This window comes from Micromonospora sp. NPDC093277, assembly GCF_044765245.1.
Taxonomy (GTDB): Bacteria; Actinomycetota; Actinomycetes; order Mycobacteriales; family Micromonosporaceae; genus Micromonospora.
On sequence record NZ_JBIWJO010000006.1, the window covers coordinates 1 to 112,534 of the forward strand.

At 72.7% G+C, this 112,534-nt stretch carries 113 protein-coding genes, 1 tRNA gene, 1 pseudogene and 1 riboswitch (1 of these 116 cut by a window edge); of the genes and pseudogenes, 72 read left to right on the plus strand and 43 right to left on the minus strand.

Annotation, left to right across the window (positions count from 1 at the left end):
* The first annotated feature begins 538 nt into the window (after positions 1–538).
* From fdh to ACIRG9_RS14485, 10 genes are all read left to right on the plus strand, one after another.
* The gene (gene fdh / locus ACIRG9_RS14440) at positions 539–3,808 is read left to right on the plus strand and encodes a formate dehydrogenase (protein ID WP_402854973.1); all 3,270 of its coding nucleotides are present in this window, start codon (positions 539–541) and stop codon (positions 3,806–3,808) included.
* Complete coding sequence (locus tag ACIRG9_RS14445) at positions 3,805–4,854, plus strand: 4Fe-4S dicluster domain-containing protein (protein WP_402854975.1); 1,050 nt, start codon at positions 3,805–3,807, stop codon at positions 4,852–4,854. The genes fdh and ACIRG9_RS14445 overlap by 4 nt, the downstream gene beginning before the upstream one ends.
* Complete coding sequence (gene nrfD / locus ACIRG9_RS14450; RefSeq protein WP_402854976.1) at positions 4,851–6,089, plus strand: NrfD/PsrC family molybdoenzyme membrane anchor subunit; 1,239 nt, start codon at positions 4,851–4,853, stop codon at positions 6,087–6,089. Before ACIRG9_RS14445 ends, nrfD begins: the two co-directional genes overlap by 4 nt.
* Positions 6,090–6,134: 45 nt before the next feature.
* Positions 6,135–6,230 (plus strand) — tRNA-Sec (locus ACIRG9_RS14455).
* A gap of 46 nt (positions 6,231–6,276) precedes the next feature.
* Entirely contained in the window at positions 6,277–7,569 is a 1,293-nt protein-coding gene (gene selA, locus ACIRG9_RS14460) for an L-seryl-tRNA(Sec) selenium transferase (protein ID WP_402854978.1), read from the plus strand.
* 2 nt (positions 7,570–7,571) lie between these two features.
* Entirely contained in the window at positions 7,572–9,335 is a 1,764-nt protein-coding gene (gene selB / locus ACIRG9_RS14465; RefSeq protein WP_402854980.1) for a selenocysteine-specific translation elongation factor, read from the plus strand.
* A 29-nt stretch (positions 9,336–9,364) separates the two neighbouring features.
* Positions 9,365–10,171 (plus strand): hypothetical protein, encoded by an 807-nt coding sequence (locus ACIRG9_RS14470; protein WP_402854982.1) that lies wholly within the window; start codon positions 9,365–9,367, stop codon positions 10,169–10,171.
* 27 nt (positions 10,172–10,198) lie between these two features.
* Positions 10,199–10,396, plus strand: coding sequence for a hypothetical protein (locus ACIRG9_RS14475; protein ID WP_402854984.1), 198 nt, complete (start codon positions 10,199–10,201; stop codon positions 10,394–10,396).
* Between the two features lie 27 nt (positions 10,397–10,423).
* Positions 10,424–11,743, plus strand: coding sequence for a hemolysin family protein (locus ACIRG9_RS14480; RefSeq protein ID WP_402854986.1), 1,320 nt, complete (start codon positions 10,424–10,426; stop codon positions 11,741–11,743).
* 41 nt (positions 11,744–11,784) lie between these two features.
* The gene (locus tag ACIRG9_RS14485) at positions 11,785–11,970 is read left to right on the plus strand and encodes a hypothetical protein (RefSeq protein ID WP_402854988.1); all 186 of its coding nucleotides are present in this window, start codon (positions 11,785–11,787) and stop codon (positions 11,968–11,970) included.
* Positions 11,971–12,018: 48 nt separating this feature from the next.
* Here the strand turns inward: ACIRG9_RS14485 and ACIRG9_RS14490 are convergent, their stop codons facing one another.
* Entirely contained in the window at positions 12,019–12,666 is a 648-nt protein-coding gene (locus ACIRG9_RS14490; RefSeq protein WP_402854989.1) for a hypothetical protein, read from the minus strand.
* A gap of 126 nt (positions 12,667–12,792) precedes the next feature.
* Here ACIRG9_RS14490 and ACIRG9_RS14495 point away from each other — a divergent pair, with 126 nt between their 5' ends.
* Entirely contained in the window at positions 12,793–12,999 is a 207-nt protein-coding gene (locus ACIRG9_RS14495) for a hypothetical protein (RefSeq protein ID WP_402854990.1), read from the plus strand.
* Here the strand turns inward: ACIRG9_RS14495 and ACIRG9_RS14500 are convergent.
* The 3 genes from ACIRG9_RS14500 to ACIRG9_RS14510 all read right to left on the minus strand — a co-directional run bounded on the left by ACIRG9_RS14500 (position 12,996) and on the right by ACIRG9_RS14510 (position 14,623).
* Positions 12,996–13,472 carry a hypothetical protein gene (locus ACIRG9_RS14500; RefSeq protein ID WP_402854992.1) on the minus strand — a complete coding sequence of 159 codons (477 nt, stop codon included), beginning with the start codon at positions 13,470–13,472 and terminating at the stop codon, positions 12,996–12,998. The two genes, ACIRG9_RS14495 and ACIRG9_RS14500, sit on opposite strands and share 4 nt — an antisense overlap.
* Positions 13,469–13,678 carry a phosphatidylethanolamine-binding protein gene (locus tag ACIRG9_RS14505; protein ID WP_402854993.1) on the minus strand — a complete coding sequence of 70 codons (210 nt, stop codon included), beginning with the start codon at positions 13,676–13,678 and terminating at the stop codon, positions 13,469–13,471. Before ACIRG9_RS14505 ends, ACIRG9_RS14500 begins: the two co-directional genes overlap by 4 nt.
* Positions 13,679–13,741: 63 nt before the next feature.
* Complete coding sequence (locus ACIRG9_RS14510) at positions 13,742–14,623, minus strand: universal stress protein (protein WP_402854994.1); 882 nt, start codon at positions 14,621–14,623, stop codon at positions 13,742–13,744.
* 129 nt (positions 14,624–14,752) lie between these two features.
* Here ACIRG9_RS14510 and ACIRG9_RS14515 point away from each other — a divergent pair, with 129 nt between their 5' ends.
* The 15 genes and pseudogenes from ACIRG9_RS14515 (at position 14,753) to ACIRG9_RS14585 (ending at position 25,474) form a co-directional block, all read left to right on the plus strand.
* Positions 14,753–15,499 (plus strand): SAM-dependent methyltransferase, encoded by a 747-nt coding sequence (locus tag ACIRG9_RS14515; RefSeq protein ID WP_402854995.1) that lies wholly within the window; start codon positions 14,753–14,755, stop codon positions 15,497–15,499.
* A 50-nt stretch (positions 15,500–15,549) separates the two neighbouring features.
* Positions 15,550–15,684: pseudogene (locus tag ACIRG9_RS14520) on the plus strand (protein phosphatase); the annotation flags it as partial.
* A 61-nt stretch (positions 15,685–15,745) separates the two neighbouring features.
* Positions 15,746–16,219: a MarR family transcriptional regulator gene (locus ACIRG9_RS14525; RefSeq protein ID WP_402854996.1), complete on the plus strand. Its 474-nt coding sequence runs from the start codon at positions 15,746–15,748 to the stop codon at positions 16,217–16,219.
* 312 nt (positions 16,220–16,531) lie between these two features.
* Positions 16,532–17,170 carry a CDP-alcohol phosphatidyltransferase family protein gene (locus tag ACIRG9_RS14530; protein WP_402854998.1) on the plus strand — a complete coding sequence of 213 codons (639 nt, stop codon included), beginning with the start codon at positions 16,532–16,534 and terminating at the stop codon, positions 17,168–17,170.
* A complete protein-coding gene (locus ACIRG9_RS14535; RefSeq protein ID WP_402854999.1) occupies positions 17,167–18,114 on the plus strand; it encodes a DUF881 domain-containing protein in 948 nt (315 codons plus the stop codon). Before ACIRG9_RS14530 ends, ACIRG9_RS14535 begins: the two co-directional genes overlap by 4 nt.
* Positions 18,111–18,443 carry a small basic family protein gene (locus ACIRG9_RS14540; protein ID WP_091118685.1) on the plus strand — a complete coding sequence of 111 codons (333 nt, stop codon included), beginning with the start codon at positions 18,111–18,113 and terminating at the stop codon, positions 18,441–18,443. The genes ACIRG9_RS14535 and ACIRG9_RS14540 overlap by 4 nt, the downstream gene beginning before the upstream one ends.
* Before the next feature lie 10 nt (positions 18,444–18,453).
* Positions 18,454–19,368, plus strand: a complete 915-nt coding sequence (locus ACIRG9_RS14545) for a DUF881 domain-containing protein (RefSeq protein WP_402855002.1) — start codon at positions 18,454–18,456, stop codon at positions 19,366–19,368.
* Positions 19,369–19,424: 56 nt separating this feature from the next.
* The gene (gene gcvH / locus ACIRG9_RS14550) at positions 19,425–19,805 is read left to right on the plus strand and encodes a glycine cleavage system protein GcvH (protein WP_402855003.1); all 381 of its coding nucleotides are present in this window, start codon (positions 19,425–19,427) and stop codon (positions 19,803–19,805) included.
* A 216-nt stretch (positions 19,806–20,021) separates the two neighbouring features.
* Positions 20,022–20,471 carry an FHA domain-containing protein gene (locus ACIRG9_RS14555; RefSeq protein WP_046570336.1) on the plus strand — a complete coding sequence of 150 codons (450 nt, stop codon included), beginning with the start codon at positions 20,022–20,024 and terminating at the stop codon, positions 20,469–20,471.
* 50 nt (positions 20,472–20,521) lie between these two features.
* Positions 20,522–21,223 (plus strand): MerR family transcriptional regulator, encoded by a 702-nt coding sequence (locus ACIRG9_RS14560; RefSeq protein ID WP_402856040.1) that lies wholly within the window; start codon positions 20,522–20,524, stop codon positions 21,221–21,223.
* A 218-nt stretch (positions 21,224–21,441) separates the two neighbouring features.
* The gene (locus ACIRG9_RS14565; RefSeq protein WP_402855006.1) at positions 21,442–21,906 is read left to right on the plus strand and encodes a bifunctional nuclease family protein; all 465 of its coding nucleotides are present in this window, start codon (positions 21,442–21,444) and stop codon (positions 21,904–21,906) included.
* 209 nt (positions 21,907–22,115) lie between these two features.
* On the plus strand, positions 22,116–22,694 hold the full coding sequence (locus ACIRG9_RS14570) for a MerR family transcriptional regulator (RefSeq protein ID WP_402855008.1): 579 nt from the start codon (positions 22,116–22,118) through the stop codon (positions 22,692–22,694).
* A gap of 463 nt (positions 22,695–23,157) precedes the next feature.
* Entirely contained in the window at positions 23,158–23,553 is a 396-nt protein-coding gene (locus tag ACIRG9_RS14575) for a group 1 truncated hemoglobin (RefSeq protein ID WP_402855010.1), read from the plus strand.
* Between the two features lie 2 nt (positions 23,554–23,555).
* Entirely contained in the window at positions 23,556–24,722 is a 1,167-nt protein-coding gene (locus ACIRG9_RS14580; protein ID WP_402855012.1) for a globin domain-containing protein, read from the plus strand.
* A complete protein-coding gene (locus ACIRG9_RS14585) occupies positions 24,719–25,474 on the plus strand; it encodes a DivIVA domain-containing protein (protein WP_402855013.1) in 756 nt (251 codons plus the stop codon). Before ACIRG9_RS14580 ends, ACIRG9_RS14585 begins: the two co-directional genes overlap by 4 nt.
* A gap of 57 nt (positions 25,475–25,531) precedes the next feature.
* Here the strand turns inward: ACIRG9_RS14585 and ACIRG9_RS14590 are convergent, their stop codons facing one another.
* The gene (locus ACIRG9_RS14590) at positions 25,532–26,191 is read right to left on the minus strand and encodes an NAD(P)H-binding protein (RefSeq protein WP_402855015.1); all 660 of its coding nucleotides are present in this window, start codon (positions 26,189–26,191) and stop codon (positions 25,532–25,534) included.
* Positions 26,192–26,328: 137 nt separating this feature from the next.
* Between ACIRG9_RS14590 and ACIRG9_RS14595 the strand changes: the two genes are divergently transcribed.
* Together ACIRG9_RS14595 and gcvP are read left to right on the plus strand one after the other, a co-directional pair.
* On the plus strand, positions 26,329–27,198 hold the full coding sequence (locus ACIRG9_RS14595) for an NAD-dependent protein deacetylase (protein ID WP_402855017.1): 870 nt from the start codon (positions 26,329–26,331) through the stop codon (positions 27,196–27,198).
* Positions 27,199–27,261: 63 nt separating this feature from the next.
* Positions 27,262–27,361, plus strand: a riboswitch (glycine riboswitch).
* Between the two features lie 73 nt (positions 27,362–27,434).
* Positions 27,435–30,257, plus strand: a complete 2,823-nt coding sequence (gcvP, locus tag ACIRG9_RS14600; protein WP_402855018.1) for an aminomethyl-transferring glycine dehydrogenase — start codon at positions 27,435–27,437, stop codon at positions 30,255–30,257.
* 126 nt (positions 30,258–30,383) lie between these two features.
* Here the strand turns inward: gcvP and ACIRG9_RS14605 are convergent, their stop codons facing one another.
* Positions 30,384–30,584 carry a DUF5999 family protein gene (locus ACIRG9_RS14605; protein WP_073833165.1) on the minus strand — a complete coding sequence of 67 codons (201 nt, stop codon included), beginning with the start codon at positions 30,582–30,584 and terminating at the stop codon, positions 30,384–30,386.
* A 123-nt stretch (positions 30,585–30,707) separates the two neighbouring features.
* On the opposite strand from ACIRG9_RS14605, the gene ACIRG9_RS14610 reads away from it, so the two are divergent.
* Complete coding sequence (locus tag ACIRG9_RS14610; RefSeq protein ID WP_402855020.1) at positions 30,708–31,901, plus strand: chorismate-binding protein; 1,194 nt, start codon at positions 30,708–30,710, stop codon at positions 31,899–31,901.
* Between the two features lie 150 nt (positions 31,902–32,051).
* Here the strand turns inward: ACIRG9_RS14610 and pip are convergent, their stop codons facing one another.
* Positions 32,052–32,999, minus strand: coding sequence for a prolyl aminopeptidase (gene pip / locus ACIRG9_RS14615; RefSeq protein ID WP_402855021.1), 948 nt, complete (start codon positions 32,997–32,999; stop codon positions 32,052–32,054).
* Between the two features lie 51 nt (positions 33,000–33,050).
* Here pip and ACIRG9_RS14620 point away from each other — a divergent pair, with 51 nt between their 5' ends.
* Positions 33,051–33,566, plus strand: coding sequence for a MarR family winged helix-turn-helix transcriptional regulator (locus tag ACIRG9_RS14620; protein ID WP_402855023.1), 516 nt, complete (start codon positions 33,051–33,053; stop codon positions 33,564–33,566).
* A gap of 36 nt (positions 33,567–33,602) precedes the next feature.
* Positions 33,603–34,112 carry a peptide deformylase gene (gene def, locus ACIRG9_RS14625; protein ID WP_402855025.1) on the plus strand — a complete coding sequence of 170 codons (510 nt, stop codon included), beginning with the start codon at positions 33,603–33,605 and terminating at the stop codon, positions 34,110–34,112.
* Between the two features lie 183 nt (positions 34,113–34,295).
* On the opposite strand, the gene ACIRG9_RS14630 is transcribed toward def, so the two are convergent.
* Both ACIRG9_RS14630 and ACIRG9_RS14635 read right to left on the minus strand, forming a co-directional pair.
* Positions 34,296–35,069, minus strand: a complete 774-nt coding sequence (locus ACIRG9_RS14630; RefSeq protein WP_402855027.1) for a GNAT family N-acetyltransferase — start codon at positions 35,067–35,069, stop codon at positions 34,296–34,298.
* Positions 35,070–35,093: 24 nt separating this feature from the next.
* The gene (locus ACIRG9_RS14635) at positions 35,094–35,456 is read right to left on the minus strand and encodes a winged helix-turn-helix transcriptional regulator (RefSeq protein WP_402855029.1); all 363 of its coding nucleotides are present in this window, start codon (positions 35,454–35,456) and stop codon (positions 35,094–35,096) included.
* Between the two features lie 95 nt (positions 35,457–35,551).
* Between ACIRG9_RS14635 and ACIRG9_RS14640 the strand changes: the two genes are divergently transcribed.
* A complete protein-coding gene (locus ACIRG9_RS14640; protein ID WP_402855031.1) occupies positions 35,552–36,151 on the plus strand; it encodes a malonic semialdehyde reductase in 600 nt (199 codons plus the stop codon).
* 39 nt (positions 36,152–36,190) lie between these two features.
* Here ACIRG9_RS14640 and ACIRG9_RS14645 read toward each other — a convergent pair whose 3' ends face one another.
* Complete coding sequence (locus ACIRG9_RS14645) at positions 36,191–36,964, minus strand: sulfite exporter TauE/SafE family protein (protein ID WP_402855032.1); 774 nt, start codon at positions 36,962–36,964, stop codon at positions 36,191–36,193.
* 185 nt (positions 36,965–37,149) lie between these two features.
* Between ACIRG9_RS14645 and ACIRG9_RS14650 the strand changes: the two genes are divergently transcribed.
* Entirely contained in the window at positions 37,150–37,938 is a 789-nt protein-coding gene (locus ACIRG9_RS14650; protein ID WP_402855034.1) for an endonuclease/exonuclease/phosphatase family protein, read from the plus strand.
* 81 nt (positions 37,939–38,019) lie between these two features.
* Here the strand turns inward: ACIRG9_RS14650 and ACIRG9_RS14655 are convergent, their stop codons facing one another.
* From ACIRG9_RS14655 to ACIRG9_RS14670, 4 genes are all read right to left on the minus strand, one after another.
* A complete protein-coding gene (locus tag ACIRG9_RS14655) occupies positions 38,020–38,898 on the minus strand; it encodes a bifunctional 5,10-methylenetetrahydrofolate dehydrogenase/5,10-methenyltetrahydrofolate cyclohydrolase (RefSeq protein WP_402855036.1) in 879 nt (292 codons plus the stop codon).
* A gap of 169 nt (positions 38,899–39,067) precedes the next feature.
* Positions 39,068–40,249 (minus strand): NRAMP family divalent metal transporter, encoded by a 1,182-nt coding sequence (locus ACIRG9_RS14660; protein ID WP_402855037.1) that lies wholly within the window; start codon positions 40,247–40,249, stop codon positions 39,068–39,070.
* A 272-nt stretch (positions 40,250–40,521) separates the two neighbouring features.
* Positions 40,522–41,535: a tyrosine-type recombinase/integrase gene (locus ACIRG9_RS14665; RefSeq protein WP_402855038.1), complete on the minus strand. Its 1,014-nt coding sequence runs from the start codon at positions 41,533–41,535 to the stop codon at positions 40,522–40,524.
* A gap of 146 nt (positions 41,536–41,681) precedes the next feature.
* Positions 41,682–42,614, minus strand: a complete 933-nt coding sequence (locus ACIRG9_RS14670) for a hypothetical protein (protein WP_402855040.1) — start codon at positions 42,612–42,614, stop codon at positions 41,682–41,684.
* Positions 42,615–43,010: 396 nt separating this feature from the next.
* On the opposite strand from ACIRG9_RS14670, the gene ACIRG9_RS14675 reads away from it, so the two are divergent.
* From ACIRG9_RS14675 to ACIRG9_RS14700, 6 genes are all read left to right on the plus strand, one after another.
* Positions 43,011–43,508, plus strand: coding sequence for a hypothetical protein (locus tag ACIRG9_RS14675; RefSeq protein ID WP_402855042.1), 498 nt, complete (start codon positions 43,011–43,013; stop codon positions 43,506–43,508).
* A gap of 267 nt (positions 43,509–43,775) precedes the next feature.
* Entirely contained in the window at positions 43,776–45,881 is a 2,106-nt protein-coding gene (locus tag ACIRG9_RS14680; protein WP_402855044.1) for a cellulose binding domain-containing protein, read from the plus strand.
* A 151-nt stretch (positions 45,882–46,032) separates the two neighbouring features.
* Positions 46,033–46,197, plus strand: coding sequence for a hypothetical protein (locus ACIRG9_RS14685; RefSeq protein WP_402855046.1), 165 nt, complete (start codon positions 46,033–46,035; stop codon positions 46,195–46,197).
* A complete protein-coding gene (locus ACIRG9_RS14690) occupies positions 46,194–47,468 on the plus strand; it encodes a sensor histidine kinase (protein WP_402855047.1) in 1,275 nt (424 codons plus the stop codon). Before ACIRG9_RS14685 ends, ACIRG9_RS14690 begins: the two co-directional genes overlap by 4 nt.
* Complete coding sequence (locus ACIRG9_RS14695) at positions 47,456–48,097, plus strand: response regulator (RefSeq protein ID WP_402855050.1); 642 nt, start codon at positions 47,456–47,458, stop codon at positions 48,095–48,097. The genes ACIRG9_RS14690 and ACIRG9_RS14695 overlap by 13 nt, the downstream gene beginning before the upstream one ends.
* A gap of 506 nt (positions 48,098–48,603) precedes the next feature.
* Positions 48,604–49,098, plus strand: coding sequence for a hypothetical protein (locus ACIRG9_RS14700; protein WP_402855053.1), 495 nt, complete (start codon positions 48,604–48,606; stop codon positions 49,096–49,098).
* A 224-nt stretch (positions 49,099–49,322) separates the two neighbouring features.
* Here the strand turns inward: ACIRG9_RS14700 and ACIRG9_RS14705 are convergent, their stop codons facing one another.
* Positions 49,323–50,051, minus strand: a complete 729-nt coding sequence (locus ACIRG9_RS14705; RefSeq protein ID WP_402855056.1) for an SDR family oxidoreductase — start codon at positions 50,049–50,051, stop codon at positions 49,323–49,325.
* A 166-nt stretch (positions 50,052–50,217) separates the two neighbouring features.
* On the opposite strand from ACIRG9_RS14705, the gene ACIRG9_RS14710 reads away from it, so the two are divergent.
* The 4 genes from ACIRG9_RS14710 (at position 50,218) to ACIRG9_RS14725 (ending at position 53,503) form a co-directional block, all read left to right on the plus strand.
* On the plus strand, positions 50,218–50,676 hold the full coding sequence (locus ACIRG9_RS14710; protein WP_402855059.1) for a peroxiredoxin: 459 nt from the start codon (positions 50,218–50,220) through the stop codon (positions 50,674–50,676).
* 67 nt (positions 50,677–50,743) lie between these two features.
* Positions 50,744–51,427 (plus strand): hypothetical protein, encoded by a 684-nt coding sequence (locus ACIRG9_RS14715; protein ID WP_402855062.1) that lies wholly within the window; start codon positions 50,744–50,746, stop codon positions 51,425–51,427.
* A 190-nt stretch (positions 51,428–51,617) separates the two neighbouring features.
* On the plus strand, positions 51,618–52,508 hold the full coding sequence (locus ACIRG9_RS14720) for a GNAT family N-acetyltransferase (RefSeq protein ID WP_402855065.1): 891 nt from the start codon (positions 51,618–51,620) through the stop codon (positions 52,506–52,508).
* A 119-nt stretch (positions 52,509–52,627) separates the two neighbouring features.
* The gene (locus ACIRG9_RS14725; RefSeq protein ID WP_402855068.1) at positions 52,628–53,503 is read left to right on the plus strand and encodes a hypothetical protein; all 876 of its coding nucleotides are present in this window, start codon (positions 52,628–52,630) and stop codon (positions 53,501–53,503) included.
* A gap of 79 nt (positions 53,504–53,582) precedes the next feature.
* Here ACIRG9_RS14725 and cydB read toward each other — a convergent pair whose 3' ends face one another.
* Together cydB and ACIRG9_RS14735 are read right to left on the minus strand one after the other, a co-directional pair.
* A complete protein-coding gene (gene cydB, locus ACIRG9_RS14730) occupies positions 53,583–54,581 on the minus strand; it encodes a cytochrome d ubiquinol oxidase subunit II (protein WP_402855071.1) in 999 nt (332 codons plus the stop codon).
* Between the two features lie 12 nt (positions 54,582–54,593).
* Positions 54,594–56,006 (minus strand): cytochrome ubiquinol oxidase subunit I, encoded by a 1,413-nt coding sequence (locus ACIRG9_RS14735; RefSeq protein WP_402856045.1) that lies wholly within the window; start codon positions 56,004–56,006, stop codon positions 54,594–54,596.
* Between the two features lie 179 nt (positions 56,007–56,185).
* Here ACIRG9_RS14735 and ACIRG9_RS14740 point away from each other — a divergent pair, with 179 nt between their 5' ends.
* Positions 56,186–56,965: a lysophospholipid acyltransferase family protein gene (locus ACIRG9_RS14740; RefSeq protein ID WP_402855074.1), complete on the plus strand. Its 780-nt coding sequence runs from the start codon at positions 56,186–56,188 to the stop codon at positions 56,963–56,965.
* Between the two features lie 65 nt (positions 56,966–57,030).
* On the opposite strand, the gene ACIRG9_RS14745 is transcribed toward ACIRG9_RS14740, so the two are convergent.
* Entirely contained in the window at positions 57,031–57,399 is a 369-nt protein-coding gene (locus ACIRG9_RS14745) for a DUF4180 domain-containing protein (RefSeq protein ID WP_402855076.1), read from the minus strand.
* Positions 57,392–57,847, minus strand: coding sequence for a helix-turn-helix domain-containing protein (locus ACIRG9_RS14750; protein WP_402855079.1), 456 nt, complete (start codon positions 57,845–57,847; stop codon positions 57,392–57,394). Before ACIRG9_RS14750 ends, ACIRG9_RS14745 begins: the two co-directional genes overlap by 8 nt.
* 99 nt (positions 57,848–57,946) lie before the next feature.
* Here ACIRG9_RS14750 and ACIRG9_RS14755 point away from each other — a divergent pair, with 99 nt between their 5' ends.
* The 3 genes from ACIRG9_RS14755 to ACIRG9_RS14765 are packed head-to-tail and all read left to right on the plus strand — an operon-like array spanning position 57,947 to position 60,899.
* Positions 57,947–58,714, plus strand: coding sequence for a glycerophosphodiester phosphodiesterase (locus ACIRG9_RS14755; RefSeq protein WP_402855081.1), 768 nt, complete (start codon positions 57,947–57,949; stop codon positions 58,712–58,714).
* A 14-nt stretch (positions 58,715–58,728) separates the two neighbouring features.
* A complete protein-coding gene (locus ACIRG9_RS14760; protein ID WP_402855083.1) occupies positions 58,729–60,120 on the plus strand; it encodes an MFS transporter in 1,392 nt (463 codons plus the stop codon).
* Positions 60,121–60,176: 56 nt separating this feature from the next.
* Positions 60,177–60,899, plus strand: coding sequence for a thymidine kinase (locus ACIRG9_RS14765; protein ID WP_402855085.1), 723 nt, complete (start codon positions 60,177–60,179; stop codon positions 60,897–60,899).
* 4 nt (positions 60,900–60,903) lie between these two features.
* Here ACIRG9_RS14765 and ACIRG9_RS14770 read toward each other — a convergent pair whose 3' ends face one another.
* On the minus strand, positions 60,904–61,362 hold the full coding sequence (locus tag ACIRG9_RS14770; RefSeq protein ID WP_402855088.1) for a hypothetical protein: 459 nt from the start codon (positions 61,360–61,362) through the stop codon (positions 60,904–60,906).
* A 106-nt stretch (positions 61,363–61,468) separates the two neighbouring features.
* On the opposite strand from ACIRG9_RS14770, the gene ACIRG9_RS14775 reads away from it, so the two are divergent.
* Both ACIRG9_RS14775 and ACIRG9_RS14780 read left to right on the plus strand, forming a co-directional pair.
* Positions 61,469–63,175, plus strand: a complete 1,707-nt coding sequence (locus tag ACIRG9_RS14775) for an acyl-CoA dehydrogenase family protein (RefSeq protein ID WP_402855091.1) — start codon at positions 61,469–61,471, stop codon at positions 63,173–63,175.
* 58 nt (positions 63,176–63,233) lie between these two features.
* The gene (locus ACIRG9_RS14780; RefSeq protein ID WP_402855094.1) at positions 63,234–63,605 is read left to right on the plus strand and encodes a VOC family protein; all 372 of its coding nucleotides are present in this window, start codon (positions 63,234–63,236) and stop codon (positions 63,603–63,605) included.
* A gap of 158 nt (positions 63,606–63,763) precedes the next feature.
* Here the strand turns inward: ACIRG9_RS14780 and ACIRG9_RS14785 are convergent, their stop codons facing one another.
* Complete coding sequence (locus ACIRG9_RS14785; protein ID WP_402855097.1) at positions 63,764–64,756, minus strand: tyrosine-type recombinase/integrase; 993 nt, start codon at positions 64,754–64,756, stop codon at positions 63,764–63,766.
* Positions 64,757–64,889: 133 nt separating this feature from the next.
* Between ACIRG9_RS14785 and ACIRG9_RS14790 the strand changes: the two genes are divergently transcribed.
* A complete protein-coding gene (locus ACIRG9_RS14790; protein ID WP_402855100.1) occupies positions 64,890–65,897 on the plus strand; it encodes a helix-turn-helix transcriptional regulator in 1,008 nt (335 codons plus the stop codon).
* Here the strand turns inward: ACIRG9_RS14790 and ACIRG9_RS14795 are convergent.
* The 3 genes from ACIRG9_RS14795 to ACIRG9_RS14805 form a co-directional block, all read right to left on the minus strand.
* Complete coding sequence (locus ACIRG9_RS14795; protein ID WP_402855103.1) at positions 65,894–66,403, minus strand: GNAT family N-acetyltransferase; 510 nt, start codon at positions 66,401–66,403, stop codon at positions 65,894–65,896. The two genes, ACIRG9_RS14790 and ACIRG9_RS14795, sit on opposite strands and share 4 nt — an antisense overlap.
* A gap of 98 nt (positions 66,404–66,501) precedes the next feature.
* Positions 66,502–67,068, minus strand: coding sequence for a cysteine hydrolase family protein (locus ACIRG9_RS14800; RefSeq protein WP_402855105.1), 567 nt, complete (start codon positions 67,066–67,068; stop codon positions 66,502–66,504).
* A 39-nt stretch (positions 67,069–67,107) separates the two neighbouring features.
* Positions 67,108–67,641: a MarR family winged helix-turn-helix transcriptional regulator gene (locus ACIRG9_RS14805; protein WP_402855108.1), complete on the minus strand. Its 534-nt coding sequence runs from the start codon at positions 67,639–67,641 to the stop codon at positions 67,108–67,110.
* A gap of 68 nt (positions 67,642–67,709) precedes the next feature.
* On the opposite strand from ACIRG9_RS14805, the gene ACIRG9_RS14810 reads away from it, so the two are divergent.
* Entirely contained in the window at positions 67,710–68,945 is a 1,236-nt protein-coding gene (locus tag ACIRG9_RS14810) for an MFS transporter (protein ID WP_402855111.1), read from the plus strand.
* 10 nt (positions 68,946–68,955) lie between these two features.
* Here ACIRG9_RS14810 and ACIRG9_RS14815 read toward each other — a convergent pair whose 3' ends face one another.
* Positions 68,956–69,351, minus strand: coding sequence for a cupin domain-containing protein (locus tag ACIRG9_RS14815; RefSeq protein ID WP_402855114.1), 396 nt, complete (start codon positions 69,349–69,351; stop codon positions 68,956–68,958).
* A 27-nt stretch (positions 69,352–69,378) separates the two neighbouring features.
* Positions 69,379–69,864, minus strand: a complete 486-nt coding sequence (locus ACIRG9_RS14820) for a GNAT family N-acetyltransferase (protein WP_402855117.1) — start codon at positions 69,862–69,864, stop codon at positions 69,379–69,381.
* Between the two features lie 117 nt (positions 69,865–69,981).
* Between ACIRG9_RS14820 and ACIRG9_RS14825 the strand changes: the two genes are divergently transcribed.
* Entirely contained in the window at positions 69,982–71,532 is a 1,551-nt protein-coding gene (locus ACIRG9_RS14825; RefSeq protein WP_402855120.1) for a glycosyltransferase family 39 protein, read from the plus strand.
* 31 nt (positions 71,533–71,563) lie between these two features.
* On the plus strand, positions 71,564–72,382 hold the full coding sequence (locus ACIRG9_RS14830; protein WP_402855123.1) for a TIGR04222 domain-containing membrane protein: 819 nt from the start codon (positions 71,564–71,566) through the stop codon (positions 72,380–72,382).
* A 63-nt stretch (positions 72,383–72,445) separates the two neighbouring features.
* On the opposite strand, the gene ACIRG9_RS14835 is transcribed toward ACIRG9_RS14830, so the two are convergent.
* The gene (locus ACIRG9_RS14835) at positions 72,446–73,921 is read right to left on the minus strand and encodes a von Willebrand factor type A domain-containing protein (protein WP_402855124.1); all 1,476 of its coding nucleotides are present in this window, start codon (positions 73,919–73,921) and stop codon (positions 72,446–72,448) included.
* A gap of 273 nt (positions 73,922–74,194) precedes the next feature.
* On the opposite strand from ACIRG9_RS14835, the gene ACIRG9_RS14840 reads away from it, so the two are divergent.
* Positions 74,195–75,655, plus strand: a complete 1,461-nt coding sequence (locus ACIRG9_RS14840; protein ID WP_402855127.1) for a hypothetical protein — start codon at positions 74,195–74,197, stop codon at positions 75,653–75,655.
* On the opposite strand, the gene ACIRG9_RS14845 is transcribed toward ACIRG9_RS14840, so the two are convergent.
* Both ACIRG9_RS14845 and ACIRG9_RS14850 read right to left on the minus strand, forming a co-directional pair.
* On the minus strand, positions 75,652–76,818 hold the full coding sequence (locus ACIRG9_RS14845) for a mandelate racemase/muconate lactonizing enzyme family protein (RefSeq protein ID WP_402855130.1): 1,167 nt from the start codon (positions 76,816–76,818) through the stop codon (positions 75,652–75,654). The genes ACIRG9_RS14840 and ACIRG9_RS14845 overlap by 4 nt on opposite strands.
* Positions 76,819–76,845: 27 nt before the next feature.
* Entirely contained in the window at positions 76,846–77,874 is a 1,029-nt protein-coding gene (locus ACIRG9_RS14850; protein WP_402855133.1) for a LacI family DNA-binding transcriptional regulator, read from the minus strand.
* A 198-nt stretch (positions 77,875–78,072) separates the two neighbouring features.
* Here ACIRG9_RS14850 and ACIRG9_RS14855 point away from each other — a divergent pair, with 198 nt between their 5' ends.
* From ACIRG9_RS14855 to ACIRG9_RS14890, 8 genes are all read left to right on the plus strand, one after another.
* Positions 78,073–78,951 carry an ABC transporter permease gene (locus ACIRG9_RS14855; protein WP_402855136.1) on the plus strand — a complete coding sequence of 293 codons (879 nt, stop codon included), beginning with the start codon at positions 78,073–78,075 and terminating at the stop codon, positions 78,949–78,951.
* A 16-nt stretch (positions 78,952–78,967) separates the two neighbouring features.
* Positions 78,968–79,987, plus strand: coding sequence for an ABC transporter substrate-binding protein (locus ACIRG9_RS14860; protein ID WP_402855138.1), 1,020 nt, complete (start codon positions 78,968–78,970; stop codon positions 79,985–79,987).
* Between the two features lie 5 nt (positions 79,988–79,992).
* Positions 79,993–80,814, plus strand: coding sequence for an ABC transporter ATP-binding protein (locus ACIRG9_RS14865; protein ID WP_402855141.1), 822 nt, complete (start codon positions 79,993–79,995; stop codon positions 80,812–80,814).
* Positions 80,815–80,839: 25 nt separating this feature from the next.
* Positions 80,840–81,991: a Gfo/Idh/MocA family protein gene (locus ACIRG9_RS14870; RefSeq protein WP_402855144.1), complete on the plus strand. Its 1,152-nt coding sequence runs from the start codon at positions 80,840–80,842 to the stop codon at positions 81,989–81,991.
* Positions 81,988–83,151, plus strand: a complete 1,164-nt coding sequence (locus ACIRG9_RS14875) for a dihydrodipicolinate synthase family protein (RefSeq protein WP_402855147.1) — start codon at positions 81,988–81,990, stop codon at positions 83,149–83,151. The genes ACIRG9_RS14870 and ACIRG9_RS14875 overlap by 4 nt, the downstream gene beginning before the upstream one ends.
* A gap of 58 nt (positions 83,152–83,209) precedes the next feature.
* A complete protein-coding gene (locus ACIRG9_RS14880; protein ID WP_402855150.1) occupies positions 83,210–84,049 on the plus strand; it encodes a sugar phosphate isomerase/epimerase family protein in 840 nt (279 codons plus the stop codon).
* Complete coding sequence (locus tag ACIRG9_RS14885) at positions 84,049–85,170, plus strand: glycerate kinase (RefSeq protein WP_402855153.1); 1,122 nt, start codon at positions 84,049–84,051, stop codon at positions 85,168–85,170. The genes ACIRG9_RS14880 and ACIRG9_RS14885 overlap by 1 nt, the downstream gene beginning before the upstream one ends.
* A 90-nt stretch (positions 85,171–85,260) precedes the next feature.
* On the plus strand, positions 85,261–85,821 hold the full coding sequence (locus ACIRG9_RS14890) for a WYL domain-containing protein (protein WP_402855156.1): 561 nt from the start codon (positions 85,261–85,263) through the stop codon (positions 85,819–85,821).
* Positions 85,822–85,974: 153 nt separating this feature from the next.
* Here the strand turns inward: ACIRG9_RS14890 and ACIRG9_RS14895 are convergent, their stop codons facing one another.
* Positions 85,975–88,080, minus strand: a complete 2,106-nt coding sequence (locus tag ACIRG9_RS14895; RefSeq protein WP_402855158.1) for a PQQ-dependent sugar dehydrogenase — start codon at positions 88,078–88,080, stop codon at positions 85,975–85,977.
* A gap of 38 nt (positions 88,081–88,118) precedes the next feature.
* Complete coding sequence (locus ACIRG9_RS14900; protein ID WP_402855161.1) at positions 88,119–89,069, minus strand: LamG-like jellyroll fold domain-containing protein; 951 nt, start codon at positions 89,067–89,069, stop codon at positions 88,119–88,121.
* A gap of 287 nt (positions 89,070–89,356) precedes the next feature.
* Between ACIRG9_RS14900 and ACIRG9_RS14905 the strand changes: the two genes are divergently transcribed.
* The 5 genes from ACIRG9_RS14905 to rox all read left to right on the plus strand — a co-directional run bounded on the left by ACIRG9_RS14905 (position 89,357) and on the right by rox (position 93,951).
* Positions 89,357–90,397, plus strand: coding sequence for a LacI family DNA-binding transcriptional regulator (locus ACIRG9_RS14905; RefSeq protein ID WP_402855164.1), 1,041 nt, complete (start codon positions 89,357–89,359; stop codon positions 90,395–90,397).
* A gap of 105 nt (positions 90,398–90,502) precedes the next feature.
* Positions 90,503–90,796 (plus strand): hypothetical protein, encoded by a 294-nt coding sequence (locus ACIRG9_RS14910; protein WP_402855166.1) that lies wholly within the window; start codon positions 90,503–90,505, stop codon positions 90,794–90,796.
* Positions 90,797–90,839: 43 nt separating this feature from the next.
* Entirely contained in the window at positions 90,840–91,124 is a 285-nt protein-coding gene (locus ACIRG9_RS14915) for a hypothetical protein (RefSeq protein ID WP_402855169.1), read from the plus strand.
* Positions 91,125–91,200: 76 nt separating this feature from the next.
* Positions 91,201–91,668, plus strand: coding sequence for an HNH endonuclease (locus ACIRG9_RS14920; RefSeq protein ID WP_402855172.1), 468 nt, complete (start codon positions 91,201–91,203; stop codon positions 91,666–91,668).
* A gap of 864 nt (positions 91,669–92,532) precedes the next feature.
* Positions 92,533–93,951, plus strand: a complete 1,419-nt coding sequence (gene rox / locus ACIRG9_RS14925) for a rifampin monooxygenase (protein WP_402856048.1) — start codon at positions 92,533–92,535, stop codon at positions 93,949–93,951.
* Positions 93,952–94,024: 73 nt separating this feature from the next.
* Here rox and ACIRG9_RS14930 read toward each other — a convergent pair whose 3' ends face one another.
* From ACIRG9_RS14930 to ACIRG9_RS14965, 8 genes are all read right to left on the minus strand, one after another.
* Positions 94,025–94,564 (minus strand): DUF1062 domain-containing protein, encoded by a 540-nt coding sequence (locus ACIRG9_RS14930; RefSeq protein ID WP_402855175.1) that lies wholly within the window; start codon positions 94,562–94,564, stop codon positions 94,025–94,027.
* A 227-nt stretch (positions 94,565–94,791) separates the two neighbouring features.
* Entirely contained in the window at positions 94,792–95,157 is a 366-nt protein-coding gene (locus ACIRG9_RS14935) for an ATP-binding cassette domain-containing protein (RefSeq protein ID WP_402855178.1), read from the minus strand.
* On the minus strand, positions 95,154–96,068 hold the full coding sequence (locus ACIRG9_RS14940) for an RNA polymerase sigma-70 factor (RefSeq protein WP_402855181.1): 915 nt from the start codon (positions 96,066–96,068) through the stop codon (positions 95,154–95,156). The genes ACIRG9_RS14935 and ACIRG9_RS14940 overlap by 4 nt, the downstream gene beginning before the upstream one ends.
* A 13-nt stretch (positions 96,069–96,081) precedes the next feature.
* Positions 96,082–97,269, minus strand: a complete 1,188-nt coding sequence (locus ACIRG9_RS14945; protein ID WP_402855183.1) for an NAD(P)/FAD-dependent oxidoreductase — start codon at positions 97,267–97,269, stop codon at positions 96,082–96,084.
* Positions 97,270–97,344: 75 nt separating this feature from the next.
* Entirely contained in the window at positions 97,345–98,124 is a 780-nt protein-coding gene (locus ACIRG9_RS14950; protein ID WP_402855186.1) for an SIR2 family NAD-dependent protein deacylase, read from the minus strand.
* Positions 98,125–98,264: 140 nt separating this feature from the next.
* Positions 98,265–98,768, minus strand: coding sequence for a DUF1992 domain-containing protein (locus ACIRG9_RS14955; RefSeq protein WP_402855189.1), 504 nt, complete (start codon positions 98,766–98,768; stop codon positions 98,265–98,267).
* A 157-nt stretch (positions 98,769–98,925) separates the two neighbouring features.
* Positions 98,926–99,474 (minus strand): GNAT family N-acetyltransferase, encoded by a 549-nt coding sequence (locus tag ACIRG9_RS14960; protein WP_402855191.1) that lies wholly within the window; start codon positions 99,472–99,474, stop codon positions 98,926–98,928.
* Between the two features lie 100 nt (positions 99,475–99,574).
* A complete protein-coding gene (locus tag ACIRG9_RS14965) occupies positions 99,575–100,180 on the minus strand; it encodes a CGNR zinc finger domain-containing protein (protein ID WP_402855193.1) in 606 nt (201 codons plus the stop codon).
* An 89-nt stretch (positions 100,181–100,269) separates the two neighbouring features.
* Between ACIRG9_RS14965 and ACIRG9_RS14970 the strand changes: the two genes are divergently transcribed.
* Positions 100,270–101,016: a metallophosphoesterase gene (locus tag ACIRG9_RS14970; protein ID WP_402855196.1), complete on the plus strand. Its 747-nt coding sequence runs from the start codon at positions 100,270–100,272 to the stop codon at positions 101,014–101,016.
* 2 nt (positions 101,017–101,018) lie between these two features.
* Positions 101,019–101,651: a LysE family translocator gene (locus tag ACIRG9_RS14975; protein WP_402855199.1), complete on the plus strand. Its 633-nt coding sequence runs from the start codon at positions 101,019–101,021 to the stop codon at positions 101,649–101,651.
* Between the two features lie 108 nt (positions 101,652–101,759).
* Here the strand turns inward: ACIRG9_RS14975 and ACIRG9_RS14980 are convergent, their stop codons facing one another.
* The 4 genes from ACIRG9_RS14980 to ACIRG9_RS14995 are packed head-to-tail and all read right to left on the minus strand — an operon-like array spanning position 101,760 to position 107,411.
* Positions 101,760–103,772: a beta-galactosidase gene (locus tag ACIRG9_RS14980; protein ID WP_402856051.1), complete on the minus strand. Its 2,013-nt coding sequence runs from the start codon at positions 103,770–103,772 to the stop codon at positions 101,760–101,762.
* A gap of 9 nt (positions 103,773–103,781) precedes the next feature.
* Complete coding sequence (locus tag ACIRG9_RS14985; protein ID WP_402855201.1) at positions 103,782–104,720, minus strand: carbohydrate ABC transporter permease; 939 nt, start codon at positions 104,718–104,720, stop codon at positions 103,782–103,784.
* On the minus strand, positions 104,717–105,730 hold the full coding sequence (locus tag ACIRG9_RS14990) for an ABC transporter permease (RefSeq protein ID WP_402855204.1): 1,014 nt from the start codon (positions 105,728–105,730) through the stop codon (positions 104,717–104,719). Before ACIRG9_RS14990 ends, ACIRG9_RS14985 begins: the two co-directional genes overlap by 4 nt.
* Before the next feature lie 13 nt (positions 105,731–105,743).
* A complete protein-coding gene (locus ACIRG9_RS14995) occupies positions 105,744–107,411 on the minus strand; it encodes an extracellular solute-binding protein (protein WP_402855206.1) in 1,668 nt (555 codons plus the stop codon).
* A 217-nt stretch (positions 107,412–107,628) separates the two neighbouring features.
* Between ACIRG9_RS14995 and ACIRG9_RS15000 the strand changes: the two genes are divergently transcribed.
* From ACIRG9_RS15000 to ACIRG9_RS15010, 3 genes are all read left to right on the plus strand, one after another.
* On the plus strand, positions 107,629–108,843 hold the full coding sequence (locus ACIRG9_RS15000) for an ROK family protein (RefSeq protein WP_402855209.1): 1,215 nt from the start codon (positions 107,629–107,631) through the stop codon (positions 108,841–108,843).
* 251 nt (positions 108,844–109,094) lie between these two features.
* On the plus strand, positions 109,095–111,533 hold the full coding sequence (locus ACIRG9_RS15005) for a beta-glucosidase (RefSeq protein ID WP_402855211.1): 2,439 nt from the start codon (positions 109,095–109,097) through the stop codon (positions 111,531–111,533).
* A protein-coding gene (locus ACIRG9_RS15010; protein ID WP_402855214.1) for a LacI family DNA-binding transcriptional regulator crosses the window boundary here: on the plus strand, positions 111,530–112,534 show its 5' portion. The gene runs 45 nt beyond the window's last position; only the first 1,005 of its 1,050 coding nucleotides appear in the window; the start codon lies at positions 111,530–111,532; its stop codon lies beyond the right edge, outside the window. The genes ACIRG9_RS15005 and ACIRG9_RS15010 overlap by 4 nt, the downstream gene beginning before the upstream one ends.

The window sequence follows — 112,534 nt, forward strand, 5'->3', positions numbered from 1 at the left end:
GACGGGTGGCAGGACATGCCGTTGACCAAGGCCGCGCAGACGGTGCAGGTGTCGGCGTACCCGGATGCCTACGCCCAGTGGGAGCAGCAGGCCGCCGATCTGGTCGCCCAGTACTGGAACAGCTGACAACCGAACAAGCACAACGTCGCTGGCCGGCACCCCGAACACGGGGTGCCGGCCAGCGCTTCGCCCCACCAAGGTGACAGCGATCACCGGAAGCGCCGGAACACGGGAGACCCCCGTACCGTTGTGCAGAGCGTCGGTGTGTCCAGTGTCCCCGGGCCTCAACTAAATTGCCTTCGCGGAATACCGTCCGGCTGGAGCCGCGTCGCGCCACTCGCCGAGAGGCGACCTGCACACCGACGCCCAGCGGCGCCCCGGCCATCCGGCCGGGGCGCCGCTGTCTTCGCCCCCGGCAGCCGGCTGGCCACTCGTCGGCCCGGCACGCCCGGCTTGATGCGCCGCTTGAGTCGCGGGCACGCGGCGGCTGGCCTAAGGTTCAGATCGTCGGCTTCCGTCGGTGGGAGGGGGTGTCCCAGTGGGCCTGAAGACCTTCATCGAAGGCTGGCCGGTCTACCGGCAGCTCACCGGCACCGACCCACTCGGCCGGGGCGCGGCGGCCCGGTCCGGCCGCTCGGCGACGCTGACCGCGCGTACCGAGACCGCCGACAGCATGGCCCGATCGATCTGCCCGTACTGCGCCGTGGGCTGCGGGCAGCGGGTCTTCGTCAAGGACGGGCGGGTCACCCAGATCGAAGGCGACCCGGACAGCCCGATCTCACGCGGTCGGCTCTGCCCGAAGGGCTCGGCCAGCAAGAGCCTGGTGACCAGCCCGCTGCGGCAGACCAAGGTCCGCTACCGCCGGCCGTACGGGACCGAGTGGGAAGACCTGGACCTCGACGTCGCGCTCGACATGATCGTCGACCGGGTCCTCGCCGCCCGCGACGAGACCTGGGAGGACGCCGACGACGAGGGCCGGCCGCTGAACCGGACGCTGGGCATCTCCAGCCTGGGCGGGGCGACCCTCGACAACGAGGAGAACTACCTCATCAAGAAGCTCTTCACGGCGATGGGGGCGCTCCAGATCGAGAACCAGGCGCGGATTTGACACTCCGCCACCGTCCCCGGTCTGGGGACCAGCTTCGGTCGCGGCGGCGCGACGGACTTCCAGCAGGACCTCGCCAACGCTGACGTCATCGTCATCCAGGGCTCCAACATGGCCGAGGCGCACCCGGTCGGCTTCCAGTGGGTGATGGAAGCCAAGAAACGCGGCGCGAAGGTCTTCCACGTCGACCCGCGGTTCACCCGCACCAGCGCGCTCGCCGACACGTACCTGCCGATCCGGGCGGGCACGGACATCGCGCTGCTCGGCGCCGTGGTGCGGTACATCCTGGAGAACGAGCTGGACTTCCGGGAGTACGTGCTGGCGTACACCAATGCGGCGACCATCGTCAGCGAGCAGTTCACCGACACCGAGGACCTCGACGGCCTCTTCTCCGGCTTCAACCCCGAGACCCTGGCGTACGACCAGAAGAGCTGGCAGTACCAGGGGCACGAGCGTAACGGCGGCGCCCCGGCCAACGGCACGCAGCGGGAGACGGCGGCCGGGCTGCGGCACGAGTCGCACGGGCCGCCCGTGCGAGCCCAGACCGAGCGGGACGAGACCCTGCAGCATCCCCGCTGCGTCTACCAGATCCTCAAGCGGCACTTCTCCCGCTACACCCCGGAGATGGTCGAGCGGGTCTGCGGCATCCCGCGGGAGAGGTTCCTGGAACTCGCCCGAGCCTGGACGGAGAACTCGGGCCGGGAACGCACCGGCGCGCTGGTCTACTCGGTGGGTTGGACCCAGCACAGCGTCGGCGTGCAGTACATCCGCACCGGGGCGATCATCCAGCTCCTGCTGGGCAACATGGGCCGGCCGGGCGGTGGCGTCCTGGCACTGCGCGGGCACGCCAGCATCCAGGGGTCGACCGACATCCCGACGCTGTTCAACCTGCTGCCGGGCTACCTGCCGATGCCCCACCACGCCGACCACCCGACCTTCGGCCGGTGGGTGGACGGCATCCGCAACCCCGGACAGAAGGGCTTCTGGGGCAACGCGCGAGCCTTCGCGGCGAGCCTGCTCAAGGCGTACTGGGGGGACGCGGCGACGCCGGAGAACGACTTCTGCTACGGCTACCTGCCCCGGATGACCGGCGATCACGGGACGTACCAGCAGGTGCTGAACATGATCGACGGGAAGGTGAAGGGCTACTTCCTGCTCGGCCAGAACCCGGCGGTCGGCTCCGCACACGGCCGGGCCCAGCGGCTGGGCATGGCCAACCTCGACTGGCTCGTCGTCCGGGACCTGTTCATGATCGAGAGCGCCACGTTCTGGAAGAACAGCCCGGAGGTGGAGACCGGCGAGATCGTGCCGGAGGAGTGCCGTACCGAGGTCTTCTTCCTGCCCGCCGCCTCGCACGTGGAGAAGGAGGGCACCTTCACCCAGACGCAGCGGCTGCTGCAGTGGCGGGAGAAGGCCCTGGACCCGCCGGGCGACTGCCGCTCCGAGCTGTGGTTCTTCTATCACCTGGGGCGCAGGCTGCGGGAGAAGCTGGCCGGCTCCGACCAGCCCCGCGACCGGGCGCTGCTCGACCTCACCTGGGACTACCCGACGAGCGGGCCGGTGGCGGAGCCGAGCGCCGAGGCGGTGCTGTACGAGATCAACGGCTTCGACGTGCGCACCGGGCGCCCGCTCGGCGGGTTCGCCGAGGCCCGCGACGACGGGTCGACCGCCATCGGCTGCTGGATCTACTCCGGCGTCTACGCCGACGGGGTCAACCAGGCCGCCCGGCGCAAGCCCGGGCGCGAGCAGAGCTGGGTCGCCCCCGAGTGGGGCTGGGCCTGGCCGGCCAACCGGCGCACCCTCTACAACCGGGCCTCAGCCGACCCGCAGGGGCGGCCGTGGAGCGAGCGGAAGAAATACGTCTGGTGGGATCCCGACCAGGGCGAGTGGACCGGCTACGACGTGCCCGACTTCGAGAAGACGAAGCCACCGACCTACCGGCCGCCCGAGAGCGCCTCGGGCACCGAGGCGCTCGCCGGTGACGACCCCTTCGTCATGCAGGGCGACGGTAAGGGCTGGCTGTACGCGCCGACGGGCGTGCTCGACGGGCCGCTGCCGACGCACTACGAGCCTGCCGAGTCGCCGATGCGCAACCCGATGTACGGCCAGCAGGCGAACCCGACCCGCAAGGTCTACGTACATCCGGTGAACCGGATGAACCCGAGCCCGCCGGAGCAGCACAGCCAGGTCTTCCCGCACGTGTTCACGGTCAGCCGACTCACCGAGCACCACACCGCCGGCGGCATGAGCCGCTTCGTCCGACCGCTGTCCGAGTTGCAGCCGGAGATGTTCGTCGAGGTGTCGCCGGAGCTGGCCGCGGAGGTCGGCCTGGCGCACCTGGGCTGGGCGCACCTGATCACCGGCCGCGCCGCGATCGAGGCCAAGGTGCTGGTGACCGACCGGCTCACCCCGCTGCGGGTGGAGGGCCGGGTGATCCACCAGGTCTGGCTGCCGTACCACTTCGGCCGGGAGGGGCTGGTGACCGGCGACTCGGTCAACGACCTCTTCGGGATCACCCTGGATCCGAACGTGCTGATCCAGGAGAGCAAGGTCGGCACCTGCGACATCCGGCCCGGCCGGCGGCCCACCGGGCCGGCCCTGCTCGACCTGGTCGGGGACTACCAGCGGCGTGCCGGGCTGACCGGGGAGCACCGCACCCCGATCGTCACCACCGAGGCCGGCACGGACGGGAGGCAGGAATGACGCTGCGGGAGGGGAACAGCCTCTACGGGCCGCTCGACCCTGCCCCGGACGCCGGGTGGACCGACGCCCCGCCCCGGATGGGCTTCTTCACCGACACCAGCGTCTGCATCGGCTGCAAGGCGTGCGAGGTCGCCTGCAAGGAGTGGAACGACGTCCCCGCCTCCGGCTTCGACCTGCTCGGCATGTCGTACGACAACACCGGCGCGTTGACCGCCAACTCGTGGCGGCACGTGGCTTTCGTCGAACAGCCCCGGCCGGCCGGCCACCGCGCCCAGCCCTTCGCCGGCACGCCCACCGGCCCATCGGCCAGCCCGCAGTCCGCGGCGGTGGCCGCCGGCAGCGACCAGGACAGCGGCACCGACCCGGGCGTCCCACCGGGGCAGCCGGAGGCGGCCGCCCGGATGGCCGCCGGCCCGGAGTTCCTGGGCCTGCCCGGCTCCCAGCCGCCCGGGCGCGACACCGGCGCGGAGTCCCGCACCGACTTCCGCTGGCTCATGATGTCGGACGTGTGCAAGCACTGCACCCACGCCGCCTGCCTGGACGTCTGCCCCACCGGATCGCTGTTCCGTACCGAGTTCGGCACGGTGGTGGTGCAGGAGGACATCTGCAACGGCTGCGGCTACTGCGTCTCCGCCTGCCCCTACGGCGTCATCGACAAGCGCAGGGACGACGGCCGGGCGTGGAAGTGCACGCTCTGCTACGACCGGCTCGGCGCCGGCCTGACCCCGGCCTGCGCGCAGGCCTGCCCGACCGAGTCCATCCAGTTCGGCCCCCTCGACGAGCTGCGCGAACGCGCCGCCCAGCGGGTCGCCACCCTGCACGAGCGGGGAGTTCCCGAGGCCCGCCTCTACGGCCACGACCCGACCGACGGCGTCGGCGGGGACGGCGCGTTCTTCCTCCTGCTCGACGAACCCGAGGTGTACGGCCTGCCGCCGGACCCGGTGGTCACCACCAGGGACCTGCCGAAGATGTGGAAGCGGGCCGGGCTGGCCGCCCTGGCCATGGCGGCGGCCGCCGTCGCCGCGTTCGTGGGAGGTTCCTCGTGAGTCCGGACCGCGCCCCGGTCGGCGCCCTGTTCCGCCGCTTCCGGGAGCGGCTGGCCGCCGAGGGCCCGAACCGTATCGGCGGGACGGGCTTCCGCGCCGACCACGGTCCGAAGGTGACCGCTTCCCGCGTTCCGCTGCCCGACGGACACGACACGGGTGCCGGACCGGGGGCGCGCGGCGGCCGGGCCACCGCCGCGGACGCGACCCGTGCCGAGGCCGGGGCCGGGCCGCGCCCGCGGCGCGACGTCGAACCGCGGCGCCGACGTGGAGGTGGAGGTGGCGGCGAGCCGCTGAACGTGCCGCCGGCCGAGTTCACCTCCTACTACGGCCGGCCCGTCGTCAAACCGCCGGTGTGGAAGTGGGACATCGCCGCGTACCTGTTCACCGGTGGGCTCGCCGCCGGGTCGTCGCTGCTCGCCGCCGGTGGGCAGCTCACCGGGCGGCCGGCGCTGCGCCGTGCCGGGCGGCTCGCCTCGCTGGCGGCGGTCACCGCGAGCGCGTACTTCCTGGTCAACGATCTCGGCAGGCCGAGCCGGTTCCACCACATGCTGCGGGTGGCGAAGCTGACCTCGCCGATGTCCGTGGGCACCTGGATCCTCGCCGCCTTCGGGCCGGCCGCCGGGGTCGCGGCAGCCGCCGAGGCCGCCCCGTGGCTGCCCGAGCGCGGGCTGCTCGGCCTCGGCCGCCGGCTGCTGCCCCCGGCCGGGCAGGCCGCCGGGCTGGTCGCCGCCGTCACCGCCCCGGCCCTGGCCACGTACACCGGGGTGCTGCTGGCCGACACGGCCGTGCCGTCCTGGCACGAGGCGTACCCGGAACTGCCGGCCATCTTCGCCGGCAGCGCCCTGGCCAGCGGCGCGGGCGTGGGACTGCTGGCCGCGCCCACCGCGCAGGCCGGCCCGGCCCGGCGGTTCGCCGTCGCCGGCGCGGCCCTGGAGCTGTGGGGGGCGCACCGGGTGGAGAACCGACTCGGTCTGCTCAGCGAGCCCTACGCCATCGGCACCGCCGGTCGGCTGCTGCGGACCGGCCGGGCGCTGACCGCCGCCGGGGTGACCGGTGCGCTGCTCGGCCGCCGCAACCGGGCGCTGTCCGCCCTCTCCGGCGGTGCGCTGCTCGCCGCCGCCGTCTGCACCCGGTTCGGCATCTTCCACGGCGGAATCGCCTCCACGAGGGATCCCCGGTACACCGTCGTGCCACAGCGGGAGCGCGCCGACCGGCGTGCGTCCGAGCAGGACTGACACCTCACCGCACGAACAGCGCGGCGCTGTGATTGACTGCTGCGTGGAGGCGTTCAGGCGGCTGGTGCCCCTCCCGGTCTTCAAAACCGGTGTGGTCCGGGACCCGGACCAGGCGGGTTCGATTCCCGTCCGTCTCCGCCAAGCAACCGGGCCGCGTCTCTGCCGAGGCATGCCAGGGAGTTGATCGATGCGGGACGCCGATCCGCGGCGGCGCGTGCCGCGCACCGACGCGTTGCTCGCCGACCCGGCCCTGGCCACCGCCGCCGACACGCTCGGCCGCGACCGGGTCAAGGCCGCGATCGTCCAGGCCCAGCAGCGCGCCCGCTCCGGCGAGATCACCCCCGACCGGGTACGCGACGCCGCGCTGGCCGAGCTGCCCGCACCGGCACCCCGTACGGTGCTCAACGCCACCGGCGTGGTGCTGCACACCAATCTCGGCCGCGCCCCGCTTCCCGCCGCCGCCGTCGCGGCCATCGTCGCCGCCGCCGGGCACACCGACGTGGAACTGGATCTGCGAACCGGGCGGCGGGCCCGGCGCGGCCGGGACGCCCTCGACGCGCTCGCCGCAGCCGTGCCCGACGCGCCGGCCGTACACGTGGTCAACAACGGCGCCGCCGCTCTGGTGCTCGCCGCCACCGCCCTCGCCGCCGACCGGGAGATCGTGGTCAGCCGAGGCGAACTCGTCGAGATCGGCGACGGGTTCCGCCTGCCCGACCTGCTGGAGAGCACCGGCGCCCGGCTCCGCGAGGTCGGCACCACCAACCGCACCACGCTGGCCGACTACGCCGCCGCCGTCGGCCCCCGCACCGGGTTCGTGCTCAAGGTGCACCCGTCGAACTTCGTGGTCACCGGTTTCACCTCGGCCGTGCCGGTGCGTGACCTGGCCACCCTCGGCGTGCCCGTGGTCGCTGACATCGGCTCCGGGCTGCTCGCCGCCGATCCGCTGCTGCCCGCCGAGCCGGACGCCGCCACCACCCTGCGCTCCGGCGCCCACCTGGTCACCGCCAGTGGCGACAAGCTGCTCGGCGGCCCGCAGGCCGGCCTGCTGCTCGGCGCGGCCGACCTGGTCGAACGGCTGCGCCGGCACCCCCTGGCCCGGGCGCTGCGGGTGGACAAGCTGACCCTGGCCGCGCTCGCCGCCACCCTGCACGCCCCGACCACCCCGACCCGGGAGGCGCTGCACGCGGACCCGGCCGCGCTGCGCGACCGGCTGGAACGGCTACGCGACCGGCTCGGCGAGGACGGCTGCAAGGCCGAGGTGGTGCCCAGCGTCGCGGTGGTCGGCGGCGGCGGGGCTCCCGGAGTGGAACTCGACTCGTGGGCGCTGAGCCTGCCCGAACGCTACGCCGAGCCGCTGCGCGCCGGGAAGCCGCCGGTCCTCGGCCGGGTGCTGCGCGGCCGGCTCCTGCTGGACCTGCGCTGCGTGCCGGCCGACGCCGACGAGACCCTCCGCGCGGCGGTCCTGCGGGCGGTCGACTGAGCATGTGGGTCGTCGCCACCGCCGGACACGTCGACCACGGCAAATCCACCCTGGTCCGGGCCCTGACCGGGATGGAACCCGACCGGTGGGCGGAGGAACGCCGCCGAGGCATGACCATCGACCTCGGTTTCGCCTGGACCACGCTGCCCTCCGGCGGGACCGTCGCCTTCGTCGACGTGCCCGGGCACGAACGGTTCGTGCCGAACATGCTCGCCGGCGTCGGCCCGGTCCCCGCCGCGCTGATCGTCGTCGGCGCCGACGAGGGCTGGATGCCGCAGTCCGCCGAGCACCTGGCCGCGCTGGACGCGCTGGGGGTGTCGTACGGGCTGCTGGCGGTGACCCGCGCGGACCTGGCCGATCCGGGGCCGGCCCTGGCCCGGGCCCGCAAGGAGATCGCCGCCACCGCCGTCGGGGAGGTGGAGGCGGTGGCGGTCAGTGGCACCACCGGCGCCGGCCTGCCCGAGCTGCGGGCCGCCCTGGACCGGCTGATCGCCCGGCTCCCCGCCCCGGCGCTGGACGCCCCGGTCCGGCTCTGGGTGGACCGCTCGTTCACCGTCCGGGGCAGCGGCACCGTGGTCACCGGCACCCTCGGCGCCGGCCGCCTGCACGCCGGCGATCAGCTCGAACTCGCCGCCACCGAGGAACCGGTCCGGGTCCGCGGCCTGCATTCGCTGAACACCGCCCGCGACCGGGTCGACGCGGTGGCCCGGGTCGCGGTGAACCTGCGCGGGGTGCCGCGCGACCGGCTCACCCGGGGCGACGCGTTGCTCAGCCCCGGACGGTTCCGCCGCACCGACCTGCTCGACGTGCGGCTCGCCGGCGACCCGGCCGCCGACCTGCCGGCCGAACTCACCCTGCATGTCGGCTCCGCCGCCGTGCCCGCCCGGATACGCCCGCTCGGCCCGGACACCGTCCGGCTGCGCCTGGCCCGGCCGCTGCCGCTGTTGATCGGGGACCGGGCGTTGCTGCGTGACCCCGGCCGGCACCACGTCGCCGGTGGGGTGACGGTGCTGGACGTGGACCCGCCACCGCTGCGCCGGCGGGGGGCCGCCGCCGTCCGGGCCGCCGTATTGGCGGGGCTGGCCGGCCGCCCCGACCTGGCCGGCGAACTGCACCGCCGGCGCCTGGTCCGGGCCGGTGAGCTGACCCGGATGGGGGTGCCGGTCACCGCCGACCCGGTGGCCGGTGACTGGCTGGCCGACCCGGCGCACTGGCGGGGCCTCGGCGTACGCCTGGGCGAGGAGGTCGCCCGGTACGGCCGTGAGCATCCGCTGGAACCCGGTGTGCCGGTCGAGGTGCTGCGCCGCCGCCTCGACCTGCCCGACCGGGCGTTGGTGGCGGCGCTGCTGCGGCCGCCGCTGCGGCTGCACGCCGGCCGGGTCACCGCCGCGGCGGCCGACGCGCTGCCCGCACCGGTGGCCCGCGCGGTCGAGCGGGTACGCGCCGAGTACGCCGACCGCCTGTTCCAGGCGCCGGAGGCGCACCACCTCGCCGACCTCGGCCTGGGCCCGCGGGAGATCGGCGCGGCCGTGCGGGCGGGCGCCCTGCTGAGGCTGGCCGAGAACGTGGTGCTGCTGCCGGCCGCGCTCGACGACGCGGCCCGGGTGCTGGCCCGGTTGCCGCAGCCGTTCACCCTCAGCGCCGCCCGGCAGGCCCTCAACACGACCCGCCGGGTGGCGGTGCCGCTGCTGGAGCTGCTGGACCGGCGCGGCGCCACCCGCCGGCTGCCCGACGACGCCCGCGAGGTGGTCGTGCCACCCGGCTGATCGTTGCGCCGGCATGCGATGGTGACGCGGTGATCATCCCCGCCGCCCGCCTCGACCGGGCACTCCTGCGCCGACGAGTCCTTCCGGTCGCGATGGTCGTGTGCTGGCTCGTCTGGACCGGCCTGTCCTGGTGGACGGCGCCCCGCACCGCCGACCGCCCGGAGCTGGACCACGACCTTGCGGCGGGTCGGGTCGTCACCTGGTTCCGCGCCGACGGCTGGGCCGCCGACAACGGCGGCTGGGGTGGCCGGCGACGCCCCCGGTACGCGTCGGAAGGTGCGATGGTCGTCTGGACTCGTCCCGACGGGCAGATCCGCTACGCGATCGTGGGCGCTCCGGTTACCGGTGCCTCGTCCGGCAGCGATCCGTTGGACGACGGGCTCGACCGGGTCGCCGGCGGTGACCCCTTGGACGATCGGCTCTACCGGGTCGCCGGCAGCTGGGACGAGACTCCGGCGGCCGCCCGGCTCGCCGACGCGGCCGGGTGGTTGGCGGTGGCCCTCGGCCTCGGCTGGCTGGTCGTGCTGGTCGCCGGGCCGCCACCGGTGGCCGGCACCCGCTGGTACTGGTTCTGGATCGGCTCGCTGCCGTTCGGCGTCGGCCTCCTCGCCTGGGCCTACCGGGAGCGGTGGCGGGGCGACGTGCCACCGGTCAGGCCACGCCGCTCCGGTTGGGTCGGCCTGGGCTGGATGCTGCTCGGTGGTCTGCTGCTGTCCGTCGCGGTGGCGGCGCTGGGCAGGCTGCTCGGCGACTACGTCGTACCCGCGGCGGCGGCCACCACCTCGGCGGTCCGCCCCGGGGTGAGCACGGGCGGGTGGTCCAAGCGGCACCGGTGAGGGCCTCCCGTCACCTACGGTGACGCCATGGACCCTTCAGCGGTCTGGCGGGACAAGAACCACAAGTGGCGGATCGAGGCGTACCGGGCACCCGACCTGCGGTTCGCGGTCTTCGCCACGAACGGCACCACCGAGTCGGCGCCGCTGTGGCTGTTCGGGATGGCGGCGCTGGCCCGGTGGCTGATGACCCATGCGATCTCCCTGGACGATCTGGAAGTGGACTGACCGTCGGGCCGGGAGGGAGGTGCACAGATGGCGGGACAGCTCATCCTCGTGCTGGTCCTGGTGCTGATCAATGCGGCGCTCTCCGGGAGCGAGATGGCCCTGGTGACGCTGCGTGAGGGGCAGTTGCGGCGGCTGGGCCGGTCGGGGCGGGCCGGGGCGCGGCTGGTGCGGCTGACCCGGGAACCGAACCGCTATCTGGCCACCGTCCAGCTCGGCATCACCCTCGCCGGGTTCCTTGCCTCGGCGGCCGCCGCGGTGTCCCTGGCGCGGCCACTGGTCGACCTGCTGGGCTTCCTCGGCCGGGCCGCGCACCCGGCCGCGGTGCTGCTGGTGACCATCGTGCTGGCCTTCGTCACGCTGGTCGTCGGGGAACTGGCCCCCAAGCGGCTGGCGATGCAGGCGGCGGAACGCTGGGCGTTGCTGGCCGCCGCGCCGCTGGACCTGCTGGCCACGCTGTCCCGCCCGGTGGTGTGGCTGCTGAGCCGCACCACCGACCTGCTGGTCCGGCTCGCCGGTGGGGATCCACGGGCGAGCCGGCCGGAGGTGACCGAGGAGGAGCTGCGGGAGCTGCTGGCCAGCCAGCGAGGGCTGTCGCCGCAGCAGCGGGAGATCCTCGCCGGCGCTTTCGAGATCGCCGGTCGTAATCTGCGGGAGATCCTCGTCGCCCGGCGCGACGTGACGGTCCTGCCGGCTTCGATGCCGGCCGCGGAGGCGATGCGCCGCCTCGCCGCCACCGGCCGCTCCCGCGCGCCGGTCACCGGCCCCGCCGGACTGGACGACGTGTGCGGGGTGGTGCACATCCGCGACCTGGTCGACGGCGACGGGGCCACGACCGGCGAGCGGGCCCGGCCGCCGCTGCTGCTGCCCGGCACCCTGCCGGTCGCCGACGCGATCCGCCAGCTGCGCCAACGTCACCAGCAGCTCGCCCTCGTCGTCGACGAATACGGCGGGATCGACGGCCTGGTCACCATGGAGGACCTGCTGGAGGAGGTCGTCGGCGAGGTGTACGACGAGACCGACCGCTACGTGCGCGGGGCGGAACGGGAGCCCGATGGTGCGCTGCTGCTGCCCGGTGACTTCCCGCTGCACGACCTGCCCGACGCCGGTGTGCGGCTGACCTTCCCGCTTTCCCGCGAGTACGCCACGGTCGCCGGGCTGGTCCTGGCCGGTCTGGGCCGGCTCCCGTCCGGGCCCGGCGAGCGGATACGGCTGCCCGGGCTCACCATCGAGGTGGTCGAGGTCGCCGACCGGGCGGTCCGTCGGGTGCGCCTGCGCGGCTCCGCCGTGAGCGTGAACGGGACCGGGTCGCCGGGGCCGATGACCTCGGACGGGGGAACGTCGGGCTGAAACGGCACGAACCGGCGGCGACCGGACGTACGGTCCGGGACGTGAAGGACCGAGGATTGCGGACGTTCATCGCGGTGCTCGCGGGACTGGCGGTGATCTACTTCGCCGCGAGCGGACACCGCAGCAGCGGCGGTGAGGGCAGCGGCGTCTCCGGCGGCGTCGTGCTGCTCGCCCTGCTCGTCGGGGGGCTGGTCTGGTACGTGACCCGACCCGGCCCGGCGAAGTGACGCCCGCCGGCGATCCCGGCAGCCGGCGAAGCCCGGCGCCGGCGCGGTTCAGCGGGCCGCCGCGGTGACCTTGCCCGCCGGCTCCTCGCCGAGCGCCACCCGCACCAGTGCCGACGCGAGTCGTCCGAAGTCGGCCTCGCCCACCAGGCCGGCCAGTCCGCCCGGATTGGCCGGCAGACCCAGTTGCCTGGCCCCGGCGAGCGTCCGGCGGTCGGCGTACGGGCGCAGGTCCGACCAGACCGTCTGGGCCTCGCGCAGGAAGATGTCCGCCCCGGTCGGGCCGATGCCGGGGAACTCGGTGAGCAGCCGGCGCAGGGCGGTCCGGTTGCCGTCGGCCTCCCGGTGCATCCGGCGCAGGTCCCCGTGCCACCGGTCCAGGCAGAGTCGCGCGCTGTTGCCCAGCATGGTGGCGGTGCGTTCGTCGTAGCGCCGGTAGTGGCCGCGGCCGAGCGCGTCGACCCGGTCCTGCCAGCTCGCCGCCTCCATCGCCTGTGGGGTGCGGTAGCCGGCGGCGAAGAGTTCCCGCGCCGCCGCGAGCGCCACCCCGGCCCGGATCCGGGTGCTCAGCAGCGTGGTGAGCACCAGCAGTTGGTAGAGCGGCCCGGGCCGGTCGGCGAGACTGATTCCCGCCTCGTCGGCGTACGTGCGGCCCTGCCGGTCCAGCAGCTTCCGCGCCACGTTCCGATCGTTCGGCATCCTGTCGGGTTACCCGTGTCGGGCCGGAACAGACGCCCGGCCGGGCCCGGAATGCGCCCGGCGGGGGCGGGTACGCGGGTCACGTGCGCGGTCCCACGCCGCGTGCTCCACCGGAGGGAGAGACCCGTGGTCAATCCGCAGCAGGAGGAGTTCCGCCGCAACAACCGGGGCGCCACCAGCCAGGACAGCAAGGTGCCCGGCGTCGCCGGGCATCCCCGCAACCGCGGCACGTCCAACGCCGACGCCGGCCGGCCGGTCCCGAAGGGGCAGGTGTCGCCGTACGGCCCGGCCGGGGAGCCGGTGGCCGACGACGAGAGCGACGAGCGGCGCTAACGACCCCGCCGCGACGGCGGCCGCAGCCTCCGCCAGGTGGCTGCGGCCGCCAACCCGTACGCCAGGTGCGGCACGATGTCCGACAACCAGTCGGCGGGTCGCCAGGTGCGGGGATCGCTCACGCCCAGCACGGCGAGCGACCCGTCGGAGGTCGCCATCACCCCGCCCCCGAGCATGCTCGCGGCCACCGGTAGCGGGATCCGCCGCCGGGCCGCCAACACGCCGAAGGCGGCCCCGGCGGCGATGCCGGTGGCGTAACCGATGATGGCCCCGATGCCTGACCGCCGGTTGGCCGCCTTCTTCTCCGGCCCCAGGTTGACATGTGCCTCGTCGGCCAGCCGTCCCGCGGTCTCCTCCGGGGTACTGCTCGCCGGGCGGGCCCGGGTCGTGATGTCGAGGTATGTGACGATGTTCAAGGCGGCGGTGCCGACGGCGCCGGCGATGGCGCCGTCGACCACAGGCGCCGCCCTCACTTCGGGTCGCCCGGTTCGCGCTCGCCCTTCGGGCCGAACGTCCGTTCGCCCCGCACGACGCCCCGCTGGCCGCGATCGTCCTGGAGGATCCGGTTCGCGACCTGGTTCGCCTCCTGGTCGGCGGCCCGCCCGGAGTTCTCGATCAGATCGCGCAACCGTGCCCGTGCCTTGTCGTACGCGTTGCTGCCCGGCCGTGGTCCTGGCATCCCTGCCTCCTCCGGTCGCAGTGGCTCCGCGGACCGTCTACCCGCCCGGAGCGGTGCCAACCGTCAGTCGGGGGAGTGGACCACGGCGACCGGACAGTCGGCATGGTGCAGCACCCCCTGGCTCACCGACCCCAGCAGCAGCCCGCTCAGTTCGCCCCGGCCCTGCCCGCCGACGACCACCAGTTGGGCGCTGCGGGTGGCCTCGGTCAGCGCGGCGACCGGCCGGCCGCGTACCACCTCCCGGGTCAGCGCCACCTGCGGGTAGCGGTCGGCCAGCCCGGTGAGCGACTCGGTCAGGATCCGGTCCTCCTCGTCGCGCAGCTGGCTCTCCTCGTAGACCAACGGTTGCATGTCGCCGGGTCCGCTGGAGGTGGGGTGGGTGTAGGCGTGCACGGCGTGCAGCGGGGCGCCGCGGACCGCGGCCTCCTCGGCGGCGAACTCGATCGCGGCCCGGGACGGCACGGAGCCGTCCACCCCGACCACCACCGGCCCGCCCGCCCGCTGCGCGCCGCGGGCCACCAGCACCGGGCAGTCGGCGTGCTGCGCGACCTGGACGGCCACCGAGCCGACCACCAGGGCGGCGAACCCGCCGAGACCACGGTCGCCGAGCACGATCATCGTGGCGGTGGGGGTCTCACCGAGCAGTACCGCCGCCGCCTCCCCGTCGATGATCTCGCCGGAGACCCGCAGCCCGGGGGCGGCGGCCTGCGCCTCGGCGACCGCCGCAGCGACCAGTTCCTCGGCCTGGTGTCGCAGGCCGGTGCCGGGTGGCGCCCCAGCCGGCGCGGAACCGGGTACGCGCAGCAGCGGCCAGATGAATCCGTGCACCACCCGCAGCGGCCGGTGGCGCCGGGCGGCCTCGGCCGCCGCGAGGCGTACGGCCCGCAGCGCCGACTCCGAGCCGTCCACGCCGACCACCACCGCCGCGCCGTTCGCCGAGTTCACCCTGCACCTCCTCGCCGACGTCGCCCGCGCGGCCAGTATCGCGGCCGGCGGGGTGTCGGCGGGGCGATACCGCCGGAGCCGGACCGCCGATACGCTGTCCGCCACCGCCTGAGGAAGGGAGCCTCGTCGATGGCCGAGCCGGACCAGCCGAGCACCGCCCGCATGATCGACTTTTGGCTCGGCGGCGAACACCACTTCCCCGTGGACGTGGCCGCGGCCCGTGCCTTCGAGGGGGCGTACGGGCCCTGCGCGACGATCTTCCGCGCGCTGCGGGACTTCCTCGGCCGGGCGGTCCGGTCGATCGCCGACGCCGGCGTGGACGGCTTCCTGGTCTTCGGTGCGGGCGTGCCGAGCCGGGGCAACGTGCACGAGGTGGTCCCGGACGCCACCGTGCTCTACACCGACGTCGACCCGGTGACCATCCGGCTCGGCCAGCGCCTGCTCGCCGGCAGCGACCGCGCCGGCTACGGCTTCGGCGACGCCACCGACATCGGCACGATCGACCCGGCCCAGCTGCACCGGTTCGTGCCGGGGTGGGGGAGGAGACCGGTCGGGGTGGTCTTCCTCGGCCTGGCCGCCTTCCTGGACGACACCACCCTCGCGCGCACGCTCGACGAGCTGTACGAGGCGGTGGCGCCGGGCAGCTTCCTGGCCATCGACTTCGACAGCGAGGAGTTGGCCGCGTACCCGCAGGCGCTGGCGATGATGGGGCCGGCGTTCCGGATGCGCCCGCCCACGGCGTTCCCGTCGCTGCTGGGCCGGTGGCAGCCCACTGTGGACGGTTTTGCGCCGGTCGCCGAATGGCGTGCGCCGGGCGAGCCGGCCCCGGTGCCGGACGCCTTCTACGGCGCGGTGGCGACGAAGCCGGCCGCCTGACGCTGCTCCCCCCGCCGCGCCCGACAGAGCTCGGGTAGCGAGCAGGTGCGCGGTCCACTCGGTTGCAGCCGGCGACGGAAGCAGTTGGTACGGTGATGCGCGAACTGCACGCGTACCACGCCGCCGCGGAGCTCCGCGACGACGCGGTCGTCGTCTGCCTGGACCGGCGCGGTTGCAGCCCTCGGCGGGCAGTGACCGGACCGGTGGGGCGAACACGAGCGGGACGAATCGCAGGGGAGTCTGCGGGTGGAGCGACCTCCGAATCTCGCCGCGGCCGTGGCCGCGGCCGCCGAGGCGCTCATCGGTGTGCTCGACTCGGCGGCGTCGCGGCACGCCGTACCGGTCTCCCCGACGCAGCTTCGGGTGCTGTTGCTGATCGTGTCGCACCCGAACACCAACGTGAACCGGCTGGCCGAGCTGCTGGACGTCGTACCGTCGTCGGCGAGCCGGCTCTGTGACCGGCTGGAGGCGGTCGGCCTGCTGCGCCGGGTGGCCGATCCCCGGGACCGCCGCGAGGTGCGGCTGCTGGCCACCGCGGCGGCCGAGACCCTGCTGCGGGAGCTGACGGAGCGCCGGCACCAGGCGGTGCAGGTCGTGCTGGACCGGATGCCCAACCGGGTCCAGCACGAGTTGCTGCTGGCCCTGGTCGCGTTCGGCCAGGCGGCGGCGCTCGGTGCCGCCCCGGCTGACGCCGACTCCGCCGCGGTACGTACCGCCTGACCCGACCGTCCGCGGTCCTTCTCCCAGGCGAACCAGCTAGCGTCCTAGGACGCCTTAGAGGTGGTGCGCCGCCGCACCGACGGCAGGCCAACCACGCCACCACAAGCGGAGGCCCGGGCGCGCCATGACGGCCCGATATAGTGGCAGCGCAACTGGCCGGCCCATGATCGACGCGATCATGGGCCGCATCGGGGAGGTCCCAGCCCGGGATCGCAGAGGGCGCCGGCGCTGACCGGCCGGCAACGCGCACGTCCGGAACCGGAGCGGCCGATCATGGTCGGCCGCCGGGCCGTGCTGCGAAGGGAGGGTTCGGTGTCGCGTCGGCCGGCTCCATCGGAGCACCCGGCTCCCGGTTCGACGGCGGTCGTGGGGGACCGCGTCCTCACCGTGCCGAACCTGATCAGTTTCGTCCGGCTGGTCGGCGTACCGCTCTTCCTCTACCTCTTCCTCGTCGAGCGGGCGGACGTGGCGGCGATCGTCGTGCTGGCGATCGGCGGCACCAGCGACTGGGTGGACGGCTGGCTGGCCCGCCGACTGCACCAGGTCAGCCGCCTCGGCGAGCTGCTCGATCCGCTCGCCGACCGGCTCTACATCCTGGCCACGCTGCTGGCGTTCACCGCACGCGAGGTCGTGCCGTGGCAGTTCACCGCGGCGCTGCTGGCCCGCGAGCTGCTCCTGCTCGGCTCGCTCGCGGTGCTGCGTCGCCACGGTTACGGGCCGCCGCCGGTGCACTACGTCGGCAAGACGGCCACCTTCCTGCTGCTGGCGGCGTTCCCGATCCTGCTGCTGGCCGCCGCGTCGCCGGGCATCGCCACGGTCACCGCGGCGATCGGCTGGGGGCTGGCCTGGTGGGGTCTGGTGCTCTACTGGGTGGCCGGTGCGATGTACGTGGTGCAGGCCGGCCGACTGGTCCGGGCGATGCGGGCACGGCGGGCGGGAGCGGCGGCGTGACCACGGAGTCCGGGGGCAAGAACCGGGACCCGTCGGCGCGCTCGTACGCGCCGGACTTCCTCACCGACTTGTTCCGCAACCCCCTCGATCCGGGGTACGCCGCCGCGGCGCAGCGGCGCCGGCAGGTGCCACCGTCGCGGTGGCGGCGCCTGCTGTCCCGTCCGGTCAGCCTGGTGGTGCTCGCGGTGATCGGGTTCCTGTTCTCGGTGGCGTACCGGGAGACGATGGCGGAGGAGCCGAGCCGGGCCAAGGCGCGGGCCGGGTTGATCGCCGAGATCAAGCAGCGCGAGGCGGAGACGGACCGGTTGACCGCTCAGGCCGATCAGTTGCGCGAGGAGGTCGGGCGGCAGCGGGACGCGGCGTTGAGCGGGTCGCAGGCGTACCGGCTGCGGAACCTGGAGGCCGGCACGGGGCTTGGTCGGGTGCGCGGCGATGGCGTGGTGGTGCGGTTGGCCGACGCGCCGCGCGACAAGGACGCGGTGACCGGCGCGGATGTCGGCCCGTCCCGGGTGTTGTACTCGGACCTGCAGAAGGTGGCGAACGACCTGTGGTCGGCGGGTGCGGAGGCGATCGCGATCAACGGGCAGCGGTTGACGGCCATGTCGACGATCCGTTCGGCGGGTGAGGCGATTCTGGTGGACTACCGCCCGGTGACGAGTCCGTACGAGGTGACGGCGATCGGGTCGGGGTCGATGCGGGACCGGTTCGACGAGAGCCGGGCGGCGGATCTGATGCGTGAGGTCGCGAAGTCCACCGGGTTGTCGTTCGGGGTCAAGGACGCGAAGGGTGTCACTTTGCCGGCCGCCCCGCAGCCGCGGCTACGCTACGCCGAGCCCTCGGTGAGTCCGAGCCCGTCGCTGTCGGGTTCGGGGGTCGCCGGTTCTTCCAGTCCCGGGCCGTCCCGCTCGGGGACGTCTCCCAGCCCCTCCGGAGGTGGTCGATGATCGCGGTGCTGGCGTTGCTCGTCGGTGTGGTCCTGGGGGTGTATCTGGACCCCACGGTGCCCGCGGCGTTGCAGCCGTACCTGCCGATTGCGGTGGTGGCGGCGCTCGACGCCGTGTTCGGCGGTGTTCGGGCGAAGCTGGACCGGATTTTCGACGACAAGCAGTTCGTGGTGTCGTTCATTTCGAACGTGCTGGTGGCGGCTCTGATCGTGTATCTGGGTGACCAGCTGGGGGTGGGCGGTCAGCTCTCCACCGGTGTGGTGGTCGTGCTCGGGGTGCGCATCTTCGGAAACGTGGCGGCGATCCGCCGGCACCTGTTCCGGGCGTAGGTTTGTGGCGATGAGCGAGGAGCACAGGGAGACGGGGACCGGTTGGCCGGAGCCGGCGGAGCCGGCGCGGCCTTCGGGTCCGGCGGGTGAGCCGGATCCGCGGCCGGACGCGCCCGATCCGGACGAGTTGAGTCCGTTGACGCCGGCCGAGCGGGAGGCGGAGGCGCCGCCGGCGGAGGAGGCGCCTGCGGGCGAGGAGCCGAACGGTTCGGCTGCGGGGCCGGTGTCGCGGCGGTTGACGTCGGCGGGCGCGATGATCGGGGTGCTCTTGGCGTTGCTGGGGTTCACCCTGGTGGTGCAGCTGAAGACGACGTCGACGGACTCGAATCTGGCGGCGACCCGCGAGGAGGACCTGGTCCGGATCTCGTCGGATCTGGATTCGCGGGAGCGCCGGCTGCGGCAGGACATCGCGACGTTGGAGGACAGCCAGCGGCAGCTGCGCTCGGGTGAGCAGGGCCGGCAGGCGGCGTTGGACGAGGCGACGCGGCGGGCGGACGAGCTGGGCATCCTGGCGGGTACGTTGCCGGCGGTGGGGCCGGGGTTGTCGGTGCGGTTCGAGGGCGGCGGCAAGGCGATCTCGTCGACGCGGATCCTGGACGCGGTGCAGGAGTTGCGGGGGGCGGGCGCGGAGGCGTTGCAGATCGCCGGGCCGGACGGCGCGGCGGTGCGGGTCATCGCGTCGACGTATTTCGTGGACGCGCAGGGCGGCGGCCTGATGGTGGACGGGCGGCGTTTGACTGGTCCGTACACGATTCTGGTGATCGGTGATTCGGCGACGATGCGTACGGCGTTGAACATCCCTGGCGGGGTGGTCGCATCGGTGGCGGATGACGGCGGTAACGTGATCGTTGAGGATCGTGAGGCTGTGGAGGTTTCACAGTTGCACGCGCCGATCAAGCTGGAACACGCCCGGCCGGTCTCCTGACCGGTCGCGGCCGCGCCGGTTCCCCCCGGTGCACCGATGGATGAAGGATGCAGCTGGTGATTCCTGAGGATCTGCGGTACACCGCCGAGCACGAGTGGGTGGTCGGTGGGGACGGCGGGGCCGTCCGGGTCGGTATCACGCACTTCGCGCAGGACGCGCTGGGTGACATCGTGTTCGTTCAGTTGCCGGACGTGGGTGCGGTGGTGGCCGCGGGTGAGTCGTTCGGTGAGATCGAGTCGACCAAGAGCGTGTCGGAGATCTACGCCCCGCTGAGTGGCACGGTGGCGGCGCGCAACGAGGCGTTGGCCGACACCCCTGAGGTGATCAACACTGACCCGTACGGTGCGGGATGGTTGGTGGAGATCACTCCGGATGATCCGGCGGCGGTCGAGGGATTGTTGACCGCTGGTGCGTACCGCGAGCTCACTGAGAGCTGATTGTGTCGTGCCGGGCGGCGGGCTTGTCTCCGCGCGTCTGGTTGCCCTGCTTTTCGGCGCTGGCTAGGCTCGCCCAGTCGACCGAGAACCCAATAGTTGAGCGTTGTGGAGTGCGCCTTCCCGGGCACGGGGAGCCAGCCGCCGGGTGTGTGACTGCCCGGCGGCCAGACCCGCCATTACCCGACGCCGACAGAAACAGATCCGTGAGGTGGTCCCATGACGCGGCCAGACGACGAGTTCCCCCCACTCGACGTCACTTCGACGCTCAATCTCGGTTCGCTCGACGAAGTGCTGGAGGGGCCGGACACCGATGTGGTGCCGAGCCGGATGTCCGGTTCGTTGCCGCCGGGGATGGCGCTGCTGGTGGTTCGTCGGGGTCCGAACGCTGGTGCCCGGTTCCTGTTGGATCACGATGTGACGACCAGCGGCCGGCACCCGGACAGTGACATCTTCCTCGATGACGTGACGGTTTCTCGGCGGCACGCCGAGTTCCACCGTGACGGTGGCACGTTCACGGTGCGGGACGTGGGTAGTTTGAACGGCACGTACGTGAACCGGGAGCGGGTCGAGGCGGCCACGTTGAGCAATGGTGACGAGGTGCAGATCGGCAAGTTCCGGGTGGTCTTCATCGCCGGTCCGCGTCCGGAGGAGGCCGGCCGGGGGTGAACGAGCCTGCGGCTTCGACGCCGCCCGGGGCGGCGCGTTCCACCGCGCTGATGAGCATCGGTGAGGTGTTGGCGCAGTTGCGGGTGGAGTTCCCGGACGTCACCATCTCGAAGTTGCGGTTCCTGGAGGCCGAGGGCCTGGTGGAGCCACAGCGGACGCCGGCGGGTTATCGGAAGTACAGCTGGGACGATGTGGCGCGGTTGCGGTTCGTGTTGACCGCGCAGCGGGACCAGTATCTGCCGTTGCGGGTGATCCGTGAGCAGCTGGCGGAGTGGGATGCGTCGGGTGCGGCGTCGGGTCGGCAGCGGCCGACGTTGGTGGCGGTCGGTCCCGGTGGTGAGGTGCCGGGCCGGGAGGTGGCGGAGCCCGTTGAGTCGGCTGAGGTCCGGCTGGGGCGGGCGGATCTGCTGGCTCGTAGTGGGCTCGCCGAGTCGACGTTGGGCGAGTTGGAGCGGCTCGGTGTGTTGGTGTCGGATCCGCCGGGCTGGTACGACGCGGACGCGTTGATCATCGCGTCGGCGGTGGCGGGGTTGGCGGCGTACGGTTTGGAGCCGCGGCATCTGCGGGGGTATCGGACGTCGGCGGATCGGGAGGTCGGTCTGTTCGCGCAGTTGGTGGCTCCGTTGGCGCGGCAGAGTGATCCGGCGGCGCGGGCTCGGGCGGCGGAGACGGCGCGGGAGCTGGTGGCGTTGTCGCAGCAGTTGCACGCGGCGTTGGTGCGGGTGGGGCTGCGGTCGACGTTGGGCCGGTGAGGTGTGGCGGGGCCGGGTGCCGTGGGGTGCCCGGCCCCGACCGTCGGTGGGCGCGGAAAGATCTGTCCCGGGAAGCGTGTCGTAGGCTTGCCGGGGTAACCCCTTCCTGGCGAGGCGTGGTGCACGTAGCGCATGGGGATCTCGTGTCGCGGTCCGTGTACCGTGCAGGGAAGAAGGGCGCGGGTGCGGGCGTAGGTGACAACGACACGGAGGCGGCGGTGCGCGAGCTGAGCGTGGTCGGAGTTCGGGTGGAGCTGCCCAGCAACCAGCCGATCGTCCTGCTGCGGGAGGTCGAGGGAGATCGCTATCTGCCGATCTGGATCGGCGCGGTCGAAGCGACGGCGATCGCCTACGAGCAGCAGGGGGTCAAGCCGGCTCGGCCGTTGACGCACGATTTGTTGCGAGACGTGCTGGCGGCGTTGCAGGCGCCGTTGCGGGCGGTGGAGATCACCGAGTTGAAGGAGAACGTCTTCTACGCCGATCTGTTGATCGGTGACGGGGTGCGGGTGTCGGCGCGGCCGAGCGATTCGATCGCGTTGGCGTTGCGGGTCGGGGCTCCGATTCGTTGTGCCGAGCAGGTCCTCGGTGAGGCGGGGATCGTCATCCCCGACGAGCAGGAGGACGAGGTGGAGAAGTTCCGGGAGTTCCTGGACCAGGTGCGGCCGGAGGACTTCGCGGGCTGAGTGGTGGCCGGCCGGGCAGGTCGTGCGGGCGGCGGCGGGCGTCACGGTGGGTGACGGCTTGCCGCTGTAGGTGATCTTCCGGGTGTGTGCGCGGCGTGTCGCGGTGTCTCCTCCGTGGTAACTCCTGTTTGCGGCTATAGGGTTGCGGTGTCGAGGGGTGCACGTACGGGGAGATGACGTGTCGCCGCACGGGCGGGGAGGTTGTCCGGATGCACGAGCCGCAGGATCCTGGTCCGAGTACGGGGCAGCAGGCGGGTGTCATGGGGCCTGAGCCGGGCGGTGACGGCGAGGTCGGCTACCGGGGTGTGACGGCGTGCCACGCGGTGGGTATCAGCTACCGGCAGTTGGACTACTGGGCTCGTACGGGCCTCGTCGTGCCGAGCGTGCGGGACGCGTCGGGGTCGGGGACGTCCCGGCTGTATTCGTTCCGCGACCTCGTGGTGTTGAAGGTCGTGAAGCGGCTGTTGGACGCCGGGGTGTCGTTGCAGAACATCCGGAAGGCGATCGAGGCGCTGCGGTCGCGTGGGGTGGAGGACCTGGCGGGCATCACGTTGATCTCCGACGGTACGACCGTGTTCGAGTGCCGGTCGCCGGAGGAGGTGGTCGACCTGTTGCAGGGTGGCCAGGGGGTGTTCGGCATCGCGATCGGTGGCGCGTTCAAGGAGATCCAGGGTTCGTTGTCGCACCTGCCGGCGGAGCCGGTGAGTGGTCCGCCTCCGGCGGCGGATCCGCCGGAGTCGGTGGGTGACGAGTTGGCCGCGCGGAGGGCGCGTCGTCGGGCCGGCTGAGCCGGCTCCCAGGGCATTTTTTCGACGATCGCGTCGTGGCTGCGGCCGCGGCGCGATCTTTTGTCGGGCGCTGCGGCGACCCGGCGCGGGTCCGGTTGGTGGGACTGGTGTCCGGGGCCGGGCGGCGACCGGTGGTGGTTGGCGTTTGCGGTGGTCAGGGGCCGTCTGCGGGGTGGCGGGCGCGCCGGGTTGCGGGCCCGTCCATGGTGGAGGTGTGTCACGTGGACCGGTCGGGGGTAGGTGACGAGCAGTGATTTTCTCGTGGACGGTCCGTGCGGATGATGGGAGCGCTACCTGGACGGCTGGTGTCAGGAATCTGATAGGGCGGGCGTGACCTTGTCCGGATGGCGCGCTATCGTCCCACACGGTCGTGCTGGCAACGACGTCACGGCAACTGCCCGCCAGCCGACCGGTTGCCCCTCCGCGTCGATCGGCGTGGCCCTGAGTGCTGGAAGGAACGACCGTGACGGTTACTGAAGAGACCGCCCCCTCCCACTACGAGCGGATCGGCGGCGCCGCTTCGGTGAAGGCGGCGGTGGCGCTGTTCTACGACAAGGTGCTCGCCGACCCGGAGCTGATTGGCTACTTCACCGACATCAACATGGCGGAGCAGCGGCGGCACCTGGCGCTGATGTTGACGGTGGTGCTCGGTGGGCCGAACGAGTACGCCGGCCGGGGCCTGGCCGAGGCGCATCAGTCGTTGAACATTCCGGTGGCGCACTATGTCAAGGTCGGTGAGCACCTGACCGCGACGCTGACGGAGCTGGGTGTGCCGGGGGACATCATCGGGGACGTGCAGGGCGTGCTGGGCAAGGTGCAGGACCAGGTGGTGGCACAGGGCCGCGGGACGGACGCCTGAGTGTGGACGCGGCACGGCTGAAGCAGAGCTGGTCCCTGGTTGCCGCGCACGGCGACCAGGTGCCGCTCTATTTCTATTCGATGTTGTTCCTGGCCCATCCGGAGACCCGGCAGATGTTCCCCACGAACATGGCGGGGCAGCGGGACCGGTTGGTGACCGCGCTGGGGCACGTCGTGTCCAACGTGGACCAGGTCGACGGCCTGGTCGGGTTCCTGCAGGATCTCGGCGCCGACCATCGCAAGTTCGCGGTGCGTGACGAGCACTATCCGGCGGTCGGTGAGGCGCTGGTGGCGACGCTGCGGCATTTCCTCGGCGAGGCGTGGACCGACGAGCTGGCCCAGGACTGGACGGCGGCGTACGGGTTGGTCTCGCAGGTGATGATCGACGCCGCGCATGCCGCCGAGTCGGAGAAGCCGCCGTGGTGGGTGGCCGAGATCCTCGGGCACGAGCGGCGGGCGTTCGACCTGGCGGTGCTGACGTTGCGCCCGCAGTACCTGCTGCCGTTCTCGCCGGGCCAGTCGATCGGGGTGTCCCATCCGGCGGTGCGGGCGTGGCGGTACTACTCGCCGGCGAACGCGCCGCGCGCGGACGGCACCCTGGAGCTGCACGTGCGGGCGGCGCCGGGCGGCGTGGTGTCGTCGCGTCTGGTGTACGGGAGCGCGGTGGGGGATCAGGTCCACCTGGCCGCGCCGGTGGGTGACCGGTTGACGCTGTGGCCGGCCGGGTCGGCGGATTTGCTGCTGCTGGCCAGCGGCACCGGCTGGGCACCGATCAAGTCGCTGGTGGAGCAGGTCGCCGCGGAGGGTTCCCGCCGCCGGGTCGACCTGTACCTGGGGGCCCGTTCGCGCAGCGAGTTCTACGACACGGACGCCATCGACAAGTTGGCGGCGTCGTACCCGTGGTTGACGGTCACCTACGTGGTGGGCGCCGACTTCCAGCGGCCCGGGGAGTTCACGCACGTGGTGGACCAGGCGCTGGCCGACGGGGACTGGCGGTCCCGGCACGTCTACATCTGCGGCTCCGACGACATGGTGAGCCATTCGGTGGGGACGTTGACCGGGGCGGGTTACCACCACGGGCAGCTGCACCATGAGGGTTTCGGCAAGCACTGGTACGGGCCGACGTGGCGGACGGCGATCGCCCCTGACGATTCCGGAGGTGTCCGGTGAGCGCAACTCCGATCAGTGGGTACGACGGGAGCCAGGTCTCCAGCGTGCAGATCCGGATGACCTCGGACCGGGTGCGGCGGTGGGAGTTCGACGCGGCGTCGTTCACCCGCCGGGGCTACGACCCGACGGATGTGGACCGGTTCCGCATGCAGGTGGCCGACGAGCTGGATGTGCTGGCGACGCAGGTGGCGAATCTGCGGGCGGAGAACGAGCGGCTCAACGATCATCTGGAGCTGCACCGGCACGGGGTGCTGCCGAGCGCCGGGGCGGCGAAGCTGCCGGCGGCGAAGGAGGTCAACCTGCTGTCGGCGGCGCAGCGGGAGGCCGAGCAGATCATCGCCCAGGCGCACGACTACGCCCAGCGGGTGGCCGAGTACGCCCGGATGCAGTATGAGAGCTACATGCGGGCGGCGGCGGAGGAGGCGAAGCAGGAGGCCGAGCGGGCGGTGGCGGAGTACCGCAGCAACTCCGGCGCGAACTTCGACGACTCGGTGGCGGCTCGGGAGGTGTTGCGGATCTTCGGCGAGATGATGATCTCGCACATGCAGGCCGCGGCCCGGCACCTCGATGACGGCAGTGAGCAGTTGGCGCGGACCATGGAGCGGATCGCGGCGGAGGTCACCGCCGGCGGGGCGGTGGGTGCCAGCGGCGCGGCCGGGAACGGCGGCGGTGCGGCCGTGGGCGCCGGTGGTGCTGCGGCGGTGGGCGGTGGTCGGGTGCGGGTCGCCCTGGCGCCACGCCATCAGCGTTGAGCATGGCCACGGTCCGCCGGTCACCCCTGACCGGCGGGCCGTGGCGGCGTCGGCGGGTCAGCTGGCGGTAGCCGCGCGGATCGCGTCGGCGATCGGTGTCTCCCCGCCGACGAGTTCCAGGGTCAGCCCGGTGGTGGCCGGCTCGTAGAGGAGCGCGAGCAGGACGCGGGCCACGTCGGCGCGGGTGACCTCGCCGGGGTCGACGTGCCGGGCGAGGGTGATCCGCCCGACGGGCTGGTCGTCGGTGAGCCGCCCGGGGCGCAGCACCGTCACCTCGAGGTCCCGGCGGGTGATCTCGTCCTCGGCGGCTTTCTTCGCCCGCAGGTACGCCGCCCACACCTCGTCGCGGCCGGGCCGGGGTGGGGCCTCCACGCCCATCGAGGAGACCAGCAGGTAGCGGCGGACGCCGGCGTGTTGGGCGGCGTCGGCGAGCAGCACGGCGGCGGCCCGGTCGACGGTGTCCTTGCGGGCGGCGCCGCTGCCCGGTCCGGCGCCGGCGGCGAACACCACCGCGTCCGCGCCGGCCAGGTGGGCGGCGACGGTGTCGACGTCGGTGTGTTCCAGGTCGGCCACGACCGGTTCGGCGCCGGCGGCGCGCAGCGCGGCGGCGTGGTCGGGGTTGCGGATCAGTCCGACGGCGGTGTCGCCGCGCCCGGCGAGTTCCCGTTCCAACAGCTTGGCGATCTTGCCGTGGCCTCCGGCGATGACGACTCGCATGGTCTCAACCTAGTCGCCGGGTGGGCCGATGGGCGGGCGAGCGCGTCCCCCGGTCGCCGGCTGGTGGCGCGGGCTGCCGGTCGCGGTCCACGCCCGCGGAGCCGGGCCGGTCGTCGCCGGGGGACGGTTGAGGCAGCATGGACGGGGTGAGGCAGACCTTCGACGTGTTGACCCGGCTGGTGGGCGCCGGGGGCGTGGTGGTGCTCAGCGGCGCCGGGTTGTCCACCGAGTCGGGCATCCCGGACTACCGTGGGCCCAGCGGCGCGGCCCGCCGGCACACCCCGATGACGTTCCAGGAGTTCACCCGGGACGCGGCGGCACGGCGGCGCTACTGGGCGCGCAGCCACCTGGGTTGGCGGTTGGTCGCCCGGGCGGCCCCGAACGTGGGGCACCGGGCGGTGGCACGGCTGCAGCGGGCCGGTCTGGTCGGCGGGATCATCACGCAGAACGTCGACGGGCTGCACACCGCGGCCGGCAGCACCGGGGTGGTCGAGCTGCACGGCCGCCTCGACGAGGTGGTGTGCCTGAACTGCGGCAACCTGACCTCCCGGGACGAGCTGGACCGGCGGCTGCGGCAGGCCAATCCGGGTTTCGTCGCGCGGGTCGCCCACGTCAACCCGGACGGCGACGTCGACCTGCCCGCCGAGGCGGTCGCCGGGTTCCGGACGGTCGACTGCGGCATCTGCGGCACCGGCACGCTGAAGCCGGACGTGGTGTTCTTCGGCGAGACCGTGCCCGCGCCCCGCGTCGCCGCGTGTTTCGCCCTGGTCGAGAGGGCCCGGGCGGTGCTGGTGCTCGGCTCGTCGTTGACGGTGATGTCGGGGCGCCGGTTCGTGATCCGGGCGGCGAAGCTCGGCATTCCGGTGGCCATCGTCAACCAGGGGCCGACCCGCGGCGACGGGTACGCCACCCTGACCGTGGACGGGCCGCTGGGCGAGGTGCTGGCCGCGCTGGCCGACCGGGTCGCCGGCCCGGCCGTCGCCGCCGGTTCCCCGGCGGCGGTGTGACGGCGCCGGGCGGGGAGGACGTGAGCCGGAAACACGGCCGCTGGTAGCGTTGACCATGCCGGTACCACCCACGCGGGAGAGACCGCCCGGAAACACCCCGGACGGCGCCGAAGGGGCATATTCCTCCCCGGAACCTCTCAGGCAAAAGGACCACGTGGGCAGGCGCTGTGGAGCGCGTGTGCGCGACTCAGGGGGAGGCCGACCTGTCGACCTCGCCCCGACAAGGAGCGCAGCGCATGACCGCAGCACAGTTCGCAGACCGGCATATCGGTCCCGACCCTGGCGACGAGCGCCGGATGCTGGAAACCGTCGGCCACAGCTCCGTCGACGAGCTGATGGACGCCGCGATCCCCGAGGTGATCCGCTGGCACGGCACGCTGGACCTGCCGGAGCCGGCCAGCGAGCAGGAGGCGATCGCCGAGCTGCGTGCCCTGGCGGCCCGCAACACCGTCGCCGTGTCGATGATCGGCCTGGGCTACCACGGCACGCACACCCCGGCGGTGATCCGCCGTAACGTGCTGGAGGATCCGGCCTGGTACACCGCGTACACGCCGTACCAGCCGGAGATCAGCCAGGGCCGGCTGGAGGCGCTGCTGAACTTCCAGACGATGGTCACCGACCTGACCGGGCTGGCCACGGCGAACGCGTCGATGCTCGACGAGGGCACCGCCGCGGCCGAGGCGATGACCCTGGCCCGCCGCGCGTCGAAGAGCAAGAGCCCGGTGTACGTGGTGGACGCCGACGCGCTGCCGCAGACCATCGCGGTGGTCAGCAGCCGGGCCGAGCCGCTCGGCATCGACGTGCGGGTGCTCGACCTCGGCCGTGACGAGCTGCCCGCCGAGTTCTTCGGCCTGCACCTGCAGTATCCGGGGGCGTCCGGGGCGGTCCGCGACCACACGAGCCTGGTCGAGGCGGCCCACCGGGTCGGGGCGCTGGTGTGCGTGGCCGCGGACCTGCTGGCGTTGACGCTGCTGCGTCCGCCGGGGGAGATCGGCGCCGACATCGCCGCCGGCACCACGCAGCGCTTCGGTGTGCCGATGGGCTTCGGCGGGCCGCACGCCGGTTACCTGGCGGTGCGGGCGGGCCTGGAGCGGATGCTGCCCGGCCGTCTCGTGGGCGTGTCGAAGGACGCGGACGGCAACCCGGCGTACCGGCTGGCGTTGCAGACCCGCGAGCAGCACATTCGACGGGAGAAGGCGACCAGCAACATCTGCACCGCGCAGGTGCTGCTGGCGGTGATGGCCGGCATGTACGCGGTCTACCACGGCCCGGACGGGCTGCGACAGATCGCGGAGCGCACCCACCGGGCGGCGGCGCGGCTCGCCGGCGCGCTGCGCGCCGGTGGCGTGGAGGTCGTCGAGGTGCCGTTCTTCGACACGATCACGGCCGTCGTGCCGGGGCGGGCCGCCGAGGTGGTGGCCGCCGCCGCGCAGCGCACCGTCAACCTGCGGCTGGTCGACGCCGACCGGGTGGGGATCTCCTGCGACGAGACCACCACCGCGGCGCACCTGGACGCGGTGTGCGCCGCGTTCGGGGTGCCGGCCGCGCAGGGTGAGACCGACACCCGGCTGCCGGCGGCGTTGCGGCGCACCAGCGACTTCCTCACCCACCCGGTGTTCCACCGCCACCGCTCGGAGACGGCGATGCTGCGCTACCTGCGGCGGCTGGCCGATTTCGACTACGCCCTGGACCGGGGCATGATCCCGTTGGGGTCGTGCACGATGAAGCTGAACGCCACCACCGAGATGGAGGCGATCACCTGGCCGGAGTTCGCGCACCTGCACCCGTTCGCGCCGCCGGAGCAGACCGCCGGGTACCGGGAGCTGATCGGCCAGCTGGAGGACTGGCTGGCGGAGGTGACCGGGTACGACGCGGTCAGCGTGCAGCCCAACGCCGGTTCGCAGGGGGAGCTGGCTGGGCTGCTGGCCATCCGGGCGTATCACCGGCAGCGCGGTGAGGGGCATCGGGACGTGTGCCTGATCCCGTCGTCGGCGCACGGTACGAACGCGGCGTCGGCGGTGATGGCCGGCATGCGGGTGGTGGTGGTCGGCTGCGACGCGGACGGCAACGTGGACCTGGTCGACCTCGACGCGAAGATCGACAAGCACCGGGACTCCCTGGCGGCGATCATGGTGACGTATCCGTCGACGCACGGCGTGTACGAGACGGGTATCGCGCAGCTGTGCGCGAAGGTGCACGACGCCGGCGGTCAGGTGTACGTCGACGGGGCGAACCTCAACGCGCTGGTCGGGTTCGCCAAGCCGGGGCGGTTCGGCGCGGACGTGTCGCACCTGAACCTGCACAAGACGTTCTGCATTCCGCACGGCGGCGGCGGGCCCGGGGTGGGTCCGGTGGCGGTGCGGGCGCATCTGGCGCCGTTCCTGCCCGGCGACCCGGCCGGGGCGGCCGAGGACGGGCGGCCGGCGATCTCCGCGGCGAAGCACGGGTCGGCGGGGATCCTGCCGATCCCGTGGGCGTACCTGCGGATGATGGGTGCCGAGGGGCTGACCCGGGCGACCGGGACGGCGGTGCTGGCGGCGAACTATGTGGCGGCGCGGCTGCGCGACCACTTCCCGGTGCTGTACGCCGGCAACAAGGGTCTGGTGGCGCACGAGTGCATCCTGGACCTGCGGCCGTTGACGAAGGCCAGCGGGGTGAGCGTCGACGATGTGGCGAAGCGGCTGATCGACTACGGCTTCCACGCGCCGACGATGTCGTTCCCGGTGGCGGGGACGCTGATGGTGGAGCCGACCGAGAGTGAGGACCTGGCCGAGCTGGACCGGTTCTGCGACGCGATGATCGCGATCCGGGCGGAGATCGACAAGGTGGCGTCGGGTGAGTGGCCGACCGGGGACAACCCGCTGTGCAACGCCCCGCACACCGCGGCGATGGTCTCCGGAGACGAGTGGCCGCACCCGTACCCGCGGTCGGTGGGGGCGTACCCGGCCGGGGTGGAGCGGGCGGGGCGGTACTGGCCGCCGGTGCGGCGCATCGACGGGGCGTACGGCGACCGGAACCTGGTCTGCTCGTGCCCGTCACCGGAGGCGTTCGAGAGCTGAGACGCGGATGCCGGGGCGGTCGTCGGGCCGCCCCGGCCAGGATGTCGACCAGGCACGGGGCCGGCCACCGGGCAGGGGCGCCGGCCTGGGTCGATGCCACGCTGCGATCACGCAGCGTGGTGAAAATCAGGCGACAAGGGCGTGTCGGGCGGGGCCGCGGTGCGGGGCGATGGTGCTGCCGTCGGGAAGCAGTTCGCCGGTGTCCTCGAACACGATGACACCGTTGCAGAGCAGGCTCCAGCCCTGCTCACGGAAGCAGGCGAGGACGCGGGCGGCTTCGCGGTCGGTCGCCTCGGCGGAGGGGCAGGTGGGCTGGTGCTGGCACATCGGGTTCTCCGGGCTGTGGGGGCGCTGTGTCATGGTTCACATGACCAGTGACGCACAGTACCAAGCGGAAGCGCGCGCTATCGAGCAGGCTTCCGTCTTGTTCACCTTAAATCGGCTGAACGGATGAGCGAGGATGGGCCAGACGGCGTGGAAGCGCTCCCACAGAGGGTGATTGACGTACCCGGCGCCCCCGGCGGCTGCCGGGAACGGCTCGTGGAACGGGCGCGCCTGCAGTGGCGGACCGCCGACGGCGGCGACCCGGCCACGCTGGCGCAGGAGTTCCTCGCCGCGCACGGGATCGCCCTGGACGACCTGGCCCGCCCGGCCGGCCACGACCCGTCCGGGGTCTGCGGGGCCGCCCTGTACCTGTCCGCCGCCGCCGGGGCGCGGGCCGCCGGCGGCGCGCCCGGCGCGCCCACCCCGGCGCCGGCGCTGCCCGACCTGGTGGTGGTCGTCTACGGCCATGCCGACCGGCCGCCCGCGCCGCAGCCCCCGGCCGGCAGCAACTGGTGGCTGGGGGACTGGCGGGACAGCTGGACCCCCCGACAGCACGCCGACGCCGTGGCCGCGGTGCGCGCCGCCATCGGCCGCGGCGATGTCTACCAGGTCAACGTGGTCGGCCACGCCGCCGCGCCGTACGCCGGGGACCCCCGGCCCGCGCTCGCCCGGCTGGCCGCCCTGCCCGGCGCCCGCTACGGCGGCACCCTGACCGGCGCGGGCTGGGCGATCGGCTGCGCCTCACCGGAGACGCTGATCGCCCTCGAGGCCGGCCGCCTGGTCACCCGGCCGATCAAGGGCACCCGGCCGGCCACCACCGCCGGACGGCGGGAACTGCTCGCCTCGGCGAAGGAACGCGCCGAGCACGTCATGATCGTCGACCTGGAACGCAACGACCTGGCCCGGGTGGCCCGCACCGGCTCGGTGCGGGTGGACGAGCTGTTCGCCGTACGCCGGTGGTGTGACCTGTGGCAGGCGGAGTCGACGGTGTCGGCGGCGCCCGCCGACGGGCTGGGCCTGGCCGAGCTGCTGCGCGCGGTGTGCCCGGGAGGGTCGGTGACCGGCGCGCCCAAGCTCGCCGCGCTGGACCGGATCGCGGTCCTGGAGCCGGTCGGGCGGGGCGCCGGCATGGGCGCGCTCGGCTGGGTCGGCCCCGGCCGGATCGACCTGGGGTTGACGATCCGCACCGCCGCGGCCGACGCCGAGCGGCTGCACCTGTGGGCCGGTGGCGGCATCACCTGGGACAGCGATCCGGCCGCCGAGGTCGCCGAGGCGGCGGCGAAGGCAGCCCCGGTGCGCGCCCTGCTCGCCGCCGGCTGACCCCGCGCCGCGGCATCGGCCGCGCCGGCACGACCGACCGACGTCGACCGCCCAGACGACCGCCCAGACGACCGCCCAGACGACCGCCCAGACGACCGGCCGGCGACGAAGGGTCGCTGCGGCGGCGGGCGGCCGGGCGTGGCCGGCCGGTCAGGCGTGGGCGAAGGCGTCCAGGGCGGCGACCACGCGCTCGCCCACCCCGTGGCCGCTACCGTGGCCGCCGGTCTCGACGATCTCCAGCCGGGCGTCCGGCCAGTCGCGGGTCAGCTGCCAGGCGATGTCCGGCGGGCCGCTCACGTCGAGGCGGCCCTGCACCAGCACGCCGGGGATGCCGGCGAGCTTCCCGGCGTCGCGCAGCACCTGCCCGTCGGGCAGGAAGCCGAGGTGGCTCCAGTAGTGGGTCACGATCCGCACGAAGCACGCCCGGAACACCGGGTCGGCGTAGCGGGGGCTGGGCTCGAACCCGCCGGCGAGGGAGACGTGCACGTCCTCCCAGGCGCACCAGTCACGCTCGGCCTGCTCCCGCACCGCCGGGTCCGGGTCGTTGACCAGCCGGGCGTACGCGGCGGACAGGTCACCGTCCCGGTCCGCCGCGGGCACGCCGTCGCGGAACCGGGCCCACTCCCGCGGGAAGATCCGGCCCATGTCGCGGGTCACCCAGTCGATCTCGCGGCGGGTGTTGGCGACGACGCTGAACAGCACCAGCGCGCTGACCCGGTCCGGGTGGCGCTGGGCGTACGCCAGGGACAGCGACGAACCCCAGGAGGCGCCGCAGAGCAGCCACCGGTCGACGCCGAGGTGCTCGCGCAGTCGTTCCATGTCGGCGAGCAGGTGGGCGGTGGTGTTGACCGACAGGTCCACGGCCGGGTCGCCGGCGTGGGGGGTGCTGCGTTCGCAGCCGCGCTGGTCGAAAAGGACGATCCGGTAGGCGGCCGGGTCGAACAGCCGCCGCCAGGACGGGGTGGCGCCGGAGCCGGGGCCGCCGTGCACCACCAGGGCGGGACGGCCGTCCGGGTTGCCGCAGGTCTCCCAGTACACGTGCTGGCCGTCGCCGACGTCGAGCAGGCCGTGCGCGTACGGCTCGATCGGTGGATACATCCCGGTTCCCTCCCACATCCCAGATGCAACAGCGCTGTTACATTAGCGGACGTGACCGCCACCCCCGATCGCGAGGCGCTGGGCACCCTGCTGCGCCACGTGCTGGAACTGCTCGACGGCGACGTCGCCGCCGTCTACACCGGCCTCGACGTGGCCGACTACCGGCCCCGCTACTCGCCGCTGGTGCGGGTGCTGGTCGCCGACGGGCCGCTGCCCATCCGCGACCTCGCCACCCGGGTCGGGGTCACCCACTCCGCGGCCAGCCAGACCGTCGCCCAGATGAGCCGCGCCGGCCTGGTCACCCTCACCCCCGGCGCCGACGGCCGGCAGCGCATCGTCACCCTCACCGACCGGGCGCGGGCGCTGCTGCCCGTCGTCGAGGCCGAATGGGCGGCCACCACCGCCGCCATGCGCCGCCTCGACACCGAGCTGCCCGTACCGCTGGCCGACGAACTGCACGCGGTCCTCGCGGCGCTGCGCCGCCGCCCGCTGCGCGACCGGATCGCCGACACCGGCCTGGCACCCCGCCACGCGCCGATCGGCCGCCGGCCCGCCGGCGCGTGCTGACGACACCGCGGGTAACGGCCGGATAGCCTTTCGGGCATGACTATGCGCCCGATCCGGACCATCGGCGACGCCGTGCTGCGTACCCCGTGCGAGCCGGTGACCAGCTTCGACGCCGACCTGCGCGCCCTGGTGCAGGACCTGATGGACACGCTGCTCGGCGCGCCCGGCCGCGCCGGGGTCGCCGCGCCCCAGATCGGGGTGAGCGCGCAGGTGTTCGTCTACGACGCCGACGGCCACCGCGGCCACCTGATCAACCCGACGCTGGAGCTGTCGGAGGAACGCCAGGACGACGACGAGGGCTGCCTGTCCATCCCCGGCCTGTACTTCCCGACCTCGCGGGCGATGCACGCCACCGCGCACGGCTTCGACGAGCACGGCCAGCCGCTGACCATCGCCGGCAGCGGTTTCCTGGCCCGCGCCCTGCAACACGAGACCGACCACCTGTACGGCCGCCTGTACGTCGACACGCTGCGCGGCGACACCCGACGCCGGGCCCTGCGGGAGATCCGCGCCGGCCGGTTCGACTCGCCCGGCCGGCGACTGTGACGACGCGGGGGTGCCCGGCCCACCCGGCCACCCCCGCTCATCGGATCACTTCGCGGGGAACGGCCCGAACCGCACCGACGGGTCGGCGGAGTCACCGGTGCACAGGTCGACCCACCCCGGTTGCGCGTCGGGTTGTCGACCCGGCGCGGCGGTTGGACAGGGGCACAGCAGCCGGCCGCCCGGTCACGGAAGGCGGCGCAACCCGCACTCGGTGAAGTCGGCGACCCGGGTGAAGCCGAGCCGCTCATAGAGGCGTACGGCGGTGCCGTTGTCGGCCCGGACGTTGAGCGTCACGTGGTCGACGTCGGCGCGCAGCCGGGCGCAGAGCGCCGCCACGGCCGCCGCGGCCAGCCCCTGGCCACGCACCCGCGGGTGGGTGGTGACGTTGCCCAGAGCCGCCACCCGCCAGGTGGGGGACCACACGTGCACCCCGGCGACCGCGACCAGGTCGCCGCCGTCCCGGATGCCCACGTACCGGCCGGTGTCCAGCATCCGCGGGTCGAACCAGTTGCCCGGGTACGCGGCGGCGTACAGGTCCAACAGCGCCGGGAGGTCCGCGCGGTCGAGCGGCTCGCCGGCGGGGGTCACCCGGGCCAGCCGGGCCGGGTCGGTCAACGCCATCCGGTGGTGCCCGGCGGCGTCGGACACCGCGTACCAGCGCGCCACGGTGGCCTCCAGGCCGGGGGAGAGGTGCGCCCACAACCGGGCCGGCAGCACCGGCGCGAGCTCGTCCAGCAGCGCGGCCGCCTCGCCGGTGGCCGGCGGCGAGGCGAACACCAGCAGCGTCGGCAGCTCGACACCGTGATAGAGCAGCGCCACCTGATCGCCGCGGCGGAACCAGGAGGTATACGGCCAGAAGAAGTCGTCCAGGTCACCCAGCTGGTACGCGTGCAGCACCGGATCCCGGCTCAGCAGCTCGGCCAGGACGGCCCGGTCGTGTTCGGCGCGGACAGGCATCAGCCGATGATCACATGCCGTCCGTCAGCAGCCGCCGCCGCGTCCCGCCTCGGCGGGCAGGTTCTCGTGGGCCCAGCGGGCGAGCGCGTCCAGGGCCGGCAGCAGCGCGGACCCCCGGTCGGTGAGCTGGTAGCTGACCCCCAGCGGCGGCCCCTCCCGCACCGTGCGGGAGACCAGACCGACCCGGCACAGCTCGCCGAGCCGGTCGGACAGCACCGACTCGCTGATGCCCGGCAGCGCGCGGCCCAGCTCGGCGAACCCGGCGGGGCCGTTGGCGAGGGTGCCCAGCAGCACGCCGTTCCACCGCTTGCCGAGAAACGCGAAGGCGCGGGCGAGGCCCCCGTCGCACGCCCGTGGCGTGTGGCTCACTTCCGGCCTGACTGTCACCACTTCAGGATACGGGGCTACCCTGACACCCGAGGCACTACTAAAAAGCTAGCTGCTGCCAATTGCGGAGCAGTTCGCCAAGAGCGAGGAACCACATGAACGACCCCATCGCCCTGCACCCCGACGCGCAGGCCCTCCTGTTCACCGACGCCCGCACCGCCAACACCTTCACCGACGAACCGGTCACCGACGAACAACTCCGCGCCATCCACGAACTCGCCAAGTACCCGCCCACCGCCGCCAACACCCAACCCCTGCGGGTGCTCTACGTCCGCCACGGCGAACCCCGCGAGCGGCTGCTCACCCACATGAACGACGGCAACCGCGCCAAGACCGCCACCGCGCCCGTCGTCGCCGTACTCGCCGCCGACACCGACTTCCACCACCACATCCCGCGGATCTTCCCGATCCGCCCCCAGATGCGCGACACCCTCGACGGCGACCCCGCCAGCCGCGAACACATGGCCCGCTTCAACGCCACCCTGCAGATCGCCTACTGGCTGCTCGCCGCCCGCGCCGCCGGCCTGGCCACCGGACCGATGGCCGGCTTCGACGCCGCCGGCATCGACAAGGAATTCCTCGCCGACACCAGCTGGAAATCCCTGCTCGTGGTCAACCTCGGCAAGCCCGGCCCGGACGCATGGTTCCCCCGACTGCCCCGCCTCGACTACGACGACATCGTCCGACACGCCTGACACCAGCCCGGCTGACCGGCCCGGTGGTGGCCGGGCCGGTCAGCCGGCCACCCACTGGTCGTAACCCAGCCGGCCCACCAACGCCACCACCACGACCAGCAACACCACCCGCACGAAACCCGCGCCGCGCCGCAACGCCATCCGCGCCCCCACCGCCGCGCCCACGACGTTGCACACCGCCATCGCCGCACCCAACAGCCACCACACGTGCCCGGTGGCCGCGAACACCACCAACGCCCCCAGATTCGTGCCCGCGTTGACCACCTTCGCCATCGCCGACCCGTGCACGAAATCCGCCCCCACCAACGCGGTGAACGCCAACACCAGGAACGTGCCCGTACCCGGCCCGATCAACCCGTCGTACAGGGCGATGCCCAAGCCGGCCACCGCCACCGCAGCCACCACCCGCACCCGCGTACGCCGCTGCGGCAACGCCACCACACCCAGCCGCGGCCGGGACAACACGAACACCGCCACCGACACCAGCACCACCAACACCACCGGCCGGTACGCACCCGCCGGCACCGCCCCCGCCAGAGCCGCACCCAACCCCGCGGTCAACACCGCCAGCCCCGCCGACGGACCCGCCACCGCCCAGTCCAGCTTCGTACGCCGCGCATACGTCACCGCCGCCGTCGACGTACCAAAGATCGCGGCCAACTTGTTCGTACCCAACGCCGTGGCCACCGGCACCCCCGGCGCCGCCACCAGCAACGCCGGCAACAACAACAGGCCACCACCACCCACCACCGCATCCACCCAACCCGCCACCGCGGCCACGCCCAACAGGGTGGACAACGACACAAGATCCACGGGCGGCATTCTGCCCACCACCACCGCCACAACAAGCCCGGTTGTGGCCAGCCTCACCGCCGCTCAACGCCCCCGACGACGCCGCAACCACAAACCCGCCGACGCCACCGCCACGAACACCAGCACCGAACAGACCAACGCCTTCAGCACCCGGCAAGCCTGCCACGCGGACGTAGGGTTGACTGGTGCGCCTGGCCACCTTCAACCTGCTGCACGGCCGGTCCCTCACCGACGGACTCGTCGAACCCGACCGGCTCGCCGCCGCCGTCACCGCACTCGACGCCGACGTCCTCGCCCTGCAGGAAGTCGACCGCGACCAGTCCCGCAGCGGCAACCTCGACCTCACCGCCATCGCCGCCCGCGCCCTCGACGCCCCCGAACACCGCTTCGCCGCCGCCGTCGTCGGCACCCCCGGCGAACAGTTCCGCCCCCTCACCCACGACGACGACGGCCACGGCGAACCCTGCTACGGCATCGGCCTGGTCAGCCGCCACCCCGTCCGCTCCTGGCAGGTCACCCGACTCCGCCCCGCCCCCGTCCGCTCCCCGGTCTACGTCCCCGGCCCCGGCGGCGGACTCGTCCTGCTGCACGACGAACCCCGCGTCGTCCTCGCCGCCGTCCTCGACACCCCCTACGGACCACTCACCGTCGCCGCCACCCACCTCTCCTTCGTCCCCGGCTGGAACCTCCTCCAACTACGCCGCGTCATCCGCGCCCTGCGCACCCTGCCCGCCCCACGGATCCTCCTCGGCGACCTCAACCTGCCCGCCGGGCCCGCCGCCCTGCTGACCCGCTGGCGGCCCCTCGGCCGACGCCCCACCTACCCGGCCGGACAGCCCCGCGTCCAACTCGACCACATCCTCGCCGACCGCCACGACCTCGACCGGCTGCCACCCGTCACCGCCGTCACCACACCACTGTCCACCATCTCCGACCACCGGCCCCTCATCGTCGACCTCGGCCCGCACAGCTGACCCCGACCACCCGAAGCCGCCGGAAGCCGCCGCCATCGACCGGCTCTCCACCCGGAACGGCCGCCCCGCCACCAACCCAGCTCAGCCCAACCCCGACGCCCACCGCGCCGCCCGCACCGCATTACGGAACAACATCGCCACCGTCGTCGGACCCACCCCACCGACCCGCGGCGTGATCGCCCCCGCCACCTCGGCACACGACTCATCCACATCCGGCAACAGCCGCCGCCCCTCGTACCGCACCCCACCACCGACCACCACCGCGCCCGGCCGCACATGCTCCGGCCGCACGATCCCCGGCACCCCCGCCGCCGCCACCAGAATCTCCGCCCGCCGCGTGTACCGCGGCCAGTCCGCCACCCCGGTGTGCACCACCGTCACCGCCGCGTTCGCCGTCGGCCGCTTCTGCGCCAGCAACATCGCCAACGGCCGACCCAATGTGGCCCCCCGACCCAGGATCACCACCTCACGGCCCGACACCGGCACCCCATGAAACGCCAACAACGCCTCGATCCCCGCCGGCGTACACGGCAACGGACCTGGCAACCCCAACGCCAACCGGCCCATGTTCACCGGATGCATCCCGTCCACGTCCTTGTCCGGGTCCAGCACCGCAAGAGCCCGGTCGTAGTCCAACTGCCCCGGAATCGGATACTGCACCAACACCCCGTGCACACCCTTGTCGGCGTTGAAATCCTCCAACACCGCGTGCAGGTCCGCCTGCGACGCCGACGCCGGAAGATGCACATGCGGCGACACGAACCCCAACTCCGCCGCCTGCCGCTGCTTGATCCGGATATAGCCCGCGCTCGCGTCGTCGTCACCCACCAGCACCGTCGCCAACGCCGGCGTCACCCCCGCGGCGCGCAACGCCGCCACATCCTCGGCGACCTCCGCCAACACCCGCTCCGCCACCGGCCCACCCGGCAGCAGCCGAGCCGACGCACCCGAAGAAGACATGCCACACCCCGCCCACGGAGGCCCAGGCGGTCGACCCCCGCGACGAGCTCCCCGATGGTTACAGCCATCCCTGTGCCGCCAGTCGCGTTCCCGCCCAGCCTGCCACAGCCCGCCACACGAACGCACCCGCCCGTCGCCCCACCCACACCACGACACCGCGCGGCCACCCTCACCCCGGAAGCAGCCGCGCCTGCTGAGCCAGAAACACCACGCCGACCACCGCGACCACCGCGGCGATCACCCAACCCGCCGCCCGCAGACCCAGATGAATACGAGTCGCACCGACCAACCTCGGATTCCCCGCCGCCAACACCAACAGAACCAACCCCACCGGAGTCGCGATCCCGCCGATCAGGCTCGCCACGAACAACAACCGGATCGCACCGATCCCCGTCGAGGCCAGCGCAACACCGGCCAACGTCTGCGCGACCACCACCGCATAGAAACGCGGCGCCTGCCGAGGCGAACGACTCAACCCCCGCGGCCAACCGAAGGCACTGGCGGTCACATACCCGCCAGTCGACATGATCACCGGCACCGCGATGATCGCGGAGGCGAGCAACCCACCCGCGAACAACGCACCCGCCAACGGCCCCGCCAACGGGCGAAGCGCCTGCGCCGCCTGCTCAGCCGTGTCCACGTGCTCATGGCGCACGCCCAACGTCGCACCACTGGCAACCAGAATGCACCAGAAGATCACCGCCGCCAGGGCACCACCCACCAGCGCGTCGAACTCGCGGAACCTGAGCTCCCCCCGGGCACACGGCTCCTCGACCTGCTCCACCGTCTGCCACACATACATGTAGCTGGTCAACGTCGTGCCCAGGATCGCCAACATCCCGGCCAGGTGCTCCCGGGTGAACGGCACCGTCGGAACCAGACTGCCCCGCGCCACCGCCAACCAGTCCGGCCGCGCCAGAACCGCCGCCACCCCATACGCGAGCAGACCCAGCATCACCAGCTTCAGCACCCGCTCGACCTCGTCGTACTTGCCCCACAGCAGCAGAGTGAGCACCCCCGCGGCGAAGCCCGGAACGAGCCAACGCGACTCCACCCCGATCAGCAGACCGATCGCCGCCGCACCGGCCGCGACGTCCGCCGCGATCGTCACCACGTTGACCGCCAGAACGGAAACCAGCAGCAGGACACTCGCCACCCGGCCGTACCCGTCACGTACCGCCCGCTGAAGATCACGCCCGGACAGCACACCCACGCGGGTGGCCAGAATCTGCACCACCACCAGCGCCGGCATCATCAACAAGGTCAGCCACGCCAGCCCGAACATCGTGCTCGCCCCGACCACGACCAACGTCGCCACCGTGGTCGGATCGGTGTCCGCCGCCCCCGACACCAGACCCGGACCCAGCGACCTGAACCCCAACCCGCGGGAACCCGCCGCCGGCACCGATCCGCGCCCGCGCCTCCCGCGACCAACCCACGGCAGCCGTCGCTCACCCATCACGACCCCCGCCGACGGCACCGACCCGGCCCAGCCCGACCCGCCGGCCGGACGCCTCACATCCGGCCGCTACTCGAACCTCGCACCCTTCGGCGGTCGCGCACTCTCAGAGTGTGACAGCGAGCCGGCCACCGAGTACGGAAGTTCCCGGAAGCCCCGAATCGTTAACGACCCGGATCAACCGCCCCAGGCCCCAACAACTCCGCCAACACCAGATTGGTCCGGTTGGATCGCACCGCCGCCCGCTGCTGACCCGCCGTCACCTCGATGTACGTCTGCGACGACGCCAACGACGCGTGCCCCAGCAACCGCATGATCTCCGCCGCGCTCGCCCCGTCCTCCGCCAACCGGGTCGCGAACGTGTGCCGCAACGCGTGCAGCCGCGCCCCACGCGGCACCCGGTCACCGATGCCCGCCCGCCGGTAGCAGGACTCCACCAGGTACTGCAGACCACCCCGGCGCAGGGCCTCACCCCGCCGGTCCACCAGCAACGGCGAGTCCGGGCGTACGCTGCGCGCCCCGAACCGGCGACGGCGGCTGTCGAGATAGTCCGCCAGCACCCGGTCCACGCCCGCCTCGATCGGCACCGTCCGAGGACGCCCGCCCTTGCCGGCGACGTCCACCCGTCGCTCGCCGTCGCGGCCGGCCAGCGACGCCACCCGCAACGCCAGCAGCTCGGACAGGCGCAGTCCCGCGCAGAGCGCCAGCGCCAACACCGCCAGGTCGCGCTCCGGCCACGGGTCACGCTGCCGGCCCTCCGCGCGGGCAACCGCGGCCAGCAGTTCCTCCGGGGTGTCCTCGCCGCGCAGCGGCTTGGGCTGGGGGAGCGGCGTGCGGGGCCGCCCCACCGCCGGCATCGGATTCCCGGGTACGACACCCTCGGCGACCAGGAAGGTGAAGAAGCTGTTCCAGGTGGACCAGGCACGGTGGACCGAAGCGGCGGCGCGGGGACCGGCGAACCGGGCGAACGCCGTCCGCATGAGCCGGGGGGAGAGGGCGGTGATCTCCAGTTCGTCGAGGGGGAGGGGAGGGGTGGCGTGCTCGGCCGCGAGCTGGGCGACCGTGAGCAGGTCCCGCCGGTACGCCGCGAGGGTGTGGGGGGAGGGCTTGCGGGTGGCCCGGGCGGTCAGGAACTCCTCGATCAGTCGCCCTACCGACTCGTCCGGTTTGTCATGCATAAGGGATATTATGCATGATTTTCGCATTCCAGTCATCCGTGCGGGAGGTGAGCGGGCGACACCACATGCGCAGAGCCGGCGGCGACACCGACCATGACTGACAGTGCCCGCCGACCACGCCCCGGGGGAGGCCGGGACGGTCGTCTTCAGAACCGACCCTCACGCGGCCTCGACCGGGCGGCTCGCCGGGCCCGGCGAGCCGCCCGCCATCCGGCGCCCGCCAGATAGAGCTGACGCCCCCCGAACCAACCGAACGGGAAGCTGACCCAGTCCGGCCAGCCCCGCCGGTCGGCAACGTAGGCGGCGGCGGAGCAGAGGGCGAGCAGGACCAGTCCCACGATCACCCGTCGCACGGTCGTGCCGGTCGGCGCCGGTTCGACGTACTCTCGGATCCGGCGACGTCGCTGCCCGGGTTCGCCCGCCTGGAGGCGTTCGAGTTCGGCGCGGGTGCCGATCGCGTGCCGGCGATCCGGCTCGGCGGCGTACGTGGCGATCGCCTTGGCAACGAAGTCCGGGTCCCCGTCCTCGAAGACGGCCTCGTCGCGCGCCAGCGTCCATCCGGTCGAGGTGACCAGCTCCGGTCGGGCGTAGTGCAGCTTGAGCTGCCACCAGTTGTCGCCGCGGGTCGGCTGCTCCGGCCCGAGCGCCTCCCACGGAATGACCAGCGCGCCAGCCGTCTTACCGGCCTCGATCCCGCCGGGCCGCAGGGTCAACCCGGCGCCCCGCCACAGCGCCCGCCACAACCCCGCGACCAAGCTCCCGAACAACAGCCCGACGGCGAGCCCGGCCCAGGTCACGCGGCTGACTGCCAGGCCCAGCGCGGCGAACTGCAGGCAGGCCAGGCCGAGGAGAAGATTGTCGGCGTGCACCGGCGTCCGAAAGCTGCGATCGCGCTCGTCGACCAGGAACGCCGCCCAGGGCTGTCTCCTGCGTGGCCAGGCCACAATCACGGCCGCGACGAACATGATCAGCCCGGTTGCGGAGCAGGCGATGTAGACGGGCACCGGATACCAGATGCTGGCGACCAGCTCGGCGGCGACGGCCCCGAGCGCCGTCACGATGACCGTGCGCCTGTTCACCGGGCGACGGTACGAGGCGCGTCGCTCGCACGGAACGACCGCTCGGCCGGCTGAAGATCATCCGATCCGTCGGCCGGGCGCATGTGCCGGGCGGCGGCGAGGGAGGCGCCACCTCGCTACTTGACATAATGTACATTATCGAATGCTCGGCGATCGGCCGTAGCAGCGACCGGTTGCCGCAGGGGTTGTCTCTCTCGGGCGTCAAATTCACCGCCGCCTTGACCGTCTCACTACTCTTCGGCCATGACCGACGATGTGCGCCCGGCCGGCGGGCGTCCCGCGATCGGACCCCCCGGGTCCGGCGACCCCGCTCCGCATCCCTCCGGCACCGCCAACGTCATCAACTCCCCCATATTCGTGCCCCCGGTCCGAACCTCGGAACATGAACAAGCCGCCGTGATTCCCAGCAGCGGCTGGACCGACGCCATCGAGTTCTCCGGATGGGCACAGTCGACCGTCATCTACCTCGGGTCGGCCATTGCGTCCGGAGTGCTGGGGAACGTGGCGTACGACGGGCTCAAGGCGGCACTCGGCCGGCTGCGACGCGGCAAGGTGTCCCCCGATCCCGGGCCCCAGGACCCCGACCTCGTGCTCCTCGCCCGGGCAGCGGTCCACGCACGGTGCGCGGATCTCGGCCTCGATGAGCAGGCCGGCGCTGATGTCAACGCCGTCTGCTCACATGCAGCTGGCGGGTGGGAGGTCCTGTTCCGCGGCCGTCCTGATGGGGTCACGGCCTCCGTCCGGCTCTCGGTCGACGATCAGCGGGCGGATGTCAAGGCGGAGGTTCGCCTGCCGCAGGAGCTGATCAGCCAGCCCCGCGAGGTGAAGGACGACGGGGCGGCTATGGGGGTGCTCAGGTCGGCCGACGGGTGGGAGCGGCAGCCGCCCGCGTAGTCGGGGCCCCGGCAGATCCACCGGCACCAAACTGTCACCTCGGCGTGCTTGAGATCTCCAGGAGCCCCGTGTGATTGTTATGCGTCGATGAGCTGCCGCGCGCGAGGCTGACCGCCGTCCAAGGGCAACCGGGAACCAATACCGGGGGACGGCGACGAGCACAGGAGAAGTCCGTCCCTGGTCCGCCCGCCCGCGTCGCCGCGCCGTTCGGCGCGAACCACCCGTCGCCGGCTGGGCGAATCTCTGTCGTGAAGGAGAAACCCCAGCATGTACGAGTATCGAGGGGGCACCAGGCCGGCGCGTCGGGCCCGGCCCGGTCGACGTCGCTGGACGTCGCTCGCGGTGAGCCTGCTGCTCGCCACCGGCGCGCTGTCCGGGATCCACCCGCAGAGTGCCGGCGCGGCGACCACCACGGCGACCGTGACCGTGAACGCGCGGGCGGGGCTGGCGACCATGCCGGACACCGCGCTCGGCGTCAACCACGCCATCTGGGACCAGCAGCTCGGCAGCAATGAGACGTCGGACCTGTTACGGGCCGCCGGCGTCCAGATGATGCGGTACCCAGGCGGCTCGTACGCCGACATCTATCACTGGCGGGACCACACCGCGCCCGGCGGGTACGTCGCCCCCGGCACCGACTTCGACACCTTCATGGCGGGGGTGCGTCGGGTCGGCGCCCAGCCGATGATCATCGCGAACTACGGCACCGGCACTGCGGCCGAGGCCGCGGAGTGGGTGCGGTACGCCAACGTGACCAAGCGTTATGGCGCCAGGTACTGGACGGTCGGCAACGAGAACTACGGCAACGGCCACTACGGCTCGGCCTGGGAGGCCGACGACCACCCCGACAAGAGCGCGACACAGTACGCGAAGCTGGTCGTCGAGTACGCCGACGCGATGAAGGCGGTCGACCCCACCATCAAGGTCGGCGCGGTGCTGACCATGCCGGCGAACTGGCCGGACGGTCTGACCGCCGGCGGTGATCCGGGCCCGTGGAACCAGACCGTCCTCTCCCTCGCCGGCCCGAAGATCGACTTCGTCGATGTGCATTGGTACCCGGGTGGCAGCGCCGCCGAGTCGCTGACCCGTACCAGCCACATCGGCGACGCGATGTACCTTCTCCGGCAGCAGCTCAACCGGTACGCCGGGGCGAACGCGGCGCGGATCGGCATCAGCTTCACCGAGTTGAACGTCGATGCCGGCCGAACCACCCAGCCAGGCGCGTTGTTCCTGGCTGACGTGTACAGCGGGCTGCTGGAGAACGGCGCCTTCACGGTCCACTGGTGGAACGTCCACAACGGCATCGGCACGGTGTCGACCGTGGCGGGACAGACCGACTACGGCGACTTCGGCATGCTTTCCAGCGGCGGCTGCACCTCGGACGGGACGGTCTGTGAACCGCCACTGAACACGCCGTTCGCGCCGTACCACGGGCTGTCCATGATGAACCTCTTCGCCCGGGCCGGCGACCAGTTCATCCGCGCCGGCACCGACCAGCCGCTGGTCACCGCGCACGCCGTCCGGCGGGCGAACGGGGAGCTCGCGGTGCTGCTGGTGAACAAGGACCCGGACAACGCGTACCCGGTCACTATCGACTACGCCGGGTTCATCCCGTCGACCGCTGCGCCGACGGTCTACACCCACACCAACGGTGCCGCCTCCATCGCCACCAGCCAGACCGGTACCGCGACCAGCCGTACCCTGCCGCCGTACTCGCTGACCACGCTCGTGGTGCGCCCGGTCGGCGCGGTGACCGGTCAACCCGGTGCGCCGGGCCAGCCCACCGCGAGCGGCGTGACCGACCGGCGGGCGACCATCTCCTGGCCCGCGGCCGCCGCGGGCAGCAGCCCGATCGCCAAGTACGAGGTGTACCGGCAGAACGGGGCGATCAGCGAGCAGCTCGGCGAGACGACCGGCACCACGTTCACGGTCGGCAACCTCAACCCTGGCAGCAGGTACACGGTCAATGTGGTGACCCGGGACACCGCAGGTCGGGTCTCCTGGGCCTCGCCGCCGGTCACCTTCGCCACCGGCAGCCCGACCACCAGCACGTGCAGCGTCCGCTTCACCGACAGCTCGGACTGGGGCAACGGCTATATCGGCGCTGTCGACATCATCAACAACGGGGCGGGTCCCATCAACGGCTGGACGCTCACCTGGAGCTGGCCGGCCACCTGGCAGCAGGTGAGCGGCGGCTGGAACGCCAACTGGGAACAGGTCGGCAACACGGTGAGGGTCACCAACAACGACGACAGTCGGCAGATCGCCGGTGGTGGGGGTAGCACCAGCATCGGCTTCGTTGGCGCGTACAGCGGGCCGAACGTCCTGCCCACCGCGTTCACCCTCAACGGCACCCTCTGCACCAGCTTGTAGATCACCACCGCTGGGCTCGGCTCAAGACAGTGGGAAGGTTGGTGCTCCGACATTCTCACTGTCTTGAGCCGGCCGTGGTGCAGAAAAGTGCAGTAGAAACGGGTGGCTGGGTGCAGCGCGCAGCGTCCGCCCGGCCGGCATCGTCAAGCATATGCTCATCAACATCAGCATGCTGCTCCTGACCGGCGACTCCGACGGCGACGCCGTTCAGGTGTCTCTCACCGCAGCGTGCATGCTTACCGCGAGCGGCGTGCTCCTCGTCGCCACCCGGCGGGGCATCGCGCTCACCCGAGTCGTGGGAGGAGACCGGGCATGAACGACATGCTTGCCCTGGCACGCACTGTCTGGCAGGCCCGGCTCGCGGCCCCAGGACGTGGCCTCCTGCTCGTCGGCCTGGCACTGGTCGAGGCTGTCGTCGCCTGCGTGGTCGCGGCCGCAGCCATGTTGATCCCGCTCGGTGTCGGGCTGTATCTCTTCCCGCCCTCGGTGGCCTGGCTGTCCGGCCTGGCCGAACGCGCCCGTGGCTATGCCGGGCGGTGGTCCGGGGTGACGGTGGGCCGGCCCGCGCCGGCCCGGCCGGTGCCCGCCGGGCTGCTGGGGCGGGCCCGCTGGTGCTGGCAGACCCTCACCGACCGCGGGTTCTGGTCCGAGTACCGCTGGTCGCTGATCGACCCGTTCGTCGGCGCGTTCGTCGCCGGTGTCCCGTTCTCACTCGTCGTCTACGGCGTCTTCGGTGCGCTGGTGCAGCCGTTCGTCTGGCAGCCCATCGACCATGCCGGCGGGAGCAACTGGTACACGGTCGTCCACGTCAACACCTGGACGCGGGCGCTGCTGGCGGTGCCGATCGCAGTGGCGGTCACCGTGTTCGGGCTCTGGTACGGGCCGTTGCTGCTGCGGGCGCATGCCCGGCTGACCCGGGCGTTGCTCACCGTGGACCGGACCGAGGAGCTGACCCGCCGGGTCGAGCAGTTGTCCGGGACCCGGGCCGCGGCCGTGGACAGTTCGGCGGCCGAGCTGCGCCGAATCGAGCGGGACCTGCACGACGGCGCGCAGGCCCGGCTGGTCGCCATGGGCATGAGCCTGAGCAGCGCCGAGCGGCTGATCGGCCGCGACCCGGAGACGGCACGGGCCCTGGTCGCGGAGGTACGCCAGAACTCGTCGAAGGCGTTGCAGGAACTACGTGATCTTGTCCGGGGCATCCACCCGCCGGTGCTCGCCGACCGCGGTCTTCCGGACGCGGTGCGGGCGCTCGCCCTCGACACTCCCCTGGACGTTGAGGTCGATGCCCGGTTGGCGCATCGGTTGCCGCCGCCGCTGGAGTCGGCGGTCTACTTCGCCGTGAACGAGTTGCTGGCCAACACGGCCAAGCATTCGGGGGCGGACCGGGTCGACGTCGCCATCGCACTGGACGAGGGGCTGCTGCGCGTCCGGGTACGCGACGACGGGCGCGGTGGCGCGGACCCGTCCCGAGGGAGCGGGTTGCGCGGGGTGGAACGCCGGCTGGGGGCCTTCGACGGGACGCTGCGGGTGAACAGCCCGGCCGGCGGTCCGACCGTGGTCGAACTGGAGATTCCGTGCGGGTCGTGATCGCGGAGGATCTGTTTCTGCTGCGGGACGGGCTGGTCCGGCTGCTGCGCGAGCACGGGTTTGAGGTCGACGCGGTGGACAATGGCCCTCAGCTTCTTGACCTGCTGCTCGACGATCCTCCCGGGGTGGCGGTCGTCGACGTGCGGCTGCCGCCGTCGTTCACCGACGAGGGGCTGCGCGCGGCGCTTGCCGCTCGGCGACGCCATCCCGGCCTGCCGATCCTGCTCCTGTCCCAGTATGTCGAGCAGCTTTACGCCCGCGAACTGCTCGCCGACGGCGCCGGCGCGATCGGGTACCTGCTCAAGGACCGGGTCTTTGACGCTGAGCAGTTTCTGGATGCGGTCCGGCGGGTGGCCGGTGGTGGAACCGTGCTCGACCCGGAGGTCATCAGCCGGTTGTTGCGCCGCAACGATGCCAGGGGAACGGTCAGCGCGTTGACCGAGCGGGAGCGTGACGTGCTCCAGTTGATGGCCGAGGGCCGTTCGAATTCGGCGATCGCCGGTCAGCTCCATGTCAGCGAAAGCGCGGTCACCAAACACATCGCGGGTATTTTCGGCAAGCTCGACCTGGCCCCGTCGACCGACGACAATCGTCGGGTGCTCGCCGTGCTCGCTTACCTCAATCGGTGACCGGCCAGCAGGTGTCGTGGCGAGGGGGGCGAGGACCCGTGCGGCTATAGGTTTCCGGGCATGCGTGCCTCCCGCACCACTCCCCTTCGCCGCCGGGTTGCCGCCTTGTTCTCGGTGGTTGCGCTGCTGGCGGCGGGTTGTTCGGTCAGCGGCATTCCGGAAGACGCCGAGGCGACCATCTCCGGGCGGCTGACTCGCGCCGATGGCACGCCGGTCGGCGGCGTGAGCGTCCTGTTGTACAAGGAACCCGACCTGGGGGAGGTCGCCGGCGGCCTCCTGGCCACCGTGTCCAGCCTCGGGCTTCTCTGTCTTGCCCGCGCCGTGGAGTTTTGCAAGGGTGCCAGGAGGGCGACGACCGACAGCGCTGGCACGTACACGTTCCGGCTCACCGGGCGAGACACCCAGGGAACGTTCAACAACGCGTCCACAATGGCAGTCGGTGCACGGCTGCCGGGCGGTACGGCGCTCGGACCGGCCGTGCAGGCCCGTTCAAGGTTCAACAGGCTGTGGTGGGCGTGCCGGCGCTCGCCTTCTGGGAGCCGACGGACCTGGTGGCACAAGCGGACCCCGACAAGGTCAGGGTCAACTGGTCCGGCCGGCCCGTTGAGGAAGTCCAGAAACCGATGCGGTACAGCGTCACCGCAATGTCCGGCAACGACGCCAACGATGTGGTGTGGGTGGCCGAGGACATGCGGCCGGGCGGCGCGCTGGATGCGCGTGCGGTTGGCGACCTGCACGGCTACCTCAGGGTGACGGCGACGGCCGAGACCGAGGGCAGCGGCACGAAGTTCACCACGTTTCACGACAGTCAGAGCGTCGGATTGGTGGGTGTTCTCGGGCCGCCGCGGTCACGCGGCACGGGGTGCGCAGCCGACAAGATCGGCAGATGCCTGCCGATCGAACACGTTTCTGCAGATCGACCTCGGTGTCCGCCGTCCGATCGCGGCCGTGTTCGCGCATGGGCTGTCCGGTTCGGGCCCGGTCGTGATCGAGACGAGTGACGACGCGATCTCATGGTCGCGGCGGGCTCGCGTCCGCCAGTCAGGTTTTCTGGAGGTCGTCCTGCCATCCGGGGTCAGTGCCAGATACGTTCGGCTGGCCCAGGACGGGAGGTACGTCGTGGCCGAGCTGAACGAGCTCGCGGTGTGGTCGTAGCGGCCGTCGGGTGCGGCCGGGCCACGGCAGTGGCGTGCGGCCCGGGCTGCTCCCCCTGTGACGCGGTGGGTCAGAGGCCGCCGGCGATGCGGACGACGGCGCCGGTGGTGTAGGAGGCGTCGGGGCCGAGGAGGAAGGCGATGGTGGCGGCGACCTCGTCGGGTTCGCCGGCGCGGCCCAGCGGGATGCGTCCGGCGGCGCTGTCGGCCCGGTCGGGTACGCCGGAGACGGTGTGGATGTCGGTGCGGATGATGCCGGGGGCGACCGCGTTGACCCGGATGCCCCGAGGAGCGAGTTCCTTGGCGAGGCCGACGGTGAGGGTGTCGGTGGCGGCCTTGACGGCGGCGTAGTGGAGGTATTCGCCGGGGCTGCCGAGGGTGGCGGCGGCGGAGGAGACGTTGACGATGGCGCCGCCGCGGGTCATCCGGCGGGCGGCCTGCTGGGCGCAGAGGACGTACCCGATGAGGTTGACGTCGACGACCTGGCGGAGGTCGTCGAACCGCAGGTCGGTGAAGGGGCCGATCGGGCTGGTGATGCCGGCGTTGTTGACCAGGCCGGTGAGTGGGCCGAGGTCGGCGGCGGCGTCGAAGAGCCGCTGGACCTGGTCGGGGTCGCGGGTGTCGGCGGGGACGGCGATGCCGTGGCGGCCGGCGGCGTGGATGTCGGCGAGGACGGTCTTCGCGGCGTCGTGGTCGTGGCGGTAGCCGATGGCGATGTCGTGGCCGGCGGCGGCGAGCCGGCGGGCGGTGGCGGCGCCGATGCCGCGGCTACCACCGGTGACGACGGTGACGTTGGTCAATGGTCTGCTCCCCCTGCCCTGCTGGTGTGGGTGACGTTACCGTGGCCGGCGCGGTCCGGTGGTGGAGAGGCCGGTCACAGGGGCGACGGCGGGTGGCGCATCGACGGCGGGGCGGGTCTGATCGCCTACGCTCCCGTGGTGTCGGACCATGGGACGGAGGTACGCAATGGGTGTGGGTGTCGGGGATCTGGTCGACGACTTCGAACTGCCGGACGAGACGGGTACGCCGCGGCGGTTGTCGGAGTTGCTGGCGGCGGGGCCGGTGGTGCTGTTCTTCTACCCGGCGGCGATGACGCGGGGGTGCACGGCGGAGAGCTGCCACTTCCGGGATCTGGCGGCGGAGTTCGGAAAGGTCGGCGCGCAGCGGGTGGGGATCAGCCGTGATCCGGTGCAGCGGCAGGCGGAGTTCTCCCGGCTGCACGGGTTCGACTATCCGCTGCTGTCGGACGTCGACGGGGTGGTGGCGGAGGCGTTCGGGGTGCGGCGCCGGCTGCCGTTGGGTGCGTTGAGTACGCGGCGGATGACGTTCGTGATCGGTCAGGACCGGCGGGTGGTGGCGGTGGTGCGCAGTGAGTTGAGCATGTCCGAGCACGCGGACGCGGCGTTGCGGGCGTTGGGGGGTTGATCTCCGCGGTGTCACAGCGGGCTGGTATCAAGGCTGCGATCAAACGTGTGTACGGGAGAGGGCTGTGATGGCGGGACAGGGTTTGTCCACTGACGAGGTGCAGGGCATCCGGGAGGCGTTGGCCGCGGGCCGGAAGCCGAGGGTGGTGTTCACGGCGGCGGCGGGGCAGGTCGCGGGCCAGATCGGGCAGGTGGTGGAGCTGACCGATCCGGAGGTGTCCGAGGAGTTCGTGGTGGTGCGGTTCGGCCGCGACGAGTTGCCGTTCTCCCCCGCCGATGTGGCGATCGCGCCGAAGGGGGCCGGGCGGAAGCCGGCGGAGCCGAAGCCGGAGGTCGAGGAGCCGCCGGCGGTGGCGGAACCGGAGTTCGTGTTGGACACGCCGCGGGTGCCGGCGCCGCGTGAGGAGGAGCCGAAGGTGGAGCAGCAGGTGGAGGCGAAGCAGCCGGCGCGCCGAGCGGTGAAGGCGGCGAAGCCGAAGAGTCCGGCGGGGTTGACGGTGACGCTGGCGTACGCCGACGGTGAGTGGACGGTGGCGGCGCAGCAGGGCGCGAAGGCGTTGGCCAAGCCGTACGTGGTGAAGCCGGCCGAGGCGTTGCGGATGGTGGCGTTGGTGGACGTGCCGGGGGTGCAGGAGGCGGTGGAGCAGATCCTGACGTCCGAGCGGGCGGAGGCTGAGCAGCAGGCGGAGAAGCTGCGCGCGGAGTTGGCGGAGATCGAGGCGCGGCTGGCGGAGCTGAGCGAGGCCCCCTGAGTCCGTCGCCGGCCCCGGCCGAAAATGTCTCGGCTGGGGCTCGGGCCGTCTGATACGGTTCCGCCGCGTCCTCAACGAGACCGGAGGGAGGTGAGCGCCGTGGCACGTACGACTGTCTTGCGCTCCCACCCGTCTGCGGGGACGCCGGGTTCCTGAACCGGGGGGCGCACCGCTTCCCGGAAGGATCTGCATGGCCGATCTGGTCATCCGCCCGCTCGTCGCGGGCGAGGAACAGCTTTTCGACTCCCTTGCCGACCCGGGACTGGTCGGGCGGGCGGTGCTGGGCGAGACATACGCCGGCGGCGACTACCGACCGGAGTGGACGTGGGTGGCCCTGCGCGACGGGGTGGTCGTCGCGCGGGCCGCGTGGTGGGCCGGGCGTGACGATCCGGCGCCGTTGGCGTTGGACTGGTTCGACTTCACCGACCCGGCGGCGGCCGTCGCGCTGCTGCGGGCCGCGCCGCTGCGGGCCGAGTATTCGATCCTGCTCCCCAACGGTTGGCGGGACGACCCGGCGGTCCGGGCGCAGGGGCAGGCCCGGATCGACGCGGCGACGGCCGCCGGCATGCGGGTGCTGGTCGAGCGGTACCGCTACCGCTGGACTCCCGGGTGCGGCCTGCCGGCGCGGCCCGGGCGGCTGGAGTTCCGGGCCGCGCCCGACGACGCGGTGATCCTGGACGTGCTGCGCCGGATCGGTGAGGGCAGCCTGGACGCCCACACCCGGCATGTGACCGCGACGCGGGGCGCGGACGCCGCGGCGCAGGAGGACCTGGATCTGCTGCGGTGGATGCCGAGCCCTCGTGACTGGTGGCAGGCCGCCTACACCCAGGGTGGGGAACTGGTCGGGATCACCGTTCCGGCCCGGAACCATACCCACCATGTCGTCGGGTTCGTCGGGGTGCTGCCCGGGCAGCGGGGCCACGGGTATGCCTACGACCTGTTGGTCGAGGCCACGCACCGGCTGGTCGAGGTGGGCGCCGAGGTGATCGTGGCGGCCACCGACCAGGGCAACTCACCGATGGCGGCCACCTTCGCCCGGGCCGGCTATCCGATCGAGTACGAACGGATCGACCTGGTGTAGCGGGCTTGACCGGCGGCACCCTTTCCCATGTCGGCCGTGCTGGGAGAGGGTGCCGCCGGATGGGCTGGTTGGATCACGGCGGGGCGGGCGAGCGCCGGTGACCGCCCTAGGCTGCCCGGGTGGGTTACTGGGGCACGGTGGTGGTGGCGCGGGCCGACGGGCTGCTGGTCGACCAGGTCGGCATCGGCGGGTTCGGGTATCAGCATCGGTGGCTGCGGGAACTGGGCGACGGCTGGCAGCTGGTGGAGACCAGCGGGTGGAATGATCCCCCGGACCTGTGCACCCCGGCCGGGGCGCTTGCCACGTCGACGGCTCATCCCGTCTTCGCCGCTTACGTCAGTGACGGTGACTGCGCGGTGATGTGCGCGGCGACACCGGGCGCGGTGGGAGCGCTGACACACCTGTGGGACACCGACGGGCCGTGCGGGGTGTACCGGCACCAACCGCGCGGGATGCCGGGGCCGGTGGGCCGTGGAGTCGAGGACGTGGTCGCGGAGCTGGCGGCGTGGTCGACGACGGCCGGGTTGCGGGCGGACGCGACACGACTGCGCGCGGTGCTGGAACATGATCATCCGGTCGCGGCTGATCATCTGCTGTTCGCACTGGTGACGGCGTTGGGTGTGGCGCGGATCGGGCGGACCCGGCCGTGGGCGTTACCGCTGGAGCAGTGGCCGTTTCGGTGGATCACCGATCTGCTGGCGATGCAGGCCCGGTCGGAGGCGGCGTACCGGCGTGCGGTGCTGGAGGACGGCGAGGAGCCGGACGAGCCGGAGGCGTCGTGGGAGGCGGCGGCGATCCGGTTGGACGAGGAACTGTGGGCGTCGCTGTACCGGTCGGAGGTGGACGTGGCGGGGCTGGCACGGCGGGCGGAGCGGCTGCGCGCGGAGTATGACGTGGCCAGGGGTCGGCGACCCCGACCCTCCACCGGTCCGCTGCGTCCGGAGGATCCGCGGAGTTCCGGGCGGGTGTGGGCGGACGAGCGGGCGACCGGCTGACTCCCTCTCCCCGGAACGCCGCGCGGGGCCGGTGCGACCCCCTCGCACGGGCCCCGCGTTGCCCGCGCCCGCGGGCTGGTCAGTGTTGCGGGATGTTCTGTACCCCGATCCGCTTGCGGAACACCCAGTAGGTCCAGCCCTGGTAGGCGAGCACGATCGGGGTGAAGATGACCGCCACCCAGGTCATGATCTTGAGGGTGTAGGGGGTGGAGGCGGCGTTGCTGGCGGTGAGGGTGCCGGCGGCGTCGAGGGTGGACGGCAGCACGTTGGGGAAGAGCGCGGCGAACAGGGTGGCCACGGCCAGGGCGATGGCCACGGCGGTGCCGGTGAACGCCCAGCCTTCCCGGCGTACCCGGGCGGCCGCGAGACCGGCGAGCAGGGCGAGTGCGGCGGCGACGGCGAGCACGACGGCGGCCGCGCTGGAGCGGATGGTCAGGGTCCAGGTCAGGAAGGCCACGGCGACGACGGCGGTGGCGGCGCCGACCTTGACGGCGAGGGCGCCGGCGCGGTCGCGGATGTCGCCGGTGGTCTTGAGGGCGAGGAACACGGCGCCGTGGGTGAGGAACAGGCCGAGGGTGGTCAGGCCGCCGAGCAGGGCATACGGGTTGAGCAGGTCGAGCAGGCCGCCGACGTACTCGTGGTCGGCGTCCAGGGGCACACCGCGCAGGATGTTGGCGAAGGCGACGCCCCACAGGATCGCCGGGAGCAGTGAGCCGACGAAGATGGCCTGGTCCCAGCGGCGTTTCCAGGATGCTTCGGGGCGCTTGTGCCGGTATTCGAAGGCGACGCCGCGGGCGATGAGGGCGAGCAGGATGAGCAGCAGCGGCAGGTAGAAGCCGGAGAAGAGGGTGGCGTACCACTCGGGGAAGGCGGCGAACATGGCGCCGCCGGCGGTGATGAGCCAGACCTCGTTGCCGTCCCAGACGGGGCCGATGGTGTTGATCAGGACGCGGCGTTCCCGGTCGTCGCGGCCGAGCACGGGCAGGAGCATGCCGACGCCGAAGTCGAAGCCTTCGAGGATGAAGTAGCCGGTGAACAGTACGGCGACGAGGAGAAACCAGACGGTCGTCAGTTCCACGGTGGGCTCCGGTCAGTAGGCGAAGGCGAGCGGGCGCTCGGCGTCGTCGGTGTCGTCGGGTTCGGGCGTCGGGGTGACGTCGGGTACGCCGGCCCTGGCGTAGCGGATCAGCAGTTTGAACTCGACGACGGCGAGGGCGGCGTAGATGAGGGTGAACGCGGTGAACGAGGTGAGCACCTCGGTCAGGGAGACGGTGCGGGACACGCCGTCGCGGGTGAGCATCTCGCCGAAGACGATCCAGGGCTGGCGGCCCATCTCGGTGAAGATCCAGCCGAAGGAGTTGGCCAGCAGCGGCAGCAGCGGCATGATCAGGCCGGCGCGCAGCAGCCACTTGCTGGTCGGGGTGCGGCCCTTGCGTTGGGTCCAGAGCACGAGCAGGGCGATCGCGGCGGCGGCCAGTCCGAGGCCGATCATGAAGCGGAAGCTCCAGTAGGTGACCGGGATGATCGGGGTGTAGCTGCCGGCGCCGTACTGGGTGGCGTACTGGGCCTGGAGGTCGTTGATGCCCTGCACGGTGCCGTTCGGGTCGCCGGTGCCGAGGAACGACAGCAGGTACGGGATCTTGAGGGCGAAGACCTCGCGGCTGCCGTCGAGGCTGCCGACGGTCAGTACGGAGAACGAGGCGGGGCTCTCGGTGGTGTAGAGGCCCTCGGCGGCGGCCATCTTCATGGGTTGCACGTCGGTCATGATCTTGCCTTGGATGTCGCCGGTGAGCAGCACCAGCGCGGAGGAGACCAGGACGACCCAGGAGCCGAACTTGGTGGCGAAGCGGTAGGCGCCGGTGTCGGCGCTGTCGCGGTGGCGGATGACGTGGTAGAGGCCGACGGCGACGACCAGCGATCCGGCGACCAGGAACGAGCCGGCGAGGGTGTGCGGGAAGGTGACCAGGGCGACCTTGTTGGTGAGTACGGCGAAGAAGTCGGTCAGTTCGGCGCGACCGGTGGTGGGGTTGATCCGGTAGCCGACCGGGTTCTGCATGAAGGAGTTGGCGGCGAGGATGAAGTAGGCGGACAGGTTGGTGCCGATGGCGGCGGCCCAGATGGTGGCGAGGTGCGCTCGTTTGGGCAGCCGGTCCCAGCCGAAGATCCACAGGCCGATGAAGGTTGATTCGAGGAAGAAGGCGACCAGGGCCTCGATGGCCAGGGGGGCGCCGAAGATGTCGCCGACGAAGCGGGAGTAGTCGCTCCAGTTCATGCCGAACTGGAATTCCTGCACGATGCCGGTGACCACGCCCATCGCGAAGTTGATCAGGAAGAGTTTGCCGTAGAACTTGGTGAGTTTGAGATACCGCTCGTTGCCGGTGCGGTGCCACATGGTCTGGAGGATGGCCACCAGGATGGACAGGCCGATGGTCAACGGCACGAAGAGAAAGTGGTAGACGGTGGTGACACCGAACTGCCAGCGGGCGACGTCCAACGCGTCCACCTGCAACCCCCCAGGCTGTGCATACTACGAGACGTAGTAGATACTACCCGGCGTCGTAGAAGAATCGGCAGGGCCGGGGGGCCCGATCCGACCCGGGACCAATGACTCTGATCACCTCTGCCGGAGGACCCGGGACCGGATCACCCGACCGCCCGCCCACGTGCGACCATCCAGCGGCGATGGACACCCCGAGAACCCTCTGGCGCGCGCCGCTGCTGTGGCGCGCCGCGCAACTGCTCGCCCGCGGCGTCGTCGGCCTGCTGGGCCGCCTGGAGGTCACCGGCGACGTCCCGGCCGAGCTGCGGCACGGGCCGTTGATCCTGGCCGCCAACCACATCAGCCCGTTCGATCCGGTGGTGCTGGCCGCCGCCTGCCGCAGCCGCGGCGTCGCGCCGCGGATCATGGCCACCGGCGGGCTGTTCCGCGCCCCCGTGGTCGGCCCGCTGATGCGCCACGCGGGGCACATCCGCGTGGACCGGGGCACCAGCGCCGTGCACCAGTCGCTGGACAACGCCGCCGCGGCCGTGGCCGGGGGCTCGGTGGTGCTGCTGTACCCGGAGGGGCGGATCGGCCTGGACCCCGGGATGTGGCCGGAGCGGGGCAAGACGGGGGCCGCCCGGCTCGCCTTCGCCAGCGGCGCCCCGGTCGTCCCGGTCGCCCAGTGGGGCTCCCACGAGGTGCTGCCGTATCGGACGCCCAGGGGCATGCTGGGCGGGCTCGCCCGGGCGATCGCGCGCCGGCCGGTGATCCGGGTGCACTTCGGCGCCCCGGTGGCCCTGGGTGACGTGCCGCCCGGCGGGTCCGGGGCGGCCCGGCGGGCCACCGACCGGATCATCGACGCGATCACCGACAACCTGGCGCCGCTGCGCCCCGACGAACCGGACCGGCCCCGCCACGTCGACCCCGGCCGGCCGCTGGACACGAGTCGCTCCCGCCACCGCCGCCCGCCCGGCGACTGACCGCGTGGCGGCGGGCCCGGTGCGCGCCGCCGGTTCGGCTCGGGCCGGGTGGGCCGGTTCTCCGCTCAGGTCCCGGCGGACAGCCGGGTGTCCAGCGCGGCCAGGTCGGGCACGAACCACACCTGGTCGTGCCGGTTCGACTCGGCGACGAGCGCCCGCAACGCCGAGCTGGCCGCGAGATGGGCGGTGATGTCCCCGACGATGACCAGCCGCAGTCGGTAGTTGACGAACTTCTGCATGATCTCCCCGGCGAAGCGGGTGCCCAGGGAGAAGAAGTCCGGGTCGAGCCGGTCCGCGGGCACGGCCACCACCTCGGCGCCGGCGAAGGCCGCGCCGATCAGGTCGAGGGCCTGCTCGGTGGTGGCCACCGGCGGCCCGGCCGGGTCGCAGACCAGCACCTGCACCCCGGCCCGCTCCTGGATCACGTCAGCCATCGCGGGCCTCCCCGCGGAGCAGGCCGTTGTCGCCGCGCAGCACCGCGTCGACCAGGTGCAGCAGGTCGGCGGTGGCGGCGGCGTCACCCAGGATCACGAGCTTCATGCGGTGTCGCTCCTCGTCGTGGACGGTCTGTACGCGCAGCGGGCGCGCGGGATCGTGGCCGGTGTTCACGCCGGCGAGCACGAGCGTGGCGAGCCGGTCGGCGCCGGCCCGGTCGATGCCGTCGACCTGCACGATGCTCGACACCTCCAGCGCCGGGGCGCCGGCGGGCGGTGCCGGCTCCGGCCGGCCGGTCAACGCGTCGAGGTCGGCCCGGGCGATCCGGTACTGCTTGCCGATCCGCACCGCGCGCAGCCGGCCGGCGCGGATGTAGCCGCGCACGGTGCGTACGTGCAGGCCGAGCAGGTCGGCCACCTGCTCGACCGAATACAGGTCATCACTCATCGTTCCCTATCCTACGCACGATAGGGAACGATAGGGAAGTTGGTTGGCCGGATGCCGGGCGGTCACCCGGACGCCATCCGCGCCCGGCATACTTCCGGCGTGCAGCCCCGCTACGGCTACCTCGACGCCCCCGCGCCGTTGGCCTTCGCCCACCGTGGCGGCGCCGCCGACGGCGACGAGAACACCGCCGCCGCGTTCGCCCGGGCCATCGCGCTCGGCTACCGGTACGTGGAGACCGACGTGCACGCCACCGCCGACGGCGTGGCGGTGATCTTCCACGACGCCACCCTGCACCGGGTCACCGGCGAGCGGGGGCGCATCGGCGAGCTGCGCTGGGCCGACCTGGCCTCGGTACGCGTCGGCGGCGCCGCCGTCGTCCCCCGCCTCGACGAGGTCCTCGCCGCCTGGCCGGAGGTCCGGTTCAACATCGACGTGAAGGCCGACGGCGGCGTCCAACCGGTGCTCGACACGGTCACCCGGGCCGGCGCCGGCGACCGGGTGCTGCTCGCCTCGTTCAGCGACGCCCGGCTGACCCGGCTGCGTGTCCTGGCCGGGCCGAAGATCGCCACCAGCCTCGGCATGCGCGGGGTGGCCCGGCTGCGGATGGCCTCCCTGCACGGACGGCCGCTGCGGCTGCCCCCGTCCGTGGTCGCCGCCCAGGTCCCCGTCTCGTACGGGGGCATCCCGGTGGTCGACCGGCGGTTCCTCGCCTACTGCCACCGGCTCGGGTTGCAGGTGCACGTCTGGACCATCGACGAACCCACCGAGATGCACCACTTACTTGATCTCGGTGTGGATGGCATCATGACCGATCACGTCGGTGTGCTCCGCGACGTCTATCGCAGCCGCGGCCACTGGGCCGCCTGAGCCAGAGGAAGTCGATGGCCGAAACGGTCGCCCCCACCGTCGCCGAGCCCGCCAGCCCGGGCAGCACCCGCCGCGAGCGCACCGGCTGGTACTTCTACGACTGGGCGAACTCCGCCTTCCAGACGACGGTGATCACGGTCTTTCTCGGTCCGTTCCTCACCACCGTCACGAAGCTGGCCGCCGGCTGCGAGTTGGGCGCCGACAGCTGCGACGGGTACGTTCACCCGTTGGGCATCCGGGTCTCCCCCGGCTCCTACTACCCGTACCTGGTGTCGCTGTCGGTCCTGCTGACCGTCTTCGTGCTGCCGGTGATCGGGGCGGTCGCCGACCGGTCGATGCACAAGAAGCGGCTGCTGGGCGCGGCCGCGTTCACCGGCGCCGGGGCGACCATCGCGTTCGCGTTCGTCACCGGCGAGCGCTACCTGCTCGGCGGGGTGCTGTTCCTGATCGCCAACATCGCTTTCGGCGCGGCCATCGTCGTCTACAACTCGTTCCTGCCGCAGCTCGGCGGCCCGGACGACCGCGACGGCATCTCCAGCCGCGGCTGGGCCATCGGCTACCTCGGCGGTGGGCTGCTGCTCGCGCTGAACCTGGTCGCGGTCAGCATGCTCGGCGAGGAAGGCAACCCGCAGCGCACCCTGGACCTGGCCCGCTGGTCGATCGTCTCGGCCGGGGTGTGGTGGGCGGCGTTCACCCTGCTGCCGCTGCGGTGGCTGCGTGAGCACCCCACCGTGGAGGCGCTGCGCGGCGGCGGCAACGTGCTCACCGACGGGTTCCGGCAGCTCGGCCGCACCCTGCGGGAGATCCGGGCGTACCCGTTGACGCTGTTCTTCCTGCTCGCCTTCCTGGTCTTCAACGACGGCATCCAGACCGTCATCACCCTGGCCAGCCAGTACGGCACCGAGGAACTGCGGCTGGAGCAGAGCACCCTGATCGTGACGATCCTGCTGGTGCAGTTCCTCGCCTTCGGCGGGGCGCTCGCCCTCGGTGCCCTCGCCCGGCGGATCGGCGCCTGGAAGACCGTGCTGCTGTCGCTGGTGCTCTGGACAGGGGTGATCATCGCCGCGTTCCGGCTGCCCGCCGAGGCGCCGCTGCCGTTCATGATCCTCGGCGGCTGCATCGGCCTGGTGCTCGGCGGCAGCCAGGCGCTGAGCCGGTCGCTGTTCAGCCAGCTCATCCCCGCCGGCAAGGAGGGCGAATACTACGGCTTCTACGAGATCAGCGACAAGGGCACCAGCTGGCTCGGGCCGCTGGCCTTCGGGCTGGTGTTCCAGCTCACCGCCTCGTACCGGGTGGGCCTGGTCTCCCTGCTGATCTTCTTCGTGGTCGGGTTCGCGCTGCTGGCGGCCGTGCCGATGCGCCGGGCCATCGTCGCCGCCGGCAACACGCCGCCCCGGGTGCTGTAGGGCGGCGGCGTGCACCGACATGATCAAGGGCGGCCGATGGACTAGGCTGCCCCGACGTGACCGACGACGCCGCTGCCGCCCCGACCTGCCTGGCCCGGCCCATTCCGGGCCCCGCCGACGACCGTGCCGGTGGCGGCTGCGCCGCCGCGCGCGGCGCCGACGGACGGCCGTTGCACGCCGCGGCGCTGCGGTTCTTCTGGGGGCCGATGGACTGCGGCAAGTCCACGATGGCCCTGCAGATGAACTACAACCACGCCCGGCAGGGCCGTCGTGGCCTGGTCACCACCCGCATCGACCGCTCGCTCGGCCCGCAGGTCACCACCCGCATCGGCCTGGCCCACTCCGCCATCGAGGTCACCGACGATCTCGACCTGCGTGACCTGGTCCGCGACGCGACCGCCGAGGGGGGACGCGTCGACTACCTGATCTGCGACGAGGCATCCTTCTACAACCTGGACCACGTCGAGCAGATGGCCGAACTGGTCGACGGCCACGACGTCGACGTGTACGCGTTCGGGCTGGCCACCGACTTCCGATCCTGCCTGTTCCCCGCCGCGCAGCGGCTGTTCGAGCTCGCCGACGAGGTGGCCCGCATCCAGGTCGAGGTGCTCTGCTGGTGCGGCCGGGAGGGGCTGCTCAACGCCCGGGTCGTCGAGGGGCGGGTGGTCCGCGAGGGTGCACAGGTCGTCATCGGCGACACCGTGGACTCCGCCGACGTGCGCTATCAGGTGCTCTGCCGCCGGCACTACCGCTCCGGCGACCTCGGCCCGCGCGGCTGATCCCTCAGAACGGGTCCCCGCAGATCCGCCACTTGCCGTCCTCCTGCACGATCGACAGGGTCCGGTCCTCGCTGGCCCCGCCGTCGCGGGTCAGCCGGGCCTTCACCGTGGCCTGCGGGACGCCGCGCCGGGTGGCCACCGACACGTCGGTGATCTCGTAGCCGCGCACCTGCGGCGGGGTACGCAACCAGCTGCCGAAGCCGACCGCGCTCCACTTGCTGCGCGCCTGCCGGCACAGCTTGTCGTACGCCCGGTCGGTCTCCCCGGCGGCGACCTCGTGGAGGAAGCTGTCGGCGGTCTCCCGCACCGGGCCGTTGGCCCGCCACAGCACCTGCACGTTCCACAACGCCAGACCGGCCACCCCGATCACGCACAGGCCGAACCCGAGGCCGCCGAACAGCAGCCCGGCGCGGCCCCGCCGGACCCGCCGGGCCGGCCTGTTCCACTCCCGCTCCTTGCCCATCAACTCAGACCGTAGGCAGCAGCGTGGGCGGCGCGCAGGAAGTTGTGACCTGTCGCCGCCGCCATCACATCGACTACCGTCGGCGCAGACCCTCAAGGAGAGGCTGATGACCCGTTACGTGCAGTCGGTGTCCGCTCCCGACGACCCATACACCGGGGATCCGCTGCTGCGGTCCTGGCTGGAGCGGCACCTCGGCCCCGCCGGGCACGCCGCCGCCAAGGGACGCCTGGCCGACCTGGCCGCCGACGTCACCGGGCCGCTGCGGGCCGCGCACGCCGACGCCGAGGCCCACCCGCCGGCCCTGGTCCGCTACGACCCGTGGGGCGCCCGCGTCGACCGCGTCGACACCTCCGCCGGCTGGCAGGCCCAGCGGGCCGCCGCCGCCCGGCACGCCGTGGTCGCGCTGCCCTACCTGGAGTCCGCCCGCGCCACCTGGGGAGCCTCCGCCCGGGTCGTCCAGCACGCCCTGCTGCATTTGTACGCGCCGGAGTCGGCCACCTTCTCCTGCCCGGTCGCCATGGCCGACGGCGCCGCCGCGCTGCTCAGCATCCCCGAGGTCGACGCCGCGGTCCGTGACGCCTGGCTGCCCCGGCTGACCGCCACCGACCCGGACACCGCGATCGTCAGCGGGCAGTGGATGACCGAGTCGCAGGGCGGCTCCGACCTGTCCCGCTCCAGCACCATCGGCCGGCCCGCCGCCGACGGGTCGTGGCGGCTGACCGGCGAGAAGTGGTTCTGCTCCGCCGCCGACTCGGCGATGGCGGTCGCGCTGGCCCGCCCGGACGGCGCCGGCCGGGGCAGCCGGGTGCTCGCGCCGTTCCTGGTGCCCCGCTACGCCGCCGACTCGCCCCTGGCCGGCGCCACCGTCGCCGCCGACGCCCCCGCACCCGGGGTGACCGTGCACCGGCTCAAGGACAAGCTGGGCACCTGGGCGCTGCCCACCGCCGAGATCGGGCTGCGCGACGCGTACGCGCTGCCGCTCGGTGACCCGGCCGTGCCCGGCCTGGTCCGGGCGATGACCCTGGTGGTGGTGACCCGGGTGCACAACGCCTCCGCCGCCGCGTCCGGCATGCGCCGCGGCCTGGCCTACGCCCGCGCGTACGCGCAGGCCCGGCAGGTCGCCGGGGGGCGGCTCGCCGAGTCGCCGCTGCACCGGGCCACCCTCGGCACCCTCGCGGTCGACGCGGCCGGCGCGTTCGTTCTCGCCGGGCACGCGTTCGCGCTGCTGGGGCGGGTCGAGGTCGGCGGAGATCCGGCGGCCGCCGCCGAGCTGCGGGCGGTGGCGCCGCTGGCAAAGCTCGCCACCGGCCGGCTGGCCGTGGCCTCCGCCAGCGAATACGTGGAGGCGTTCGGCGGCGCCGGCTACGTCGAGGACACCGGGGTGCCACGGCTGCTGCGCGACGCGCAGGTGCTGCCGATCTGGGAGGGCACCACCAACGTGCTCGCCCTGGACGTGCTGCGCGCGGTCGCCCGGGAGGACGCGGGCGCGCCGCTGCTGCACCGGCTGGCCGCCGCCGTCGACCTGGCCCGACCGCTCTCCCCCGCGCTGGCCGACACCCTCGCCACGGTCACCGGCGAGCTGCGGGACCGTCTCGGCGAGGCCACCGCCGACCCGGCCGCCGTGGAGGTGGTCGCCGGCGCCCGCGGGTTGGCGCTGCGCACGGCGTACGCACTGACCGCCGCGCTGCTGGTGGAGCAGGCGGCGTGGGGCGACGAGCAGGCCGAGGTGGCGGCCCGGCTCTGGGCGCGACGCCGGCTGCGGCACGAGGACATCGCCGCCGACGCCCACCGGCACCTGGAGCTGCTCTGCTGAGAAGACCGGCCCGGGTACCTGCCAGAGGATGTCAGGATCTGTCGACAGGATGGGCGGCATGACAGTGCACGCCGACCTCGCGATGGTCAACCTCGACAGCTCCGACCCGGTCACCCACGCCCGGTTCTACTCCCGTGTCCTCGGCTGGGACGTCACCCACAGCCAGGCCGAATACGCCATGATCAGCAAGGACGGGACCTCGATCGGCTTCGGCCTGGTCGACGGATACACGCCGCCGGCCTGGCCGGACGAGGCCGCCGGCAAGCGTTACCACCTGGACGTGCACGTCGACGACGTGACCGTCGCCGAGAAGGAACTCGTGGCGGCCGGGGCGACGAAGCCGCAGTTCCAGCCGGGCGGTGAGCGGTGGACGGTGCTGCTCGATCCGATCGGCCAGCCGTTCTGCATCTGCCCGCGCCCGCAGGACTGACCGCGGGCCGGCTCGCCGGGCGGTCCACCGCTCGGCGAGCCGCCCGGTCAGCGGAAGGCGGTCACGACCAGGTCGACCGGGCCCGGCGTGACTACGACGCCCGGTAGCGGGACACCGGCCGGCGCTGACCTCGCCGACTCCCGGCACCGGCAGCGGGATCATCCCCGGCGGCGGGCCCGGGCGGCCCAGATGACGTACGCGGGATCGCGGTCCAGATTATGCCGGTCCCGGTCGTAGCGGCGGGTGGTACGCGGATCGGCGTGCCCCATGGCGTCCTGCACATCCTCCAGCGGCACCCCCTCGGACCGGGCGGCGGTGGCGAACGCGTGCCGCAGCGAGTGCGGGGACAGCTTCGCCCAGGCGGGAATGCCGGCGGCCTGGGCGAGCCGGCGGACCAGCCGGAACACCGAGTGCCGGTCCAGCCGGGCACCGGTGGCGGTGACCAGCAGCGGCCCGGTCAACTCGGGCACGGTCACCCCCTGCGCGGCGGCCCGCACCGCCAGGTACGCGTCGACGGCGTACGCGGTGCCGGGAGTGAGCGCCCGACGGCGGACCTTGCCGCCCTTGCCGACGAACCGGACGCTGCGGTGCCCCCGCTCCGCGCCCAGGTCGGCCAGGTCCAGCGAGATCAGCTCGCCGACCCGTAGCCCCAGGTCGGCGAGGAGGGCGACGGTGGCCCGGTTACGGGCGGCGGTCGGTCCGGTGTCCGCCTCGGCGGCGGCGAGCAGCGCGTCGACCTCCTCCGGGGTCAGGCCGATGGTGGCCGAGTGGTCCCGGTCGACCCGGGGCCGGTCCGCGGCGGCGACCGGGTTGGCCTCCACCGCGCGCAGTTTGACCAGGAAGTCGTACCAGCTGGACAGGGCGGACAGCCGGCGGGCGACGGTGGCCGGGGTGAGCGGCCGGCCGCTGCGCGCGCCCAGCGTGGCCTCCAGTTCCCGGCCGTAGGCGTTGACGTCGAGGAAGGTGGCCCGCAGCGGGTCGAGGCCGCGCTCGGCGCACCAGCTCAGCCAGCCGGCGACGTCCCGCCGGTACGCGTCGCGGGTGTGCTCCGACAGCCGCCGGTTGCGCAGCCACGCCTCGGTGAAGTCGGCCGGACCGCCGCGCAACGCGGGACGGACCGACCCGCGGGGCACAACGTCGGGACGAAGCATGCGAGAAAGACTCTCAGCCGGCGGGGCGGATCGCGACGAGGCGCGCCCATGAAGATCAGATTGTCTCCTCCGCCAGCCGGCCGCCGGTGATCCGCCCGCCGCGACCGGTGTCCGGCCGAGATACGGTCGGCGGGTGCGCGCCAGCCGGCTGGTTTCCCTGCTGCTGCTCCTGCAGACGCGGGGGCGGATGACCGCGCAGGAACTCGCCGAGGCTCTGGAGGTCTCCGTCCGGACCGTCTACCGGGACGTCGAGTCGCTCGGCGCGGCCGGCGTGCCGGTGTACGCCGAACGGGGTCCGGCCGGCGGGTACCGGCTGCTGGAGGGCTACCGGACCCGGTTGACCGGGCTGACCGCCCCGGAGGCCGAGGCGTTGTTCCTGGCCGGGATGCCCGGCCCGGCCGCCGAGCTGGGCCTCGGGCCGGTGGTGGCCGCCGCCGAGCTGAAGCTGCTGGCCGCGCTCCCGGACGAGCTGGCCGACCGGGGCGGCCGGATGCGGCAGCGGTTCCACCTGGACGCGCCCGGCTGGTTCCGCCACCCCGAGCCCACCCCGCACCTGGCCGCGCTGGCCCGGGCGGTCTGGGAGGACCGGCTGGTGGAGATGCGCTACCGGCGGTGGCGGACCCCGCGCGAGGTGACCCGGGTGGTGGTTCCGCTGGGCGTGGTGCTCAAGGCCGGCCGCTGGTACCTGGTGGCCCGGTGCGGCGAGCAACTGCGCACCTACCGGGTCGGCGCGGTGCTCGACCTGGTGGTACGCGACGAGCGCTACGACCGGCCGGCCGACTTCGACCTGGCCGGCTACTGGCAGGAGTGGACGCAGCGGTACGAGCGGGACGTCTACCGGGCCGAGGCCCGGGTGCGGATGACCGTGGCCGCGTTGGAGTTCACGGCGTACGTCTTCCCACCGGAGATGAGCCGGGCGGCCCGAGCAGCGGCCGGCGAGCCGGACGAGCACGGCTGGCTGGAGACCACCGTGCCGATCGAGTCGGTGAAACACGCCCACACCGAGCTGCTCAAGCTCGGCGCGGAGGTGGAGGTGCTGGCGCCGGCGGAGCTGCGGGAGCGGCTCACCGGCACCGCACACGCCCTGGCCCGGCTCTACCCCGCGCCAGCAGTGGGCTCAACTTCTCGACCGCCTGACTAACGTACGGCGACGGTGTCGTCAGCTGGCGCCGGAAGCAGCTTCTCGAACCAGTGCTGGGCGTACGGGCCGTCGCTGTAGGCGGGGATCTCGCGGTAGCCGTGCCGGGCGTAGAGGGCGCGGGCCTCGACCAGGTCGGCCCGGGTGTCCAGCCGGATCCGGTCCGCGCCGGCCGACCGGGCGCACCCCTCGACGGCGGCCAGCAGGGCGGCACCGCCACCGGCGCCGCGGTGCGCGGGACGGATGTAGACCCGGGCGAGTTCCGCCCAGCCGGGACACCAGCGCAGGCCGGCACACCCGGCGAGCTGCCCGTCGCGGTGGGCCAGCAGGAGCAGCCCGGTGGGCGGGGCCAGATCGTCGCTGGGCATCTCGGCCAGCGCGTTGGCCACCTCCTTCGGCCGTTCCGGGCGGCCGTACCAGCGACGGACCATCTCCGCCATGTACTCGCGCAGCAGGGCCGCCGCGTCGTGATCGTCAGGCCGGGCGAGGTTTGTGGTCCAGGTCGTCACCGCCTGATCCTCGCCGGACGGTCAACGGCTTTTCCGGCCAGGGACGCCGGTGGACGCCGTGGTCGGTGGCGAGGACCGGATCGTCGACCCGATGCCGCTCAGACGGGTACGGGCGCGCTGAAGTCGACCTCGGCGGTGGCGAGCGTGCCCGCGCTCCGACCCGGAGCGGTGTGGTAGCGCCAGTACAGGTTGGTGTGCGCGATCACCTGCTCCGGCGGTGGCGCGCCGTACGAGGACAGATCCTCCGTGGTGTGGGCGTCACCGACCAGCGTCGCGTCGTAGCCGCGGACGATCGCGCCGTGCAGCGTCGAGCGGATGCACTCGTCGGTCTGCGCGCCGGTCACGACGAGCCGGCCGACGCCGCGCGCGGCGAGCACCGCCTCCAGGTCGGTGTCCTCGAACGAGTCGGGGTAGGCCTTGTGCACCAGTGGCTCCGGATCGCGGCGCACCAGCTCGGGCACGTACTGCCAGTCGTCGCCGCCCCGGGGCAGGTTGTCGCTGCTGTGCTGGACCCAGACGACCTCGACGCCGGCCGCGCGCGCCTGCTCGACAAGCGCGGCGATGTTGGCGACGATCCGGTCCCGGTCGAACGCGTGCCGCACCACGCCGTTCTGCACGTCGATGACGAGCAGGGCGGTGTGCGGTCGTTCGGCGAATGTGGTCATGGCCCCTCCCGGCCTGCGGGTTTTCCGTCTCGGGTCAACCTAGACCTGGCCACCGACATTGTCGCCGGGGCAGGGCCGGGTCGGCGGGTGCTCGGCGGCCAGCGTGACCCGGCGCAGCAGGTCGGACAGGAGCCGCCGCTCGTCCGGGGTCAGCGCTTCGAGCACCCGGTGCTCCTCGTCGCCGACCACCGCGAGGGCGCGCCGCCAGGCGGCGCGGCCGGTGTCGGTCAGCTCGACGTCGACCCGCCGCCGGTCCACGTCGGACGGGATCCGCCGGACGAACCCGCGGCGGATCAGCGCGTCCACCCGGGCGGTGATCGAGGCGGGTGCCATGCGCAGGTCGCCGGCGAGCTCCGACGGCGCGGCCCGGCCGCCTCGGCCGGCGAGGGCGTGCAGCGTGCCGTACTCCTTCTCCTGGAGGTCCAGGTCCGCCAGGGCCCGGTCCTTGACCGCGCGCAGGTGCCGGCTGAGGAACGACATCCGGGTGACCGCGCCCTCGACGTCGGGGTCCAGGTCGGGCAGGACGGGCAGCCAGCGGGCCACGTGCTCGTCGATGCGGTCGCGGTCGGTCACCCCACCACGGTACGCCGTCACCGAAATATTCATTGTCGAAATATTCGACGTCTAAGTATCCTCCGGAGGTGACCCATCCACTCCGGCTCCACTCCTTCCGGCTGCTCTTCCTCGGCCGTACGGCCTCGGCCGTCGGCGACGCCGTGGTACCCACCGCCCTGGCCCTGGCCGTGCTCCGCGCCACCGGATCCACTACCGCGCTGGCGGTGGTGCTCGGCTGCGCGATGGTGCCCCGCCTGCTCCTGCTTCCCCTCGGCGGCGTGGTCGCCGACCGGTTCGACGCCCGCCGCGTCGCCCTCGGCACCGACCTGGTGCGCTGCGCCGCCCAACTGGTCGTCGGCGTCGAACTGCTCGGCGGCGCCCCCGCCCTGACCCACCTCGCGGTGGCCTCCGCCGTCGGCGGCGCCGCCTCGGCCTTCGCCATGCCCACCGCGTCCCCGCTGGTGGCCGGCACCGTCGACGCCGACGGACGGCAGCGCGCAAACGCCCTGATGGGCGCCGCCAACAATGCCAGCCGGCTCGCCGGGCCGGCCCTTGCCGGCCTGCTGATCTGGACCGCCGGACCGGGCTGGGCGTTCGTGCTGGACGCCGCCTCGTTCGCGGTCAGCGCCGCGCTGCTGGCGGTCATCCGGGTACGGCACGTGCCCGTCCCGCACCGGTCGATCCGCGCCGACCTGACGCTCGGCTGGCGGGAGGTCCGCGCCCGCGACTGGTACTGGAGCAGCCTGCTCGCCCACGGCGTGTGGAACGGGGCCGCCGCGGTGCTGCTCACCCTCGGCCCGGTGATCGCCGTCGACCGGCTCGGCGGCGAGGGCGTCTGGGTGCTGCTGCAGCAGGGCGGCGCGCTCGGACTGCTGACCGGCTCGCTGCTCGCCGCCCGGGTACGCCCCAGACGGCCGGTGCTGCTGGGCAACCTGGCCCTGGCCACGTACGCGGTGCCGCTGCTGCTGCTCGCTGTCGCCGCGCCGGCCCCCGTGAGCATCGCCGCGTACTGCCTCGCGCTGATCGCCCTCGGCTTCCTCAACCCCGTCTGGGAAACCGTGGTCCAGGGTCAGTTCCCGCCCGAGGTGCTGGCCCGGGTCACCTCGTACGACTGGCTGATGTCGCTGGGCGCGATGCCGATCGGGTACGCCCTCGCCCCGCTCGCCGCCCGGCAGTGGGGAGCGCCGGCACCCCTCGCGGTGGCCGGCGTGCTGGTGCTGCTCGCCTGCGCCGGCACCGCCGCCGTGCCCGGCGTACGCCGGCTGGGTTGGCCGGTCGACGCCCCGTCCGCACCCACGCAGCAGGTGCCGGCGGGGCGCTGACCGGAGGCGGTCAGAGCCGGTGGCCGGTGGTGGCGTCCACGTGGTCGGGCACCTCGTCGTGCCGGTCGCCCACGGTGGACGTGCCGGACGGTTCGAACATCAGGATCGACGCGCCCAGCGGCGCGAACGGCCGGTGTTCCACCCCACGCGGCACCACGAACACCGCGCCGCGGGGCAGCACCACCTCGCGCTCGGCGGCGTCCACGCCGTCGCGCAGGGCGATGCGCAGCTCTCCGTCGAGCACCAGGAAGAATTCGTCGGTGTGCTCGTGGGTGTGCCAGACGTGTTCGCCGGCCACCTTCGCGATCCGGACGTCGTAGTCGTTGACGGTGGTGACGATTCGGGGGCTCCACAGCTGGTCAAAGCGCGCCAGGGCGGCGGCCAGCTCGATCGGCTCAGCGGTCATCGGTCCATGGTCGCGCACCGCCGCCGCTCACAGGGGGCGGTGCATGACGTGCAGCCCCACCCGGCCCAGCCGAGGGTGCGCGAACGCCGCCGGCACGGTGCCGATCACCGCGAACCCGAGCCGCCGGTACAGCTCGACGGCCGCCTCGTTCGTCTCCACCACGGCGTTGAACTGCATCGCCGCGTAACCCCGGTGGCGGGCCCAGTCCAGGGCGTACTCGGTCAGGGCCCGGCCGACGCCGCGGCCCCGGGTGGCGGCGGCGACCATGAAGCTGGCGGTCGCCACGTGCGAGCCGGGGCCGGGCCGGTTGGTGCCCATCTTGGCGGTGCCGAGGATCCGGCCGTCCTCGACGGCGACCACGGTGCGCCCGGGCGGTCGTTCCACCCACACGTCGTACGCGACCTCGGCGGGCCATGCCGGGTCGTACGGGAACGTCTCCCCGGTGGTGATGACGTCCTCGACGATCGGCCAGACCTGCGCCCAGTCGGACTCGGTGAACTCGCGGATCCGCATTCCCGGCACGCTATCCGGCCCGTGCGACCGCCCGCGATCCTGTTTTTTGCCCAACCGTGACCAGGTGGGAGCTGTCGCGGGCACCCACGGGTGGCGGGCGGCGACGAAGATGGGCAGGTGGCCGAACCTGTCAGCGAACTCGACCGTTCCACGACCGAGGCGCCCCCGGCGAACGCGCTCCCCCCGGCGCCCGGTCCGCGTACCGCCGGGCCGTGGCTGGTCGGCGCGGCCGTCACCGCCGTGCTGCTGCTGTTCGCCGGCCGGTACGGCTACCACCGCGACGAACTGTACTTCCTGCTCTGCGGCCGGCACCTCGACTGGGGATACGCCGACCAGGGGCCCCTCGTGCCGGCCCTGGCCCGGCTGATGGACACGATCGCGCCCGGCAACCTGGTGGTGCTGCGTACCCCGTCGGCGTTGATCGCCGGCGCGGCGGTGGTGCTGGTCGCGGCGATCGCCCGGGAGCTCGGCGGCGGCCGCGGCGCGCAGCTGCTGGCCGCGTTCCTCGGCGCCGTCGCGGGCATCGTGCTCGCCCCCGGTCACCTGCTCAGCACCACCACCGTCGACCTGCTGGTCTGGCTCGCCGCGGGGTGGTGCGCGGTGCGGATGCTGCGCACCGGTGACAGCCGGTGGCTCCTCGGCATCGGTGTGGCGCTCGGCTTCGGCATGCTCAACAAGCTGCTGCCCGCCCTGCTCGCCGTGGGTCTGCTGGCCGGGGTGGCGATCGCCGGGCCGCGCCGGCTGCTGCGCGACCGGTGGCTGTACGCCGCCGCCGGCATCGTCGTCGTGCTCGCCGCGCCGTATCTGGTGTGGCAGGCGGCGCACGGTTTCCCCCAGCTCTCCGTGGCGTCGTCGATCTCCGGCGGCGACAGCTCCTACAGCGGCCGCCTCGACGCGGTCGTGCTGCAACTGGTCATCATCAGCCCGTGCGCGGTGCCGATCTGGGTCGCCGGGCTGGTGGCGCTGCTGCGCCGGTCGGCCTGGCGGTCGTACCGGGCGATCGGTTGGGCCTGGCCGGTGGTGTTCGCGATCGTGCTGCTCGCCGGCGGCAAGGGCTACTACGACGCGCCGCTGCTGCTGGTGGTCACCGCCGCCGGCGCGGTGGTCACCGCCGACTGGGCGGGCCGGAGCGGGGGGTGGGCCCGGCGTGCGCTGGTCGCCGCCGGCGCCGCCGTGGCGTTGGCCGGCAGCGCGATCCTGCTGCTGCCCACCCTGCCGGCCGACCGGCTGCCCGGGTTCGTGGTCGACGCGAACTACGACGCCGGCGAGACCATCGGCTGGCCGGCGTTCGCCGACTCGCTCGCCGCCGTCCACCGGGGCCTGCCACCGGATCAGCGGTCGCGCGCGGTGATCCTGACCAGCAACTACGGCGAGGCGGGCGCGGTGGCCCGGTACGGGCCGCAGCGGGGGCTGCCGCGGGCGTACTCGGGGCACAACAGCATGGCCGGATTCGGCCGCCCGTCGGAGGACGCCGACGTGGTGATCGCCGTCGGCTGGGCCCGCCCCGACCAGCTTCGGGGGTGGTTCACCGAGGTCACCGAGGCCGGCCGGATCGACCAGCGGGTCGACGTCGCCAACGACGAGAACGGTCTGCCGGTCTACGTCTGCCGCGGGCTGCGGCGGCCGTGGTCGGAGATCTGGGACACCGAGGTACGCCACGCCGGCTGACCACGGTCGCCGGCCGTGAATACTTGTCGGCATGCTGTGGGGTGTCAGCGGTCCGGTCTTCCTTCTCGACTACCTCGCCGGGGTGGCCGGGGCCCTCGCGATCGCGCTGCCCGTACGGGCGCTGGTGGGGTGGCGGACCCGGGGCGAGCCGCTGTCGACCGTCGAACTGGCGTACCTGACCGACCGGGCGGGGCTGGCCTGCCAGGTGGGCGTGGCGACGCTGCGCCGGGCCGGGGTGGTGCACCTCGGCGAGCTGGCGACCCTGTCGGTGGACGGCCCGCCGCCATCCGGGTCCGCCCCGCTGGTGCGCGCCCTGCACGCCGCGCTGCGCCGGCCGCAGACCTGGGCCGCCGCGCTCGCCGACCCCGGTGTGGGCCGCGCGCTGCGCCGGCTGGTGGGCCGGCTGGTCCGGGACGGCTGGCTGCTCACCCCGGCGCAGCGGCGGCGCATCGCGTTCGGCACGCTGCCGCTGTTCGCGGTCGCCGTGGTCGGGGTGACCCGGCTGGTGGACAGCGCGGTCGAGCACCGTACGGCCGGCGGCCCGGCCTCCGTGGTGGGCCTGCTGCTGTGCTGCCTGGCCACCGCGCTCGGCGGCTGGTGGCTGTGCGAGGTGCCGGAGACCGGAGCGGCCGCGCGCCGGCTCCTGCGCCGCCGGCGCCGTACGCACGCCGAGCTGGCGCCCGAACGGCGGCCCGCGTGGAGCGAGCGGGACACCGCGGAACTGCTGACGGCGATGGCGGTGTTCGGCCCGCGCCCGCTGCTCGCCGTCGATCCACGCTTCGCCGAGTTGGTCGGCGTCGACCCCGAGCGCACCCGGCCCCGCGAGTACGTCACCGCGAAAGCGAACTGACCGCGGCGCGCCGTGCCCGCCCAACCTGGCGGGCACGGCCGCGCTGTCGCACGGTGCGGGAGATCAGTCGAGTTCCGCGGCGAGCCGGATCACCCGCGCCAGGTCCCGCACCTCCGCGTCCTCGCTGGCGGTGGCCGCCTCGTCCGCGATCTCCGCCAGGTCACCCAGGCGCACCTCCTGGCCGTACGGACCGCCCCGCAGCGCCTGGGCGAAGTAGGCCGCCGCGTAGCAGGTCCGCAACCGTGGCGACGCCGCGCCGAAGCCCCGGTTCAGGTCGGTGGCGGTCACCGACTCGTACGTCTCGGCGGCCTTGCGGTCGTGCGGATCGGTCCAGCGCACCTGCACCCGGGCGACCCGGGCCGAGGGGGACGCCTCGTCGGCCAGCCGCACCGCGTACAGCGCCGTGACGCTGTGTCCGGGACCGACCTCGCCGCCGTCGACCCGGTCGTTTCGGAAGTCCTCGTCATCGATCGCCCGGTTGTCGTACCCGATGAGACGGTAGGACTGCACCGCGCTCGGGTCGAAGCTCACCTGCACCTTGGCGTCCAACGCCCGGACGCTCAACGTCGCCGGCAACTGCCCGACGAACAGCTTCCGGGCCTGGGCGCGTTCGCTGACGTACACCACGAAGCCGTCACCCTGGTCGGCCAGCTGCTCCATCAGCGTGTCGCCGTATTCGCTGCCGACCCCGACACCGAGCAGGGCGATCTCCTTCGCTGCCTCGTCGCGTACCCGGCGCAGGATCGGTTCCGCTTCGGTCCGGCCGACGTTGGCGAGCCCGTCGGAGAGCACGATGACCCGGTTGGTCGCGCGGGGACGGAACCCGTCGCGGGCCACCCGGTAGCCGAGCACCAGTCCGGCCTCGAGGTTCGTGCTGTCCCGGGTATGGAGCGAGTCGACGGCGTCGTGCAGTGCCTCGGCGTCGGAGACGCGGGTCATCTCCCGAACCACCCGGGCCTCGCTGCTGAACGCGACGATGGCGATGGAGTCGGTGGGGCGCAACTGGTCGACGAGGGTGTGCAGCGCATCCTGCACCAGGTCGAGCCGGCCGGGCTCGTCCATCGATCCGGAGACGTCGACCACGAAGGTGAGGGCGGCGTCGGGGCGGCTCTCCTGGTTCTCCGCGCGGGTCTGCAGTCCGACCCGCATCAACCGGACCTGCCCGGACATCGCATGGGTCGTGGGGAGCCGGGCCCCGTCGACGTGGATGGCGAAGCCGTCGCCGGCGGGCTCGGCGTAGTCCTGCCGGAAGGAGTTCACGAACTCCTCGGGCCGCACCGCGGTCGGCTCGGGCAGCCGTCCGTCCATGATGAGGCGGCGGGCGTAGCCGTACGACGCGGTGTCGACGTCGACGCCGAAGGTGGAGCGTGGGTCGTCCCTCGTCGCCGTTTCGTCCCCACCCGACCACGGCGTCCCGTCGTGGTCGCGGACCGGCCCGTGGGCCGCGTCGCCGCGCTGCACGCCCCCGGCGGAGCAGGCGGTGACCGTCATCGTGATCGCGAGCGCCGCCAGCAGCAGCGACCGTCGCATGTGGATCATCGGATCCTCCTGGGCAGGCTGGGGTGGGTGATCCGGCGCAGCACGTCGGATCCGTCACGGTCATTGACGCAGACGGGGAGCGCGGCGGGTCCCGTCGTAGCCGAGCCGATACACAAGCGTGAACGTCGTGACCGTCCCGTTTGCATTACGTGACCTGGTCGAGTGCGCCGCTTGGCTTCACGGGCGGGCGGCCCACCCGCGCCGCTGCCGACCGCATGCGGCACAGTGGCACCAGCGGCCGACGCGCGGCCGGTGCGAGGGAGGCGGTGGCCGGTGGCGGGTCCGACCGGGGTGGTGTTCCCCCTGACCGACGGCACGCGCAGCACGACGGCGCTCGGCCGGGCCGTCGTCGCCGACGCCCTGCGCGCGGTCGACCCGGTCGGCGCGCGCTCGGCCGAGCAGGAGACCAACTGGCGGCACGGCTATCTGGGGCACTTCCGCCGGCTCGTCGAGGCGGGCCTGCTGTCCCGCGATGCCGGGGTCACCGTTGCCCGCGACGGGCTCGCCGCGCTGTACGCCCGGATGCGGGTGCTCGACGAGGGCGGCGCGGAGCATCCGCTGGACGAGTCTTTCACCCTCGACGCCGGGCAGCCGCTGGACACCGCCACCGTGGCCGGAGCCGGGGAGCCCGAGCGGGAACTGGCGCTGCCGTACCACGGGCAGCGGCTGCGCGGCGACGAGCTGCGCCGCCGGCTCGACGCCTGGGTTGCCGCCGGGGTGATCGAGCCGTCCTGCGCCGAGGCGGTCCGCGCGGTCATGGCCAACCCGGACTGGCTCGACCTGCGCGACCAGCGCGTGGTGGTGCTCGGCGCCGGCGCCGAGATGGGCCCGCTGCCGTCGGTGCTGCGCTGGGGCGGCGACGTCGTCGCGGTCGACCTGCCTCGGCCCGACATCTGGCGGCGGCTGCTGCGCACCGCCCACCGGTACGGCGGCCGGCTGCACCTGCCGGTGCGCCCCGGTACCGGCGACGACGACCAGGCCCTCGCCGACGGTGCCGGCGCGGACCTGCTGCACCGCCTGCCCCAGGTTGCCGGGTGGCTGCTCGGCCTGGACGGCCGGCTGGTGCTCGGCAACTACGTCTACGCCGACGGCGCCACCAACGTGCGGGTCGCCATGGCCGTCGACGCGCTCACCCGGCACGTGCGCCGGCGCCGCGACGACGTGGCGCTGGCCTTTCTCGCCACCCCCACCGACGTGTACGCCGTCCCCGGCGAGGCGGTCGTGCACGCCGACCGGGGGTACGCCGCCCGGGGTCTCGCCCGCCGGTCGCTGCGCGTGCTCTCCGGTGGTCGGCTGCTGCACCGCAACTACCCGCCCGGCGCCGACCCGGGCGTCAACGACAGCCTGGTGCCGCAGCAGGGCCCGAACTACGCCCTGGCCAAGCGGTTGCAACGCTGGCGGGCGACAGTGGCGCGCGACGCCGGCGCGACTGTGTCGTTCAAGGTCGCCCCGCCGACGCGGACCCGCTCGGTGCTGCGCAACCGGGCGCTGGCCGCCGCGTACGCGGGCGCGCACCGGTTCGGCATCGAGGTGTTCGAGCCGGCGACCAGCAACACGTTGATGGCCGCGCTGCTCGTACATGACCTGCGCACCGGGGGCGGCCCGGCCCAGGATCACCCGTGGCGCGACGAGGCGTTCGGGGCGGCGCACGGCGGGCTGTGGCGGGTGCCGTACGCCCCGCGCAGCGCCCTCGGCCTGGCGGTGCTGCTCGGTCTGGGCGCCGCCCGCGGCTAGCGGGCCAGCACGTCGACGGCGAGGTCACGCACCACCGATTCGTCGACCTCCACACCCAGCCCCGGGCCGGCCGGCACCCCGGCGACGCCGTCGCGGATCTCCACGGTCGCCCCGGTGGCGTACGACGATTCCAGGAACTGCCGCCCGTTGAGGTCCACGGGCGTGTCGATGCCATACGCGGCGAACAGGTGCAGCGAGGCGGCCAGGCCCAGGTCGGAGTCGGTGAGGCCGGAGCCCATCAGCCGCACGCCGGTATCCTCGGCGAGCGCGCACAGCCGCCGCGACAGCGTCAATCCGCCGCTGCGCTGCACCTTGGCGATGGCCACGTCCACCGCGTCGAGCTTGACGAAGGTGGCCAGGTCGCTGGGGTGGCGCAGGCTCTCGTCGAGCGCGACCGGCACCGGCGAGGACTCCCGCAGGCGGCGCAGCCCGGCCAGGTCGTTGGCCGGCAGCGGCTGTTCGAACGCGGTGACGTCGAGGTCGGCCAGCCGGCGGGCCATCCGCAGCGCCGCGTCGACGGTGTACGCCTGGTTGGCGTCGACCCAGAGCGCGGCGTCGGGCGCGGCCTCGCGGACCGCCCGCACGACGGCGGCGTCCTCGGCCTCGCGGTGCAGGCCGACCTTCACCTTGAACGCCCGGTAGCCGAGGGCCTGCCCCTCGGCCACCGCGTCGGCCACCTCGGCGGCGGTCTGCCCGGACACGATCCAACCCAGCTCGATCGTCTCCCGGCGGCGCTGCCCCCACAGCACCCCGACGGGCACGCCCAGCGCCCGCCCGAGCAGGTCGTGCAGGGCGACGTCGACGGCGCACTTGGCCAGCGGGGCGCCGATGGTGAGGCCCCGGTTGATCGTCCGGTCGAAGGCTTCGGTCACCCCGTCGAGATCCCAGGCGGGGCGGCCGAGGATCGCCGGGGTGAGATAACGGTCGATGGTGGTGACGATCGACTCCGCGGTCTCGTAGGTCCAGGCCGGGATCGGGGTGGCCTCGCCCCAGCCGGTCAGCCCGTCGGCGGTGACCTTGACCAGGACGCGGATGCTGGGCCGCCCGGCGACGGCGACCGACCCGCCGGACACCCCGAACGAGCGCATGGTGGGCAGCGCGACGGCGTACGTCCGTACCGAGTCGATGGTCAGCCCGGCCAGGGCGGTGGCGGCAACGGTCACGGTGAACGCCTTTCCTGCTTGTCTCGATCAGGCCAGCTTGGCGGTGCTGGCCCGGACGACCACCTCGCCGCCCATCCGCAGGATCCGGCGACGCCGTCCGGTGTTGTCGGTGAGCGCCAGCTCCATCGCCTTCTCCCCGAGCTGCTGCAACGGCAGCGCCACGGTGGTCAGTGGCGGGGTGAGGTCGCGAACGATCGGAATGTCGTCGAAGCCGGCGACGGAGACGTCTCCCGGCACGGAGAGCCCGTGGTCGCGCAGCGCCGCGCAGGCGCCGATGGCCATCACGTCGGTCAGCGCGAACACGCAGGTGGCGGTCATCCCCCGGGCCAGCAGTTCGGTCATCGCGCCGTAGCCGCCGTCGCGGGTGAACGCGCCCTCCACGATGTCGGCCGGGGCCAGCGCCACACCGGCCTTCTTCAGCTCGTCGCGGAAGCCGCCCAGCCGGTCGGCGACGGTGGTCAGCGCCGGTGGCCCGGCCAGCACCGCGAACCGGCGATGTCCCAGGTCGAGCAGGGCGCGGGCCATCGCGGCCGCCCCGGCCCGGTTCTCCGGCAGCACGCTGTCGACCTTGAGGCTGCGGTGCCGGCTGACCACCGCGACCCGGCCGCCGCCGTCGAGGTAGGGCCTCAGCTCGGCGTCCAGGGCACGCTCCCAGTGCGGGTCCTCGAACCCGGAACCGATGAGCAGGATGGCAGGCGCCCGCTCGGCGCGCAGCATCGACACGTACGCAATCTCCCGCTCCGGGTCGCGGAACGTGCTGGCCAGCATCACCAGCAGGTCCTTGTCCCCGGCGACCCGCATGACGCCGCCGGCAACGGCGGCGAAGTACGGGTCGCTGACGTCGTGGCAGATGACGCCGACGGTGCGGTGCGACGCCCCGGCCAGGGCGCGGGCGTGCGCGTTCGGCGTGTACGCCAGCTGCTCCGCAGCCGCGAGCACCCGGTCCCGCAGCTGCGGGGTCACCCGCATGCCGTTGAGTGCCCGGGAGGCCGTGGCGAGTGAGACGTCGGCGGCTCTGGCCACGTCTTCCAGCGTCACGTGGGTCCGTGGCTGCATGGACTTTCCCCCTGCGGAACTTCTTGACCGGAAGATTTCGGCGTGGTTACCGTAGCACCCTGAAAGCGCTTACTGAAAGCGCATTCAGGCCGCTCCGCCGGACCGTCCCGCAGGCCGGTTCGGCCCTGACCGACGGCACGCGCCTACCCAACGGCTGGGATCCCGGAACCGCCGGCCAGCCACAAAGAACGGAGGGCCATGGCCGCGCAGAGCACCATCGAGCAACCGGAGCCGGCCGCGCCGGCCCGCACCCCCGCGCCGGCCGCCCGTCGCCAGGACCCGGCCGGCGCCGGCCTGCTCCGCCTCGTCCAGGGCACCTGGCGCCCCGCCGCGGTCCTCGCGGCGATCTTCGTCGTCTGGTGGGCGGTAACCGCGGCCGAGCTGGTCAAGCCCTACCTCGTCCCCTCGCCGGGCGCCACGCTGGACGTCGTCCTCAACCAGACCAGCTACTTCGCCCACCACACCTGGATCACCACGTACGAGACGGTGCTGGGCTTCGCCATCGCGATCGTGGTCGGCGTGGTCTCGGCAGTCGTCATGGTCTACTCGCCGACGGTCGAGAAGAGCCTCTACCCGCTGCTGCTGTTCGCCCAGGTGATCCCCAAGATCGCCATCGCGCCGCTGTTCATCGTGTGGCTCGGCTTCGGGCTCTCCCCGAAGGTCGTCGTCGCGGTGCTGATGGCCTTCTTCCCGATCGTCATCTCCACGGTCACCGGCCTCAAGTCGATCGACCCGGAGATGCTGCAACTGTCGGCGACCATGGGGGCGGGCCCGGGACAGACCTTCACGAAGATCCGCTTCCCGGCCGCCCTGCCGCACCTGTTCGCCGGCCTCAAGGTCGCCGCCACGATGGCCGTCACCGGCGCCGTGGTGGGCGAGTTCGTCGGCGCCAACGAGGGCCTCGGCTACGTGATCCTGCAGGCCAACGGCAACCTCGACACCCCGACGCTCTTCGCCGGGCTGCTCATCATGTCGCTGCTCGGCGTCGTCCTGTTCGTGGCCGTGGAAGTGCTCGAGCATTTCGTCCTCCCATGGCACGCCAGCCGCCGTACCGACGCCGCTACGACGTCGCTCTGAATAGGAGACCTGTCCCATGAAGTTGCGCAGCATCGCCGCCGCGCTCGTGCCGGCCCTCATCCTGGCCACCACCGCCGCCTGCGGCTCGTCCTCCGACGAGCAGAGCAAGAACGCCCAGGGCCAGGACAAGGTCACCCTGACCCTCAACTGGTACCCGTACGGCGAGCACGCACCGTTCTACTTCGGCAAGACGAAGGGCATCTTCGCCAAGCACGGCATCGACCTGACCATCCAGGCCGGGCAGGGCTCGCAGAAGACCATCCAGGCCACCGCGGCCGGGCAGACCGACTTCGGCTGGGCCGACACCCCTGCCCTGCTCTCCGCCGTCGGCCAGGGCATGGACGTCAAGAGCGTCGGAGTCTTCCTCCAGACCACCCCGTCGTCGGTGCAGTTCTTCAGCGACAAGAACATCAACACCCCCGCCGACCTCAAGGGCAAGACCATCGCCTCCACCGCCGGCGACGCGCTGAGCAAGACCTTCCCGGCCTTCCTCAAGGCCAACGGCCTCAGCGACGGTGACGTGACCCTGCAGAACACCGACCCGGCCGGGAAGATGGCCGCCGTCATGTCGGGCAAGACCGACGCACTGCTCGGCTTCGCCACCGACCAGGGACCGACCATGCAGGAGAAGGCCGGCAAACCGGTCTCCTACCTCAAGTTCGCCGACCATGGCCTGACCTTCTTCAGCAACGGCCTGATCGCCTCGACCGACACCGTCAAGAACAAGCAGGACCTGGTCAAGCGGATGGTCGCCGCCAGCAGCGAGGCGTGGGCGACCGCCGAGGGCAACCCGACCGGCGCGGTCGAGGCCATGCAGGGCGCCTCCCAGCAGTTGCCGTCGGAGAAGGTGCTCACCGAACAGTTCAACGCCACGCTGCAGCTGCTGCACACCGACGCCACCAAGGGTCGGGCCCCCGGCGTCAACGACGAGTCCGACTGGACGAAGACGATCAACGTCTTTGCCGAGGCCGGTGTGATCAGCAAGGCCGAGTCCCCGGCGACCTACTGGGACGCGAGCTTCTCCCCGAAGGGATGAACCCGATGACGGTCGGCAACACCACCACGCAGCGACCCACGGACGCCACAGCCACCGGCGCCGCGGTCGAGATCGACCAGGTCGCGGTCCGCTTCCGTACCAAGAAGAAGGACGTCACCGCGCTGCGCGAGGTCTCGCTGCGGATCGAACCGGGCGAGTTCGTCTCGATCGTCGGCGCCTCCGGCTGCGGCAAGTCCACGCTGCTCAAGCTGGTGTCCGGCCTGCTGCGGCCGTCGTCCGGTCAGGTCCGCCTGCACGGCGAGGACGTGCGGGGGCCGCGGCGCGACATCGGGTACGTCTTCCAACGCGCCGCGCTGCTGGAGTGGCGCACCGCCCGGCGCAACATCATGCTCCAGGCCGAGATGCGGCGTATGCCCCGGGCCGAGGCCCGCCAGCGGGTCGACGAGCTGATCGCGATGACCGGCCTGACCGGCTTCGAGGACGCGTACCCGAACGAACTGTCCGGCGGGATGCAGCAGCGGGTGGCCCTGTGCCGCGCGCTGCTGCACCGCCCCCCGGTCCTGCTCATGGACGAGCCGTTCGGGGCCCTCGACGCCCTCACCCGCGAACAGATGAACGTCGAGCTGCGGCGCATCTGGCGGGAGACCGGCACCACCGTCCTGCTGGTCACCCACTCCATCGCCGAGGCCGTCTACCTGGCCAACCGGGTGATCGTCATGACCCCCCGACCCGGCACCGTCGCCGAGGTCATCGACGTCGACCTCCCTGTCGAGCGTGACTACGGCCAGACGATGTCGGAGCCCGCCTTCGCCCGCGCCACGGGACGCATCCGGGACCTCCTGGGTGCGACGACGACCGCCGAATAACCACCGGACCTGGGAAGGAAACACTGTGGAGCGCACGTCTATCGGGATCATCCTCAACGGCGTGACCGGACGGATGGGATATCGCCAGCATCTCGTCCGGTCCCTGCTCGCCATCCGCGAGCAGGGCGGCCTGCCCGCCCGGGACGGCAGCCGCATCTGGCCGGAGCTGACCCTGGTGGGCCGCAACGAGGCCAAGCTCGCCGAGATCGCCGCCCGGCACGGGCTGACGTCGTACACGACGGACCTGGACGCCGCGCTCGCCGACGACTCCCACCAGATCTACTTCGACGCGCAGGTGACCGCGCAGCGGGAGAAGGCCATCCGAGCAGCGATCGAGGCGGGCCGGCATGTCTACACCGAGAAGCCGCTCGCCGAAGGGTTGACCGGCTCCCTGGAACTGGCCCGGCTCGCCGCCGCCCGGGGTATCAAGAACGGCGTGGTGCAGGACAAGCTGTTCCTGCCCGGCCTGCGCAAGCTCAAGCGGCTGGTCGACGGCGGCTTCTTCGGCCGGATCCTGTCCGTACGGGGCGAGTTCGGCTACTGGGTGTTCGAGGGCGACTGGCAGAAGGCCCAGCGGCCGAGCTGGAACTACCGCGCCGAGGACGGCGGCGGCATCGTCGTGGACATGTTCCCGCACTGGCACTACGTGCTGGAACAGATCTTCGCCCCGGTGACCGCCGTCACCGCGCACATCGCCACCCACATCCCCGAGCGCGTCGACGAGACCGGCCAGACCTACCGGGCCACCGCCGACGACGCCGCGTACGGCATCTTCGAGCTGGCCGGCGGCATCACCGCGCAGATCAACTCCTCCTGGGCCGTGCGGGTGCACCGGGACGAGCTGGTCGAGTTCCAGGTTGACGGCACCCACGGCAGCGCCGTGGCCGGCCTGCGCGAATGCCGCATCCAGCACCGGGGCGCCACCCCGATGCCGGTGTGGAACCCGGACCTGCCGGCCACCGAGAACTTCCGCGGCCAGTGGCAGAGCGTCCCCGACAACGAGGACTTCGACAACGGCTTCAAGGTCCAGTGGGAGGCGTTCCTGCGCCACGTCGTCGACAACGAGCCGTTCCCGTGGGACTTCCTGGCCGGCGCCCGCGGCGTACAGCTCGCCGAGGCCGGGCTGCGCTCGGCCCGGGAGGGACGCCGGGTCGAGATCGAGGAGATCAACCTGTGACCGCCCGGATCACCCTGCCCAACCCGGACGGGGGGACGGAGGTGCTGACGCTGCGGGAGCCGGCCGGCTGGCAGCGCCCGGCCGCGCCGCCGGCCAGCCGGATCGCGTACGCCGCGGCGCACGTGGTCGCCGACCCGTACGCCGACAACGCGCCCGGCCAGGCCGCCCGGCTCGACTGGGACGCCACCCTCGGCGTACGGCGCAACCTGTGGTCGTGGGGGCTCGGCGTCGCCGAGGCGATGGACACTGCCCAGCGCGGGATGGGGCTGGACTGGGCCGCCACCCGGGAACTGATCCGGCGCAGCGCAGCCGAGGCCGCCGCCTGCGGCGGGCGCATCGTCGCCGGGGCGGCCACCGACCAGCTCACCGGCGTGCCCGATACCCTCGACGAGATCGTCGCCGCGTACGCCGAGCAGGTCGCCTTCGTACAGGCGTGCGGAGCGACCGCGGTGGTGATGGCCAGCCGGCAACTCGCCGCCCTCGCGACCGGGCCGGACGACTACCTACGCGTCTACGAGCAGGTGCTGTGCGGGACGAGCACGCCGGTCGTGCTGCACTGGCTCGGCGACATGTTCGATCCGGCCCTGGCCGGCTACTGGGGGTCGACCGACCTCGACGAGGCGACCAAGACGTTCGTGGCGCTGGTCCACACCCACGCCGACGTGATCGACGGGGTGAAGGTGTCGCTGCTGGACGCCGAGCGGGAGGTCCGGCTGCGTGAGCTGCTGCCGACCACCGTCAAGGTCTACACCGGCGACGACTACCACTACCCGGAGCTGATCGCCGGCGACGGCCAGCGGTTCAGCCACGCCCTGCTCGGCGCGTTCGCGGCCATCGCGCCCGCCGCGTCGGCGGCGCTGCACCGCCTCGACGCCGGCGACCCGGTGGGCTTCCGGGAGATCCTGGACCCCACCGTGCCGCTGTCCCGACACGTCTTCGCCCCGCCGACGCGGTACTACAAGACCGGCATCGCGTTCCTGTCCTGGCTCAACGGCTTCCAGCCCGGTTTCACCATGGTCGGCGGGCTGCACAGCGGGCGCGGCGTGCCGCACCTGGTGCGGGCCTTCCGCCTGGCCGACACCGCCGGCCTGCTGCTCGACCCCGACCTGGCGGTGGAGCGGATGCGCCGGTACCTCTCCGTCGCGGGGGTGGCCGCGTGAGCCGGCGGACCAGCGGCGGGGCAGGCCGTGTCGCCGCGCGGCGAAGTGGAGCCCCGGCGTGAACGCCGCCGACCCGCGCCTGGCGCGGCTGTCGCTCAACCAGCGCACCACCGAAACGTGGTCGGTCCGCGAGGCCGTCGCCGGCTGCGTGCGCGCCGGCATCCCGGCCATCGGCCTGTGGCGCGAGCCGGTGGCCGAGATCGGGGTACGGGCTGCCGCGAAGCTCGTCGCCGACGCCGGGCTGCGGGTGTCGTCGCTGTGCCGCGGCGGCTTCCTCACCGCCGACGGCGAGGCTGGCCGGGCCGCGCTGGCGGACAACCGGCGCGCGATCGACGAGGCGGCCGGACTGGGTACGGACTGCCTGGTCATGGTCGTCGGCGGCCTGCCGCCCGGCTCCCGCGACCTGCGCGGCGCCCGACAGCGGGTCGCCGACGCGCTCGCCGAACTGGCCCCGTACGCGGGCGAACGCGGCGTCCGGCTGGCGCTGGAGCCGCTGCACCCGATGTACTGCGCCGACCGGGCCGTGCTGTCCACCCTCGGGCAGGCGATCGACCTCGCCGAACGGTTCCCGGTCGAGCAGGTGGGCGTCGTGGTCGACACGTTCCACATCTGGTGGGACCCGGACGTGTGGCGGCAGATCGCCCGCGCCGGGGACCGGATCGCCAGCTTCCAGGTGTGCGACTTCCTCACCCCGCTACCGGCCGACGTGCTGCTCGGCCGGGGCATGATGGGCGACGGCCACATCGACTTCCCACCGTTCCGGCGGGCCGTCGAAGAGGCCGGCTACACCGGCGACACCGAGGTGGAGATCTTCAACGCCGAGGTGTGGGCCAGCGACCCCGACCAGGTCCTCGCCACCATGAAGGACCGCTACCTGCGGCTGGTCCTGGCGGACTGATGCGCGTCGTCGTCGCACCGGACTCGTTCAAGGGCAGCATCGCCGCCGACGATGCCGCCGGCGCCTTGGCCCGCGGCTGGCTCGCCCGCCGGCCCGGTGACGACGTACGACTGCTGCCCATGGCCGACGGCGGCGAAGGCACGGTCGACGCCTTCGCCGCCGCGCTGCCCGACGCCGTGCGCCGCACAGTGACCGTGCCCGGCCCCGACGGCCGGCCGGTCGACGCCGCCTGGCTGCTGCTGCCCGACGCCACGGCCGTGCTGGAACTCGCCCAGTCCAGCGGCCTGCCGCTGCTGGCCGCCCCGGACCCGCTCGGCACGCACACGTACGGGCTCGGCGCGGTCGCCCGGGCCGCCCTCGACGCCGGTGCCACCCGCCTCGTCATCGGCCTCGGCGGCTCCGCGTCCACCGACGGCGGCACCGGGGCGCTACGCGCACTCGGGGTACGGCTGCACGACGCCCTGGGCCGGGACCTGCCGCTCGGCGGCGCCGCCCTGGCCGACCTGGCCCGCGTCGACAGCAGCGGCCTGCTGCCCACGCCGCCCGGCGGCGTACAACTGCTGGTCGACGTGGCCGCACCGCTGACCGGGCCGGCCGGCGCCGCCACCGTGTACGGACCGCAGAAGGGTGCGGCGCCGGCGGACGTGACGCTGCTCGACGCGGCGCTCCGCCGGCTCGCCGGTCTGGCCGGCGGCAACGCCGACGAGCCGGGAGCCGGCGCGGCGGGCGGTACCGCGTACGGCCTGGCCGCGCTCTGGGGAGCGCGGATCATCCCGGGTGCGACGACCATCGCCGAACTCGTCGGGCTGCCGGACGCCCTCGCCGGCGCGGACGTGGTCCTCACCGGGGAGGGCCGATTCGACGAGACCTCGTTGACCGGCAAGGTCGTCGGGTCGCTGCTGCTGGCGGCCGCGTCTGCCGGCGTCCGCGTCGGGGTGGCTGCCGGGCAGGTCGGCGGGCCGGTCCCCGGTTCGGTGTCGGCGGCGGTGTCCCTGGTGGAACTCGCCGGGTCGGTCGAGGCGGCGCTGGACGACCCGGCGCGCCTGCTGGTCGAGGCCGGTGGCGTACTGGCCGGCCGGCTGGGCGCCGGTCAGTTGTCGACCGTCGGCTGTCGGGCCTGAATACCGGATCGTTGCGCCTGCGCCGGGTTCCGGCACCAGCAGCCGCCGGCACCGGCCTTGCTCACGTCGGAGGCGTCGCCGTGCTCGAGGATGGTCCGTAGCTTCGCGGGACGGGGGCGGTCCGGGGCGGCCTGGCTCGGCAGCCCCGGACCGGACGGGGGTGGTGGGTCAGCCGGCGTAGGCAACGGCGACGTCGAGGATCCAGGTGACGCCGAAGCGGTCGGTGAGCATCCCGAAGCCCGGCGCCCACTGCGAGGGGCCGAACTTCTCGATGATCTGCTGCCCGGCGGAGACGTTGCCGCGTACGTCACCGGCGTCTTCCGTGGTTCCGAGGACGCTTCGGGAAACTGGCCGTGCCAGGGCACGGTGCTCCTCGACCTGCCGGCCGCCACCGTGGCCCTCTACACCCGCGACGGCCTCGTCGAGCAGATCACCCCCGACCGCTGCCGGCTCACACTCGGCTCCTGGTCCTGGCCCAGCCTCGCCGCCGCGATCGCCCGCTACGACGCCGACATCGACGTCGTCGGCCCCGACGAACTCACCGAGGCCTTCGCGCATCTCGCCCGCCGATTCACCCGAACCTCAGCAGGCCACACCCCAACACAGCCCCCTCCGGGTGATGGTGATGCTCACGAGGCCTCCCGGCGGTGAAACTGTTGCGGGCACGCCGCAGTGGCCGGTGGCCCCAGGGCGTTGTGCCCAGTTGACGGGGTTGGGTCCGGGCGCGGCTGTCGTGGCGGCTGCTTCCCGCGGACCCGGTGGGGCGGCGGCACCTCCGCGCCGCCGCCCCGCGCTCTGTGTCCGTCAGGCCGCCGGCGTACCGGTTGCCGTGAACAGACGGGTACGGCCGATGTTGTCGAACGAGCCGAAGCCCACCCGGCCGGAGGTGAAGGTGGTGTCCTTCGCGGTCAGCAGCGGATCCCGGTGCCCGTCGACGTAGACGGCGATCTCGCCGGTGGCGGGCAGGTGCACGACCCGCACCTTGTGCCAGTCGGCGTCGGTGATGGCCGGGTTGGCGCCGCGGGAGCGGCCGTTCCACTGGTGGTCGATGCGTTCCCGGTCGGCGTTGTCGACCTTGAAGATGCCGTTGTGCGGGTAGATCGAGTTGTCGGTGGACAGGTGCGCGTAGTAGTACTGCGTGTCCGACTGCCAGCCGAAGACGATGATCACGTCCCGGTTGGTGACCTCGACCGGTGTGTCGAGGCGTACCCGGGCGTCGATCTGCACCGACGACCAGGCCGGGCCCTTGGTCAGGATGGCGTACTCGAACGGCCGGCGCGGGCCGGGACGGCTCACGCCCTCCTCGGCGAGGATCACCTCGTCGCCGTCGAACCGCCACTTCGACGGGGTCACCGGCGCCCAGTTCGCCGCGCCGCCGGTGTGGACCACCTTGCTCTTGCCCACGTCGCCCTCCGCGACCGTTCTGGTGCCGGCCACCTTCCAGATCTTCGCATTGGCCTTGGCCAGGATGTAGAGCTCGCCGGCCGCGTCGGTGCCGAAGCGCAGGTCGACCCGGTTCGGGTCGCCGGGCGCGCCGGGCCCGGAGAGGTCCTGCATCCGCACCAGGTCGCCGGCGGTGGTGTACAGGGCGAGGCGGTGGATCGGTGCGAGGCCGGCATCGCGGCGCATCTCGTTCGCCTCGGTGTAGAGGATACGGCCGTCGACGAGGTCACCGAAGACGTACTTGCCCTTCAGCGCCGGCAGCGCCTTGCCGCGGTAGACGAACCCGCCGGCCACCGCGACACCGACGTCCGAGGTGCAGTTCCAGCCCGGGGCCGGGTCGTGGTCGTATGCGGCCACCGGGTACGTGTAGCCGTAATTCGCATCATCGGCCGGCAGCGGGTAAAGCTTGTCGCAGGGCTTGGTGGCCGCCTTGTCGAAGACCCACGAGCCCTCACGCTCGCTCCAGCCGAAGTTGTCCCCGGCCCGGACCTCGTAGATCGCCTCGACGGCGTGCTCGCCGATGTGGCCCAGAAACATCCGGCCGGTGGCCCGGTCCCAGCTGAACCGGTGCGGGTCGCGGAAGCCCACCGCGTAGACCTCGCCGAGCGCGCCAGCCTGCCCGACGAACGGGTTGTCGGCCGGGATCCCGTACCGGCCGTTGGGCGAGTCGGTGCCCCGGGGGTCGATGCGCAGCAGCTTGCCGTGCGGCAGGCCCATGTCCTGCGGGTCGCCGTTGCGGTAGCCCTGCCCACCATCGCCGACGGCCAGGTAGAGCATCCCGTAGTCGCGGTCGTGCGGCTTGGCGGTCGGGTTGAAGTTGATCTCCTGGATGCCGTGGACCTGGCCGCCGAAGCCGATGCGCAGCAGCTCCCGGTGGGTGCCGGTGAAGGTGCCGGCGGCCGGGTCGGTGGCCGTCCACTCGGTGATGACGCCCTGGTAGATGGTGTTCGGCTGAGCGTAGTCCGGTGTCCTGGTGGCGAGCGACGCCTGCTCGGTGTGGATGGTGTAGAAGCGGCCGTTGCGCGCGAAGTCCGGGTGGAAAGCGACGTACCCGAAGCCCTGGCCGAGGCCACGGCCGGAGAAGAACTGGGGCGCGAAGGCCGCCGCCACGTCCAGGTAGACGTGCGGCACGCCGTCCTCGACCAGGTACAGGTTGCCGTTGAGGTCCGGCACGGCCCGGCGGCCGGAACCGTCGGGCAGCTCGCTGATGGTGTTGATCCGGGCCTTGCGTACCAGTCGCTCGTCGACCGGCGCCGGGTTCGGGTCCGACTGCGGGAAGCTGGCGTACTCCTGCAGCACCAGCCCCAGCCGGGACTGGTCCGGCGTCTCGGGAATCGGGTCGTAGACCGCCCCGGCGGCCCGCGCCGGTGCGGCGACCAGAGTGGACAGGACGAGGGTGGCGGCAGCGACTCCGGCGGTCAACGCGACTTTGCGGAGCCTGCCGGTGCTGCCAGCACGAATGAACACGCGGGTCCTCCTTCTCGGTGGGACGGTGCCGAGGGTGGTCAGTGGGCCATGTAGCGGTACTGCTTGGCGATGTCGCCGGCCGGGATGACGCTGTCGAGGAACATGAGGCCATCCATGCGGCAGTCGCAGGGGTTGTTCTCGCGGGTGTTCTGCGGGAAGCTGCCGCCGATCTTGATACCGCGCGGATCGGTGGCGCTGGTGACGTACGGGCCGGGCCCGGACAGCTTCCAGGGGTCACCGGCGGTGGTGTAGAAGCCCTCGACCGGCTCACCGTTGCGGTACAGCGCCATGGTGCCGTTGGTGAAGTCGAAGGTGGCGGCCAGGTGCACCCACTCCCCCTTCGGCAGCAGGTTTCGCCAGTCCTCGCTGGCGGCGAAGGTCTGCGAGGCTCCGCCGTCGAGGCGCCGGCCGAGGGCGACCAGGCGCAGCTCGCCGTTGACGTCGATGAGTTCGAGCAGCGCCCGCACGGCGTGCCCGTCGGAGTCGCCGGTCAGCACACCGGCCAGGCCGATGGCGTTGTACCGGTCGGTCGGGTTGGCGGTGTTGGAGTTGAGCGCCGGACCGTCCATCTCCCGCTTGAACCAGCCCATCACGGTCGCGCCCTCGGCACCGTTGAACGCGCGCAGCGTCCGCACGCCGCTGGACGACCAGGTCCCGGCCTTCCAGTCGTCGTTGCCGGCGGCCTCCGGGTTGACCTGCCGGGTCTGCAACGCGTTGCCGCTGCCCTTGTACGCCTGGTCCGGCACCCGCATCTCCGCGCCGCCGTTGACCAACTCGATCTCGGTGCCCGAGCGGCCCAGGTCCCGCTCCAGCGCGGCGTCGCCGGGCATCGGGTGGTCGAAGTCGTAGAAGGCGACCAGGTGCGACCACAGTGCGGGGTGGACGTCGTGCGGCCCGGGCCGGTCGGCGCGGGCCGGGTTCGCCCCGGCTGTCAGGGACAGCCCCAGTAGGGCGGCGGCCGCGACAGCGGCCCGTCTGCTTCTTCTCATGGGACGGTGCTCCATTCGTCGGTACGCGGTGGTGGCCGCAGACGAAAGCGCTTGCGTGACCAGGCGCGGGGCCGTGCTCGATAGCTGGCGTCGGAGGATACGTCTGAACAGGACTGATGATCGCCCCGGCCCTGCCGCGCGGCCGAGGTGAGGCTCGCCGTACGGCGGTCGAGCAGCGGTGGTGCCCGCGCTACGTAAGCGCTTACGAAAGCGCTTACGTAGCCTATGCTGTGCCTTGCGCCACAAGCAAGAGTGCGGCGCGGATCAATGTCCCCGAGGAGTCCAGGATGCCCCGACCCGGTCCCCGGCTGCGCCTCGTCGACGTGGCGGAACGCGCCGGCGTCTCGCTGGCCACCGCCTCGCGCGCCTTGGCCGGCCGGGAGGGCGTCAGCGAGGAGGTGGCCGACCGCGTCCGGCAGGTCGCCCGCGAGCTCGGCTACGTCGCCAACCCGTACGCGCGCACCCTCGCCGGCGGGGCCAGCTCCACCGTCGGCCTGATCGTCCACCAGATCGACGACCCCTACTTCTCCGAGATCGCCAGTGGGGTGATCGAGCTCGCCGCCGAGGAGGGGTTGCTGGTCCAGATCGCCCACTCCGGCCGCGACCCGGACCACGAACTGCGCCAACTGCGCCACCTCATCGCCCAGCGCGTCGGGATCATCCTGATCGCCGGCTCCGGCTACGACGACCAGCGCGTGGAGACCGAGGCGCGCACCGAACTCGCCGCGTTCCAGCGCGCGGGCGGACGGGTCGCCGTCATCGGCCGGCACACCCTGGGCGTCGACGCCGTCCTGCCCGACAACGAGGCCGGCGGCCGCGCGATCGGCGCGCACCTGTTGGAACTCGGGCACCGGCGGATCGCCGTCGCCGCCGGGACCCCCGGCCTCACTACGGTGGCCGACCGGCTCGCCGGCGTGGCCGCCGCGCTCGCCGAACATGGGCTCACCCTCGACAAGCTGCCCGTCGTACACAGCGACTTCACCCGGGACGGTGGCCGGGTCGCGGCCGAACGAATCCTGCGCGACCATCCGGAGAGTACGGCGATCATCGCCCTCAATGACGCGATGGCGATCGGCGTCCTGTCCGCGCTGCGGGCGCACCGCGTACCGGTGCCCGAAAGGATGTCGGTGGTCGGCTTTGACGACGTGTCGGTCGCCGCCGACCTCGCGCCGAGCCTCACCACGGTACGCCTGCCGATGACGCAGATGGGACGCATGGCGCTGGGCCTCGCCCTCAAGCCACGCGCGACCCGCCCGCGCCGCCGACCCACCGGTCAGATCCTGGTCGTACGCGACTCGACCGGCCCCGCACCGCTCCCGCGGGACTGATCCGGTGCGCCTGCTGTCCCCTGGGCCGGGAGCGAGGCACGGAATCGCCACCAGCGGGTTTCCCGTGCCGAGGTCCGGGAACGCACCGGCATGGCCGATTCTTTCGTGGATGAAGACCTGGCGACGCTGCGGGCCATCGCGTATGCCGCCGGGATCCCGGACAGCGACCGGATGCCACACGACGACCTTGTCGCCGCGCTGCGCCGGGCCGGCCTGGCCGAGCCGACCGGCGGGCCGATCGACACAAGGTTGGCCGATCCGGTCGATCCCGGCACGAACGAGGGCGTTCACCACGGTCGAGGCGTGGGGCGACGCGAATCCGTGGGTGGCCCGGCCGCGGAGACGGCGGCGTCCCGAGCGGGCACGCCGCCACCTGGACGATCGGGCACCGACCACTGACCGGCGCTGCCGACCATTCGACAGCCACCACACGGGAGGCGACATGAGCGACGACATCAACCGCGTGGCGAAATCCCGAGCCAACCACCTGCCGGGCGAGACCGCGCACCGGAGCATCGACGACCGCGGTGTCACGCGGGGCCGTACCGGCGACTCCCGCACCGCCGGCCCACCGGACGGCACCGGCACGGCCTCCGGAGTGGAGGGCATGCCCCGCAGCGACCTCAACCTGGGTGACGAGAGCACCGGCGGCCGGGCCGCGGAGCAGGCGATCGGGGCCCTTCCCGAGGAGTCCGGCACCGAGATCGAGGACCGCACCGAACGGTGACGGCACGGCGTTGTAGGCGGCCTCGCGTTGCGGGGCCGCCTACAACGTATTGCCGACCGTTCCCTACCCTGGCCGCATGCTGACGCAGGTCAAAGGCCTGTCCCGCCACTTCACCGAGGAGAGCCTGCGCGCCTATCTGATCGGCCGGTCGGCCCGCCGCGGCAACGGTTGCCTGATCGTGCGCGGATACGGCGAACGGCGCGGCACCCACCAGAAACTGGCCGGGCGGGCGTGGGCACACATCGCCGCGTACGTGGTGTTCGTCGGCGGGTACGACCCCGCCCTGGACGTCGACCAGCGGTGCGGCGTGCCGGACTGCATCGAGCCCACCCACCTGCGGCAGGTGAGCCGGGCGGAGAACTGCCGCACCCGCCGCCGCGGCGAACGGTGCCGCAACGGGCACGACCGTGAGATCGACGAGGCGACCGGCCAGTACCGGCGGGTGTGTCGAAGCTGCAATCAGGAGGCCCAGCGACGCTGGCGGGAACGGCAGGCCGCCGAGGTCGCGCAGGCCCGGGCCCGGTACGGCCGCGATCCGGGCTGACCAGCCGCAAAGCGGAGGACTTGCATGCCGCGCCACAGCGGGACATCGGGCACGCCCGGTCGAAGTTCACGTGGCCTGGTCCGACGCCTCGTCAGTCGAGCGGCTGGCGCGCCATGGTGGGTGGCTCCTTCCCCGCCAGCAGCCAAGCGTCGGTGGTACGCGACGACGGGTAGGCCGGATCACGATCGCGGCGAAGGGCGAGCAGCGGCAGGTGACTGAGTCACTGCGGCGTGCCGGCGCAGCCAGTCGGCCAGGCACTCGCCGCCGACCGGGACCGGCGCCAGGTGCAACGACTGCGCAGCGTGGGTACGGGCGAGCCACCCCACCACGGAACCCGGAGAAGCTGTGCCTCGCCCTGGCTACACCATCCTGTTGCATTACGCCCAAGAACTGTCATTATGATGCAGTGCCGGTATGTCCATATCTGTCCGGTCCTATTGTTGGATTGCCGTTACCAGTAATCCGGTATTTAGGCCGGGCGGGCCCGGATGGCCCGGTGGACGCGCCGAGGCTTCGGGGTGTGATGCCGCCTCGCGTTGCCGCGCGACCACGTGGCAGGGAAAGAACTGGACGAGATGATGCTCAGGCTTGTAGCTTGCAGTGGCCCGTGACACCGCCCGAGGAGGTGAGACCCATGAACGCTGTATCGATGTGGGTGCTCCCCCTTCCCGTCACGGTCGGGCGATTGACGTAGGTGTCGCCGGGAGCGCCTCGCCAACAAGGCGCTCCCGAAAGGCAACACCTATGCACTCTCTGCCGTTCACCGCCGAGCCGTCGTCGACCGACACAGTCGAGCACGACTCCACCGTGGGTGACGTCCCCGGACTCCCAGCGCCGGCCACCGGCACCGATCGCGCGCCCCTCCTGTTCGACGTGATCATTGCCGGGTGCGGGCCGGCTGGTACGATGCTGGCCGCCGAACTGCGGCTGCACGGTGTGCGGGTACTCGTTCTGGAGAAGGACACCGAGCCCGTGTCGTTCGTCCGCATAGTCGGGCTGCATATTCGCAGTATCGAGCTGATGGCAATGCGCGGGCTGCTGGAGCGCATTCTCGAACGCGGAAGGCAGCGTCCGGCCGGCGGCTTCTTCGCCGCCATCAACAAACCTGCGCCCACGGGTCTGGATTCCGCGTACGCCTATCTGCTGGGCATACCGCAGCCGGTCATCGTTCAGCTGCTCGAAGAACATGCGATCGAACTGGGTGCGCAGGTCCGGCGCGGCTGCGCGGTGGCCGATTTCGAACAGGACGACGAGGGGGTGACCGTCGAGCTGGCCGACGGGGAACAGCTGCGTTCGCGCTACCTCGTCGGCTGTGACGGCGCGCGCAGTACGGTGCGCAAACTGCTCGGCGTCGACTTCCCCGGCGAGCCCTCGCGGACCGAGACGCTCATGGGCGAGATGGAAGTGGGTGTGCCGCAGGAGGAGATCACCGCCAAGGTGACCGAAATCGGCGAGACCGATAGTCGATTCAGCCTCAGGTCCTTCGGCCGGGTCTATCGCGTTGTGGTCCCCGCCGCGGAAGTCAGTGATCGGGCGGAACCGCCTACCCTCGAGGATTTCAAACAACAGTTGCGCACCATCGCAGGAACCGATTTCGGCGTGCACTCCCCGCGCTGGTTGTCCCGCTTCGGGGATGCCACACGGCTGGCCGAACGTTATCGGATCGGGCGGGTGCTGCTGGCCGGCGATGCGGCACACATCCATCCACCCATCGGCGGACAGGGCCTCAACCTGGGCGTTCAGGACGCATTCAACCTCGGCTGGAAGCTGGCCGCACAGATCCGCGGCTGGGCGCCGGAAACACTGCTGGACACCTACCAGGCCGAACGTCATCCGGTCGCCGAGGACGTGCTGGACAACACCCGCGCCCAGATGGAACTGCTGTCCACCGAACCAGGCCCGCAGGCCGTGCGCAGGCTGCTCACCGAACTGATGGACTTCGACGAGGTGAACCGCTATCTGATCGAGAAGATCGCCGGGATCGGCATCCGCTACGACTTCGGCGCCGGCCCCGACCTGCTCGGCCGCCGCCTGCGTGACATCGACGTGAAACAGGGCCACCTTTACGGCCTGCTGCATCGCGGCCGCGGCCTGCTGCTGGACCGCACCGAACGCCTGACCGTCGCCGGCTGGTCGGACCGGGTCGACTATCTCGGGGATCCCACTGCGGTACTGGATGTTCCGTGCGTCCTGCTACGCCCCGACGGCCACGTCGCCTGGATCGGCGACGATCAGCAGGACCTGGACGACCACCTCTCCCGCTGGTTCGGCAAGCCCAACTAAGGCTAACCCGACTCAAGCGAGAAGAAACGGGTGTAGCCGGGCGGGCCGGGTGGCCCGCCCGGCTACATTCCCACTAGTCCCCGGCCATCACGCTGAAGGTGAATCCAGCGCTCGTCCGACGGCGCAGCGGAATATCGCACTTGATCCGGCGCAGTACCTCGTTCCTGCTGAGGCCGAGCCCTTGCGCGATAAGCCGTTCCGGGCGCACCGGTACCGGATCCTCGAAGACGACCTCCACCTGGACCGGCCATGCCTCGTCGGGGATTGCCGACGGGGTGTCGAGCCGCCAAGCCCCCGTCCAGTCCAGAGTGAAGCGGGCACGCCGGGCGAGTAACGGATCCAACAGCCTGGACGCCACCAGTTCCTGATCATTGACGTGGTAGCCGTGGAGCTCGGCCGGATCGAAGGATCTGACCGACGCTCGCTCGTGCACGGGGAGCTTGTTCGTCCGATTGCAGGATACGCAGCGGACCAGCAGCCACACGTCCAGCAGCTTACCGTTGGCGTTGACGCGGAACCGGCCCTCGCCGGTCGTGGCCCACTCCGACCGGCAGTCCACGCAGCGCAACGACAGCAGAGGCAGCCTGGTCCGACGAACGACCCAGGGCAGCACAGTATGAGGTTGTGAAGACATGATCTCTTCGGACCTGATCTCTTGAGACCTGACACGAGGCCGAATACGCGCGACCTCAAACGCCGTATGACCGGGTGCACAAGGGCAGCCCGGCGGAACCGACGGGAGCGTCGGCCACAGGTGAGCGGAAGAAGTGTCAGGTCGAAAGAGCAGGCGGGGTCACGCGGTTTTGTCCTCTGTCCTCACTGTGACGGGCCGCAGGCAACCTACGCGAACGCGGAAGGAAGGCTCAAACGGTTTTCCGACGAGTCTTCGTCAGCGCGGAGATGGTTACCAGGCCGTACGGTGGGCTCGTCCAACAGGAGGACGGCCGGCTCGTGCAGCAGCGCGGCGGCGGTGCGGACGCGCCGCTGCTGTCCCCCGGAGAGCGTGCCGACGCGGCGGGTGAGCAGGTCGGCCAGGTCGAGCGCGGCGACAGCCTTCTCGATGCGGCCGCGCAGCAGCGGACCGCGCAGGCCGTGCAGCCCGCCGAAAAGGCGCAGGGTTCTCGGCGACCGTGGCGGTGGGGTACAGCGCCAGCTCCTGGCCAGCCAGGCCGATCCGGGGTCAGCCGTGGCCGCCGCCGTGTTCAACGCAGGGTGAGCGGATTCTCGGATTCGATGCGGGTCAGCTTCTCCGGGTTGCGGACGTAGTAGAGACCGGTGATGCGGGCGTCCTCGACCCGGACCGCCAGGATGCCGTCGATCTCGCCGTCGAGGTGCACGAGCAGCGCCGGGCTGCCGTTGACCACGGTCGGTTCGCTGGTGAGCGTGCCCTTGACCTTGCCCAGACCGCCGAAGAACAGACGGGACACCTTCTCGGCGCCGATGATCGGCCGCGGCACGGCCTGCTTGATGCCGCCGCCGTCGCCCACCAGGACGACCTCAGGAGCGAGCACGTCAAGCAGGCCCTGCAGGTCCCCGGTTTCGAGCGCGCGTTGGAGGGACTCCACAGCCGCCCGGGCCTCTCTCGGGGAGACCACCTCACGCGGGCGACAGGCATCGACGTGGCGGCGGGCGCGGTGCGCGATCTGCCGGACGGCGGCGGGGCTCTTGCCGACGGCTTCTGCGATCTCGTCGTAGCCGACCTCGAAGGCCTCGCGCAGCACGAAGACGGCGCGCTCGACCGGCGAGAGCCTCTCGAGGACGATCATCAGCGCCATCGACACACTCTCGGCGAGCTCGACATCCTCGGCCACGTCCGGCGCGGTGAGCAGCGGCTCGGGCAGCCAGGGGCCGACGTACGCCTCCTTGCGGCGTTTCAGCGTGCGCAGCCGGTTGAGCGACTGCCGCGTCGTGATCCGAACCAGGTAGGCGCGCTGGTCGTGCACCTGTCCCACGTCGACCTTGACCCACCGCAGCCAGGTCTCCTGGAGGACGTCCTCGGCGTCGGCCGCCGATCCGAGCATCTCGTACGCGACGGTGAAGAGCAGATTGCGGTAGGCGACGAAAGCCTCGGTCGCCGAGTCAGTCGCGTGGTCGCTGGTGATATTGCCTTCAGTCAACAGAGGTCCCCGTTCAGCGAGTCGCTAGCATCTCACCCCGCGTGGCCTGCAGCCGCTGCTGGCGCTTGCCATTCTTGAATCCCCAGCGGAACGAGCCGGGCTTACGTGCCTCGTCCGCCAGCTCCCGGACGACCATCTGGCAGGCGTACTCCTTGATCTTCCCGGCAAGGCGACCGCCGACGTGGAACCTGTTCGCAATGTCGTCCTTCGAGGCGAGCTGCGCGGTGGCGGCGTGCCGGCCCAGGCCGACGCACTGGCCGAAGACACCCACGTTGATGGCCGAGGGCTGCTCACCCGCGATCCGGGCCAGCACCGTGTCGGCAGCATGCGCGCCCAGCGGACGCGCGGTCTGGCAGCTCATCCGCAACGGCAGGTTCGACGGTGCCGCCGAATCCCCCGCCGCGACGATGCGCGCATCATCCACGCTGGCCAACGTCTCGTCGGTGAGCAGGCGCCCCAGGGCGTCGGTGCTCAGCCCGCTGCGCGCGGCCAGGTCCGGCACGCCGAAGCCGGCGGTCCAGATGGTCACCGCGCTCCGCAGCGGCTGGCCGCCGGTGAGCCGCACACCATCGCGCGTCACCGCCGCCACCGTCGCCTCGTCACCTTCCAGCACGGTCACCCCGAGTCTGGCCAGCTGCTTGGCCACGGAGCGTCGACCCCGCGGATGCAGGTACGGGCCGAGCACCCCGCCGCACACCAGGGTCACCCTGCGGCCCTGCTCCGCCAGTTCGGCGGCGATCTCGATCCCGGTCGGACCCGCTCCCACCACCGTCACCGGGGCCGTGGCGGGCGCAGCGTCCAGGACCGGCCGCAGCCGCTGCGCCTCCTCCAGGGTGGCGATCGGGTACGCGAACTCGGCCGCTCCGGGCACCCTCGGGTCGGCGCTGCCACTGCCCACCGCGTAGACCAGATAGTCGTAGCCGAGCGTGCCGCCGCCGGCCAGCGCCACGCGGCGCTCGGCCGCGTCGATCCGTGTCACGCTGTCGATCGTCAGTCGGACGCCGTCGGCCAGGATCTCCCGATAGTTGACGACCGCCTCGTGGGATCCGCCCACCAGTTGGTGGAGGCGGATCCGCTCGACGAAGGTCCGGCGGGGGTTGATCAGAGTCACCGTCACGTCGTCGCGCTGCGTCAGGCGGTTGGCGGCCATGACGCCGGCGTATCCGCCACCGATCACGACAACATCAGTGTTCCCGGCCATGGTGTCTCCCTCGTTTCTTGGGGTTCGTCCTCGAGACACCGCGTGACCGGTTGTTGTGACGGCACGTGCGACAGATCACTTCATACGCGTGGGCGTGGGCCTCCGGTTCGCGTGCAGGGCGGCCACGATGCGGGGCAGGGCCTCCCCGATCGGTTCGCGCACCACCTCGTCGGCGAGGTCGTCGTAGGGCGTCTCGTCCCGGTTCACGATCACCAGCCGCGCGCCGGCGCGGACCGCCACGGCACACAGCGACGCGGCCGGCTCCACCCGCAAGCTGCTGCCCACGGCCAGCAGGAGCTGCGACGCGGCGGCGATCCGGCGGGCGTGGTCGAGGACCGGGTCGTCGAGGTACTCACCGAAGAGCACGACGGCCAGCTTCAGGATCGCGCCGCAGTCGTCGCACCTCGGGTCGGTAACGCCGGCACGCACCCGGGCCAGCGTCGCGGCGGTCGGCGTACGGACGTCGCACCCCGTGCACCGCACCTCGTGGATCGTGCCGTGCAGTTCGAGAACCGTCCGTGCCGGCAGGCCGGCCTGTTGGTGCAGCCCGTCGACGTTCTGGGTCAGCACGCGTACCGCTGTGCCGGAGCGCTGCAGCGCGACCAGGGTGCGGTGCGCGGCGTTGGGCTCGGCCCGCCAGGCGGGATGGTCGACGTAGGTGCGCCAGAACCGTGCCCGGGCCGCCGGGTCCGTCATGAAGCGGGAGTACGTGAAGGCCTCCACCGCGGACGGATCCCGGGTCCAGAGCCCGTCGGGGCCGCGGTAGTCCGGCACCCCGGAGTCGGTGGAGATCCCCGCCCCGGTCAGTACCGCCAACCGGGTGATTCCTCGCGTCCACTCTCCCGCCTCGATCATGCGGGTGATGGTAGGAAGCCTCCGGTCCGCCTGGCGACTCCTTTCCGTGCTGGGGACGCGGCGCTACCCCGCTTCGCCAGGCCCGAATCGCCGCCGGACCGGGTACCGCAGCTGGGGATGACGGTCCCGGAGCCCGCGGGTCAGCGGCGGCGCCAGGGCAGCCGCCAGCGGCGACGCTCCGCACGGATCAAGGCCGGGGAGGTGCCGGTCGCGGCGGCGGCGATCCCCTCGCTGGCCGCCCGTTCGCGCTCCGCCCGCCAGCGTCGGACGGTCTCCTCGGCGTTCACGGGACGGACCACCACCCGGGGTCCGCTCGGTGTCCGCAGGAACTCCAGGATCTCCCGGTTCAGGGCGGAGACCACCGCCCGTACCGACTCCTCGGTCGGTAGGTCCCGCACCTCGTCGGGCAGCCGTTCCACCCGGCGGCGCAGCTGCAACGGGGTGGGCAGCAGCAGATCGCCCGGGATCCGCTCCCGTTCCAGAAAGGTCTTGATCCACCACGACTCGTCGTAGGGCAGGCCCCGCCCGGGGATCGGTTTGCCCGCTCCCGGCAGGTTGTCGAACTCGCCGCGCTCCTGGGCCGAGCGGATCTGTGCCTCGACCGCCGCCTCCCAACCAGCCACCACCGCTGTCACCTCCCGCACCCACCGTATCCGCCGGCCCGGAACAGGGGCAGCGCTCGCTCCACGCGCTCCCGCAGGCGGGCGCTGCGGTGCTCCGAACATCTGAGGCCCGTACCGTCGAGCGGGAGGAACCACCGGCGCGCGCGGCCGGCCGCTCGCCGCGCGCGGGAACCGGCGGTCAGGCCAGGTGGCGGACGTGGCGGTGGCCGTCACGAGGGAACGGCGGCTGGGCCGGCAGCACCTCCTGGAAGGCGTACCCGCTCTTCTCCGCGACCCGGCAGGAGGCCGGGTTGTCGACCTGGTGCAGCAATTCGAGGCGGGTCAGCCCGGTGGCGGCGAAGCGGGCGAACGCCCAGTCGGTGACCGCGTCGACCGCGCGCGGCGCGACGCCGCGACCCCGGGCGGGCGCCACCGTCCAGTAGCCCACCTCGGCGGACGGTCGCCCCGGGGTGAACTCCTTGATCAGCACGTGCGCCACCAGCCGTTCCCCGTCGGGCATCGGTTCCAGCACGGCGAAGCTGAACCGGCGGTCGGCCGCCCAGCCCTGCCGGCTGCGGCGCACGAATGCCCGGGCGTCGGCCGGAGTGTTCACCGGTTGCCGGGTCCAGTTCCGCAGCACCGGGTCCTGGTAGGCGGCGAGCAGCGCCCCGGCGTCGCCGGCCCGCCACGGCCGCAGCAGCAGACCGGGCGCGGACGGGGTGGGCGGGGCGTGCAGCACGATCGACATGTCGGTAGTCTGGCCCGCCCCGCCGATCCTGGCGACCCCGAGGTGGGCCGGGAGCGCGGTGGCGGGGCACCCGCCGACGCGGCCCGGCCGCACCCGTTGGTCAGCGACCGGCACTGTGCCGCTGGTAGTGGCGGGCGACGCGGGCACGGTTGCCGCAGGAGGGTTTGCACCACTCCTGGCGCGGGTGCTCCTTGACGAAGTAGCGCACGCAGCGCGGTGCCGGGCAGGCCCGCAGCTGCTCCCGGGCCGGGCTGGCGAGGAACTCGACGGCGGCGCGGGCCAGCGCGGCGGGCAGCCGCAGCCGGACCTCGGCCACCTGGCCCTGCCAGGTGAGCGTCGGGTCCGCCCCGCTCGGCCAGTCCAGCACCGGCCGCACCGGCATCGCGGCGGCGGCCTGGTTGAGCTGCGCGATCGCCTCCGGTACGGAGAGCAGCGCGCCGGAGTCGGCCCGGCTCGGCGGACCGGGGCGGACCGCTTCGGCGAAGAGCGTCCGCAGCGCCCGCCGCACCGCCACCACGTTTTGCCGGCTCCGCTCGTCGACCACGTCGGCCAGCGGCTCGGTCGACCCGGCGTACGGGCGCAGCAGCGGCGCCTGCTCGTGCAGCCAACGGGCCAGGCCGGGCACGTCGGCGAGGTCGTCGGTCACCCCGCCACTGCCGTCGTGCCGGATCGTGCCGGCCAGGGCGAGGGTGAGCTGCTGGGCCATCGGCGCTCCTCGGAGGCGGGTTGTGCGGCGACCGGGACCGAGCGTACCGTCCTAACGTCTCAACGCACACGAACCATTAGGGGGCCGGAGTGCTGGTCATCGCCCACCTCAGCGACACCCACCTCGACAGCCATCCCCGTTCGGCGGAACGGACCGCCCGGGTGATGGACTATCTGCACGGTCTGTCACGTCCGGTCGACGCGATCCTGGTCACCGGGGACGTCGCGGACCACGGCGAGGTGGCCGAGTACGAGTTGGCGGCGCGGCTCTTCGACTCCCCGTCGCCGGTGCTGGTGTGCCCCGGCAACCACGACGTGCGCGACGCGTACCGCAAGGGTCTGCTCGGTGACGAGCGCGGCGGCGCCGGCCCGATCAACGCCCGGTACGACGTGGCCGGTGCGGTCTTCCTGCTCGCCGACTCGTCGGTCCCCGGAGAGGACCACGGCCACCTCGACGAGGCGACGATGGGCTGGCTCGCCGCCGAACTGGCCGGCGTGCCGGCCGGCACGCCGGCCTTCCTCGCCCTGCACCACCCGCCGGTCGCGCTGCACCACCCGGTGATCGACCCGATCCGGCTGCTGCCGGCGCAACCGCTCGCCGATCTGGTCGCCGCGCACCCGCAGGTGGCCGCGGTGCTGACCGGCCACTTCCACACCGCCGCGGCGAGCACCTTCGCCGGCCGTCCACTACGGATCGCGCCAGGGGTGATCTCCACCCTGCGGATGCCGTGGGAGGGCGAGGGGCGGGTAACCACGCAGACGCAACCGCCCGGCGTGGCGTTCCACGTCTACGACGACAGCGGCCTGCTCACCACCCACTACCGGGTGGTGGTGTGAGGATGCGGGGCGTCGCCGTCCTCGGCTTCCTGGCCGCCGTCGCGCCGATCACCACCACGCCGGGCACGAGTCTCACCCTGGTCGTCTCCCGCGTCACCGGCGGCGGGCCACGGCAGGGCTGGTGGGTGATCCTGGGCACGGTGACCGGGCTGTACGCTCACGCCACCCTCGCCGCCGTCGGACTCGCGGCCCTGGTCCTACGCTCGTCCCAGGCGTTCTGGGTGGTCAAGCTGGCCGGTGCCGCGTACCTCGTCGGGCTCGGCCTCTGGATGATGTGGTCCTCGCTCCGCCGGACCGCGCCACCCGCCACACCGCCGGACCGGGCGCGACGGATGCGGTGGCGCGCCCGCCACCCCTACCTGCAGGGCCTGCTCGGCAACGTGCTGAACCCCAAGGCCGCCGCCGTCTACCTCACCCTCGCGCCGCAGTTTCTGGCACCGGGGCGGCCGGTGCTGGGGCCGATGCTCGTGCTGGCCACCGCGCACGCCGCCCTGCACACCTGCTGGCTCGCCGGCTGGACCGTCGCCTCCGGCGCCGCCGCCCGGCTGTTGCGGCTCGCCTCCGTCCGGCGGCTGATCGACCGGGTGGCCGGCGGCATCCTGCTCGCCCTCGGCGTGCGGACCGCGCTGACGTGACGCGGGTGCCGGGCCCGGTGGGCGTAGGGTAGAGCGCCCTTACGCTGGCCACGGCGGTCCCCGGGATCGTGCTGGTGCCCCCGCTGTACGTGGCGGTGAAGCGGACCGTCATCGGGGCAGCTCGCGGAGTACCGCCATGCCACCCGGGGGGACGATCACCGCGTCGTCGACGATCTTGCCGGTGAGTAGTTCCGTTCCGGTCGCCGGCACGCGCTGCGGCCGGTCGCTGTGGTTGAGCAGGAACAGCCAACTGCGGTCCCCGTCCCGACGGCGGACCGCCTCGACGCCGGTTGGCGCGTCCGCGCAGACCGGGGCGACCCCCGCGAGCCGGGCGGCGTCGGCGAGCAGCCGCCGGTAGGTGTCGTCGTCGGGACGGGTGGAGACATACCAGGTCAGGGCGTCGCCGATCCGGTGCCGGGTCACCGCGGGTCGCCCGTCCAGCACCCCACCGAGGTACGCGGTGACGGGCACGGCGCCGGCCAGGTGCACGGTCTCGGTCCAGTCCTGGCCGGTCCCGCCGCCGGTCAACGGTGCCCGGTCGTCCCCGGCGAGCGGGTGGAACTCCTCGACCCGGATGCCCAGCAGGTCGCGGAACGCGCCCGGGTAGCCGCCCAGGCGGATCCGGCCGTGTTCGTCGGCGACGCCGCTGAGCCAGGTGACCAGCAGGTGGCCGCCATCGCGGACGTGGTCGCGTACCCAGCCGGCGGTGGCGTCGGAGGCCAGGTAGAGGGCGGGCAGCACGAGCAGCCGGTAGCCGTCGAGGGGGTCGCCGGGCAGCACCAGGTCGCAGGCGATCCCGGCGCGCCACAACGCGCGGTGGGCGGCGGCCACCTCGGCGTGGTGGTCGAGCCGCTGCGACGGCAGGCCCGGGTGGCGCAGCGCCCAGCCGCAGGCGGCGTCCCAGCCGATCGCGACGGAGGCGTCCACCCGGCCGGCGTCGACCTCGGCGATCCGGCCCAGCAGGTCGCCGAGGTCGACGGCCTCCCGGAACACCCGACTGTCGGGGCCGGCGTGCCCGACCAGCGCCGAGTGGAAGCGTTCCGCGCCGCCGACCGGGGCCCGCCACTGGAAGAACATCACCCCGCGGGAGCCCCGGGCGACGTGGGCGAGGCTGTGCCGGGTCATCCGGCCGGGTTCCTTGGTGTGCATCCGCCCGGCGGTGTGGATCTGGTTCGGGGCGCTCTCCATCAGCAGCCAGGACGCCCGCCGGTCCGCCGTACCCCGCCGGTGCGCGCCGTGCCGGGCCCAGCCGCGGGCGAGGTCGGCGGCGAGCGCGGTCTGCTCCTCGGCGCCGCCGTCCACCGCCGACGGGTAGTGGTCGACGGCGACCAGGTCCACCTCGGACGCCCACCGGCCGTGGTCGACCGGCACCCAGTTGCCGAGCACGTAGTTGGTGGTCACCGGCACCGCCGGGTTGGCCGCGCGCAGCACGTCGCGCTGCTCGGCGTACGCGGCCAGCAGGGTGTCGGACCAGAAGCGGCGGAAGTCGAGCAGCTGGCCCGGGTTGGCCAGGTACTGGGTGGCGCGGGGCGCGGCGATCTGCGCCCAGTCCGAGTAGTGCTGGCTCCAGAAGGAGGTCACCCAGGCAGCGTTGAGCGCGTCGAGGTCGCCGTACCGGTCGGCCAGCCAGCGCCGGAACGCCGTCTCGGTGTGCGCGCAGTGGCAGGTGGTGCCGTACTCGTTGTGCACGTGCCACAGGGCCAGGGCCGGGTGGTGGGCGTACCGGTCGGCGAGGACCCCGGCGATGCGGCGCGCCGCGGCCCGGTACGCGGGCGCGGCGGCGCAGTAGGTGTCCCGGCTGCCGTGGTGCAGCCGTACGCCGTCGGCGGTGACCGGCAGCGCGTCCGGGTGGGCCAGGGAGAACCAGGGCGGGGGCGAGGCGGTGGGGGTGGCCAGCGCGGCTCGGATGCCGTTGTCGTGCAGCAGGTCGAGGACCTGGTCGAGCCAGTCGAAGGCGTACCGGGCGGGGGCGGGTTCGAGGCGGGACCAGGCGAACACGCCGACGGTGACGAGGTTGACCCGGGCGCGGCGCATCAGCGCGACGTCCTCCCGCCACACCTCGGCCGGCCACTGCTCCGGGTTCCAGTCGCCGCCGTAGCAGAGCCGGCCGTCGTCCCGTATCACCTCTGATCAGCCCTTCACCGCGCCGGTGAGCATGCCCTTGGTGAAGTGCCGCTGGACGAACGGATAGACGATCACCGCCGGCACCACGGTGACCACCACCACCGCCATCTTGACCGCGAGCGTCGGCGGGTACGCGGTCATCCCGGGCAGGTTGATCGGCGTGCCGGAGACGTTGGGCGACTGCCCGGCGAGGATGTAGCTCTGCAACACCCGCTGGATCGGGAACTTGTCGTTGTCGTCGATGTAGAGCAGCGCGTTGAAGTACACGTTCCAGTAGCCGACGGCGTAGAAGAGGCCGATCACGGCGATCACCGCCCGGGACAGCGGCAGCATGACCGTCCACAGGATACGGAGCTCCCCCGCGCCGTCGATGCGGGCGCTGTCGAGCAGTTCCCCGGGAATGTTCATGAAGAACGCCCGGATCACCACCAGGTTGAACACGCTGACCGCGCTGGGCAGGATCAGCGACCAGATGCTGTCCTTGAGCCCCAGACCGGTGACGACCAGATAGCTGGGCACCAGGCCGGGGAAGATGAGAAAGGTCAGCAGGAAGAAGAAGAGCAGCCCCCGGTGACCGACCGACCCCGGCCGGGACAGCCCGTACGCGGCGAGCACGGTCAGCACCAGGCTGAGCGCGGTGCCGAGCACGGTGACCAGGGTGCTGATCCAGACCGCCTGGGTGATCTGCCCACCACTGAAGATCGTCACGTACGCGGACGGGTCGATGCCGTGCGGCACCATCACCATCCCGCCGGCCGCGTCGATCGTCTGCCGGGAGGAGAGGCTGGTCACCAGGACCGACCACATGGGGACCAGGACCGCGGCGACGAGCAGGACGAGCAGGACGCCTTTGATGGCCCGCCCGGCCGGCGAGGGCGGCTCCTCCCAGGCGGGCCGGCGGGAACGGCGCCGCCGAACGGCCGGGGTGTCGAGGTGGCTGATCATGGCCGGGAGTACACCCCCTGCTCGCCGAGCCGGTGCGCGACGTGGTTGGCGGTGAGGATCAGCACCAGCCCGACCGCGGCCTTGAACAGGCCGGCGGCGGCCCCGAGCCCCCACTGCTGCGTGGTGATCGCCTGGAAGTAGACGAAGGTGTCCAACACCTCGGCGGCGTCCCGGCCGACCGCGTCGCGTTGCAGGATGAACTGTTCGAAGCCGACCGAGAGCGCGTCGCCGAGGCGCATGATCAGCAGCAGCACGATCACCGGACGCAGGCCCGGCAGGGTGATGTGCCACATCCGCCGCCACCGGCCGGCCCCGTCGGCGGCGGCCGCCTCGTACAGGTTCGGGTCGATCGCGGCGAGGGCGGCGAGGAAGACGATGGCGCCCCAGCCGAGGTCCTTCCAGACCGCCTCGGCGGTGACCAGCACGATGAAGCCGTCCGGGTTGGTCATCACGTTCCAGGGCGCCAGGCCGGCCTGGCGCATCTCCTGGGCGAGCAGCCCGGCGCCGCCGAGCATCTGCACGAAGAACGTCACCACCAGCACCCAGCTGAAGAAGTGCGGCAGGTAGACGACGCTCTGCACGAAGCCGCGCACCCGACCGGAGACCAGGCTGTTGAGCAGGATCGCCAGCAGGATCGGCAGTGGGAAGAAGAAGACCAGTTGGAACGCGGTGATGGTGAGGGTGTTGCGGACCGCCGCCCAGAACAGCGGGTCGCTGAAGAGCGCCCCGAAGTTGCCGAAGCCGATCCATTCGCTGTGCAGGAACGCGTCGAACGGGCCGTCGCCGACGAACGGGTTGTAGTCCTGGAAGGCGATGACGTTGCCCAGGGTGGGCAGGTAGTGGAAGACCAGCAGCAGCGCCGCGGCCGGGGCGGTCATCGCCAGCAGCGGCCAGTCGCGGGCCAGCCGGGCGCGCAGCGTCCGCCGGGCCTTCTTTCGCGTACGCCCCGGTGGGGCGGCCGGGCCGGCCGCCGGCGTGTCGACCACGCCGGCGGCACCCTGAGCGCTCATGCGGTCCGCTCGCTCATCGTCCGTTGTCGGAGAGCGCCTTCTCGAAGAACGCGCGCCCCTCCTCGCCGCCGGTGGCAAGGAACTCCTTGCGGACCGCTTCCAGGTCGCTGACCGGCCGTCGGCCACGCACGATGTCCCGGATCTTGTCGTCGGTCGGCTGGAGGATCTTCGACCAGTTGGCGGGCAGTTCGAGCTTGATTCCGGCGAACAGGTCCTTCTCCATCAGGGCGATGTTCTTCTGGTAGTACCCGAGGTAGTCCTGCACGTAGTTCGGGGTGTCGGCGCTGCGCACCTTCACCGGGACCCGGCCGCCGATGTGGGTGTACTGGGCGCCCATCTCCTTGCGGCCGAGTTCGGTGGACGCCGGGCTGCCGTCGGCGCCCCGGGTGAAGTGCTGTCCCTCCACGCCGTACTCGCGCAGTTCGAACTCGCGGCTGCCGAACGGGGCGGCGCACCAGTTGAGCACCCGCAGCAGTTCGTCGACGCGCTCCTTGCCGAGGCCCTTCTTGACGAAGGTGAAGAAGACCGGCTTCTCGCTGCCCCAGATCAGCGGCTGGTTGCCGCCGACGCCGAAGAGCGGGAGCGGCTGCATGTCGAAGCTGGGCAACACCTTGGTCTGCTCGCTCTGCATGCCCTGCCAGGCGCCGAGCCCGTCCTGGTACATCAGGATCTTGCCGGCCTTGAACAGTTGCTTCTCGTCGGCGCCCTTGCTGGCCACCGTGTCGGGGTGGACCAGCCCCTCCTTGAACAGCTTGGCGGTGAACTCCAGGGCAGCAGCGTACGCCGGGTTCTCGAACTTGTGCTCCAGTCCGCCGTCGGGCCGCTTGCGCCAGGTCTGCTGGCAGCCGAAGAACTGCACCACCATCTCGAAGACGCTGCCGAAGGCCCAGACCCCCTTGGCCGGGTCCGTGGCCTTCTTGCCGAGCTCGTACAGCTCGTCGGGGCTGGTCGGCGCGGCCAGGCCGGCCCGGTCGAAGAGGTCCTTGCGGTGGAACAGCGCATAGGCGAAGGGGCCGTCGGTGGGGAACGGCACCGCGTACAGCCGGCCGCCCCAGACCGAGTACTCCCAGGCGCCGGTGGGCAGCGCGGCCAGGTACGGGTAGGTCGCGGCGGCGTCGCCCTTGAGGTGGTCGGTGAGGTCCTCGAAGAGCGCCTTGACCGCGTCGGAGAACCGGGCGATCTTGTCGACCTCCCAGTTGGGCACGCTGAGGATGTCCGGCACGTCGCGGGCGCCGAGCATCGCGTTGAGCTTGTCGGCGTAGAGGTTGCCGTCCTGCAGGCTGGGGTTCACCTCGACGCCCAGCTTGGCGTTGACGGCGGCCAGGTACGAGTTGCGGCCCGCCGGTGGTGGAGTGGGACCCCACCACGGGCTCATCGTGCGGATCGGGCCGCCGCCCTTGCCGGGCTGTTCGGTGACCGCGTCGACCAACTGTGTGGGGTAGCTCAGGTAGCCCTGCGGGATGGGCCCTTCCCCGGGGATGTCCGGCTTGAGCAGCTCAGCCGGCTTGTACGCGGGCAGCACCGACCGGATGGCGTCGGCCTTGGTGGCGGTGCCCTTGCTGCCGGCCTCCTTGCTGCAGGCGGCCAGGGCGCCGCCGCCGAGGGTGGCGGTGGCGCCGAGGCCGATCAGCCGCAGCAGGGTCCGGCGGTCGGTGGATGCGCCCGGCAGGGACGGCGTCACGGCGCGCTCCCTTCGTCGTGGTGGTTTGCCGAGGACCTGGAACCGGATAGGATTAGTTGGGGTTCTAGCCGAACAAACTAATCGACGATGATCCCGCCACACAAGACAGCCGCGGCGTCACCCTCCGGGTGGTCGATCCGGGCCGACCACGGAGGTAGGCGATGATGAGGGCCGCACCACCGGGACCGGCAGCGTCGGCGCAGGAAGCGGGCAGCTTGTGATCAGCATCCACCCCCCACCCCAGCCCACCGACCTCAGCGACGTCCGGGTGGCCAACCGGGCCGTGGTCCTGCGGCACGTCCGGCTGCACGCACCCTGCTCGCGGGCCGACATCGCCGCGCACACCGGACTCAACAAGGCCACCGTCTCCAGCCTGGTCACCGAACTCATCGAACGGCGGCTGCTGCGCGAGACCGGGCTCACCGAGAACCGGGTCGGACGGCCCGCCACCATGCTCGTCCTCGACGGCGAGCCGTACGCCGGGCTCGGGCTCCAGATCGGCGACGACGAACTCGTGGTGGTCGCCGCCGACCTGGGCGGCAACCGGCTGCTCACCTGGCGGCGTGCCTTCCCCGCGCCGACCGTCGCACCCGAGGAGACCGTGCACGCGCTCGCCGCGCTGACCCGCCGGGCGGTCACCCGGGTCACCGGGCAGGGCCGCGGCGTGCTCGGCCTCACCGTGGGCGTTCCCGGGCTGGTCGGCACCGACGGCCTGGTCCCACTGGCCCCGGCGTTGGGCTGGCGGGACGTGCCGCTCGCCGCCGAACTGCGCCGCGCACTGCGGGAACCGGGCTTCCCCGTCGGCGTCGACACCGACGCCAACCTGGCCGTCCTGGCCGAGCAGCGCCACGGCGCGTACGCCGGGACGGCCGACCTGGTGCACCTGACCGGCGGGACCGCGCTCGGCGCGGGGACGGTCAGCGGCGGCCGGCTGCTGCGCGGCGGCCGCGGCTTCGCCGGCGAGATCGGCCACGTGCCGCTGGACCCGGCCGGACCGGTCTGCGCCTGCGGCCGGCGCGGCTGCCTGGCGGCACTGACCGGGGTGGACGCCGTGATCCGCCGGGTCCTGCCCGACGCCGAGCGGGACGGTCCGGTCACCGACTACCTGCCGGAGGTCGACCGGATCCTGACCCTCGCCCACGCCGGCGACGACACCGTCCTGACCGGACTCGCCGAGGTCGGGCGGTGGCTCGGTCACGGAGTGTCCATCCTGGCCAACCTGATCGACCCGCAGGTGGTCGTGGTCGGCGGCCACCTCGCGGCCCTGGCCCCCTGGCTGCTGCCGGCGGCCCGGGCGGAGCTGTCCGCCCGCACTCTCGCCCCCGACGCGTGCCGGCTGGAGGCCAGCACCCTCGGCTCCGCGGCGACCGCGCTCGGCGGCGCCACCGCCGCGCTGGCCACCGTGGAGGCCGGCCGGCTACCGGTCGGCTGAGCGCGCGCCCGGCCCGGACCCGTACCGGGCCTTGACCGGATCGGTGCCCTGGTGCCAACCTCGGTACCGCCACCCCGTACCAGGGCAGCCGGGGCGGCATGTCTTTCCGCGGTCGTCGAAGCGCTTCACCAGCGTCCGGGCCGACCACCGCGCTCCCATCCGCATGTTCGCGCTCCGCCGCTCGTCACGACGGCCGTCGAAGCGCTTCGACACACCGCCGGTCGCCCCGACGCCCACGGAAGGCACCCGACATGACCGACCTCATTCCCCACCGCCTCGACGACCTGCTGGCCCGGCTCACCCTGCCGGAGAAACTCGGTCTGCTGCACCAGTGGCAGGCGCCGGTGCCCCGACTCGGCCTGCCGGCGTTCCGCACCGGCACCGAAGCGCTGCACGGCGTGGCCTGGCTCGGGCCGGCGACCGTCTTCCCCCAGGCGGTCGGGCTGGCCGCCACCTGGAACCCCGACCTGATCCGGGCCGTGGGCGCCGCCGTCGGCGACGAGGTCCGCGCCAAGCACCAGGCCGACCCCGCGCGGGTCGGCCTCAACGTGTGGGCGCCGGTGGTGAACCCGCTGCGCGACCCGCGCTGGGGGCGCAACGAGGAGGGCTGGTCCGAGGACCCGTGGCTGACCGGGCGGCTGGCCACCGCGTACGCCCGCGGACTGCGCGGCGACCACCCGACCCGGTTGCGCACCGCGCCGACGCTCAAGCACTTCCTGGGCTACAACAACGAGACCGACCGGGCCACCACCTCCAGCGACCTGCCGCCGCGCGTGCTGCACGAGTACGAGCTGCCGGCCTTCCGGGCGCCCATCGAGGCCGGCGCAGCGGTGGCGGTGATGGCCTCGTACAACCGGGTCAACGGGGTGCCGGCACACGTCAGCCCGCTCATCGCGGGCGAACTGCGCGGGCCGGCCGACGAGGAGATCATGGTCGTCGGCGACGCCGGGGCGATCGGCAACCTCGCCGGCGTGCAGGGTCACCTGCCCGACCACGTCGAAGGCTTCGCCGCCGCGCTGCGCGCCGGCATCGACAGCTTCACCGAGGACGACGAGAACAGCGGCCCGACCGTCGACCGGCTGACCGAGGCGCTGCGCCGCGGGCTGCTCGCCGAGTCCGACGTGGACCGGGCGGTACGCCGCATCCTCGGCGTCCGGCTGCGCCTCGGTGACCTGGACCCGCCGGACGAGGACCCGTACGCCGACGTGCCACCCGACCTGGTCGACTGCCCCGCGCACCGGCGACTGGCCCGCGAGGCGGCTCGCGAGGCGGTCGTGCTGCTGCGCAACGACGGGCTGCTTCCCCTCTCCTCCGCCACCGCGCCCCGGGTGGCCGTGCTCGGCCCGCTCGCCGACACCGTCCACCTCGACTGGTACAGCGGCACCCTGCCGTACGCGGTCACCGCGTACGCCGGGCTGGCCGGGCGGTTGCCCGAGGTGACCACCCACCCGGGCACGGACCGGATCGTGCTGCGCCTCGGCGACCGGTACGTCCACTGCCCCGACACCCCGGACGGCGGCCCGTTGACCCTCGGCGCCGAGCCCACCGGGTTCGACGTCTTCGACTGGGGCCGGAACGTGGTGGCGTTGCGCGCGGTCGGCAACGGCCGGCACGTCGGTGCCGACGACAGCGGCACGCTGGTCAACGACCGGCCCGGCCCGGCCGGCTGGGTGGTCCGGGAGACGTTCCGGTTCGACCACCGCCCCGACGGCACCGCCCGGCTGCACCACCTCGCCACCGGCGGATACGTCACCGTCGAGGCCGACGGCCGGTTGTCGGTCGGCGCGGACCCGGCCCGCGCCGCCGGATTCACCGTGGACCTGCTCGCCGACGGGGCGGCCGAGGCCGCCGCGCTGGCCGCCGCCGCGGACGTGGCGGTGGTGACGCTGGGCAACCATCCGATGGTCAACGGACGCGAGACCGAGGACCGGGTCGACCTGGCCCTGCCGGCCGGGCAGGAGGCGCTGCTGCGCGCTGTGCACGCCGCCAACCCGCGGACCGTGCTGGTGGTGACCAGCAGCTACCCGTACGCGGTCGGCTGGGCGCAGCGGCACCTGCCGGCGGTGCTGTGGACCACGCACGGCGGTCAGGAACACGGTGCGGCCCTCGCCGACGTGCTGCTCGGCGACGCCGATCCGGCCGGTCGGCTCACCCAGACCTGGTACGCCGACGTCGCCGAACTGCCGGACCTGCTCGACTACGACATCATCGGCGCGGACGCCACCTACCTGTACCACCGCGGCGAGCCGCTGTACCCGTTCGGGCACGGGCTCAGCTACACCCGCTTCGACTACGCCGACCTGCGGTTGAGCATGGCCGAGGCGACCGCCGGCGAGGAGGTCGAGGTGAGCGTCTCGGTGACCAACACCGGCGAGCGCCCCGGCACCGAGGTGGTGCAGCTCTACACCCGGCAGCGGCGTTCCCGGGTCAAGCAGCCGCTGCGGCAGCTGCGCGACTTCGCCCGGGTCACCCTGACGCCCGGTCAGTGCGCAACGGTCACGCTGCGGCTGCGTACCGCCGAACTGGCGTGGTGGGACGAGTCCCGGGGTGCCCTGGTGGTGGAGGAGGCCACCCACACCGTCCAGGTCGGGCGCTCCGCCCGGGACATCCGGCTGCTCGGCGCGCTCACCGTCACCGGCGCGGCCGGGGCGGCCCTGCCTGCCACGGACCGGTGCGGGGTGGGCCGGTGACCCGCGCGCCCGGCCGGCGGCGCAGCCCGGGCGGCCAGGTCACCATCGCCGACGTCGCCCGGCACGCCGGGGTCGCCGCCAGCACCGTCTCGTACGTCCTCAGCGGCAAGCGGGTGATCTCCGCGGTGACCCGCGACCGGGTCCTGGCCAGCGTCCGCGCCCTCGGCTACCACCCGAACGCCGGGGCCCGTGCCCTGGCCAGCCGCCGGGCGAACGTGATCGCGCTGGTGCTGCCGCTGCGCACCGGGATGCAGGTGCCGGTGGTGATGCAGTTCGCGACCGCCGTGGTCACCACCGCCCGCCGGTTCGACCACGACGTGCTGCTGGTCACCTCCGACGAGGGACCGGCCGGGCTGCGCCGGATAACCGGCAGCGCGATGGTCGACGGCGTACTGCTGATGGACGTGGAACTGGAGGACTCCCGGGTGCCGTTGTTGCGGGAGCTTGCCCTGCCCAGCGTGCTGATCGGCCACCCCACCGACACCACCGGACTGGCCTGCGTCGACCTCGACTTCCATCGGGCCGGTGAGGTGTGCGTCGAGCACCTGGCCGGGCTGGGGCACCGGCGGGTGGCGCTGCTCGGCGCCCCGGCGGCCGTCTACGGGCGGGGCACCGGCTTCGCGCACCGGACCCGGGCCGGAGTGGTCGCGGCCGCCGCGCGACTCGGCGTCGACGCGGTGGCTCTGCCGTGCGAGGAGGGCCCCGCCGCGGTCCGCCGTGACCTGGGGGCCCTGTTGGACCGCCATCCCGACGTCTCCGCGCTGGTGGTGCAGAACGAGTCGGCGGTCGGCCCGGTGCTGACCGCGTTGCCCGCCCTGGGCCGGCGGGTGCCGCGGGACGTCTCCGTGGTGGCCATCTGCCCCGACCAGTTTGCCGAGCAGGCCGGCCTCACCTCGGTGCCGGTCCCCGCCGAGGAGGTCGGCCGGCAGGCGGTGGCGCTGCTGATGCGCCGGCTGCGGGACGACTCGGTGCCGGAGGTGACGCTGCTCGTCCCGCGGCTG

Excerpts from the sequence above, each read along its gene's own strand:
- ACIRG9_RS14445 (WP_402854975.1), top strand. The coding sequence starts at position 3,805 with ATGACGCTGCGGGAGGGGAACAGCCTCTACGGGCCGCTCGACCCTGCC.
- selA (WP_402854978.1), top strand. The coding sequence starts at position 6,277 with ATGCGGGACGCCGATCCGCGGCGGCGCGTGCCGCGCACCGACGCGTTG.
- selB (WP_402854980.1), top strand. The coding sequence starts at position 7,572 with ATGTGGGTCGTCGCCACCGCCGGACACGTCGACCACGGCAAATCCACC.
- ACIRG9_RS14475 (WP_402854984.1), top strand. The coding sequence starts at position 10,199 with ATGGACCCTTCAGCGGTCTGGCGGGACAAGAACCACAAGTGGCGGATC.
- ACIRG9_RS14480 (WP_402854986.1), top strand. The coding sequence starts at position 10,424 with ATGGCGGGACAGCTCATCCTCGTGCTGGTCCTGGTGCTGATCAATGCG.
- ACIRG9_RS14490 (WP_402854989.1), bottom strand. The coding sequence starts at position 12,666 with ATGCCGAACGATCGGAACGTGGCGCGGAAGCTGCTGGACCGGCAGGGC.
- ACIRG9_RS14505 (WP_402854993.1), bottom strand. The coding sequence starts at position 13,678 with ATGCCAGGACCACGGCCGGGCAGCAACGCGTACGACAAGGCACGGGCA.
- ACIRG9_RS14515 (WP_402854995.1), top strand. The coding sequence starts at position 14,753 with ATGGCCGAGCCGGACCAGCCGAGCACCGCCCGCATGATCGACTTTTGG.
- ACIRG9_RS14540 (WP_091118685.1), top strand. The coding sequence starts at position 18,111 with ATGATCGCGGTGCTGGCGTTGCTCGTCGGTGTGGTCCTGGGGGTGTAT.
- ACIRG9_RS14545 (WP_402855002.1), top strand. The coding sequence starts at position 18,454 with ATGAGCGAGGAGCACAGGGAGACGGGGACCGGTTGGCCGGAGCCGGCG.
- ACIRG9_RS14555 (WP_046570336.1), top strand. The coding sequence starts at position 20,022 with ATGACGCGGCCAGACGACGAGTTCCCCCCACTCGACGTCACTTCGACG.
- ACIRG9_RS14560 (WP_402856040.1), top strand. The coding sequence starts at position 20,522 with ATGAGCATCGGTGAGGTGTTGGCGCAGTTGCGGGTGGAGTTCCCGGAC.
- ACIRG9_RS14570 (WP_402855008.1), top strand. The coding sequence starts at position 22,116 with ATGCACGAGCCGCAGGATCCTGGTCCGAGTACGGGGCAGCAGGCGGGT.
- ACIRG9_RS14590 (WP_402855015.1), bottom strand. The coding sequence starts at position 26,191 with ATGCGAGTCGTCATCGCCGGAGGCCACGGCAAGATCGCCAAGCTGTTG.
- ACIRG9_RS14595 (WP_402855017.1), top strand. The coding sequence starts at position 26,329 with ATGGACGGGGTGAGGCAGACCTTCGACGTGTTGACCCGGCTGGTGGGC.
- gcvP (WP_402855018.1), top strand. The coding sequence starts at position 27,435 with ATGACCGCAGCACAGTTCGCAGACCGGCATATCGGTCCCGACCCTGGC.
- ACIRG9_RS14605 (WP_073833165.1), bottom strand. The coding sequence starts at position 30,584 with ATGTGCCAGCACCAGCCCACCTGCCCCTCCGCCGAGGCGACCGACCGC.
- ACIRG9_RS14610 (WP_402855020.1), top strand. The coding sequence starts at position 30,708 with ATGAGCGAGGATGGGCCAGACGGCGTGGAAGCGCTCCCACAGAGGGTG.
- pip (WP_402855021.1), bottom strand. The coding sequence starts at position 32,999 with ATGTATCCACCGATCGAGCCGTACGCGCACGGCCTGCTCGACGTCGGC.
- def (WP_402855025.1), top strand. The coding sequence starts at position 33,603 with ATGACTATGCGCCCGATCCGGACCATCGGCGACGCCGTGCTGCGTACC.
- ACIRG9_RS14630 (WP_402855027.1), bottom strand. The coding sequence starts at position 35,069 with ATGCCTGTCCGCGCCGAACACGACCGGGCCGTCCTGGCCGAGCTGCTG.
- ACIRG9_RS14640 (WP_402855031.1), top strand. The coding sequence starts at position 35,552 with ATGAACGACCCCATCGCCCTGCACCCCGACGCGCAGGCCCTCCTGTTC.
- ACIRG9_RS14655 (WP_402855036.1), bottom strand. The coding sequence starts at position 38,898 with ATGTCTTCTTCGGGTGCGTCGGCTCGGCTGCTGCCGGGTGGGCCGGTG.
- ACIRG9_RS14665 (WP_402855038.1), bottom strand. The coding sequence starts at position 41,535 with ATGCATGACAAACCGGACGAGTCGGTAGGGCGACTGATCGAGGAGTTC.
- ACIRG9_RS14680 (WP_402855044.1), top strand. The coding sequence starts at position 43,776 with ATGTACGAGTATCGAGGGGGCACCAGGCCGGCGCGTCGGGCCCGGCCC.
- ACIRG9_RS14685 (WP_402855046.1), top strand. The coding sequence starts at position 46,033 with ATGCTCATCAACATCAGCATGCTGCTCCTGACCGGCGACTCCGACGGC.
- ACIRG9_RS14690 (WP_402855047.1), top strand. The coding sequence starts at position 46,194 with ATGAACGACATGCTTGCCCTGGCACGCACTGTCTGGCAGGCCCGGCTC.
- ACIRG9_RS14710 (WP_402855059.1), top strand. The coding sequence starts at position 50,218 with ATGGGTGTGGGTGTCGGGGATCTGGTCGACGACTTCGAACTGCCGGAC.
- ACIRG9_RS14715 (WP_402855062.1), top strand. The coding sequence starts at position 50,744 with ATGGCGGGACAGGGTTTGTCCACTGACGAGGTGCAGGGCATCCGGGAG.
- ACIRG9_RS14720 (WP_402855065.1), top strand. The coding sequence starts at position 51,618 with ATGGCCGATCTGGTCATCCGCCCGCTCGTCGCGGGCGAGGAACAGCTT.
- ACIRG9_RS14740 (WP_402855074.1), top strand. The coding sequence starts at position 56,186 with ATGGACACCCCGAGAACCCTCTGGCGCGCGCCGCTGCTGTGGCGCGCC.
- ACIRG9_RS14745 (WP_402855076.1), bottom strand. The coding sequence starts at position 57,399 with ATGGCTGACGTGATCCAGGAGCGGGCCGGGGTGCAGGTGCTGGTCTGC.
- ACIRG9_RS14750 (WP_402855079.1), bottom strand. The coding sequence starts at position 57,847 with ATGAGTGATGACCTGTATTCGGTCGAGCAGGTGGCCGACCTGCTCGGC.
- ACIRG9_RS14760 (WP_402855083.1), top strand. The coding sequence starts at position 58,729 with ATGGCCGAAACGGTCGCCCCCACCGTCGCCGAGCCCGCCAGCCCGGGC.
- ACIRG9_RS14770 (WP_402855088.1), bottom strand. The coding sequence starts at position 61,362 with ATGGGCAAGGAGCGGGAGTGGAACAGGCCGGCCCGGCGGGTCCGGCGG.
- ACIRG9_RS14775 (WP_402855091.1), top strand. The coding sequence starts at position 61,469 with ATGACCCGTTACGTGCAGTCGGTGTCCGCTCCCGACGACCCATACACC.
- ACIRG9_RS14780 (WP_402855094.1), top strand. The coding sequence starts at position 63,234 with ATGACAGTGCACGCCGACCTCGCGATGGTCAACCTCGACAGCTCCGAC.
- ACIRG9_RS14785 (WP_402855097.1), bottom strand. The coding sequence starts at position 64,756 with ATGCTTCGTCCCGACGTTGTGCCCCGCGGGTCGGTCCGTCCCGCGTTG.
- ACIRG9_RS14800 (WP_402855105.1), bottom strand. The coding sequence starts at position 67,068 with ATGACCACATTCGCCGAACGACCGCACACCGCCCTGCTCGTCATCGAC.
- ACIRG9_RS14815 (WP_402855114.1), bottom strand. The coding sequence starts at position 69,351 with ATGACCGCTGAGCCGATCGAGCTGGCCGCCGCCCTGGCGCGCTTTGAC.
- ACIRG9_RS14820 (WP_402855117.1), bottom strand. The coding sequence starts at position 69,864 with ATGCGGATCCGCGAGTTCACCGAGTCCGACTGGGCGCAGGTCTGGCCG.
- ACIRG9_RS14830 (WP_402855123.1), top strand. The coding sequence starts at position 71,564 with ATGCTGTGGGGTGTCAGCGGTCCGGTCTTCCTTCTCGACTACCTCGCC.
- ACIRG9_RS14835 (WP_402855124.1), bottom strand. The coding sequence starts at position 73,921 with ATGATCCACATGCGACGGTCGCTGCTGCTGGCGGCGCTCGCGATCACG.
- ACIRG9_RS14850 (WP_402855133.1), bottom strand. The coding sequence starts at position 77,874 with ATGCAGCCACGGACCCACGTGACGCTGGAAGACGTGGCCAGAGCCGCC.
- ACIRG9_RS14855 (WP_402855136.1), top strand. The coding sequence starts at position 78,073 with ATGGCCGCGCAGAGCACCATCGAGCAACCGGAGCCGGCCGCGCCGGCC.
- ACIRG9_RS14860 (WP_402855138.1), top strand. The coding sequence starts at position 78,968 with ATGAAGTTGCGCAGCATCGCCGCCGCGCTCGTGCCGGCCCTCATCCTG.
- ACIRG9_RS14865 (WP_402855141.1), top strand. The coding sequence starts at position 79,993 with ATGACGGTCGGCAACACCACCACGCAGCGACCCACGGACGCCACAGCC.
- ACIRG9_RS14885 (WP_402855153.1), top strand. The coding sequence starts at position 84,049 with ATGCGCGTCGTCGTCGCACCGGACTCGTTCAAGGGCAGCATCGCCGCC.
- ACIRG9_RS14890 (WP_402855156.1), top strand. The coding sequence starts at position 85,261 with ATGGTCCGTAGCTTCGCGGGACGGGGGCGGTCCGGGGCGGCCTGGCTC.
- ACIRG9_RS14900 (WP_402855161.1), bottom strand. The coding sequence starts at position 89,069 with ATGAGAAGAAGCAGACGGGCCGCTGTCGCGGCCGCCGCCCTACTGGGG.
- ACIRG9_RS14905 (WP_402855164.1), top strand. The coding sequence starts at position 89,357 with ATGCCCCGACCCGGTCCCCGGCTGCGCCTCGTCGACGTGGCGGAACGC.
- ACIRG9_RS14915 (WP_402855169.1), top strand. The coding sequence starts at position 90,840 with ATGAGCGACGACATCAACCGCGTGGCGAAATCCCGAGCCAACCACCTG.
- ACIRG9_RS14920 (WP_402855172.1), top strand. The coding sequence starts at position 91,201 with ATGCTGACGCAGGTCAAAGGCCTGTCCCGCCACTTCACCGAGGAGAGC.
- ACIRG9_RS14945 (WP_402855183.1), bottom strand. The coding sequence starts at position 97,269 with ATGGCCGGGAACACTGATGTTGTCGTGATCGGTGGCGGATACGCCGGC.
- ACIRG9_RS14950 (WP_402855186.1), bottom strand. The coding sequence starts at position 98,124 with ATGATCGAGGCGGGAGAGTGGACGCGAGGAATCACCCGGTTGGCGGTA.
- ACIRG9_RS14960 (WP_402855191.1), bottom strand. The coding sequence starts at position 99,474 with ATGTCGATCGTGCTGCACGCCCCGCCCACCCCGTCCGCGCCCGGTCTG.
- ACIRG9_RS14965 (WP_402855193.1), bottom strand. The coding sequence starts at position 100,180 with ATGGCCCAGCAGCTCACCCTCGCCCTGGCCGGCACGATCCGGCACGAC.
- ACIRG9_RS14975 (WP_402855199.1), top strand. The coding sequence starts at position 101,019 with ATGCGGGGCGTCGCCGTCCTCGGCTTCCTGGCCGCCGTCGCGCCGATC.
- ACIRG9_RS14985 (WP_402855201.1), bottom strand. The coding sequence starts at position 104,720 with ATGATCAGCCACCTCGACACCCCGGCCGTTCGGCGGCGCCGTTCCCGC.
- ACIRG9_RS14990 (WP_402855204.1), bottom strand. The coding sequence starts at position 105,730 with ATGAGCGCTCAGGGTGCCGCCGGCGTGGTCGACACGCCGGCGGCCGGC.
- ACIRG9_RS15005 (WP_402855211.1), top strand. The coding sequence starts at position 109,095 with ATGACCGACCTCATTCCCCACCGCCTCGACGACCTGCTGGCCCGGCTC.